At 70.8% G+C, this 114,870-nt stretch carries 96 protein-coding genes and 4 pseudogenes (1 of these 100 only partly in view); 52 read left to right on the top strand and 48 right to left on the bottom strand.

Annotation, left to right across the window (positions count from 1 at the left end):
- On the top strand, positions 1-199 hold the final stretch of the coding sequence (locus tag ACIBAF_RS31145) for a YqjF family protein (protein WP_399467500.1). It extends 590 nt beyond the left edge of the window; only the last 199 of its 789 coding nucleotides appear in the window; its start codon lies off the left edge, out of view; the stop codon is at positions 197-199.
- A 286-nt stretch (positions 200-485) separates the two neighbouring features.
- Here the strand turns inward: ACIBAF_RS31145 and ACIBAF_RS31140 are convergent, their stop codons facing one another.
- Positions 486-3,467, bottom strand: coding sequence for a glycosyl hydrolase 115 family protein (locus tag ACIBAF_RS31140; protein WP_399467498.1), 2,982 nt, complete (start codon positions 3,465-3,467; stop codon positions 486-488).
- 109 nt (positions 3,468-3,576) lie between these two features.
- Positions 3,577-4,104: an SMI1/KNR4 family protein gene (locus tag ACIBAF_RS31135; RefSeq protein ID WP_399467496.1), complete on the bottom strand. Its 528-nt coding sequence runs from the start codon at positions 4,102-4,104 to the stop codon at positions 3,577-3,579.
- 149 nt (positions 4,105-4,253) lie between these two features.
- Here ACIBAF_RS31135 and ACIBAF_RS31130 point away from each other — a divergent pair, with 149 nt between their 5' ends.
- From ACIBAF_RS31130 to ACIBAF_RS31115, 4 genes and pseudogenes are all read left to right on the top strand, one after another.
- Positions 4,254-5,132, top strand: coding sequence for a hypothetical protein (locus tag ACIBAF_RS31130; RefSeq protein ID WP_399467495.1), 879 nt, complete (start codon positions 4,254-4,256; stop codon positions 5,130-5,132).
- A 41-nt stretch (positions 5,133-5,173) separates the two neighbouring features.
- Positions 5,174-5,644, top strand: coding sequence for an RpiB/LacA/LacB family sugar-phosphate isomerase (locus tag ACIBAF_RS31125; RefSeq protein WP_399467493.1), 471 nt, complete (start codon positions 5,174-5,176; stop codon positions 5,642-5,644).
- A 233-nt stretch (positions 5,645-5,877) separates the two neighbouring features.
- Positions 5,878-6,039 (top strand): annotated as a pseudogene (locus ACIBAF_RS31120) (hypothetical protein); the annotation flags it as partial.
- 360 nt (positions 6,040-6,399) lie between these two features.
- The gene (locus tag ACIBAF_RS31115) at positions 6,400-7,377 is read left to right on the top strand and encodes a RimK family alpha-L-glutamate ligase (RefSeq protein ID WP_399467491.1); all 978 of its coding nucleotides are present in this window, start codon (positions 6,400-6,402) and stop codon (positions 7,375-7,377) included.
- Here the strand turns inward: ACIBAF_RS31115 and ACIBAF_RS31110 are convergent.
- Complete coding sequence (locus ACIBAF_RS31110) at positions 7,361-9,460, bottom strand: PAS domain S-box protein (protein WP_399467490.1); 2,100 nt, start codon at positions 9,458-9,460, stop codon at positions 7,361-7,363. The two genes, ACIBAF_RS31115 and ACIBAF_RS31110, sit on opposite strands and share 17 nt — an antisense overlap.
- Before the next feature lie 234 nt (positions 9,461-9,694).
- Here ACIBAF_RS31110 and ACIBAF_RS31105 point away from each other — a divergent pair, with 234 nt between their 5' ends.
- Complete coding sequence (locus ACIBAF_RS31105) at positions 9,695-12,076, top strand: ATP-binding cassette domain-containing protein (RefSeq protein ID WP_399467489.1); 2,382 nt, start codon at positions 9,695-9,697, stop codon at positions 12,074-12,076.
- Positions 12,077-12,180: 104 nt separating this feature from the next.
- Here the strand turns inward: ACIBAF_RS31105 and ACIBAF_RS31100 are convergent, their stop codons facing one another.
- Complete coding sequence (locus tag ACIBAF_RS31100) at positions 12,181-12,549, bottom strand: DUF6479 family protein (RefSeq protein WP_399467487.1); 369 nt, start codon at positions 12,547-12,549, stop codon at positions 12,181-12,183.
- A 149-nt stretch (positions 12,550-12,698) separates the two neighbouring features.
- Here ACIBAF_RS31100 and ACIBAF_RS31095 point away from each other — a divergent pair, with 149 nt between their 5' ends.
- Positions 12,699-13,073: a ferredoxin gene (locus tag ACIBAF_RS31095; RefSeq protein WP_399467486.1), complete on the top strand. Its 375-nt coding sequence runs from the start codon at positions 12,699-12,701 to the stop codon at positions 13,071-13,073.
- A 55-nt stretch (positions 13,074-13,128) separates the two neighbouring features.
- Here ACIBAF_RS31095 and ACIBAF_RS31090 read toward each other — a convergent pair whose 3' ends face one another.
- Positions 13,129-15,090, bottom strand: a complete 1,962-nt coding sequence (locus ACIBAF_RS31090) for a PE-PGRS family protein (RefSeq protein WP_399467485.1) — start codon at positions 15,088-15,090, stop codon at positions 13,129-13,131.
- A gap of 125 nt (positions 15,091-15,215) precedes the next feature.
- Between ACIBAF_RS31090 and ACIBAF_RS31085 the strand changes: the two genes are divergently transcribed.
- Positions 15,216-16,394: an acyl-CoA dehydrogenase family protein gene (locus ACIBAF_RS31085; protein ID WP_399467484.1), complete on the top strand. Its 1,179-nt coding sequence runs from the start codon at positions 15,216-15,218 to the stop codon at positions 16,392-16,394.
- Positions 16,395-16,853: 459 nt separating this feature from the next.
- On the opposite strand, the gene ACIBAF_RS31080 is transcribed toward ACIBAF_RS31085, so the two are convergent.
- Entirely contained in the window at positions 16,854-17,477 is a 624-nt protein-coding gene (locus tag ACIBAF_RS31080; protein WP_399467483.1) for a TetR/AcrR family transcriptional regulator, read from the bottom strand.
- Between the two features lie 139 nt (positions 17,478-17,616).
- Between ACIBAF_RS31080 and ACIBAF_RS31075 the strand changes: the two genes are divergently transcribed.
- The 10 genes from ACIBAF_RS31075 (at position 17,617) to ACIBAF_RS31030 (ending at position 26,731) form a co-directional block, all read left to right on the top strand.
- Positions 17,617-18,432: an oxidoreductase gene (locus ACIBAF_RS31075; RefSeq protein WP_399467482.1), complete on the top strand. Its 816-nt coding sequence runs from the start codon at positions 17,617-17,619 to the stop codon at positions 18,430-18,432.
- 113 nt (positions 18,433-18,545) lie between these two features.
- Positions 18,546-20,186, top strand: a complete 1,641-nt coding sequence (locus ACIBAF_RS31070; protein ID WP_399467481.1) for an FAD-dependent oxidoreductase — start codon at positions 18,546-18,548, stop codon at positions 20,184-20,186.
- Positions 20,183-21,667 carry an ATP-binding protein gene (locus ACIBAF_RS31065; protein WP_399467479.1) on the top strand — a complete coding sequence of 495 codons (1,485 nt, stop codon included), beginning with the start codon at positions 20,183-20,185 and terminating at the stop codon, positions 21,665-21,667. Before ACIBAF_RS31070 ends, ACIBAF_RS31065 begins: the two co-directional genes overlap by 4 nt.
- Entirely contained in the window at positions 21,664-22,014 is a 351-nt protein-coding gene (locus ACIBAF_RS31060) for a UBP-type zinc finger domain-containing protein (RefSeq protein WP_399467478.1), read from the top strand. Before ACIBAF_RS31065 ends, ACIBAF_RS31060 begins: the two co-directional genes overlap by 4 nt.
- Positions 22,015-22,121: 107 nt before the next feature.
- Positions 22,122-22,703: an alpha/beta fold hydrolase gene (locus ACIBAF_RS31055; protein ID WP_399467477.1), complete on the top strand. Its 582-nt coding sequence runs from the start codon at positions 22,122-22,124 to the stop codon at positions 22,701-22,703.
- Positions 22,704-22,732: 29 nt separating this feature from the next.
- Entirely contained in the window at positions 22,733-22,990 is a 258-nt protein-coding gene (locus ACIBAF_RS31050; RefSeq protein ID WP_399467476.1) for a hypothetical protein, read from the top strand.
- Between the two features lie 127 nt (positions 22,991-23,117).
- Entirely contained in the window at positions 23,118-23,282 is a 165-nt protein-coding gene (locus ACIBAF_RS31045; RefSeq protein WP_399467475.1) for a hypothetical protein, read from the top strand.
- A gap of 480 nt (positions 23,283-23,762) precedes the next feature.
- Positions 23,763-24,782 (top strand): NAD(P)/FAD-dependent oxidoreductase, encoded by a 1,020-nt coding sequence (locus tag ACIBAF_RS31040; protein WP_399467524.1) that lies wholly within the window; start codon positions 23,763-23,765, stop codon positions 24,780-24,782.
- 110 nt (positions 24,783-24,892) lie between these two features.
- The gene (locus ACIBAF_RS31035) at positions 24,893-26,392 is read left to right on the top strand and encodes an MFS transporter (protein ID WP_399467474.1); all 1,500 of its coding nucleotides are present in this window, start codon (positions 24,893-24,895) and stop codon (positions 26,390-26,392) included.
- A 36-nt stretch (positions 26,393-26,428) separates the two neighbouring features.
- Positions 26,429-26,731, top strand: coding sequence for a hypothetical protein (locus tag ACIBAF_RS31030; protein ID WP_399467473.1), 303 nt, complete (start codon positions 26,429-26,431; stop codon positions 26,729-26,731).
- Positions 26,732-27,146: 415 nt separating this feature from the next.
- Here ACIBAF_RS31030 and ACIBAF_RS31025 read toward each other — a convergent pair whose 3' ends face one another.
- The 11 genes from ACIBAF_RS31025 to ACIBAF_RS30975 all read right to left on the bottom strand — a co-directional run bounded on the left by ACIBAF_RS31025 (position 27,147) and on the right by ACIBAF_RS30975 (position 36,497).
- A complete protein-coding gene (locus ACIBAF_RS31025) occupies positions 27,147-28,286 on the bottom strand; it encodes an XdhC family protein (protein WP_399467471.1) in 1,140 nt (379 codons plus the stop codon).
- Positions 28,287-28,628: 342 nt separating this feature from the next.
- Entirely contained in the window at positions 28,629-28,757 is a 129-nt protein-coding gene (locus ACIBAF_RS31020; RefSeq protein WP_399467470.1) for a hypothetical protein, read from the bottom strand.
- On the bottom strand, positions 28,754-31,096 hold the full coding sequence (locus ACIBAF_RS31015; RefSeq protein ID WP_399467469.1) for a xanthine dehydrogenase family protein molybdopterin-binding subunit: 2,343 nt from the start codon (positions 31,094-31,096) through the stop codon (positions 28,754-28,756). The genes ACIBAF_RS31020 and ACIBAF_RS31015 overlap by 4 nt, the downstream gene beginning before the upstream one ends.
- Complete coding sequence (locus ACIBAF_RS31010) at positions 31,093-31,566, bottom strand: (2Fe-2S)-binding protein (RefSeq protein ID WP_399467467.1); 474 nt, start codon at positions 31,564-31,566, stop codon at positions 31,093-31,095. The genes ACIBAF_RS31015 and ACIBAF_RS31010 overlap by 4 nt, the downstream gene beginning before the upstream one ends.
- Positions 31,563-32,435 carry an FAD binding domain-containing protein gene (locus ACIBAF_RS31005; RefSeq protein WP_399467466.1) on the bottom strand — a complete coding sequence of 291 codons (873 nt, stop codon included), beginning with the start codon at positions 32,433-32,435 and terminating at the stop codon, positions 31,563-31,565. The genes ACIBAF_RS31010 and ACIBAF_RS31005 overlap by 4 nt, the downstream gene beginning before the upstream one ends.
- 6 nt (positions 32,436-32,441) lie before the next feature.
- A complete protein-coding gene (locus ACIBAF_RS31000) occupies positions 32,442-32,930 on the bottom strand; it encodes a type II 3-dehydroquinate dehydratase (RefSeq protein ID WP_399467464.1) in 489 nt (162 codons plus the stop codon).
- Positions 32,931-32,944: 14 nt separating this feature from the next.
- The gene (locus ACIBAF_RS30995) at positions 32,945-33,448 is read right to left on the bottom strand and encodes a type II 3-dehydroquinate dehydratase (RefSeq protein ID WP_399467462.1); all 504 of its coding nucleotides are present in this window, start codon (positions 33,446-33,448) and stop codon (positions 32,945-32,947) included.
- A gap of 27 nt (positions 33,449-33,475) precedes the next feature.
- A complete protein-coding gene (locus ACIBAF_RS30990) occupies positions 33,476-34,627 on the bottom strand; it encodes a hypothetical protein (RefSeq protein ID WP_399467461.1) in 1,152 nt (383 codons plus the stop codon).
- Positions 34,624-35,196, bottom strand: a complete 573-nt coding sequence (locus ACIBAF_RS30985; RefSeq protein ID WP_399467460.1) for an amino acid synthesis family protein — start codon at positions 35,194-35,196, stop codon at positions 34,624-34,626. Before ACIBAF_RS30985 ends, ACIBAF_RS30990 begins: the two co-directional genes overlap by 4 nt.
- The gene (locus ACIBAF_RS30980; protein ID WP_399467458.1) at positions 35,193-35,441 is read right to left on the bottom strand and encodes a 4-oxalocrotonate tautomerase family protein; all 249 of its coding nucleotides are present in this window, start codon (positions 35,439-35,441) and stop codon (positions 35,193-35,195) included. Before ACIBAF_RS30980 ends, ACIBAF_RS30985 begins: the two co-directional genes overlap by 4 nt.
- Before the next feature lie 264 nt (positions 35,442-35,705).
- Positions 35,706-36,497, bottom strand: coding sequence for an SDR family NAD(P)-dependent oxidoreductase (locus ACIBAF_RS30975; protein WP_399467457.1), 792 nt, complete (start codon positions 36,495-36,497; stop codon positions 35,706-35,708).
- Between the two features lie 497 nt (positions 36,498-36,994).
- On the opposite strand from ACIBAF_RS30975, the gene ACIBAF_RS30970 reads away from it, so the two are divergent.
- The 7 genes and pseudogenes from ACIBAF_RS30970 to ACIBAF_RS30940 all read left to right on the top strand — a co-directional run.
- Positions 36,995-37,918 carry a LysR family transcriptional regulator gene (locus tag ACIBAF_RS30970; protein ID WP_399467455.1) on the top strand — a complete coding sequence of 308 codons (924 nt, stop codon included), beginning with the start codon at positions 36,995-36,997 and terminating at the stop codon, positions 37,916-37,918.
- A gap of 364 nt (positions 37,919-38,282) precedes the next feature.
- A complete protein-coding gene (locus tag ACIBAF_RS30965; protein ID WP_399467454.1) occupies positions 38,283-38,900 on the top strand; it encodes a hypothetical protein in 618 nt (205 codons plus the stop codon).
- A gap of 117 nt (positions 38,901-39,017) precedes the next feature.
- A complete protein-coding gene (locus ACIBAF_RS30960; RefSeq protein ID WP_399467452.1) occupies positions 39,018-40,670 on the top strand; it encodes an APC family permease in 1,653 nt (550 codons plus the stop codon).
- 475 nt (positions 40,671-41,145) lie between these two features.
- Positions 41,146-43,119 carry an FAD-dependent oxidoreductase gene (locus ACIBAF_RS30955; protein ID WP_399467450.1) on the top strand — a complete coding sequence of 658 codons (1,974 nt, stop codon included), beginning with the start codon at positions 41,146-41,148 and terminating at the stop codon, positions 43,117-43,119.
- Positions 43,120-43,142: 23 nt separating this feature from the next.
- A complete protein-coding gene (locus ACIBAF_RS30950) occupies positions 43,143-43,958 on the top strand; it encodes an electron transfer flavoprotein subunit beta/FixA family protein (protein WP_399467449.1) in 816 nt (271 codons plus the stop codon).
- Between the two features lie 48 nt (positions 43,959-44,006).
- A complete protein-coding gene (locus ACIBAF_RS30945; RefSeq protein WP_399467448.1) occupies positions 44,007-44,993 on the top strand; it encodes an electron transfer flavoprotein subunit alpha/FixB family protein in 987 nt (328 codons plus the stop codon).
- Positions 44,994-45,186: 193 nt separating this feature from the next.
- A pseudogene (locus tag ACIBAF_RS30940) lies at positions 45,187-45,408 on the top strand (aldehyde dehydrogenase family protein); the annotation flags it as partial.
- Positions 45,409-45,840: 432 nt separating this feature from the next.
- Here the strand turns inward: ACIBAF_RS30940 and ACIBAF_RS30935 are convergent.
- The 4 genes from ACIBAF_RS30935 to ACIBAF_RS30920 form a co-directional block, all read right to left on the bottom strand.
- The gene (locus tag ACIBAF_RS30935; protein WP_399467446.1) at positions 45,841-48,261 is read right to left on the bottom strand and encodes a glycosyl hydrolase family 95 catalytic domain-containing protein; all 2,421 of its coding nucleotides are present in this window, start codon (positions 48,259-48,261) and stop codon (positions 45,841-45,843) included.
- Between the two features lie 479 nt (positions 48,262-48,740).
- Positions 48,741-50,363, bottom strand: coding sequence for an MFS transporter (locus tag ACIBAF_RS30930; protein WP_399467445.1), 1,623 nt, complete (start codon positions 50,361-50,363; stop codon positions 48,741-48,743).
- Positions 50,364-50,734: 371 nt separating this feature from the next.
- Positions 50,735-52,756, bottom strand: coding sequence for a non-reducing end alpha-L-arabinofuranosidase family hydrolase (locus ACIBAF_RS30925; RefSeq protein WP_399467444.1), 2,022 nt, complete (start codon positions 52,754-52,756; stop codon positions 50,735-50,737).
- 52 nt (positions 52,757-52,808) lie between these two features.
- Positions 52,809-54,410 (bottom strand): glycoside hydrolase 43 family protein, encoded by a 1,602-nt coding sequence (locus ACIBAF_RS30920; protein ID WP_399467441.1) that lies wholly within the window; start codon positions 54,408-54,410, stop codon positions 52,809-52,811.
- 405 nt (positions 54,411-54,815) lie between these two features.
- Here ACIBAF_RS30920 and ACIBAF_RS30915 point away from each other — a divergent pair, with 405 nt between their 5' ends.
- Together ACIBAF_RS30915 and ACIBAF_RS30910 are read left to right on the top strand one after the other, a co-directional pair.
- Positions 54,816-56,462, top strand: coding sequence for a glycoside hydrolase family 27 protein (locus ACIBAF_RS30915; protein ID WP_399467439.1), 1,647 nt, complete (start codon positions 54,816-54,818; stop codon positions 56,460-56,462).
- A gap of 475 nt (positions 56,463-56,937) precedes the next feature.
- Positions 56,938-57,132, top strand: a pseudogene (locus tag ACIBAF_RS30910) (cellulose-binding protein); the annotation flags it as partial.
- 122 nt (positions 57,133-57,254) lie between these two features.
- Here the strand turns inward: ACIBAF_RS30910 and ACIBAF_RS30905 are convergent.
- The 3 genes from ACIBAF_RS30905 to ACIBAF_RS30895 form a co-directional block, all read right to left on the bottom strand.
- Positions 57,255-57,593 carry a hypothetical protein gene (locus ACIBAF_RS30905; RefSeq protein WP_399467437.1) on the bottom strand — a complete coding sequence of 113 codons (339 nt, stop codon included), beginning with the start codon at positions 57,591-57,593 and terminating at the stop codon, positions 57,255-57,257.
- Positions 57,590-58,474 carry a leishmanolysin-related zinc metalloendopeptidase gene (locus ACIBAF_RS30900; protein WP_399467436.1) on the bottom strand — a complete coding sequence of 295 codons (885 nt, stop codon included), beginning with the start codon at positions 58,472-58,474 and terminating at the stop codon, positions 57,590-57,592. Before ACIBAF_RS30900 ends, ACIBAF_RS30905 begins: the two co-directional genes overlap by 4 nt.
- Positions 58,475-58,635: 161 nt before the next feature.
- Positions 58,636-59,601, bottom strand: coding sequence for a glycoside hydrolase family 6 protein (locus ACIBAF_RS30895; RefSeq protein ID WP_399467435.1), 966 nt, complete (start codon positions 59,599-59,601; stop codon positions 58,636-58,638).
- Positions 59,602-59,930: 329 nt separating this feature from the next.
- Here ACIBAF_RS30895 and ACIBAF_RS30890 point away from each other — a divergent pair, with 329 nt between their 5' ends.
- Positions 59,931-60,944, top strand: coding sequence for a LacI family DNA-binding transcriptional regulator (locus tag ACIBAF_RS30890; protein ID WP_399467434.1), 1,014 nt, complete (start codon positions 59,931-59,933; stop codon positions 60,942-60,944).
- Between the two features lie 90 nt (positions 60,945-61,034).
- Here ACIBAF_RS30890 and ACIBAF_RS30885 read toward each other — a convergent pair whose 3' ends face one another.
- Genes ACIBAF_RS30885 through ACIBAF_RS30870 form a run of 4 tightly spaced genes read right to left on the bottom strand, consistent with a single transcriptional unit; the run spans position 61,035 to position 64,709 of the window.
- On the bottom strand, positions 61,035-62,495 hold the full coding sequence (locus ACIBAF_RS30885; RefSeq protein ID WP_399467433.1) for a glycosyltransferase family 87 protein: 1,461 nt from the start codon (positions 62,493-62,495) through the stop codon (positions 61,035-61,037).
- Positions 62,492-63,349, bottom strand: a complete 858-nt coding sequence (locus tag ACIBAF_RS30880) for a class I SAM-dependent methyltransferase (RefSeq protein WP_399467432.1) — start codon at positions 63,347-63,349, stop codon at positions 62,492-62,494. The genes ACIBAF_RS30885 and ACIBAF_RS30880 overlap by 4 nt, the downstream gene beginning before the upstream one ends.
- Positions 63,346-63,993: a DUF2064 domain-containing protein gene (locus tag ACIBAF_RS30875; protein ID WP_399467431.1), complete on the bottom strand. Its 648-nt coding sequence runs from the start codon at positions 63,991-63,993 to the stop codon at positions 63,346-63,348. Before ACIBAF_RS30875 ends, ACIBAF_RS30880 begins: the two co-directional genes overlap by 4 nt.
- Complete coding sequence (locus ACIBAF_RS30870) at positions 63,990-64,709, bottom strand: glycosyltransferase family 2 protein (protein ID WP_399467523.1); 720 nt, start codon at positions 64,707-64,709, stop codon at positions 63,990-63,992. The genes ACIBAF_RS30875 and ACIBAF_RS30870 overlap by 4 nt, the downstream gene beginning before the upstream one ends.
- A gap of 117 nt (positions 64,710-64,826) precedes the next feature.
- Between ACIBAF_RS30870 and ACIBAF_RS30865 the strand changes: the two genes are divergently transcribed.
- Together ACIBAF_RS30865 and ACIBAF_RS30860 are read left to right on the top strand one after the other, a co-directional pair.
- On the top strand, positions 64,827-65,561 hold the full coding sequence (locus tag ACIBAF_RS30865; RefSeq protein ID WP_399467430.1) for a response regulator transcription factor: 735 nt from the start codon (positions 64,827-64,829) through the stop codon (positions 65,559-65,561).
- A complete protein-coding gene (locus ACIBAF_RS30860; RefSeq protein ID WP_399467428.1) occupies positions 65,551-66,663 on the top strand; it encodes a sensor histidine kinase in 1,113 nt (370 codons plus the stop codon). Before ACIBAF_RS30865 ends, ACIBAF_RS30860 begins: the two co-directional genes overlap by 11 nt.
- A gap of 11 nt (positions 66,664-66,674) precedes the next feature.
- Here ACIBAF_RS30860 and ACIBAF_RS30855 read toward each other — a convergent pair whose 3' ends face one another.
- The 4 genes from ACIBAF_RS30855 to ACIBAF_RS30840 form a co-directional block, all read right to left on the bottom strand.
- Positions 66,675-67,727 carry an NAD-dependent epimerase/dehydratase family protein gene (locus ACIBAF_RS30855; protein WP_399467426.1) on the bottom strand — a complete coding sequence of 351 codons (1,053 nt, stop codon included), beginning with the start codon at positions 67,725-67,727 and terminating at the stop codon, positions 66,675-66,677.
- 52 nt (positions 67,728-67,779) lie between these two features.
- Complete coding sequence (locus ACIBAF_RS30850; protein ID WP_399467425.1) at positions 67,780-68,376, bottom strand: hypothetical protein; 597 nt, start codon at positions 68,374-68,376, stop codon at positions 67,780-67,782.
- 96 nt (positions 68,377-68,472) lie between these two features.
- On the bottom strand, positions 68,473-68,883 hold the full coding sequence (locus ACIBAF_RS30845; protein WP_399467424.1) for a hypothetical protein: 411 nt from the start codon (positions 68,881-68,883) through the stop codon (positions 68,473-68,475).
- Complete coding sequence (locus tag ACIBAF_RS30840; RefSeq protein ID WP_399467423.1) at positions 68,880-70,016, bottom strand: molybdopterin-dependent oxidoreductase; 1,137 nt, start codon at positions 70,014-70,016, stop codon at positions 68,880-68,882. The genes ACIBAF_RS30845 and ACIBAF_RS30840 overlap by 4 nt, the downstream gene beginning before the upstream one ends.
- Before the next feature lie 171 nt (positions 70,017-70,187).
- Between ACIBAF_RS30840 and ACIBAF_RS30835 the strand changes: the two genes are divergently transcribed.
- Positions 70,188-71,045 carry an oxygenase MpaB family protein gene (locus ACIBAF_RS30835; RefSeq protein WP_399467421.1) on the top strand — a complete coding sequence of 286 codons (858 nt, stop codon included), beginning with the start codon at positions 70,188-70,190 and terminating at the stop codon, positions 71,043-71,045.
- Positions 71,046-71,105: 60 nt separating this feature from the next.
- Complete coding sequence (locus tag ACIBAF_RS30830; protein ID WP_399467420.1) at positions 71,106-73,337, top strand: tetratricopeptide repeat protein; 2,232 nt, start codon at positions 71,106-71,108, stop codon at positions 73,335-73,337.
- Positions 73,338-73,343: 6 nt separating this feature from the next.
- Here ACIBAF_RS30830 and ACIBAF_RS30825 read toward each other — a convergent pair whose 3' ends face one another.
- Complete coding sequence (locus ACIBAF_RS30825; RefSeq protein ID WP_399467419.1) at positions 73,344-74,213, bottom strand: NUDIX domain-containing protein; 870 nt, start codon at positions 74,211-74,213, stop codon at positions 73,344-73,346.
- Positions 74,214-74,273: 60 nt separating this feature from the next.
- Here ACIBAF_RS30825 and ACIBAF_RS30820 point away from each other — a divergent pair, with 60 nt between their 5' ends.
- The 4 genes from ACIBAF_RS30820 (at position 74,274) to ACIBAF_RS30805 (ending at position 79,409) form a co-directional block, all read left to right on the top strand.
- Entirely contained in the window at positions 74,274-74,975 is a 702-nt protein-coding gene (locus ACIBAF_RS30820) for a methyltransferase domain-containing protein (protein WP_399467418.1), read from the top strand.
- 56 nt (positions 74,976-75,031) lie between these two features.
- Positions 75,032-76,627: a phytoene desaturase family protein gene (locus tag ACIBAF_RS30815; protein ID WP_399467416.1), complete on the top strand. Its 1,596-nt coding sequence runs from the start codon at positions 75,032-75,034 to the stop codon at positions 76,625-76,627.
- A 122-nt stretch (positions 76,628-76,749) separates the two neighbouring features.
- Positions 76,750-77,859 carry an NAD(P)H-dependent flavin oxidoreductase gene (locus tag ACIBAF_RS30810; RefSeq protein WP_399467415.1) on the top strand — a complete coding sequence of 370 codons (1,110 nt, stop codon included), beginning with the start codon at positions 76,750-76,752 and terminating at the stop codon, positions 77,857-77,859.
- On the top strand, positions 77,856-79,409 hold the full coding sequence (locus ACIBAF_RS30805) for an acyl-CoA synthetase (protein WP_399467414.1): 1,554 nt from the start codon (positions 77,856-77,858) through the stop codon (positions 79,407-79,409). The genes ACIBAF_RS30810 and ACIBAF_RS30805 overlap by 4 nt, the downstream gene beginning before the upstream one ends.
- 6 nt (positions 79,410-79,415) lie before the next feature.
- Here the strand turns inward: ACIBAF_RS30805 and ACIBAF_RS30800 are convergent, their stop codons facing one another.
- From ACIBAF_RS30800 to ACIBAF_RS30785, 4 genes are all read right to left on the bottom strand, one after another.
- Positions 79,416-82,325 carry an ATP-binding protein gene (locus tag ACIBAF_RS30800; protein ID WP_399467413.1) on the bottom strand — a complete coding sequence of 970 codons (2,910 nt, stop codon included), beginning with the start codon at positions 82,323-82,325 and terminating at the stop codon, positions 79,416-79,418.
- 125 nt (positions 82,326-82,450) lie between these two features.
- Complete coding sequence (locus ACIBAF_RS30795; protein WP_399467411.1) at positions 82,451-83,500, bottom strand: (-)-alpha-amorphene synthase; 1,050 nt, start codon at positions 83,498-83,500, stop codon at positions 82,451-82,453.
- Positions 83,484-84,959 carry a cytochrome P450 gene (locus tag ACIBAF_RS30790; RefSeq protein ID WP_399467409.1) on the bottom strand — a complete coding sequence of 492 codons (1,476 nt, stop codon included), beginning with the start codon at positions 84,957-84,959 and terminating at the stop codon, positions 83,484-83,486. The genes ACIBAF_RS30795 and ACIBAF_RS30790 overlap by 17 nt, the downstream gene beginning before the upstream one ends.
- 181 nt (positions 84,960-85,140) lie before the next feature.
- On the bottom strand, positions 85,141-85,632 hold the full coding sequence (locus tag ACIBAF_RS30785; RefSeq protein WP_399467407.1) for a MarR family transcriptional regulator: 492 nt from the start codon (positions 85,630-85,632) through the stop codon (positions 85,141-85,143).
- 101 nt (positions 85,633-85,733) lie between these two features.
- Here ACIBAF_RS30785 and ACIBAF_RS30780 point away from each other — a divergent pair, with 101 nt between their 5' ends.
- Genes ACIBAF_RS30780 through ACIBAF_RS30770 form a run of 3 tightly spaced genes read left to right on the top strand, consistent with a single transcriptional unit; the run spans position 85,734 to position 88,608 of the window.
- Positions 85,734-86,117 carry a hypothetical protein gene (locus ACIBAF_RS30780; protein WP_399467406.1) on the top strand — a complete coding sequence of 128 codons (384 nt, stop codon included), beginning with the start codon at positions 85,734-85,736 and terminating at the stop codon, positions 86,115-86,117.
- 60 nt (positions 86,118-86,177) lie between these two features.
- Complete coding sequence (locus ACIBAF_RS30775; RefSeq protein ID WP_399467404.1) at positions 86,178-87,716, top strand: acyl-CoA synthetase; 1,539 nt, start codon at positions 86,178-86,180, stop codon at positions 87,714-87,716.
- A gap of 10 nt (positions 87,717-87,726) precedes the next feature.
- On the top strand, positions 87,727-88,608 hold the full coding sequence (locus ACIBAF_RS30770) for an alpha/beta fold hydrolase (protein WP_399467403.1): 882 nt from the start codon (positions 87,727-87,729) through the stop codon (positions 88,606-88,608).
- On the opposite strand, the gene ACIBAF_RS30765 is transcribed toward ACIBAF_RS30770, so the two are convergent.
- A complete protein-coding gene (locus ACIBAF_RS30765; RefSeq protein ID WP_399467402.1) occupies positions 88,566-90,170 on the bottom strand; it encodes an acyl-CoA synthetase in 1,605 nt (534 codons plus the stop codon). The two genes, ACIBAF_RS30770 and ACIBAF_RS30765, sit on opposite strands and share 43 nt — an antisense overlap.
- A gap of 177 nt (positions 90,171-90,347) precedes the next feature.
- On the opposite strand from ACIBAF_RS30765, the gene ACIBAF_RS30760 reads away from it, so the two are divergent.
- The 6 genes from ACIBAF_RS30760 (at position 90,348) to ACIBAF_RS30735 (ending at position 95,515) form a co-directional block, all read left to right on the top strand.
- Positions 90,348-91,148: a crotonase/enoyl-CoA hydratase family protein gene (locus ACIBAF_RS30760; protein ID WP_399467400.1), complete on the top strand. Its 801-nt coding sequence runs from the start codon at positions 90,348-90,350 to the stop codon at positions 91,146-91,148.
- 155 nt (positions 91,149-91,303) lie between these two features.
- Entirely contained in the window at positions 91,304-92,245 is a 942-nt protein-coding gene (locus ACIBAF_RS30755) for a Zn-ribbon domain-containing OB-fold protein (RefSeq protein WP_399467398.1), read from the top strand.
- Positions 92,242-93,291 (top strand): thiolase domain-containing protein, encoded by a 1,050-nt coding sequence (locus ACIBAF_RS30750; protein ID WP_399467396.1) that lies wholly within the window; start codon positions 92,242-92,244, stop codon positions 93,289-93,291. Before ACIBAF_RS30755 ends, ACIBAF_RS30750 begins: the two co-directional genes overlap by 4 nt.
- Positions 93,288-94,454, top strand: coding sequence for a thiolase domain-containing protein (locus ACIBAF_RS30745; protein WP_399467394.1), 1,167 nt, complete (start codon positions 93,288-93,290; stop codon positions 94,452-94,454). The genes ACIBAF_RS30750 and ACIBAF_RS30745 overlap by 4 nt, the downstream gene beginning before the upstream one ends.
- Before the next feature lie 84 nt (positions 94,455-94,538).
- Positions 94,539-94,781 (top strand): DUF397 domain-containing protein, encoded by a 243-nt coding sequence (locus tag ACIBAF_RS30740; RefSeq protein WP_079657699.1) that lies wholly within the window; start codon positions 94,539-94,541, stop codon positions 94,779-94,781.
- Between the two features lie 236 nt (positions 94,782-95,017).
- Complete coding sequence (locus ACIBAF_RS30735) at positions 95,018-95,515, top strand: hypothetical protein (protein ID WP_399467392.1); 498 nt, start codon at positions 95,018-95,020, stop codon at positions 95,513-95,515.
- A 7-nt stretch (positions 95,516-95,522) separates the two neighbouring features.
- Here the strand turns inward: ACIBAF_RS30735 and ACIBAF_RS30730 are convergent, their stop codons facing one another.
- On the bottom strand, positions 95,523-97,481 hold the full coding sequence (locus tag ACIBAF_RS30730; RefSeq protein ID WP_399467391.1) for an N-acetylmuramoyl-L-alanine amidase: 1,959 nt from the start codon (positions 97,479-97,481) through the stop codon (positions 95,523-95,525).
- A gap of 217 nt (positions 97,482-97,698) precedes the next feature.
- Positions 97,699-98,832 carry an aminoglycoside phosphotransferase family protein gene (locus tag ACIBAF_RS30725; protein ID WP_399467388.1) on the bottom strand — a complete coding sequence of 378 codons (1,134 nt, stop codon included), beginning with the start codon at positions 98,830-98,832 and terminating at the stop codon, positions 97,699-97,701.
- 233 nt (positions 98,833-99,065) lie between these two features.
- Between ACIBAF_RS30725 and ACIBAF_RS30720 the strand changes: the two genes are divergently transcribed.
- Complete coding sequence (locus ACIBAF_RS30720; RefSeq protein WP_399467387.1) at positions 99,066-100,568, top strand: hypothetical protein; 1,503 nt, start codon at positions 99,066-99,068, stop codon at positions 100,566-100,568.
- Positions 100,569-100,637: 69 nt separating this feature from the next.
- Here ACIBAF_RS30720 and ACIBAF_RS30715 read toward each other — a convergent pair whose 3' ends face one another.
- Positions 100,638-102,035, bottom strand: coding sequence for a PP2C family protein-serine/threonine phosphatase (locus ACIBAF_RS30715; RefSeq protein WP_399467385.1), 1,398 nt, complete (start codon positions 102,033-102,035; stop codon positions 100,638-100,640).
- Between the two features lie 350 nt (positions 102,036-102,385).
- On the opposite strand from ACIBAF_RS30715, the gene ACIBAF_RS30710 reads away from it, so the two are divergent.
- A complete protein-coding gene (locus tag ACIBAF_RS30710) occupies positions 102,386-102,799 on the top strand; it encodes an SsgA family sporulation/cell division regulator (protein ID WP_399467383.1) in 414 nt (137 codons plus the stop codon).
- 12 nt (positions 102,800-102,811) lie between these two features.
- Here the strand turns inward: ACIBAF_RS30710 and ACIBAF_RS30705 are convergent, their stop codons facing one another.
- A complete protein-coding gene (locus ACIBAF_RS30705; protein WP_399467381.1) occupies positions 102,812-103,837 on the bottom strand; it encodes a Gfo/Idh/MocA family protein in 1,026 nt (341 codons plus the stop codon).
- Positions 103,838-103,896: 59 nt separating this feature from the next.
- Entirely contained in the window at positions 103,897-104,991 is a 1,095-nt protein-coding gene (locus ACIBAF_RS30700; protein WP_399467379.1) for a chemotaxis protein, read from the bottom strand.
- A gap of 129 nt (positions 104,992-105,120) precedes the next feature.
- On the opposite strand from ACIBAF_RS30700, the gene ACIBAF_RS30695 reads away from it, so the two are divergent.
- The gene (locus tag ACIBAF_RS30695) at positions 105,121-105,903 is read left to right on the top strand and encodes an alpha/beta fold hydrolase (protein WP_399467378.1); all 783 of its coding nucleotides are present in this window, start codon (positions 105,121-105,123) and stop codon (positions 105,901-105,903) included.
- Between the two features lie 24 nt (positions 105,904-105,927).
- Here ACIBAF_RS30695 and ACIBAF_RS30690 read toward each other — a convergent pair whose 3' ends face one another.
- Both ACIBAF_RS30690 and ACIBAF_RS30685 read right to left on the bottom strand, forming a co-directional pair.
- Positions 105,928-107,388: a glutamate synthase-related protein gene (locus tag ACIBAF_RS30690; protein WP_399467376.1), complete on the bottom strand. Its 1,461-nt coding sequence runs from the start codon at positions 107,386-107,388 to the stop codon at positions 105,928-105,930.
- Positions 107,389-109,017 carry an alpha/beta hydrolase gene (locus ACIBAF_RS30685; RefSeq protein WP_399467522.1) on the bottom strand — a complete coding sequence of 543 codons (1,629 nt, stop codon included), beginning with the start codon at positions 109,015-109,017 and terminating at the stop codon, positions 107,389-107,391.
- Between the two features lie 337 nt (positions 109,018-109,354).
- Between ACIBAF_RS30685 and ACIBAF_RS30680 the strand changes: the two genes are divergently transcribed.
- Both ACIBAF_RS30680 and ACIBAF_RS30675 read left to right on the top strand, forming a co-directional pair.
- A complete protein-coding gene (locus ACIBAF_RS30680) occupies positions 109,355-110,089 on the top strand; it encodes a chaplin family protein (RefSeq protein ID WP_399467374.1) in 735 nt (244 codons plus the stop codon).
- A gap of 117 nt (positions 110,090-110,206) precedes the next feature.
- Positions 110,207-110,983: a GNAT family N-acetyltransferase gene (locus tag ACIBAF_RS30675; protein WP_399467372.1), complete on the top strand. Its 777-nt coding sequence runs from the start codon at positions 110,207-110,209 to the stop codon at positions 110,981-110,983.
- 94 nt (positions 110,984-111,077) lie between these two features.
- On the opposite strand, the gene ACIBAF_RS30670 is transcribed toward ACIBAF_RS30675, so the two are convergent.
- Positions 111,078-111,341, bottom strand: coding sequence for a GlsB/YeaQ/YmgE family stress response membrane protein (locus tag ACIBAF_RS30670; RefSeq protein ID WP_079657686.1), 264 nt, complete (start codon positions 111,339-111,341; stop codon positions 111,078-111,080).
- Positions 111,342-111,614: 273 nt separating this feature from the next.
- On the opposite strand from ACIBAF_RS30670, the gene ACIBAF_RS30665 reads away from it, so the two are divergent.
- Both ACIBAF_RS30665 and ACIBAF_RS30660 read left to right on the top strand, forming a co-directional pair.
- Complete coding sequence (locus ACIBAF_RS30665; protein ID WP_399467370.1) at positions 111,615-113,054, top strand: hydrolase; 1,440 nt, start codon at positions 111,615-111,617, stop codon at positions 113,052-113,054.
- Between the two features lie 160 nt (positions 113,055-113,214).
- Positions 113,215-113,982 carry an ArsR/SmtB family transcription factor gene (locus ACIBAF_RS30660; RefSeq protein ID WP_399467368.1) on the top strand — a complete coding sequence of 256 codons (768 nt, stop codon included), beginning with the start codon at positions 113,215-113,217 and terminating at the stop codon, positions 113,980-113,982.
- A gap of 81 nt (positions 113,983-114,063) precedes the next feature.
- On the opposite strand, the gene ACIBAF_RS30655 is transcribed toward ACIBAF_RS30660, so the two are convergent.
- Both ACIBAF_RS30655 and ACIBAF_RS30650 read right to left on the bottom strand, forming a co-directional pair.
- Entirely contained in the window at positions 114,064-114,504 is a 441-nt protein-coding gene (locus ACIBAF_RS30655) for an SPW repeat protein (RefSeq protein WP_399467367.1), read from the bottom strand.
- A gap of 112 nt (positions 114,505-114,616) precedes the next feature.
- A pseudogene (locus ACIBAF_RS30650) lies at positions 114,617-114,870 on the bottom strand (hypothetical protein); the annotation flags it as partial.

Below are 114,870 nucleotides of genomic sequence, written 5' to 3'. Positions count from 1 at the left end.
CATGTACCTGCCCAACGCCCATCCGCGCTGGCCGCTGCACCGGGCGGAACTCGTGGAGTGCCAGCAGGACCTGGTGGCCGCGGCCGGTCTGCCCGAGCCGGTGGGGGAGCCGGTGAGCGTCCTCTTCTCGCCGGGCGTCCCGGCCCGTTTCGACCGCCCCGCCCGTCCGACCCGCCCGGCCGGCATTCCGACCCCCTGACCGCTGCGCTCACGGCCGGACGGATCAGCCGAACGTCACCGACTCGCCGCCGTTGCCGCCGAGCGCGCCTCGACGTGCCGAACGGCGTCGACGAACGGCGCGCCGGTCATCGTGCCGGACCGGAGCACAGCGGGCCGGGCTCCAGCGCGCTGCCGGAACCCGGCGAGGGTGTCGGCCGGCCAGGCGACCGCGACGGCCGGATGACCCCGTGCCTCCTCGGCGGCCGGCCCGGCTCCTGCGGGGCGGCACCCACCACGAACACCGGCGGCCGTTCCCATGAGGTCGGCTACTGGTCGGGGGCGGCCAGGGCCGGGCCCGGGTTCGGGTCGGGGTTGAACAGCGGATGGTAGCTCTCGGGCGGCGCGAGATAGGCGGCGGCCGGCAGCCCGCCGGTGTCGATCACGATCTGGTCCACGGCGATCGCCGGGTCGACCATGAACACCCGCAGGACATGCTCGCCGGGTTCGCCGACGGTCACGGTCGTGGTGAGCTTCTCGACGCCCTCCTCCACGTTGCGCGCCCAGGCGTCACCGCGGTTGCCGGTGGCGACGGCCTGCCCCGACAGGACGACGGGCGGCTGGTCGTCGAGGGCGAGCGCCAGCCGTCGCGCGCCGCGCTCGTCGAGCGAGGGCAGCCGGAAGACGGTGACGGGGAAGGAGCCGGTGCTGCTGAAGCGCACCCGATACCTCAACTCCGGTGCCCGGGCAGCGAGATCGGAGGTGATCGGCGCCGCCGTCGACGGCGCCGCCTCCACAGCGGCGGCGCGCCGGCCGAGCCCGCGCACCGTCCGCCAGCGGGCCCCGCCGCGGGCCACCCGGCGTTCGGTGTGCACGGCGTCGATCGAGACGTACCCGCCCGCCTCGACGAACCCGCGCGCCCGCACGCGTGCCCGCTCCCCGTCGTTGACCACCTTCAGGGGCACCTCGAAACGCTGCCCGCCACTCGTCACGGTCACCGTGGCGTCGTGCGCGCCCTCGGGGGTCCGCGCCCAGTCCACCTCGACCCACACCCGGATCTGTTCGGTCAGCGAGCCGCCCGACGCACTCAGCCGAACCCAGGGCCGGTCGGCCTCCGCGGCCCAGGCGACCGCGAGGAACCCGGTGTTGAACACGTCGACGAAACGCCGGTCCCGGGTGGCGGAGGAGAAGGACAACGGCCGCTGCGCGCCGGTCTCGTTCCCCTCGGCGGCGACCCCCAGCCCCGAGGTCTCCTGCCGGGCGACCCTCGTGACCGCCGGCCGGCCCGGCGCCTTCGGGATCTGCGAGGGGTACGGATTGATGTAGCCGTCCCATTTCCCGCCCGCCACCTCGGTGTTGTACCGCTTGGTGAGCGCCGCCTCCTGGGCGTGCGCGGCTTCGGCGAGGTCCGCGAAACGGTTGCTCCCGGCGCCGCGGCCCTGCCGTACCGCGAGGGCGTTTCGGTCCGCCCAGTAGTACTTGAGGTTCATCAAGTACGCGCCGTGCACCGGGTATTGGAGGAGTTCGTAGAAGGCGTCCCGGCAAGCCGCCGGGAGTTCGGCCCCCAGCGCCACGGTCCGCTCCAGCAGCCGGTCGTAGGCGGCCATGCGGCGTCCCGCCTCGTCCCCGTGGTGGACCACGGAGAAGATGTTCCGGTCGATGAACTCCGGGCGTCGTTCGGCCGCGAGACGGTAGTACTCGGTGCGCAGCGCAGCGATCTCCCGGGCGTGTCGGAGGCCGAACTGGCGGCCGTACCACTCTGCGAGAAAGCCCTCGACGTCGTCGGCGTCCCACCGGTCCACGTCCCAGGCCATGTCCATGGAGAAGGACAGACCCGTCTCGATCGACTTGAGGTCTCCGACGTTGAAGATCCACATCCGGTCGACCCGGTGCTCGTACACCCGGCGCAACTCCTGCCAGACCTTGGCGAGTTGCGTGGTGTCCAGCCACAGATAGCTGCGCGGACGGCCCCAGTAGGAGAGGTGGTAGTAGATCCCGTTGCCGCCCGAGCGGGCCCGCTCCGCCTCGGTGGGCAGCTGGCGCATGTTGCCGTGGTTGTCGTCCGGCCAGATCAGCGTGACGTCGTCAGGGACCTGGACGCCCGCGTTGTACAGGTCCAGGACCTCCTTGTACGGAATGAAGATCTGCGGCTCGGCCGCCGCCCCGACCTCCTCGGCCAGGATCCGGCGCTGGTCGGCGATGATGTCGTTCATCACCACGACCTTCTCCGGGATCGTGGTCGCGTTCTTCGTCTCCAGCGCGGAGTCGTGCAGCCCGCGCATGCCGATCGTCCAACTGCTCTCGTACGCCGCGTTCTCCCGGGCCCGGGCTCTCCAGTAGTCGGAGATGACGCCCGGGTTCACCGTGTAGTCGTACACCGGAAGACTCCCGTCGGCGCCCCGGTGCTCCTGCGCCCACGGGTCCCACTCGTGGACGCCGTTGCGCAGCAGGGCCTCCGGGTGGCTGGAGCCGACGACGATGCCGTAGCGGTCGGCGAGTTCGGGGTTCTCCCGGTACTTGTTGAAGAAGTCGGAGTACGGATGCATGGCCGGCCACAGGTAGTTGGCCTTGAGCCGGAGCAGCAGCTCGAAGAAGCGCTGGTAGGTCTGCGGGCCGATGTTCTTGTCCGGCTCCTGGGTGCGGTGCGACCAAGTGGTCAGGTTCTGCTCGTCGTTGAGGAAGACGCCCCGGTAACGGACGGACGGCTCACACCGTACGAAGGGGCCCGCGGGCACCGTGACGGCGTCGCGCCGTTCCACGGGCACGTCGGCCCACCAGTACCAGGGCGACACGCCGATGCGTTCCGAGGTGTCGTAGATCCCGTACACCGTGCCGCGCCGGTCGCTGCCCGCGATCACCAGCGCGCGGTCCACCCCGGGGGCCGGACGCTCCACCACCTGGGTCACGGACGCCTCCCAACGCCCCTTGACCCGCCCGACGTCCAGCCGCCCCTGCGCGACGAGCCGGTCGATGACCGGGCTCGCGCCGAGCGTGCCCACCAGGACCAGCGCCGTGGACCGTTCCGGCGGGGTGCGCCGCAACGCCGGCCGCACCCCGCCGACCCGCTCCACGTCGGCCTGGAGGTCCCCGGCCGCGCGGACCACGGCCGGATCGTCGGCCGCGTCCACGAACACGTCGACCGCGGCGCCGTCACGCACCAGGTCGAAGTCCCGACGGGCGCCGGACACGGCGTGGGCGTCGGCCGGAAGCACCGCGGGCAGCAGCGGGGCCAGCCCGGCGGCCGTCAGGCCCCGCAGAAACGCCTTCCGGGTCCATGAGGGCGAGGGATCCTGTGGTGCGGAGTGCGGCATCGACGCTCCCGACTAGGTGCTGGCATGACCATGCTAGAAAGCGCTTTCTCGCGCACCTTAGGTCAGCGTCGACCGTGGCGTCCATAACCGTGCACCGCCTGCTCCGGCCCTACCGGCACAGCGCGTCGATGTCCTCCGCGAACGACGGGAACTCGCTCTGCGCCTCGGCGATGACGGCCCGGGCGGGCCGGCGCGGGGTGGTGGCGTGACGCGCGGCCAGCTCGGCGAGTCCCGGCTGGGGGCGTGCGTCGCGGTCCGGGTTCTCCACCGCCTCCATCGGGCCGAAGCCGTCGGCCAGCAGCCACAGGAAGTCGGACAGGTTGGCCGCCACCACCCCGACCTCGCCCTCGGAGCCCATGAACACCACCGGCTGCTCGGCCAGGGGTCTGTCCGGTCGCACACACCACAGGGCGGCGAGCCCACCGGTGCCGTCCTGCCCGAAGACGCGGAAGGCGTCCCCTTCGAGGTCGTGGTTGCCGGTCCAGTGGCGGATCCAGTCGGTGGTCTCCTCGGCTGAGTCGAAGGCGTCGTACGGCTCGAAGTCGAAGCCCTCGCCGTCCTCGTAGGGGAACTCCGCCGCGGCCACCTCGGCGAGAGCGGGCGGGAAACGGCGGTCATCGGTGATCGTCTCGGTCATGAGCGCAGGCTAATCGGGCCCACTGACATCGCCGGGCGGGGTTGTTATGACCGCCGTCATGACGGAAGCTGCCTCTCGGAACGTCACACCACCACTGACGTCACACCACCACTACTGGCACCGCCACCAACAGGCCGGAGGACTTCGGAGTGAGTGACATCGACGCACGGGCGATGTGGGAGCGGTTCGAGCCGGTCCACCAGCTGATCTACTTCGCCCCCGAAGTGCGCGCAGCCGCCGACGGCCTCGGGATGCGCGGCTACTGGATGGGGTACTTCGCCCTGCGCGCGGCCCCCCTCGGACCCGTTCCCGCCTCCGTCGTCACCAGCTGCTGCTACGTCTTCCACCCCGACCGGGTGGCGCGTGCGCTGCCGGACGCCTGGGCTTTCGCGGCGCCCGCAGACGTGCTGGCAGCCCGCGAACAGGCTGTGGACGCCGCGATGACCAGCCTCTACGGCCCGGATGTCCTCGGCTCCGCCGAGCTGGCCGAAGCCGCGGACCTCGCCTGGGAGGCGGCGCGGGCCGCGGACACGGCCGGCCGCGTGCTCGGCGCCGCCAACCAGGCGCTCCCGCGTCCCGCGCAGGCCCACGTCAGGCTCTGGCAGGCGGTGACCACCCTGCGCGAACACCGCGGCGACGGCCATGTCGCCGTGCTCGTCGGCCGCCGTGTCGGCCCCGTCGCGGCCATGGTGCTGAAGTGCGCGGCGGGGGAGTCGGACGCGGAGTTCCAACGGCAGACCCGCAAGTGGGACATCGAGTCCTGGCGGTCGGCCCGGACGGAGCTGACCGAGCGCGGATGGCTCGACGAGGACGGGCGCCTCACCGGGACGGGAGCGGCCGCCCACGAGGAGGTGGAGGCGGAAACAGACGCCGCCGCGACCGCGCCGTGGACGGCCCTGGGCGCCGACGCCACCGCCCGCCTCGCCCACCTGCTCGAACCGCTCGCCCGGACCGTCCTGGACTCCGGGATCCTCCCGGGCGGCAACCCGGTCGGGCTCACGGGCGGGGCGTGGGGGACCCCGGGGTGACCGCGTAGCCGTCGTCCTGAGGGCCAAGTAGGCTGCCCGACATGCGGATCTCCGTTTCCTCGGACATGGACGAACCAGTGGCGCGCGCCCTCGTCGCGGAGCTGCGCGGCCGTGGGCACGACGTGGTGCCGCACGGCGCGCTGCGCCCCGGCGACGATCCACGATGGGCGGTGTGCTCGGAGGCGGCCGCGCGGGACGTGGCCGACGGGACCTCGGAGCAGGCCGTGGTGTGCTGCTGGACCGGCACCGGCGCGTCGATCGCCGCGAACAAGGTGTCCGGCGTCCGGGCCGCCCTGTGCGCCGACGCCTACACCGCCGACGGCGCCCGCCGCTGGAACGACGCGAACGTCCTGGCCCTCAGCCTGCGTCTGACCTCCGAGCCGCTGCTGAAGGAGATCCTGGACGCCTGGTTCGCCGCCGAGGCGAGCGGGGACGCCGAGGACCGGCAGAACGTGGCCCACATCGACGGGCTCGACGGGCCTGACGCTGGGAACTCGGGGTCGCGGGCGTAGCGCGCGCCCCCTTACGGACGGCTCCGTTCCGCCGTACGGGTCGCTCGGTCCAGTCGGGTACCCGGCGGAGGCGGAAGGCGGGGAGGCAGGGCACAGCAGCACGGACGGCACGCACCTCCGGGCGCCCCCGATCCGGAAGGGAACCCGGGATGTCCGTCGACCCGCAAGCGACGTCCGACCGGCTCGCCGACGACGACCTCAGGACGCTGCACGCCCACTGGCGCGCCGCGAACTACCTGGCCGTCATGGACGTCATCGACCGCGTCCCCGGTCTCGAAGTGCGCGCCGCGGCCGTGCGCCAGGGGATGGAGGGCGCGCGACTGCGCCACCATGACTGGATTCGGATCCACGGCACCGACCTCCCGGAGGTTGCGGAGTGGGCCTGCGACGGCTGAGACGGCAGCTCACCCGCGGCCGGACAGGGCGCACGGAACGGGGCGGACGGCGCAGAAGACGGGGCAGGAGACGGGGCGTCGTGCGCCCTGGCACGGTCTGCCGCCCGGTGCCTACAGTGGTCGGCCAGCCCTGCACGCGGATCCGGCGAGGCTGGGCCCCGTCCCACCCCCTGTGGTCACCAGTCGTCCTCGTCCCCGCCCGGCGCCCGGCCGGACCCGGGACGGCCCCGCACCCCGTGCGGCTCCCAGGGCGACGCGTGCGACGACCACCCGCGCGACAGGCACCATCCATGACACCGCTCGGGCCGCGCGAGGGCCGCCCGCGGTACGAGCGCGCGTCGAGAGCCACTGGAGGCCGCTGTGTCCCGACCGTGCATCGCCCTGATCGCCGACCCCACCTCGCCCGAAGGCTGCCGTGAGTACCTCGCCGAGGCCGTGGAACTGCTCACCGGCGCACCGCCCGTCCGGATCGACTCCCGGCACTTCGCGACCGGCGGCACCGGCCGCGGCGTCCGCGACGGAGGCCGGTTACGGCTGCAAGTCCCCGAAGAGCGGTTGGACTTCGTGCCCGACGTCGTACTGCTCTACGAGATCCCGCCGCATCACCGGCAGGCCCTCGCCGGCTTCCAGGAGCTTCTGGAGAGCCACGACGTGGTGACGCTCGCGGCCGGCCCCGACGCCTGGCGGACCGCGACCGAGAAGAACCTCACCGTCGAACGCTTCCACCGGGACGGCGTCGCCCAGATGGAGACCGCGGTGCTGTCCCGGCCCTCCCTGCGGGAGGCGGCCGGCACGTTCGACCGGCTCGGCCGCGACACCTGGGCCCGGCCCGTCGTCGGCACCGGCGGCAACGACACCTTCCACGTCACCACCCCCGCCCAGCTGGAGCACGCCGCCGCCTACTACGCCGAACGCGGCACCGACTGGCTCCTGTCCCGCGACGCGGGCAACGTCACCGCCGACGGCCTGCGCCACCAGTTCCGCGTCTTCGTCCTCGGCGACCGCGTCGTACACGCCCGTGAGCACCTCCAGCCCGCGACCGACACCCCCTGCAACACCTGCCAGGGCGCCACCGCCGTCCACATCGCCCCGGCCGACCTAGAGCCCCGGCTCGCCGAACTCGCCGTCGCGGCCACCGCGTCGGTCGGACTGCCCTTCGCCGGCGTCGACCTGGCGGTGGAGAACGGCGGGGTCGTCTTCGAGGTGAACGTCCAGCCCGCGTTCGTCGACGGCGAGCTCGAACTGCACGCCGTGGCCGTGCCCTACGTCCAGGCACACCTCGACGCCTTCGCCCTGGCCTGCGGCCGCCCGCCCCGGGGGCTCACAGCTTCAGCGTGAACCACGTCGTCTTGCCCTCGTCCGTCGGCCGTACTCCCCAACTGGCGGCGAGGGCACGCACCAGCACCAGACCGCGGCCCGACTCCTCGCCCTCGACCGCCAGGCGCGGCTGGGGGAGCTGCGGGCTGCGGTCGCTCACCTCGACCGTGAGATCGGTGGCCGTGCGGTGCAGATGCAGGCCGACCGGACCCTGCGCGTGCTGGACGGCGTTCGTCAGCGTCTCCGACAGCAGCACCAGCGCGTCCTCGGCGCTGTCCGCGCAGTTCCACGAGGTCAGCGCCTTGCGCAGAAAGGCGCGCCCCTCCGGCACGGATGCCGGGACGGCCGGGAGATGGGTGGTGACGGCGGCCAGCGGCGCGGCCGGCAACTGCGCGAGCAGCAGGGTGACGTCGTCGTTGTGGCCGTCGGCGTCCGGCAGCAGGCCCGCGAGAACCTGGTCCGCCGCGGCCTCCAGAGATGGCGTGCCGACGAACAACTCCTCCATCAGCACGGTCAGTTCATCGATGCGCATCTCGATGTCGCTGCCCGGCGTCTCGATCAGGCCGTCCGTGTAGAGCACCAGCGTGGCCCCCGGCGGTATCTCCGAACTGGACTGCTCGTACACGACGTCTCCCACGCCGAGCGGGGTGTTGACCGGACAGGGCAGGGCGCTCACCCCGTGGCCGGCCCCGGCGACCAGCACCGGCAGATGGCCCGCCGAACAGACCGTCACCGTGCCCGCGTCCGGGGCGATCACCAGGTAGCAGCAGGTGACGAGCTGGTCGGGCACGTCGAGGTCGGCGACACAGGTGTCCAGCGCCCGCATCAACTGCCGCGGCTGCATCCCGGTCTTCGCCAGCGCATGCGCGGCCGACCTCAACTGACCCATCACCGCGGCGGCTTCGAGTCCGCGGCCCATCACATCGCCGATCAGCACGCCCACCCGGTCGGCGCCCAGCGGAATCAGGTCGAACCAGTCGCCGCCCACCCCGGCGCCCTGGGTGGCGGGCCGGTAGCGGCTGGCGGTGGCCAGACCGGGCAGGGCCGGCGGGGTGCCCATCAGACTGCGCTGCAGCGTCAGGGCGATGTGCCGCTGCTGCTCGTACAGGGCCGTGAGCTCGGCCTCCGCGCGCTTGCGGTCGCTGATGTCCCGCACGATCGCGCACGCCCCGACCACGGTGCCGTGCGTGTCCCGGGTCGGCCACAGCGTGACGTCCACGTCCAGCAGCGCCCCGGTCTTCGTCAGCCGCAGCGTCTCGTAGTGCTCGACCTTCTCGGCGTGCCGCAGCCGCTTGAGCAGCTCGCGGACCTCGCCCCGCAGCTCCGGCGGGGCCAGCATCGAGACATGCCGGCCGATCGCCTCCTCGGCGGTGTAGCCGTACAGCCGCTGCGCGGCCGTGTTCCAGTACGTGATGTACCCGTCGAGGGTCTTGGCGAGGATCGCGTCCTGGGACGACTCCACGAGCGCGGCGAGCTCGTTGATGCGCGCCTCGGCCGCCTTGCGGTCGCTGACGTCGCGCACCGCCGCGGACACCAGCAGCCCGTCCGTGGTCTCCAGAGGGCTCAGGCTGATCTCGACGGGGAACTCCGTGCCGTCCTTGCGCAGGCCGTGCAGTTCGAGTCCGGCGCCCATCGGACGCACCTGACGGTTGGCCGTGTACCCGCGCCGGTGCGCGGTGTGCTGGCCGTGGAACCGGTGCGGGATCAGCAACTCGACCGGACGGCCGAGCAGTTCCTCGCGGCCGTGCCCGAACAGGGCCTCGGTCTGGGCGTTGACGAGCTTGATGACGCCCGTGTCGTCGACGATGACCATGGCGTCCGGCGCCGCCTCCAACAGCCCCCGGAACCGCTCCTCGGCCCCGCTCACGACGCCCTCCGGTGCGGGCGCCCCACAGACGCACCGTTTCTGCTCGGGCTTGCCCTGCACGCTCTGTCGAACGCCCTGCGGCACGCCTTGCCCTCCGCCCTGCCCGACGTCCGGCTGCACGATCTGCCCTACGCCCGGCTTCACGTGCTGTTTGACGTCCTGCTTCACGTTCTGCTGCACAGCGCCCGCCCCCGACCCCGCGCGCCGCGCCGGTTCCGCCCGCATCACGTCGGCCATCTTCCACCTCATCCCGCACGACGAATCAGGCCATCTCAGCGCCTTCGGGCCGCCCCCGCCTCGCGTTGTCGTTTACTGTCCGCCACCTGTCCGAACCTGAGCGGCACGCAACCGATCAGAATTCGAGAAGCGCCCGCGCCCGGGCCGTAGATAGCGTGGGCGTCAGATCGAGCAGGCGACGCCGACGGAGACCGCACAGCCGGTCCCGCGTGACAGATGGGGAGACGATTGAGCATGGCCAAGAGCACGGACACGCCGCCGCCTGCGCAGCACGTCGCCGACAGCCACGGTCTGATCCGGGTGCACGGCGCGCGCGAGAACAACCTCAAGGACGTCAGCATCGAGATCCCGAAGCGCCGCCTGACGGTGTTCACCGGGGTCTCCGGCTCGGGCAAGAGCTCGCTGGTCTTCGACACGATCGCCGCCGAGTCGCAGCGGCTGATCAACGAGACCTACAGCGCCTTCGTGCAGGGCTTCATGCCGACGCTGGCACGGCCCGAGGTCGATGTGCTCGACGGGCTGACCACGGCGATCATCGTCGACCAGTCGCGGATCGGCGCCGACCCACGCTCCACCGTCGGCACCGCCACCGACGCCAACGCGATGCTGCGCATCCTCTTCAGCCGGCTCGCACAGCCCCACATCGGCCCGCCCAGCGCCTACTCCTTCAACACCGCCTCGGTCCGGGCCAGCGGCGCGATCACCGTCGAGCGCGGCGCCAAGAAGGCGGTGAAGGCGACCTACTCCCGCACCGGCGGCATGTGCACCCGCTGCGAGGGCCGCGGCACGGTCTCCGACATCGACCTCACCCAGCTCTACGACGACAGCAAGTCCCTCAACGAGGGCGCGCTGACGATCCCCGGCTACAGCATGGACGGCTGGTACGGCCGCATCTTCACCGGCTGCGGCTTCTTCGACCCGGACAAGCCGATCAGCAGGTTCACCAAGAGGGAGCTGCACGACCTCCTGCACAAGGAACCGACCAAGATCAAGGTCGAGGGCGTCAACCTGACGTACGAGGGCCTGATCCCGAAGATCCAGAAGTCGATGCTGTCCAAGGACATCGACGCGCTGCAGCCGCACATCCGCGCGTTCGTGGAGCGGGCGATGACGTTCACCGTCTGCCCCGAGTGCGACGGCACCCGGCTCAGCGAGGGCGCCCGGTCGTCGAAGATCAAGGACGTCAGCATCGCCGACGCCTGCGCGATGCAGATCACCGACCTGGCCGAGTGGGTCCGCGGCCTCACGGATCCCTCGGTGGCCCCGCTGCTCACCGCGCTCCAGCACACACTGGACTCGTTCGCGGAGATCGGCCTCGGCTACCTCTCGCTGGACCGGCCGTCGGGCACGCTCTCCGGCGGCGAGGCGCAGCGCGTCAAGATGATCCGCCACCTCGGCTCCTCCCTCACCGACGTCACCTACGTCTTCGACGAGCCCACCATCGGCCTGCACCCCCATGACATCCAGCGGATGAACGACCTGCTGCTGCGGCTGCGGGACAAGGGCAACACGGTCCTCGTCGTGGAGCACAAGCCGCAGACGATCGCCATCGCCGACCACGTCGTCGACCTCGGCCCCGGCGCCGGTACGGCGGGCGGCAGCGTCTGCTTCGAGGGCACCGTGGAGGGCCTGCGGTCCGCCGGCACCGTCACCGGCCGCCACCTCGACGACCGGGCCTCCGTCAAGGAGACGGTGCGCAAGTCCACCGGCACGCTGGAGATCCGCGGCGCGACCGCGCACAACCTGCAGGACGTCGACGTGGACATCCCGCTCGGCGTGCTCTGTGTGGTCACCGGCGTGGCGGGATCCGGCAAGAGCTCGCTCGTGCACGGGTCGATCCCGGCCGGCGAGAACGTGGTGTCCGTCGACCAGGGCGCGATCCGCGGCTCCCGACGCAGCAACCCGGCGACGTACACCGGACTGCTCGACCCGATCCGCAAGGCGTTCGCGAAGGTCAACGGAGTGAAGCCGGCGCTGTTCAGCGCCAACTCCGAGGGCGCCTGCCCCACCTGCAACGGCGCCGGCGTCATCTACACCGACCTGGCGATGATGGCGGGCGTCGCGACCACTTGCGAGGAGTGCGAGGGCAAACGGTTCCAGGCGTCGGTCCTCGAGTACCGCCTCGGCGGCCGCGACATCAGCGAGGTGCTCGCGATGTCGGTGACCGAGGCCGAGGAGTTCTTCGGCGCGGGCGAGGCGAGCACGCCGGCCGCGCACCGCATCCTGGACCGGCTCGCCGACGTCGGGCTCGGCTACCTCAGCCTCGGCCAGCCGCTCACCACACTGTCCGGCGGCGAGCGGCAGCGGCTCAAGCTGGCGACCCACATGGCGGACAGGGGCGGCGTCTACGTCCTCGACGAGCCGACCACCGGCCTCCACCTCGCCGACGTCGAGCAGCTGCTCGGCCTGCTCGACCGGCTCGTCGACTCCGGGAAGTCGGTCATCGTCGTCGAGCACCACCCGGCGGTGATGGCGCACGCCGACTGGATCATCGACCTCGGCCCGGGCGCCGGCCACGACGGCGGCCGGATCGTCTTCGAGGGCGCCCCCGCCGACCTCGTCGCCGCCCGCGCCACCCTCACCGGCGAACACCTCGCGGCCTACGTCGGCGCATAACGGCCCCGCCGAGGCCCGGATCATGCCCCGAAAGGCCCTGCAGGCCTGTCAGGCCTGCAGGGCCGGGGGAGTGGAAGTGGCAGGGCGAGGGAGCCGACGCCGGTTCAGTGGGCGCCCAGACCGCCTCCGCCGAACGAGCCACTGCTGCCGCGACTCCAACGCGGTCGTTTCTTGTCGGTGCTCGGTCGGGTCTGCATGTTGGTCAGCTCGTACGGCGTGAGGGGACGGCCGCCCTCCGGCATGCGAGGCACCTCGTCGGGCTCCCGGTTCTCGCGGACCTCGTGCACCGCCCCACCCGGAGGCAGGTGCGGCTGTTCCTCGGGGCGCGGCCGGGCCGGCTCGCGCGACTTGATACGCGCGCCCAGCCAGAAGCTGCCGGCCAGCACGGCCACGACGGCCAGGCCGACCACGAACAGCCCAAGGCTGAGCAAGCCGCTCGCGGCGGCCAGCTGCAGGCTTGCGGTGGTAGTCATATCAGGCGAATACCCCTGCAACGGGTCATGAACCCGCCACTTGCAGCCCGTGACTCTCCGTCCGCGGAACCTCGCACACGGCGCTCGGCGAAAGCCGCCGGAACGGTTCGGTCGGGTTTGGCGCCGCCGCTACCGGCTACCCGCCACACGTGACTTCGACGACATCCCAACAGGAACTCTTCCGGTTCCTGGAGGACCGTTTCGCCTGCGCCCAGGCGTGCACCGAGTGTGCGCGAGCCTGTGCGCTGCGCGCGAGCCTCGTGGATCCGGACGGGACCGAACACCAAGAACTCGTGCGACGCAAGGGCATCATGTGCGCGGAGGTGTGCGACGCGACCTGCCGTGTGCTGTCCGAGGACAGCAGCATGGACGAGGCCGGCATCCGCGCCCAGCTGGAGTGGTGCCGGACCGTCTGCCTGGAGTGCGCCCACGTCTTCGACAGGCACCCGGGAACCGAGGAGAGCGCGGCCGCCTGCCGCGCCTGCGCCGAGACCTGCACGGACTTCATCGCGACGCTGGTCTGAGCCACCGCTCTGCCCCGGCTCGCGGTACGAGGCCTGCTCGTCATACGCCGGCGCGTCATACGACGCCCACTTCCCGTATCTCGTGCAGCATCCGGCGGATGACCGGCACGGGCAGTCCCGGATGCCGGGCCGCCTGCTCCGCGGTCTCGGTGTCCCGCAGCAGTCCCGCCAGGACCCGCGCGGGCAGCGCCGGGTGGCGGCCGGCCGCGTCCCGGACGGCGCCGTACGGGTCGCTCAGCAGCCGTACCGCCGAGGCGGCCGACAGACGGGCGTCGCCCGCGGCCCGTGCCCTGACCTCCTCGCTGCCGTCCCGGCCGGCCCGTTCCACCAGCTCGGCCGTCGCGTCCGGGTCGTCCAGGGCGAGCCGGCGCATCCGGGGGCTCGGGTCGTCGGCGTACCGGAGGAGGTCGGTGCGGGGGAAGTTGGGGTGGCCGTGCGGACGGTTCGGGTGGGTCAGGCTGCCGGTCCACCAGCGCCACACCGACAGGAGCAGCTGCGCGGGAGCGTTGTCGCAGGACTCGGCGAGGAAGAGGTGGACGACCCGGTCCTCGTCCCGGGCCAGGCGCTCGACGACGTCCGGCGGGAGCCGCCGGGCGCGGGCGACGCTCCGGCGGATCAGAGGGTGCGGCGACGCGGCCAGGCGGCGCATGGCGTGGGGGTCGTCGTGGAGCGCCACCACCCAGGCCAGGTCGTGACGCATGCGTCCCTGGTCGACGGGAAAGTCGATGCGGGCGCGTTCCTCCTCGGTGAGGCCGGGGTGCACCGACGCCAGGAAGCGCACGTCGTCGTCGGGGTCGTCGGCGAGGCGCAGGACCAGGCCGGTGTCCAGGTGCGGGTTGCGGGCGAGGGAGCGGTGTCGGCCCGGGTCGTCGTCGCGGGCGAGCCGCTCGGCGAGGTCGGGTTCCAGTCGACAGTCCTGCACTGCCCGGTCCGGGAGGCCCAGCGCCTCGAACACGGACCAGGACATCGGACGGTCCTCGTGTCGCTTCAGCAGCGCCGCCGTGCGCACACGGCCCTCGGGGTCCGCCAGCAGGCCCTCGCGCGCCCGGTCCGCCAGATACGGCCAGGCGGGCCCGCAGGCCGCGGCCCGCACGGACGCGCAGGAATCCGCGGTCAGGGCCGTCAACGCGGGGACCGGCAGACCGCGAAGCCCCACGACCTCCTCGCGGACGAGAGGGGAGGGGTCGGCCGCGAGCCGCTCGCAGGCGCCGGCGGGCAGCTCCATGCGCCGCCGCCAGGCGATCCAGACGAGACCCGCCCGACGCCCGGGTGATTCCTCGGCGAGGATCAGGCGGCCCAACTGCTCCGGCGTGAGGTTCGGCTGGTACTCGGCCAGTGTCTCGCGCGTCCGCCAGTCGGTGCGGGCCATGGCCGCCTCCACCACCGCAGTCGACTCGGCCCGGTACAGCGGATATCTCGATGCGTCCAGCAGCCCCACCAGTACGTCGTCGGGGGCGGTCGGGTTGGCGCTGAGTCCGTTGGCCCAGTGCGCGCGCAGGTGCGCCGACGTCTCCTCGAACAGCGACTCCCAGGCCTGAGCCCGCTCGCTCGGGGTCTCCTGGGCGGCCGCCAGCGCCTCGGCCTCGATCCGCTCGGCGATCCGGTCCACCACCGTGATCCGGACCTCGCCCGCACTGCCGGTCACCCCGAGCACGGCGTCTCCGCCGACCGCCATGGCGACGAACTTCGGCTGTCCGTCCGGCAGTTCGTCCAGCACGCCCGCCAACGCCCAGCCGGGCGCGAGTCGGACGCGCGCCCAGTTCCGCTGCCCGGCGCCCGCCATGACGATGAGGAACACTCCGTCGTCGTCGAACAGGCCGAGCCCGACGGCGATCCGATGCCACTCCGCGTCGACCTCGACGGCCCGGTCCCCCCGGAGGGTGACCACGGGCGCGGTCCCGCCCGTGGTGATCCGGCGCCAGGCCGCGCGGGGCGGCAACGGGCCCTCGGCCCACCAGGGTTCCGCGATCTCGAGCCCCGCCCGCTCCAGCAGCGCCTTGAGTCCTTCAGCCGTCATGGGACGACATCCTGGGGGGAGGAGATCCTTCCCGCACCTCTTCCCGCCCCGCCATTCCTAATTTCTGAAACACGTTCTACGGTGTGCGCCGTCAGGAAACCGGCCTTGGGGAGCCAGGAGGCGCCGTGCACCTCGACCACACGCCCGAGCAGCTGCGGCTGCGCACCGAACTGCGCGCCTACTTCGCCGAGTTGGTGCCCGACAACGCCTACGCCAGGCACACCGACCCCGTCGCCGCCAAACGCTTCTACCGCAAGACCGTCCGCCGCCTCGGCGACGACGGCTGGCTCGGCGTCGGCTGGCCCGAGGAGTACGGCGGCCGCGGCCTCACCCCGATCGAGCAGTTCATCTTCTTCGACGAAGCCGCCCAGGCCGGTGTACCGCTGCCCCTGATGGCGTTGAACACGGTCGGACCGACGATCATGCGCTACGGCACCGACGACCAGAAGGCGTACTTCCTGCCGAAGATCCTCGCCGGCGAGATCGACTTCGCGATCGGCTACAGCGAGCCGGAAGCGGGCACCGACCTGGCCGCCCTCAAGACCCGCGCGGTCCGGGAGGGCGACGCATACGTCGTCAACGGGCAGAAGATCTGGACGACCAACGGCGACACCGCGGACTGGGTGTGGCTCGCCGTGCGCACCGACCCCGAGGCCCCGCCCCACAAGGGCATCACCATGCTCCTCGTGCCGACCGCCGACCCCGGCTACTCCTGCACGGTCATCCGCACCCTCGCCTCCCACGACACCACCGCCAGCTACTACGAGAACGTCCGCGTCCCCGTCAGCCGGCGCGTCGGCGCCGAGAACCAGGGCTGGCGGCTGATCACCAACCAGCTCAACCACGAGCGGGTGACCCTCGCCGCGCACGGCACCATGGCCATCCGCGCCCTGCACGACGTACAGCGCTGGGCGACGGAGACCAAACTCGCCGACGGCCGCCGGGTCGTCGACCTGCCCTGGGTGCGCCGACGGCTCGCCCAGACCCATGTGAAGCTCGACGCGCTCAAGCTCCTCAACTGGCAGATGGTGGGCGCCCTGCAGAACGGCGCCCTCACCCCGCAGGACGCCTCCGCCGTCAAGGTCTACGGCTCCGAGGCCCGCCGGGACGCCTACGCCTGGCTGATGGAGATCGTCGCAGCCCCTGCCGCACTCCAGGAGGGCTCCGCCGGCGCCGTGCTCCACGGCGAACTCGAACGCGGCTACCGCTCCGCCGTGATCTTCACGTTCGGCGGCGGCAACAACGAGATCCAGCGGGAGATCATCTCGTGGATCGGGCTGGGGATGCCGCGGGTACGGCGGTAGCCGTCTGTTGTGACGAGGCTTTTAGTCGGCACTTTCCTCAGGGCCAGAACACCTGGGCCGTGCGGGGCTGAGGCGTGGCCGACGTCGTGAACGTGGCCAACGCCGACTACTGGCGAACGTGGCTATGCGAACCTGCGGAATGGTTGAGCGTTCGGTGAGGCTGCCGAGCGGACCCGACCGCGGTCAAGGCCAGTCGGGGTGTTAGCTGCCACGTGCCTCCAGGCGGCGGCCGAAGTTCCACCGTCCGCTGGCGGCGAGGCGTTCGGCGACTGACCGTGCAGTTCAAGCCCGGCGACACCGCGCACGCGGTGGAGCAACTCGACTGGATGCGGGCGCAGTTCTTCGCCAACCGCCCAGACGACCGCCCGGCGGCGCGTAAGCCTGCGGGCCGTGCCTCCGCGGCGTCGAAGCCGGCCGACCGCATCAGATGCCTGCGCAACGAGGCCGGCCGTGCCCTTCTCAGCCGTGGCGCGGGCGAGGCAGCAAGGCGAACGCGCTCTCCGCAATCGAGGTCAGGCGGGCGGGACTGTGGCCGTACGCGCCTACGACATCGGCCCCGCGGATGACGGTCAGCAGAAGGAACGCGAGGTCGTCGGGATCCGCGTCGGGGTCGAGGTCGCCGTTGCGCTGCGCCGCTCGCACACAATCGGCCACCGCCGCCCGGACGACGGAGAAGCAGTCGCTGGCCAGGCGTTTCACCTCGGGGTCGGAGGCGCCGACCTCCAGGGCCATCTTGGCGGCGAAGCAGGCCGCCCCCGCCCGGTCGGAGGCGGGGGCTACGTCGGGGGCGAGTGGCACCCCGTGGACGGCGCGGAGCAAGTATGCGTGCAGTCGTTCCAGGGCGCCCTCGTCCGGTCCGTCGAGCATCTTCCGCGGACCCTGCGCCAGCCGGCCGAAGTACCCGGCCATCGCTTCCAGCAGCACGCCGTGCTTGCCGTCGAACGCTCCGTAGAGGCTGCCGCGGCCCAGGCCGGTGGCGGCGCTGATGTCGTCGACGCTCGTGCCGTTGTAGCCCGAGGTCCGGAACTGCCGCTCGGCGGCATGCAGGACGTGGTCGCGGTCGAAGCTGCGTGGTCTGGCCATACAAAGACGGTAAAGCCGACCTACACTTCTTGACAAGCCAGTACAGAACTGCATAGGTTCCGGACTGTTCAGTAAATAACCTTCCTGAACTCACCGGACAGTGCCCGACGAAGTCATGGCCACAACCGAAGGAACCACCATGCAGACAGCTCCCCGAGTGGCCCTCGTGACGGGCGCCTCCTCCGGGATCGGGCGGGCGGCGGCGCTCGCCCTGGTGGGCGCCGGCTTCGCGGTGGTCGGCACGAGCCGCAACGCGGCGAAGGCCGAGCCGCTCGCCGGGGTGACGTTCCTCGATCTCGACGTGGCCAGCGACGAGTCGGTCCGCTCCCTGGTCGGGGAGGTGATCGATCGGTTCGGCCGGATCGACGTCCTGGTCAACAACGCGGGCGTGGGCGCGGTCGGTGCCGGCGAGGAGAGTTCGACCGGCCAGGCCAAGGAGGTCTTCGACATCAACGTCTTCGGCGTGATGCGGATGACCAACGCAGTGTTGCCCCTCATGCGCGCCCAGGGCAGTGGCCGCGTGATCAACGTCTCCTCGGTACTGGGTCTGATCCCCGCCCCCTTCATGGCCGTCTACGCCGCCACCAAGCATGCGGTCGAGGGCTACTCCGAGTCCGTCGACCACGAGCTTCGCGAGCACGGCGTCCGGGTGCTGCTGGTCGAGCCGGCCTACACAAAGACGAGTTTCGAGGCGAGCAGCATGGCCCCCGACTCGCCCCTGCCCATCTACGCCGCACAGCGGGAAGTCTCCCGAGACGTCCTGGCCACGGCCGTGCGCAACGCCGACGGCCCGGACGTGGTCGCGAAGGTGATCGTCGCGGCCGCCACCGATTCCAAGCCCAAGCTCCGCTACACCGCCGGCTCGATGGCCAAACGCGTCAGCGTCCTGCGCCGGATCGTGCCCTCGCGCGCCTTCGACGGACAGATCCGCAAGCTCAACCGACTGGCCGGCTGACCCCGCAGTACGGGGCGGCGCCCGAGGAGACGCACATGTCCGAACCAGAGACACCGAAGCCGGCATCAGCATCTCTCGTCCGACCACTCTTGGACGCTGCGCGGACCGTCATCATGACCGTGGACGACGATCCCGGGGTGTCCCGGGCCGTCGCCCGTGACCTGCGGCGGCGCTACGGCGTCTCGTACCGGATCGTGCGCGCGGAGTCCGGCGAGTCCGCGCTGGAGGCGCTGCGGGAGCTGAAGCTGCGCGGTGATCTGGTCGCGGTGATCCTGGCCGACTACCGCATGCCGCAGATGAACGGCATCGAGTTCCTCGAACAGGCCCTGGACGTCTATCCGGGCGCCCGGCGCGTGCTGCTGACCGCGTACGCGGACTCGAACGCGGCGATCGACGCGATCAACGTCGTCGACCTCGACCACTACCTCCTCAAGCCGTGGGACCCGCCGGAGGAGAAGCTCTACCCGGTGCTCGACGACCTGCTGGAGGCGTGGCGGTGCAGTGACTTCCGGCCGGTGCCGAGCACCAAGGTCGTCGGTCACCGGTGGTCGGCGCGCTCCTCGGACGTGCGGGAGTTCCTCGCGCGCAACCAGGTGCCGTACCGCTGGTACTCCACCGAGGAGCCCGAGGGGCAGCGGCTGCTCGCGGTCGCGGGCCAGGACGGGCAGCGGCTGCCGGTGGTGATCACGGCGGACGGTACGGCGCTCGTCGAGCCGGAGGTGACCGAACTGGCCGCGCACGTGGGGCTGGCGACGACACCCACGGCCGACTTCTACGACCTGGTCGTCATCGGCGGCGGCCCGGCCGGGCTGGGCGCGGCCGTGTACGGGGCCTCGGAGGGCCTGCGTACGGTGCTCGTGGAGCGGTCGGCGACCGGCGGGCAGGCCGGGCAGAGCTCCCGGATCGAGAACTATCTGGGCTTCCCGGACGGGGTGTCCGGCGGCCAGCTCACCGACCGGGCGCGACGCCAGGCCACGAAGTTCGGCGCCGAGATCCTCTCCGCGCGGGAGGTGACCGGTCTGGAGAGCAGCGGGGCGGCGCGGCTCGTACGGTTCGCGGACGGGTCGCAGATCGCGGCGCACAGCGTGATCCTGGCGACTGGTGTGTCCTACCGGCAGCTTCAGGCGCCGGGCGCCGACGAGCTGTCGGGCCGCGGGGTGTTCTACGGGTCCGCGCTCACCGAGGCCGCCGCCTGCCAGGGCCACGACGTGTACATCGTGGGCGGCGCCAACTCGGCCGGTCAGGCGGCGATGTACCTGTCCCGGGGCGCCAAGTCGGTGACCCTGCTGGTGCGCGGAGCGGACCTCACCGCGTCGATGTCGCACTATCTGATCCAGCAGATCGCCCAGTCGCCGAACATCTCGGTGCGGGCCCACACGGTCGTCGAGGCCGCGCACGGCGACGGCCACCTGGAACAGCTGACGTTGCGCGACACGACGAGCGGTCAGACCGAACTGGTCGACGCGCAGTGGCTGTTCGTGTTCATCGGCGCGGCCCCGCTGACCGACTGGCTGGAGGGCACCGTGTTGCGGGACGAGCGCGGGTTCATCCTCGCCGGGCCCGATCTGACCGCCGACGGGCGGCCACCGGCGGACTGGGAGCTGGACCGGCCGCCGTACCACCTGGAGACCAACCTCCCCGGCGTGTTCGTCGCCGGGGACGCGCGCGCGGAGTCCGCGAAGCGGGTCGCGTCCGCCGTCGGAGAGGGAGCCATGGCCGTGATGCTCGTACACCGGTATCTGGAGCAGTCGTGAGCGGGCGGGTGATGCCGTGCAGAGCGGCCGAGATCAGTTCGCTGTTCCTGTTCGAGAAGCTGAGCTCCGAGCAGCTCGGCAGGCTGTGCAGCGAGGGACGGATCGAACTGTTCGACCCCGGGCCGGTGTTCGCCGAAGGTGACCCGGCGACCTGCTTCTACGTGATGATCGAGGGCACGGTCGTCATGTCGCGCCGGGTGGGCAGCGACGACATCGAGGTGAGCCGCACGTCCCAGCCAGGGGTGTACGCGGGGGCCGTGATGGCGTACGTCGGGGACGGGAAACCGCAGCGGTACATGAACTCGCTGCGGGTGTCGGAGCCGACGCGGTTCTTCGTGCTGTCCGCCGAATCGTTCGCGAACTTCATGCACGAGTGGTTTCCGATGGCGATCCATCTCCTGGAGGGGCTCGTCCTCGGTTCGCAGACCTTTCAGCGGGCCGTCGGGCAGCGCGAACGGCTGCTGGCGCTGGGCTCGTTGTCCGCGGGTCTCACCCATGAGCTCAACAACCCGGCCGCGGCGGCCGTACGGGCCACCTCGTCGCTCAGGGACCGGGTCGCGCACATGCGCAACAAGCTCGGCGTCATCGCCTCGGGCCCCTACCACGGCGACGTCCTGAAGGCCCTGGTCGACCTCCAGGAGCGTACGGCCGAGCGGGTCTCCAAAGCGCCGCCACTGAGCCCGCTCGAAGCGTCCGACCGGGAGGACGAACTCGCCGACTGGCTGGACGACCACGGTGTCCCAAACGGCTGGCAGATCGCGCCGACCTTCGTGCAGGGCGGTCTCGACGTCGAGTGGCTGGAGCAGATCGCGGCGGCCGTCGACGAGCAGGAGATCCTGCAGAGTGCCATCGAGTGGCTCACCTACGCGGTCGAGACCGAGCTGTTGATGTCCGAGATCGAGGACTCCACCACCCGTATCTCGCACCTCGTCGACGCCGCCAAGCAGTACTCGCAGCTGGACCGCGCGCCCTACCAGGTCGCCGATGTGCACGAACTCCTCGACAGCACGCTGCTGATGCTGTCGGGCAAGATCGGTCCACAGGTCAAGGTCGTGAAGGAGTACGACCGTTCGGTGCCGAGGATTCCGGCCTACCCGGCCGAGCTGAACCAGGTGTGGACCAACCTGATCGACAACGCGGTCTCCGCCATCAAGTGCGAGGACGGCGAAGGGACGTTGACCGTACGCACCGCTCTGGTGCACGACCGGCTGCTGGTGGAGTTCCGCGACACGGGTCCGGGAGTGCCGGCCGAGATCCGCGGCCGGATCTTCGACCCGTTCTTCACCACCAAGCCGGTGGGCGAGGGCACGGGGCTGGGGCTCGACATCTCCTGGCGGATCGTCGTCAACAAGCACCACGGTGACCTGAAAGTCGAGTCCGTACCCGGCGACACCCGCTTCCAGGTGCTGCTCCCCCTCACCGCCACCGACCCCGACGCCGAGCCCGATACCGTCGCCGACCCGGCCCAGGAGCCCTCATGACCAAGGACACCGGCATCGACCCCAGCGTCCCGCCCAGCGGGGCCGGCTGCGTCGAGTGCGACGCCGACGGCGGCTGGTGGTTCCATCTGCGGCGCTGCGCCCAGTGCGGTCACATCGGCTGCTGCGACGACTCACCCGCCAAGCACGCCACCGGCCACTTCCGGGACACCGGCCATCCGGTGATCCGCAGTTACGAGCCGGGTGAGGCCTGGTTCTGGAACTTCGAGACGTCCGAGCTGTACGACTCCGGTCCGGCCCTGGCTCCCCCGGCCGCCCACCCTGCCGACCAGCCCACGCCGGGACCGGCGGGGCGCGTGCCGGCGAACTGGGCGGACACGCTGCGCTGAGCCTGGCCGACCAGGGCTGTCAGTGGTGGATGTCAGGATTCATCTGTGCCGCAGAACCTGTTCGGCACTCCACTCATCGGCCGCGACGACGAGCTGCCCCGTCTCGCATGATCGAGTTCTTCGCCGCCCGCATCCGGCAGGGGCAGCGGGACGGTGACGTCGGCCAGGACGTCGACTCCAGAGCGCAGGCTCTGCTCGCCGGCCCCGCCCTCGTGCTGATGCACACCGTGCGCGGTCAGCTCGACTACTTCCAGCGGGTGATCCCGCTGCTGTGGGACCACTACACGGTCTACGCGCTGGATCTGCCCGGGATGGGATGGTCCGACATCGTCCCCGGCGCACAGTACGAGGAGCCGCAACTGCGGGCCGCGGTCGTCGAATTCGTCCGCGGACTGGACCTTCACGACGTCACCCTGTCGGGCGAATCGCTCGGGGGCGCCCTGTCCCTGTCGGCATCGATCGACCTGAAGGGCCGGGTCAGCCGGGTCGTGGCGTTCAACAGCTACGACTACCCCCAGGGCGGGGAGCGGGGAAACTGGATCTCCCGCCATCATCTCCAGCGTGCGGATGCCCGTGCTGGGCCCCGTCTTCGCCCCCCCTTGAGCCGCGGCCCGTCTTCCGGGCAATTCTGCAGGGCGGCTACGTCGACAAGACCCGGCTGCCCGAGGACTTCATCACCGAGCTACTGAGGAGCGGCCGCCGCAAGGGCTACGACAAGGTGTCCCGAGAGATCTTCCGCAGCATCAAGGGATTCGACCGGGCCCGCGAGCGCTACCCGCGCGTGTCGGTACCCGTCACCCTCGTCTACAGCGAAAACGACTGGTCCCGGCCCGCCGAACGAGACCGCGTGGCCAACGCGCTGGCCGACGTCCACCGCATCAGGATCTCCTCGTTCTCCTCGGTGACCCCGGGCGCGTCGCCGCCGTCAATCTCGGCCTGGGCGACCCAGCGCCACAACGACTTCTGCCTACCCTGACCTGCTTGGACACCGTCAGCACCGCCGCGGTATTTGGTCGGGTACTCGGCACGGTGCTACAGCACCAGCCGGACGGCTCGGGCCCTCAGCTCGGGATCCACCTTCTTCGGCATGACTCGATCAGAGCGTGGCACTGCGGTCTTCTGCTGTTCGCCTCGACGAGGACTTCGCCGGCGTCTACGGGCCCGAATCCATCGAGCGGTTCGGGCTGCTGCACGGCGGCACGCTCACGGAATGGGCGTCGTGGCGGTGGGTGATGTACGTGAACGCCGCCTTCGCGGCCCCGCCCTGATCGGTGCCTTGCTGCTGGCCAAGCCCGTGATCACCTAGAAGCCCCAAACTCGATATTCCGGGCATCGTCATGGTGAGCGAGGGCCGACCTGCCGTACTTGACAACTCAGTACAGAACCGCCTAGGTTTCTGACTGTTCAGTACACAACGGTTCTGAGCTCACCGGACAGGCTGCCTGCACGGCTGGTGCGATTGAGGGCAACCCATGCCTTTGGACTCCTCCGCGCCGCCCGGCGTTGCGACGCCTTCAAGGGCCGGCAAGGCACGGTCTGATCCTCGCGATCCTGGCGACGGCGACTTTCATCGCCGTACTGGATCCGTACATCACGAACGCCCCAAGCAAACCGGGGCCGGACTCTCCACAACAGCCCAAGACGGTCGCCGACCACTTCCTGGGCTTCCTGAACAGCTGACCCCCCTGCAACCACCCGGAACTCGAAGGGTTGACCGAACCATGACTGACAAGGAAGGGCACGAGGCCATGGCTGTGACGACTCCTCCGTACGCGAGCGACGCACTGGCCGAGGGGACCGTCGACGCGGTGGTGATCGGCGGGGGCGCTGCGGGGCTGAACGGTGCACTGATCCTCGCCCGCTCCCGCCGCTCGGTCGTCGTGATCGACAGCGGCTCCCCGCGCAACGCGCCCGCGGAGGCCGTGCACGGCCTCATCGCCCTGGACGGCACCCCGCCGCCCGAGATCCTTCGACGGGGCCGGGAGCAGGTGCGCCAGTACGGCGGACGCGTCGTGCTCGGCAAGGTGGTCTCGGCCGAGTCCGCCGCCCCGTCGGCGGACGGTGACCTGCGGTTCACCGTCACCCTGGCCGACGGCCGCAGCATCACCGCCCGCCGCATCCTGGTGGCCACCGGTCTCACGGATGTGCTGCCACAGGTGCCCGGGCTCGCCGAGCACTGGGGGCACAGTGTGGTGCACTGCCCGTACTGCCACGGCTGGGAGGTGCGCGATGAGCCCATCGGCATCCTCGCCACCGGCCCGGCCTCCATCGGCCACGCGTATCTGTTCCGTCAGCTGACCGAGGACCTGACCTACTTCACCCACGGCACCGACCTGGACGAGGACAGCCGCGCCCGCTTCGCCGCCCGCGGCATCCGCGTCATCGACACCCCGGTCACCGAGGTCGTCAACGACGAGGACGGTGCCCTCGCCGGAGTGCGCCTGGCCGACGGGCAGGTCGTGGCCCGCCGCGTCCTCGCGGTCGGCCCGCAGATGCAGGCCCGCACCCAGGGCCTGGAAGGTCTGGGCCTGCCGGTGCAGGACCTGCCGAACATGGGCCGCGGTTTTGCCTCCGGCACGGCCGGCGCCACCGAGGTGCCGGGTGTGTGGGTGGCCGGCAACGTCACCGATCCGGTCGCCCAGGTCGGGGCCTCCGCAGCGGCCGGCGCACTGGCCGGCGCCGACATCAACAAGATGCTGGCCATCGCGGACACAGACGCGGCCCTCCAAAGGATCGCCGAGGCAAGCCCCAAAGCGGCCACACGATGATCTCGAAGCCCTGAGCTCTCAGCCCGTCACCCTCGCCTCACCTTCATCGGTGAGGAAACCAATCAGTTTCCAGACGGCTTTCAGTCATGCCCACCAAGCAAGGGAAGAAAATGAGCACCAGCATCGACCGCGGGGCGCCCGCCCCCGGAAAGAGAGACTCGAGCCTTCGCGGCTCACATGCCGTGCGCTGGTGGGTGCTGGTCGTCATAGGCATGGCACAGCTCATGGTCATGCTCGATGCGACCGTCGTGAACATCGCGCTGCCCGAGGCGCAGCAGGACCTCGGCTTCAGCGACGGCAGCCGGCAGTGGGTCATCACGGGGTACGCCCTGGCGTTCGGCAGCCTGCTGCTGCTCGGCGGCCGACTCGGTGACCTGTTGGGCCGACGCACCCTCTTCGTGATCGGCTTGGCAGGTTTCGGGGCCGCGTCCGTCGTCGGCGGCTCGGCGGGCAGCTTCGAGATCTTCGTCGCGGCACGTGTGGCCCAGGGCCTCTTCGCCGCGGTGCTCGCGCCCGCGGCACTCTCACTGCTCAGCGTGACCTTCACCGAACCGTCTGAAAGGGCGAAGGCCTTCGGCATCTTCAGTGCGTTGGGCGGTGCGGGCGGCGCGATCGGGCTGCTGCTCGGCGGCATGCTCACCGAATGGGCGTCGTGGCGCTGGGTGATGTACGTGAACGTCGTCTTCGCGGTCCCCGCCCTGATCGGTGCGGTGCTGCTGCTGGCCAAGCCCGTGATCACCAAGAGGCCCAAACTCGACATCCCGGGCATCGTCGTGGTGAGCGCCGCGCTGTTCGCCGTCGTCTACGGGTTCGCGCACGTCGAGTCCACCAGCTGGACCGACCCGGTCGCCCTCGGCTCCATGATCACCGGCGCGGTGCTGCTCGTGGTGTTCGTATGGCTGGAGACCAGGGTCGCGCATCCGCTGCTGCCGCTGCGAGTCGTGCTGGACCGGACCCGCGGTGGTTCGTTCATGGCGGTATTCGTCCTGGGCATGGGGATGTTCTCGATCTTCCTGTTCCTGACCTATTACTTCGCGGCCAGCCTCGGCTACTCGCCGATCAAGACCGGTCTGGCGTTCCTGCCGATGGTCGCGGCCGTCGTCGCTTCGTCGACCACGATGTCGTCGCTGGTGCTGCCCAGGGTCGGCCCGAAGATCGTCGTCAGCGCCGGCTTCCTGGTCGCCGCAGCCGGTATGGCCCTGCTGACCCGGCTCGAGCTGGACAGCACCTACGTCGCCCACATCATGCCCGGTCTGATCCTGCTGGGTCTCGGCATCGGCGCGGTGATGTCCACCGCGTTCCAGGGGGCGACCTCGGGCATTCACCACGAGGACGCGGGTGTCGCCTCGGCGCTGATCAACACCGGTCAGCAAATCGGCGGCTCCATCAGTACGGCACTGCTGACCACCGTTGCCTCGTCTGCCGCGACCGACTACCTGACTTCGCACAAGCCCAGCGCGCTGACCGCGGCGCAGGCCGGGGTCGAGGGCTACACGGCCACCCTGGCGTGGGGCTCCGGGTTCTTCGTGGTCGGTGCGGTGATCGCCGCGTTCCTGATTCCGAATCGGGCCCTGGAGCCGTCCGAGGGCGAGCCCGTGATGGCCCACTGAGCCTGGATCCACCCAAGAGATGCCCTGCTACCTGCGATGACTGTTGTTCTCAGGACACGAATCAGCGCAGGAAAGCAGGGCATCTCCAGGGTGGTGGACACGCCGTCACTGCGCGCCCGGCACTTCGAGAAGCAGCTGGGCCGGCAGGAGATGTTGGTCCCGGAGCTCGCACGGCGACTGGGGGCCGACCCCGACCGGCCGGAGGAACCCAGGCCGACCGCCCTGGTCGCGGCCGCCCTCGCCTGCGCGGATGCAGCTACGACGGGCTGGGTGGCCTGCGAGGGAACTGTCCCCATGGCCGTGCTGCTTGACCGCGCAATGAGCGCCTTCGCCGAGTAGCCCCCCGCGTGCCCTGCTCCGCCGTTCGCGCCGTGCCGGGCGCCCCACGCCGCCCGGCGCACTGCCGGCGTCAGTCGGAGGGCCGAGGTCTGTTCGGCTCGCTGTCGGTGCGGCGGCTTTTGCTCAGGCTGGCGGCGTACTCCGTTCGTGAGCTGCCGGCGGCGTCGGCCCATTGGGTGGCGGCTTTTATGCCGACGCCGAGGACTTGGCTGACGGCGGGGGCGTCTGTGGACACGCTGCTCGCCGGGCCGCGGGCCCTGTTCGGCCCGGGCGACATCGCGATCCTGCTGTGCCTGTCTGCAGCCCATGCAGCAGATCCTGGCATTCCGGGCGTTAGAGGTGGTCCAGCGCCGGTAACGGCTACGCATCCTCGTCTCCTGGGCCGTCGACCAGCATGAGCCGCCCTCCTCACCCGTCAGCTGACGGGTGAGGGCTGTCTCCTCGGCATGGTGTGGTGGATCGGGCCCGCGCCCTGGGACAGGGGGAGGCCCGAGCCCCCGCTGATGTGGGCGATGATCTCCGCGGTGATGGACACCGCCGTCTCCTCGGGTGTGCGCGCACCGAGGTCCAGGCCGATCGGGGAGCGCAGCCGGGCCAACTGTTCTTCGCTCACGCCTTCTTCCCGCAGCAGGCGAAGGCGTTCGTCGTGGGTACGTCTGGATCCCATGGCGCCGATGTAGCCGACGGGCAGATTCAGCGCCAGAAGTAGCAGGGGAACATCGAACTTTGCGTCGTGAGTGAGGACGCACACGGCGGTGCGAGCGTCCACCTGGGTGCGTTCCAGGTAACGGTGGGGCCAGTCGGCCACGACCTCGTCCGCGTATGGAAAGCGTGCCGCGGTGGCGAAGACGGGCCGGGCGTCGCACACCGTGACCCGGTAGCCCACGAAGGCCCCGGCCCGGCTGAGAGCGGCGGCGAAGTCCACGGCGCCGAAGACCAGCATGCGCGGGCGGGACGCGTGGACGTGCAAGAGGACGGACATCGGCGCCGGGCAGTCCTGTCCGGTCCCGCCGAGCGCGATGCGGGCGGTGCGCCCCGCCCGTAGCAGGGCAAGCGCCTCATCCACCACCACATCGTCCACCGGGCCGTTGTCCAGCGTCCCGGAGATGACCTGGCCGTCCCCGAGAACGCCGAGTGTCGCCCCGAGGAGGCCGACTGGCCCGTCCACGACCTGGGCCAAGGCGACGGGCAGGCCCTGCACAACCTCGTCGAGGGCCGCGGCGATGTGCGGCTGCGCCGTAGGATCGACAGCCTGGACGAGGACATCGAGTTCGCCGCCGCACGTCAGGCCCACCGCGAAGGCGTCGTCGTCGGAATACCCGAACCAGGCACGGTGAGGGGCGCCCCCCTCGCGAAGCACTGCCCGGCACATGTCGTAGACCACGCCCTCGACGCAGCCGCCGGAGATGCTGCCGACCGCGTTGCCGTCCGTGTCCACCGCTACGGCTGTGCCGATGGGCAAGGGTGCGCTGCCGCGGACGTCGACGACGGTGGCCAGGGCGAAGGGGCGTGCGTCGCGGCACCAGCGGAGCAGTGTCTGCGCGATGTTCAGCATGGGGCCTGTCTCCGTGGAGGTGAGGGGCGGGCTGCTGCCGCGCCGGGGGAGTGGCGCGTGGCGGCGGCCGGGGGAGGGCCGGCAGCCGCAAGGGGAGACGGGCTGCCGGAGGGGCGGGTGTGCACTGCTGCCGGTGAGCTGATCGACTCAAGTGCAACAGAGCAATGCCTCTGCTGTGATGGGCAGTTCGCGCAGCCGACGGCCGGTGGTGCAGGTCGGCGAGGTCGGCGTTGACGATCCGGCCGTCGCGGTGACGGCGGGCCGGCTGACCGTGAAAGAGCACCCGGTTTCCTGGACGACCCGCAGGCCCCGGCCGGGCGGGTTGTTCGATTCCCAGGTGTCTCACCAGGGGGGCGTGACGGGCGGCGATGGCGGCTTCGGCGGCGACGAGGGCTCGTCCTTGCTCCATGCCTTGGTGACGCCGTCGAAGGCGTCGTTGAGGAAGCGCACCAGGCTCTGGAACCACTTCACCCCCCAACCTCCGGCCCCGGGCGCGCTGTCGACGGGGGTGGCCCTGGCGCCGGATGAGAGTCCCGCTCGGCCATCGTGAGAACGACTCGGTCTGCGTCCAGGGGCAGGTGGTACGGCTGTACTCCCAGGAGGTCACGGAGAGCCGAGCCGATGGCCGCCGCCGGGAGGATCACCGGCGGCTCGCCCAGGCCCTTGGCTCCGAACGGTCCGGTGCGCGAGTGGTTGGTCTCGATGAAGACGGTCTCGATGTTCGGCGGTACGTCGGCGATGGTCGGAAGCCGATAGTCGTGGAAGTTGCCGTTGACGATGACTCCCAGGTCGTTTGTCCTGAGGTTCTCTGTCAGGGCGTAGCCGATGCCCTGCACAACACCTCCCTCGACCTGTCCGCGTGCGCCGACGGGGTTGACGACCCTGCCGACGTCATGGACGGCGATGAAGTTGAGGACGTCGACGCGTCCGGTCTCTTCGTCCAGAGCGATCTCCACGCCGTGGCAGTGGAAGGTGGGCTCCCCCAGTCTGAGGAAGCGGGCGCCCTGCAGGTCGGAGCCTTCGACGGGGGCAAGCTCTGCTCGGTATCGACCGGTCGCGACCACCGGGCCGGAATGCAGGTGGGCGGACGCGGACACTTCGGCGATGGTCATGCCGGTCTCCGGTGCGCCCCTGACCTCGACGCGCCCTTCGCGGAGCACCAGGTCGGCCGGGTCGACCCCGAGCAGTCGTGACGCCTCGTTCCTGATCTGCTCCGCGACGGCGCGAGCGGCCAGGACCGTGGCGTTGCCGGTGGCGAACATGGTGCGGCTGCCACGGGAACCTGAGTCGTAGGGGGCTTCCCGGGTGCCGCCGGACTTCAGGATGACGCGGTCGGGCCGCAGTCCGAGCTCTTCGGCGACCATGCTCGGCAAGGCGGTGGAGATGGCGCCGGTCCCGATCTCGGTTCCGCCCGAGGAGAGCGTCGCGGTGCCGTCTTCGTGCAGTTCGACGGTCGCGGCCGACGGCGTGCCGAGGGTGGACCACCATGCGCAGGCGAGCCCGTAGCCGCGTCGTCTGTGGTCGCCCGGGGCGACGTCGGCCTGCCGCCATCGCCGGAGGCGGTTCTCGACGACCCGCATGCACTCGTCGGTCGTCCCGCGGAGGGTGATGAGCTCGCCGGTGGGGCCGCGGTCGCCCTCGCCGATGAAGTTGGTCCGTCGGACCTCTGCGGGGTCCAGCCCGAGCTGTTCGGCGATGTCCTCGATCTGGGCCTCGGCGGCGTAGACCATCTGCGGGCCCGACGGGCCGCGGAACGAGCCGGTGGGGCAGGTGTTGGTGTAGACCGCACGCCCTCGGATGTCCAGGGCGTCGATGCGGTAGGGGCCGGTCGCGTAGAACGCGGCCATCGAGGTCAGGACGGGGGTGTCCATCGCGTACGCGCCGGCGTCGAGCACGACGTCGCACCTACGGGCCAGGATGCGGCCCGACTCGTCGACCGCGCTGGACATGCGCACGATCGAGTTCTCGCGTGGGTTGCCGGTCGCCATGTCTTCCGCACGGGAGCAGACGATCTGGACGGGACGACCGGTGGCCAGGGTCATCGCGGCTGCCTGGGGTGCGAACAGCAGGTGCAGCTTGCCGCCGAAACCGCCGCCGACGGCGGGCACCCGCACCTCGATCGTGCCGGTGGGGAGGTCGAACAGCTCAGCGAGCTGGGCACGTACGCCGAACGGCTGCTGGGTGCTCATGATCAGCGAGAACCCACCGGGTGCGGGCGCGGCGGTCACGGCCCGTGGTTCCAGGTAGGCCTGGTGTGCCCGGTGCGACTCGATCTCGGTGTGCACCACGGCGTGTGCCGTGTCGAAGACGGCGTTGACGTCACCTCGCGAGATGCGGACGTCCTCGATGACGTTCGTGTCCCTGTCGTGCACCAGCACCTCGGCGCTCGTCAGTGCCTCTCGGAGGTCGACGACGGGTGTGGTCGCCTCGATGTCGACCTCGACCATGCCTGCCGCTCGGCGGGCGACGGCCAGGGAGGCGGCCGCGACCATCGCGACGGGTTCGCCGACGAACCTGACCCGGTCACGGGCGAAGATCGGCTGGTCCTTGACGTAGTTCCCGTAGCGTCGGTCGGTCACGTCCTCGGCCGTCAGCACCTTGACGACGCCGTCGAGCGCCACTGCCCTGTCGACGTTGATGCCGCGGAGCCGGCCGGCCGCGACGGGCGACTGCACGAGGACGCCGTAGAGCATCCCCGGGAGGCGGATGTCCTCGGTGTAGGCGGTGTGGCCGGTGAGGCGCTCGACCGCGTCGCGGCGGATGAGCTGGGTGCCGACGTACTCGTGCTGGCCGGACTCTTCTGCGCTCATCGCGGTGCCCCGCTCGCTCGCCGGACGGCGTCCAGGATCGGCAAGTAGCCGGTGCAGCGGCACAGATTGCCGGCGAGCGCTTCCTTGATGTCGTCGTCGGTGGCCGTTCCTGGTTCGGTTCTGGCGAGCAGCGCGCAGACCGACATGATGATTCCGGGGCTGCAGAAGCCGCACTGGACGGCGTCGGCCTTCACGAACTCCTCGGCGACGACCGCGCCGATCCCGCTCGCGGTGACGCCTTCGACCGTCTCCACCGAGTGCCCCTCGCACTCCAGCACGTACACGAGGCAGCTGTTGACCGCTTCGCCGTCGACAGTGACGGTGCACGCACCGCAGTCGCCGGTGCCGCATCCGAGCTTCGCGCCAGTGAGGCCGCACTCGTACCGGAGGGCGTCCAGGAGCAGCATGTCGGGCGAGGCGGCGACGTCGTAGTCTGAGCCGTTGACCCGCAGGGTCATGCGTGTAGTCATCGTTGGTGTCCTCCTCGCGCACGCTCGAGCGCGATGCCGATCGCGCGCTTGGCGAGCACTGGTAGCACGGTGCGCCGGTGGGCACGTGAGCCTCGGCCGTCGTCGATGGGGGTGGCGGTGTTGAGCACCAGCTGGGCGGCGGCCTCGATGGACGGCGCGTCCAGCTCGGTCCCGACGAGCGCGTCGGCTGCGTCGGGGGCCAGCACAGGGGTGGCCGCGGCGGCGCCGAGCGCCACGCGGGCGGCGACGCAGCGTCCGTTCTCGATTTCCAGATGGGCCGCGACGCCGACGACGGCCAGGTCCATCGCGAGACGATAGGTGAAGCGCAGATACGCGGAGGCGCCGCGGGAGGCGGGAACGATGATCCGTGTGAGCAGCTCGGCGGGTTTGCGGACCGTCCGGCCCGGCCCGGTGAAGAAGTCGTGTCCTGGCACCAGCCGTGTCCCGGTGGTGGAGGCGAGCTCCAGCTGAGCGTCTGCGGCCAGAACCCCGGGGAGGGTGTCGCCTGCCGGTGAGGCCCGGCAGACGTTGCCTCCGATCGTTCCGCGTGCGCGGGTCTGCCAGCCGCCGACGAGCGCCGCTCCGTCGGTGATCGCGTTGGGCGGTATCACGGTCGTCCCGGCTAGCTCCCGCAAGGAGGTGGCGGCGCCGATGGTGAGCGTGCCGTCCGCGTCGAGACTGATTCCCCGCAGGTCGGGGACGGCCTTGATGTCAACGATGTCGTGTGCGCGGTCGACCGTCCCGTCGGCACGCATCACGACGAGGTCGGTGCCGCCGGCGAGTATGGACGCCGGGCGGCGGTCCAGCAGGGTCAGGAGTTCGGAAAGGTTGTCGGGGCGCCTGTAGCTGCCGACGTCGGGCTCGGACATCTGTGGTCAGTTCCCGGCGGGCGTGCGGACCGAAGCGGCCAGCGCGACAACCGCTCCTACGTAGCCGTGGTGGCGCAGACCCATGACGGTTGCGTCGCAGGACTGGGTGAACGTGGAGAGGTGCCCGGTCGCGAAGATGTTGGCGAAGTGCACCTCGACGAACGGTCTGCCGGTCTCCTCCAGGGCGATGCGAGTGGGGTCGCCGAATGCCCAGAGACCGCCGGGGTTGATGATGTAGCCGTCCATGTCCGGGTTGGTCTCGAGAAAGTCGACGAGGTCGCCTTCGTGGTTGGAGTGGAAGGCGGTCACGTCGGCGCCGACGGCGTCGCCGACTTCGGTGACCAGGTCCTCGAGTGCCTGGAGGGAGGCGATGCTCCCGTAGATGTTCCGGTCGCGCCGACCGAGATTGGTCATGTTCAAGCCGTTGAGCAGCGCGAAACGGAGGCGCCTGCCGTCCGCGGTGGCTGCGGTGCCTGCGGTGTCTGCGTTGGTCATGTGAAGCCTCCGGGTCAGCCGTAGAGAGAGCGTGGGTTGCCGTGCGAGCGGTTGATCTCGCTCGTTCCCCCCGGGTTGAGGAAGTCGAGGTCGTCGAGCGCGAGGGAGAGGGCCACCAGGGCTCCCAGGACCGCGTACCGGTCGGGCCCGGCGAAGATGCCGGTGACACTGGGAGCGAAGATCGACTCGCCGCGGAGCTCCTCCTGGTTCAGGTGCAGCTCGATGGCGGGCTTCTTGGCGTCCTTGAGGACGTGCCGCAGGGACTCGCCGACGCGCGCCAGGCCGCCGGGGTTCACGAGGAACCCGTTGACCTGGCCGGTGTTCGCGTGGACGTACTCCAGCAGCTTGCCCTCGTGGTTGGACTGGAAGTGCCGAACCGCGATCCCGAGGCTGTCGCCCCACGTCCGCAGCTCACGCTCGAACTCGTCTGCAGGCTGGAACTGCCTGGTGGTGTTGGGGCCGCTCAGGACGGCGATCTCCCACCGCTGGTCGGTCGTACGAAGTGTCTTCAGGTCCACGGCGTGTCCTTTACGCATCGGAAAGAGTCAGGACCGTTGGGTCGCGAGCCGGGCTGGGGCCGGGGTGTTGCGGGAACGCAGCGCTCGGACCTCGCCGTCGATGACGACGCCGCCGATGCCGGGGATGTCCCCACGTTCGATGGCGGAGAGCGCGTCGCCGGCGACGCCTCCGCTGGGAGGCTGCATGAGCACGAAGTCGGCGGGGCGGCCGATCTCGATGATGCCCTCGTGTCGGCGAAGCACCCGGCCGCCGTTCCCGGTGGCGAGCGCGAGGGCGTCCGTCGCGCTGAGGCCACCGAGGGAGGAGAACTCGGCGACCGTCTTGATCATGCCGAGCGGCATCACACCGGTGCCGGTGGGAGAGTCGGTGGCGATCAGGATGCGGTCGAGTTCGTCGCGCTCCTTGGCGATCTCGAGCATCAGCAGGCTGGAGCGCAGGTTGCCGGCTTGAACCAGCTGGAGCGCTCCGGGAGCTTCGAAGACGGCCTTGAGGTGCTCGTCGGGAAGGGAGGTCGTGCCACCGTTCGCGTGGCCGACGATGTCGCAGCCGAGCGCGATGACGTCGTCGAGTGAGACGGCCGCGGACCCGGGCACGGACGCGCCGCCTGTGTGGTTCATGACGATGAACCCGGCGGCCTGGGCTGCGCGTACGAGCGGGGCTGCCTGCGACTGGGACTCGAAGGCACCGAATCCCACCTTCGCCAAGCCGACGCGCTCGGCGGCGAGCTCCGCGAAGTCCTCTTCCCTCAGGGAGGGGCTGATGATGACCGAACCGCCCAGGACCTTGACACCGCCCGGACGGATGTTCTCCCAGGATCGCTGCGCCGCGATCGCGAGGCCCTTGAGGCCGGCGCGGTCGCTGGGACGCCCAGGGACGTGAATTTCGGAGGCCGACATCATCAGGGTCGTGCCGCCGTGCATGTAGCTCTCGATCCAGCCGACGGTCTGCTGCCGGGGAGTCCAGTCGCCGAAGGTGACGTGCACGTGCGTGTCGATGAGGCCCGGGGCGAGGATCGCGCCGTTGGCGTCGAGGGTGACGTGGGCGTCGCCGGCTTCACCCTCGACGCCGAGCGCCGCGATCTTGCCGTCGACGCAGCGGACCGATTCGATCGCCATGAGCGGGTCACCGAGTCGGCCGCTGACGGCGCCGGCGAGATTGATGATGTTGAGGGTGCTCAAGACTTCTCCTGGTTCTTGACGTCCTCGACTGTCATGCCGCCGACTCGGTCGTTGAGCCGCCCGCGGGAGGAGACAGCGACAATGACGGCCACCTCGTCCGCGAGCGGTGCGTCGGGGACGAACAGGGTGAAGGCGTCGTAATGCGAGCGGACCCAGATCTCGTCCTTGTAGGCAAGGGGCACGTCGACCTGTACCCCGGGGCCGCAGCGCTTGCTGACCGAGGAGATCCACGCCTCGCCGCCCACCGCGTCGCGGACGCCCCTGCCGAACTCGCCGATCTTGTGTGCGACGCCGTGCTCGATCTCACCGTTGACGCCCACGAGGGACGCCTTGCCGTAGCCCTCGACCTCGAGTCCGAGTGTCTCGGCAGCGGTGGCGGCCAAGAGGCGCCCGAGCTCGTGGTTGTCATCGGTGATGCGCGCGAGGTCGTGGGAGTAGGGCCGGCCGGCGTAGGGATTGCTCAGTACGGCGATCGCGGCCGCTTTGACGAGAGGCCGGTCGGCGACCTGGCCGCCCTCGGACCGGGTCTCTTCCCGGACCGTCAGGATCTTGCGGATCTGCATGGTCATCGCTCTTCCTTCAACAGTCCTGCCGACTTGAACCACTGGGCGGGGTCGATGTCTCGAAAGATCACGTGCACCGTGTCCGGGCGCGCGTCGCCGATCTCCACGAAGGCCTCGCAGATCGCGCGCGCGAGCTCCTCCTTCTGCTCGTGCGAGCGCCCCTCGTACCACGTCACATCCACCAGCGGCACAGCGCTCTCCCGTCCGAACGAGCACCCGACGCGGCGCGCTTGTCCACCGAACGGATCCACGGTGACCCGCCGAGCTCACGTCCCGCTTCTGTCCGACTTCCTCCCCGGACCGTGAGCATCTTCCGTATCCGCAGACTCATGACTCTCCCTTCAAGAACTCGCGTGATTTCAGCCGGCCGGACAGCGCACAGTCCGGAAAAAGCACCTGCACAGAATCCGGATCGGCGTCCCAGCGGTGACAAGCGGCTCAGAGGCCAAGAGCTCTGTCTGCGCTTCTTGTTTCTCCGTCCGCCCGGAGAGGAGTGTCGTCTCCGCGAGAGCGACTCAGCTCTCGTCCCACGGGACACCGCCGGCATAGGTGTTGTAAGAAATCCCGGCGAGACTGCCGCTGTCGACCGGCAACAGCACTCCGGTAATGGCCCGTGCACGCTGTGAGGCAAGGAACGCGATCGCCTCCGCGACGTCCTCCGGCTCCGGAAGATAGTCCAGGGCATGCACCATCATGATCTTGCTCATGTCTCGCTCGCCGGCATTGATTGCCGCGCGCAGCGGGGGAGTCATGACATGCGTCGGTCCCACGCTGTTGACCCGGATGTGAAATCGCCCGAGCTCGGCGGCCAGGAGTTGGGTGAGGCGCTCGATGGCAACCTTGCCCGGGTTGTACGCCGGCAGTGGCATGGGCAGCCGGCTGTGGATCGAACCGAGCGTAATGATCGATCCCCTCCGCAGCGCCACCATGAACCGCGCGAACGACTGGCAGGCATGGACCGTGCCGAAATAGTTGACTCGCCACATTCTCTCGTGCGCCGACATGTCCATCTCGAGAATGGCCTCGCTGTTGGGAGTCAGCCCAGCAGACGTCACCAGAACCTCTGCCGCGCCCATCTCGGCGGCCACCGCCGCCGCTGTTTCCTCAACCGCGGAACGATCGGACACATCGCAGCCGTAGAAACGCGCCTTGTGTCCTGACGCGACCAGATCCTTGACAACTCGTTCGCCGGCGGCGCGGTCGACATCCACCACCGCGATGTCATAACCGTCGGCGGCCAGGCGTCGCGCCGCGGCCTCGCCGAGTCCGCTTGAGCCGCCCGTGACAGCGGCCACCCGGGAATTCATGGAGCCTCTCCTTTCGCATGGCTTCTATTCGACGAGTACTGATTGCGGGCGGACAGCCGGCGCTCAGCGGGAGATCGTGGGGTTCCAGGCCGCGACCACAGCGGTGTCCTGACCGAGTGGGATACGGCCGAGCCCGAGCACCCTCGTCTCCGGCAGCTCGAATCGCCCGCGGTACGAGATCATCGCGAGACCCGCCCATGGCCCCGAACACTGCGGGACGCCGATCGAGTCACGGTCTCGGGGGCTGGTTCCCGAACCGGTGGCAGCCGAGCCGGCGCCCGGGTAACAGCGTGGTGCTCGCGCCGCTGTCATGAGATCCCATCGACGCTCCTGACCTCACTGTCGGCCGTGCACTCCGTGCAATGCCGAGGCAGTCGGCGAGCCGGTGCGACGCGTGAGCGCCGCGGTGCAACACAGGATGCCGCGACAGTTGGTTCATGAATAGCGCGGAAACTTGGCTAATATCTTTCAGATTTTCTTCATGGTAGCCTCGGGGTGTGAGGTTCGATCTCCACCGCATGCGGTTGCTTCGAGAGCTGGCGCAACGCGGCACCGTCACCTCGGTGGCCGCCGCGCTGGCCTACAGCCCGTCAGCCGTCTCCCAACAGCTCGCCGTGCTCGAGGAGGAGATCGGAACGAGGCTTTTCGAGCCGGACGGCCGGCGCATCAGACTCACTGATCAAGCGCACATCCTCGTCGCTTACACAGCCGCCGTGCTGGAGCAGCTGGAACGTGCTGAAACAGACATCCTCGCGTCGCTGGACAACGTCGTGGGCACGATCAGACTCGCCACGGTCCAGACCGCCGCGCTCGCACTCGTGCCCGCGACGCTGACCTCGCTGGCGGAGGGCCACCCCGGACTGAAGGTTCAGTTCACCCAAGCCGAACCTGAAGTCGCGCTCCCCGCTCTGCTGGCCCGCGAGTTCGATCTGGTCTGCGGCGAAAACTACCTCGACTATCCGACCAGCCGCTCGAGCGAGATGGACTTCGACGTGGTTGCCGAAGATCCCATCCGGGTGGCGTTCTTGCAGCCGCCCGAGGGACGCGAACCGAGCGAGGTAGTTCTTACTGACCTTGCCGGCTGCCCCTGGGTTCTGGAGCCAGAAGGCAGTCCAGGGCGCGACTGGGCCATGGCCACCTGCCGCCAAGCCGGCTTCGAACCAAGAGTGGTGCACGAAACCTCTGACGTACTGGTGCAAGCGCAACTCGTCGCCAGCGGCCACGCGGCGGCGTTCCTGCCGGACCTCACCTGGTTCGACCGTGAACCGAGATTCCACCTGCGCCAGATGGCGGCCTCCCACGTGCGGCAGATTGTCACGACCTGCCGGGTCGGCTCACACCGCAACCCCGCACTCGTCGCGGTGCGTGGCGCGCTCCGAGAGGCCTACCGGCACAGCAGGCCGAGCATCACCGATCGTTAGGGCCTGCAGGGCAAGGTCATCAACTCGCGGTCGGGATGAGGTGTCCAGCCGCGCTGAGAAGTCGGCGGGTATCGCGCGCGCGGCAACGGACGGAGAGCCATGTGATCCCGCACGGCACCACGCTGACCACTACGTCTACGCGCCCGCCCGGCGTCGGCGTGATCACGAAACGGTGGCGGCAAGGCGGGGACCGACTCCGCGGATGTGCTGTCTGCGGCACGCGAGGTGAACTGGCTGGAGCCGGCGGGTGAGAGTGTGCGACGGCGCTGAAAGCGATGGCCCGCGCTGAGCCGGACTGGCTCGGCGCGCATGCGCTGCCAACTGATGCGCCAACCGCGCGTCCCGGATCGAGGACTCGCGGGAGGTGGACTTCCTGCGGCAGATGTCGGTCCAGTCCTTCCACCAGGCGTTCTGGGAGGGCTTGAAGGTCCATCTCACCGAGAAGTGCGAGCCGGAGCAGGTGCGCCTGGTCGCCGATGCCCGTCATCCGGGTCCGCTCGTCGCCGGCCGGCCGTCGCCCTCACCCCTCAGCTGCGGGAAGGCGTCACTCCCCGAAGGCCCAGTGCCGGGAGATCACCCTCAGGCCCGTCGCAGCGACCATCCCCCAGGACGTGCACGCCTGCGGCTGCGCAGGACCCGCTACCGCGGCCTCGCCAAGACCAGCCTCCAACACCAGCTCACCGGCGTGCGCCGCGATCAACCTCATCCGCATCAACGCCTGGCTCACCGACACACCCCGCGCCCGTACCAGCCCACCGGCAGTACTCCGCCCCACCGCACAGACATGAACACCGGGAACGACGCCCACATGGTCACGTCGAACGCTGGTCAACAGGCGCTGGGTATTGAGCCCCGGCAGAACGATAAGTATTTCTTCACGGTTCCATCCATCTTTCCCTGCTTTACCTGGATAGCGGGACGTGAGTCACTTGGCTTCACGCTGATCGAGAGCCCGGGGCCTCGATGTCTGCACAGCACGTGAAGTGCTGAATCGAGCCGTCCGGTGCACACGGTGCGCGACCGCTGCTCATCAAAGTCGCGTACTGGGGTCGCGAGCCACCCCAGCCCTACCTCATCACGAGCGATTAGGAGAGAAAGCGTGAGTGTGAGTACCGAAGTAGCCGAGTACGGCCTCAAGCGCCAACTGTCCCGGCTGAACATCCTGCAGATCGCGATCAACTCGATCATCGGAACGGGGTGGATGTTCAGTGCGATGATCGCTGCCTCCATTGCCGGCCCCTCGGCGCTGCTCGCTTGGTTTGTCGCGATCGCGATTCTCGTACTGATCGCGTTCAACCACGCTGAGGTGGGCGCGATGTTCTCCGTGGCCGGAGGCTCGGCCCGGTTCGTCCACTACTCCCATGGGACCCTAGCCGGATTCGGCATCGGCTGGATGGCCTGGATCTATGGTGCGGCGACCGCCCCCATCGAGGTTGAGGGAGTCCTCAACTACGCCGAGGGCTATACGAACTTGAACCTGTTCCACGTCGACGGAACCCTGACCCCGCTCGGCTATGTCGTCGCCACCGCGCTGTTGGCGATCTTCGTCGTGATCAACCTGTTCGCGGTCAAGGCCCTGGGCCGGGTTCACAACGCGATCACTTGGTGGAAGGTCGGCACCATCGCGCTGGTCATCGTGGCCATCCTCTTCGCCCGCTTCCAGCCGTCGAACTTCTACAGTCAGGGCTTCGCGCCTTACGGCTTCCATGGCGTGCTGGCCGCTGTCGCCATCGGCGGCATCGTCTTCGCTTACACCGGCTTCGAGCAGGCCGTTCAGCTCGGCGCCGAGACCAAGAACCCCGGCCGAAACATCCCGTTCGCGCTCCTCGGTTCCCTTGTGGTCTGCTCGATCCTCTACATCGGACTTCAGATCGCGTACATCGGCGCGCTCTCGCCCGGGAAACTGGCGCAAGGCTGGGAAAGAACCAGCGTCGACGTCACCACGGGTCCGTTCGCGGCATTGGCCACGTCTCTTGGCCTGGGCCTGATCGCCGCGATCATCTACGTCGACTCCGTCATTTCCCCGTCCGGCAACGGAATCGCCTACATCACCTCGACCGCGCGCGTCACCTACGGCATGGGGCAGAACCGATACATTCCCGACCTGGTGACTCGCGTCGACAAGCGTGGTGTCCCTGTCATCGGCGTGATCGTCAGTTTCGTCGTCGGCCTGTTGTGCCTGCTGCCGTTTCCGAGCTGGCAGTCCCTCCTCGGATTCCTCACTTCCGCCACGGCCATGCTGTGGGCAGGTGTCCCCGTCGCGCTCGGGTCGTTCCGGCGCTCGTTCCCCGACGCGGCCCGTCCATTCCGGCTCAGACCGGCAGGTCTCTGGGCGCCGCTGGGCTTCGCTGCCGCCAACCTGCTCATCTACTGGACCGGTTGGGCAACAAACTGGAAGGTCTTCGTCGCCATCGGAATCGGCTACGCGGTGTTCTTCATCAACCGCGCCTTCCAACAAGCCGAGGACCGCCCCACCCTCGACTTCCGCTCTTCTTGGTGGGTGTGGGTCTGGATCCTGGGGACAGCGACCATCAGCTACATGGGCACCTTCGGCCAGGCCTCCCACCCCAGCGGCCTCGGCTACCTGCCGTTCCCCTACTGGGATACCGCAGTCATGGTCGCTTTCAGTCTCTCCGTCTACTACCTGGCGATCGCGACGCGGCTGCCAACCGAGAAGGCGCAGCAGTACGCCCCGAGCCCCGACGAACTCAACCTCAAGTCCGGTGAGTCGAGAGCGATCACCCTTGGTTAGCCGTCCGGCAACAATCGAGAGGGTCGTTCATACCCCGCGCGACTGCAGACGGATTTCGGAATGAGTCTGGACAGAGTGCGTCATGGCTCTCCACGCGACACGGACCCGGCCAGTCGCGAGACATGAACGTCGACCGGAGTGTCCACGCACCGGCGAGCGCAGGGGTGACTCGGCTCAACGACCGGCCGACGCCACGACCCGGGCACACGAATTCCGGCCACAGGACACCCAAGGGCTGTCCCGTCATCCCTGGCGGGCGCGCGACGACAGCTACGGCTCCCCCACGCTCGGCTTCGCTCGCGCGGGAGGGACCCCCACGGCCGCGTCGTCGGAACGTCCGCATACATCCGGTGTGCGGACGTCCCTCCGCCTTGCGATGCACCGCATCTGACGCCGCACGCCGATCCACCAGGGACGACGGGACAGCCCTTAGGCACACCCACCTCACTCGAGCACAAGACCCCAGGACTCTGACATGACGGACTTCCCCCACCTCTTCAACCCTATTCAGGTAGGTCCATACACCCTGAAAAACCGAATCATGAACACCGGGCACGCCGCACACTTCCAACTGGGGGACGGCACCCCGACTGATGCGTACGCCTACTACGTTCGCGAACGAGCCAAGGGCGGCGCCGGTGTCATCGTCACCGGGCATACGGTTCCCGTCTATGACGGCGACGCGTCACTCTCGCTGGCCACCTACAGTGACGCGACCATGGGCGCGTTCACCAAGATGGTGCAGGGGTGCCACGAGTTCGACGTCCCCCTCGTCGCGCAGCTCGGTCACCGTGGACGTCGCCTCATGGATCACGCGGGATTCCTTCGCCGCGACATCGTCGCCCCATCGCCCGTCCCGACCCCCGACTATTCGGTGCCCCTGTTCATGCCCCACGAGCTGTCGACCGGCGAAGTGGAAGGGATCGTCGAGTCGTTCGGCGCCGCCGCGGATCGCATGCGGCGCTGCGAATTCGACGGGATCGAGCTCGCAATCGGCATGGACTACCTGTTCGCGAACTTCCTGCATCCGCACGGCAACCGCCGCGACGACAAGTACGGGGGCAATGACCTGCGGGAACGGATGAGGTTCCTGAAGGAAGTGCTCGCGGTGACGCGCGAAGGCATTGGCAAGGACCGGCTCCTCGGCGTCCGGCTCTACGACGACGGTGTGGACTACAGCATGAGTCTCGCCGAGCACGTCGAGCTGGCGAAGATCCTCGAAGCAGAGCAGCTCGTCGATTACATCAACATTTGGCAGGCCATCACCTCCGTCCCTCGAATCGGTCGAGCACACTGGCCCAGCCACTACTTCGAGACCGGGGCCTTCGTCCACCTGTCCGAGGCCATGAAGGACGCCGGCATCGCACTGCCGATCATCGGAGCGGGTCGTCAGGACTCACCAGCCTTCGCAGAGCAGAGCATCGCCGACGGAAAGCTCGACATCGTAGGAATGGCGAAGACCCTCATCGCCGACCCACATTTCCCGAACAAGGCGCGTGAGGGTCGCATCGACGACATCCGCACCTGCATCGCCTGCACCCAGTCCTGCGTCGGCCATGTCGACAAGGGTCTCGGCGTCGGGTGCATCTACAACCCTGTCACCGGCCGGGAGCAGGCGTGGGGAGAGCTGGAGCCGGTTGACGAACCGAAGCGGGTCGTCATCGTCGGCGCCGGACCGGCCGGCATGGAGGCGGCCCGCACTGCTGCGATGCGGGGACACGATGTGGTCCTGTTCGAACGCAGCCATCGCATGGGCGGCCAGGTCAATCTCGTCATGACGACACCGAAACGGGGCAACTTCGAGGAGGTCATCCTCTGGTTTGAACGGCAGCTGCCCAAGGTCGGGGTAGATGTCCGACTCGGCGTGGAGGCTGACGCGAAGACCGTCCTGGCCGAGTCTCCCGACGTCATCCTCGTCGCCACCGGGTCCACGCCCTTCGTTCCGGAGGTGATCGGCGCGGACTCCCCGCACGTGCACACTGCTCGAGAGGTCCTCGCCGACCACACGGTGGCCGGCACGAACGTGCTCGTGTTCGACGTCGGTGGCCGGGCAGAAGGGGCCACCACAGCCGACTACCTCGCCGCCAAGCGACACAACGTCAGGTTCGTGACCGGGATGGAGACCGTGGCCCCCGAAATGCCATCGCCGGCGCGCCACCATCTCCTCGAAGCGCTCACGAACAGCCCACGAGTGGAGCTGCAGACCCACACCTCGATCCACGAGATCGAAGAAGGCTCGATCACCACGTTCAATGTCGTCACCTGGGAGCCCGACAGCATCGAAGGCATCGACACCGTTGTCGTAGCCGCAGGCGGCATTGCTGACGACTCGCTCTACCGACAGCTGGTGAAGCAGCACCCGGACGTCCAAGCGATCGGTGACTGCTACCAGCCACGAGACATCGAGATTGCCATCGTCCACGGGCACCAGGTCGGTCGAGAGATCTGACACAACATCAGGAAGCAGGACCCATGAAAATCGCTGTCTGTGTGAAGTACGTGCCCGACGCCACAGGGAACCGGCACTTCCAGCACGACAAGACCGTCGACCGCGTGGGCGTGGACGGACTCCTGTCCGAGCTCGACGAGTACGCCGTGGAGCAGGCGCTCCAGATCAAGGAGAAGGCCGGGAGACCCGACGACGTCGAGGTGACCGTGTTGTGCGTGGGCCCCGAGCAGGCGGTCGATGCGGTGCGCAAGGCGCTGCAGATGGGTGCCGACAACGGTGTGCACGTCCAGGACGACGCGATCGCAGGTTCCGATGCGATCGCCACGTCGCTGGTCCTGGCAAAGGCGGTGCAATGGGGCGGCGGTGCTGATGGGGGAGGCATGCCGTACGACCTGGTGATGTGTGGCATGGCGTCCACCGACGGTTCGATGAGCGTGGTGCCGGCGATGCTGGCCGAGCGCCTGTCGCTGCCTCAGCTCACCTTGGCCTCGAAGGTCGAGAGGCAGGGTGGCGAGGTGCGGATCCAGCGCGACGGCGACGTCGCGACCGAAGTGGTGGTTGGGGCAATGCCGTTGGTGGTGTCGGTGACCGACCAGTCCGGTGAGGCGCGGTACCCGTCGTTCAAGGGGATCATGGCGGCGAAGAAGAAGCCGCTGGAGATCCTGGCGCTGTCCGACATCGGGGTCGACGCCGGCGATGTGGGCCTGTCCGCGGCGTGGACCGTGGTCGAGGAGACGACCGCGCGTCCGCCGCGTGAGGCCGGCGAGATCGTCAAGGACGAGGAGGGCTCGGGCGCCATGGCGCTGGCTGACTTCCTCGCCGCCCAGAAGTTCATCTAGGCAAGTCCGTCCGAGTCATCCGACCCATAGATTGCGGAGAGCGATTCAATGTCCGAGATCCTGGTGATCGTCGACCACGTCGACGTTCCTGAGGGTGTGGCGATCAAGAAGCCAACGTACGAGATGCTCACGCTCGCGGCGCGCATGGGCGAACCGTCGGCGGTGTTCATCGGTCCGAAGGCCGAGGGGGCGGACGTCGCCGATGCCGTCAAGAGGTACGGCGCGCAGAGGGTGTATGTCGTCGACGACGAGGGTCTGAAGGGATACCTGGTCGCACCGAAGGTCGAGGCGCTGCAGCAGCTCGTGGAGAAGACCTCGCAGTCCGGTGGCGTGGGGGCGGTACTGATCGCCTCATCCGCCGAGGGCAAGGAGGTCGCCGGCCGGCTCGCGATCACCACCGGCTCCGGGCTGATCACCGACGCCATCGACATCGAGGCCGGAGACGACGGCCCGGTGACCACCCAGTCGGTGTTCGCCGGCAGCTACACGGTCAAGGCCAGGGTCACCCGGGGCATCCCGATCATCACCGTCAAGCCCAACTCCGCGGTGCCGGTGGAGGCCGACGGCGCCGGCCAGGTCGAGGAGGTGGCCGTCACCGTGTCCGAGGCCGCCCAGGGTGCCCGGATCGTGGCCTCCGAGCCTCGGGCCGCCACCGGCCGCCCCGAACTGACCGAGGCCGCGATCGTGGTCTCCGGCGGTCGCGGCACCGGCGGCATCTTCGATCCGGTCGAGGATCTCGCCGATGCCCTCGGCGCGGCCGTGGGCGCCTCGCGGGCTGCGGTCGACTCGGGCTGGAAGCCGCACAGCCACCAGATCGGCCAGACCGGCAAGACCGTCTCGCCCCATCTCTACATCGCCGCCGGGATCTCCGGCGCCATCCAGCACCGCGCCGGCATGCAGACCTCGAAGACCATCGTCGCGGTGAACACGGACGAGGAGGCTCCGATCTTCGAGCTCGTCGACTTCGGTGTCGTGGGCGACCTCCACACGGTCCTCCCCGCCGTGACCGAGGGCGTCAAGCAACGCAAGGGTTGAGCCATGCACAAGATGCGGACAGGGTTGCGCATGTTCCGTGCGGCGCTGCTCGACTGACGACTGTCCGACACGGTGTCGCGAGCGCCTCGTCGCTGCAAGAGTCTGAGAAGAGGACGTGACGTGGTCGTCCGGTAGGCCTGTTCGTCGGCGCCCTCAAGCAGGGTGAACACCACGCGGTCGAGCCGTCCGGGATGTGCCGCGATCCAGTCCGCGACGGTGCGCAGCGCGACCGGTGGGCGGCGCGCTGCCCACCGGCGACCCGCGCGATCCACGCACCGTGGTCGGCCCGGTGATCAACAAATGGGCGTTGTCCCTCCTGGAACGCCGTGTCGAGGAGGCCGTCTCGATGGGCGCCCGCCTGCTGACCGGGGGAGTGGCCGAGACGCCGTGCTACCCGCCCACCCTCCTGACCGACGTCCCTGTCACGTCGCCGGCCGGCAGCTTGCCTCAGCGTCGAGGCCCGCACCTCCCGCCGCCTCGTGCGACGCGAACCCGCAGGCGCGCCCCGTCCCGGATCTTCGGCGGGCTCACTCCGTACCTCTCCCAGGCCCTGATCGACAGCACCGGATGGCGACTCGTTCCCGGTGTGCACCGGCAAGGTTGGACACCACGGAAAGGGCTGCCGGCATACGGCCGGTCCGGGCTGCGCCTTCCCAGAATCAACTCTGGTCGCGTCTTCTCCCGCAAGGGACTGACCGGTACCACTGCCCCGGCCCTCAGCGGCGCGCTGTCGGTCGGCGGCGCCTGCTCGGGGACACTTGAGCAGGCGCCGCGTCGGCGGAGACCATCTACACCCAGCCCGTGGCGTCCGACAGGATCACCGACGACACGCGCGGTGCCCCCCTTCTCAGCGGGCCAGGCCGATGACCCTGCCGTTGAGGCTCTTCGGCGCGGTGGCGGGGCTGCCGCTCACCGCCGCGAAGGGCAGGGAGGTGGTGGGCGCCGAGGGCCGCTGGATCAGGTACGACGTTCCGGCCCGGGCCGGAATCGTGAGCGTGGCGCCGTTCTGGCCGGACAGCACTGTCCCGCCGGAACCGTCGAGGACCATGACGTTCTGGCCCGGCCACGGATTGCGCACGGTGATGTTGCCGTTCGCGCCGGCCTCGACGGCGACGGTGACCAGCGTCCCGCCTCGAATCTGGACGTGTGCCTTGCCCTTGTGCTGGATGTACACCGACCCGTCGACGTCCCAGGAGCTCGGCCACCCGGGCGCGATCCGCAGGGTCCCGTCGTAGTGCTGTACGAGGCCCTCGCCGATCGCGGCGGCGTTGACGCCGAGTTGTTCCAGGTAGGGCGTCTCCGGTTGGGCATTCCAGCTCGCCATGCCGTTGGGGAACACCTGGTACTTGGCGACGTTGGCCGTCATCGCGGTCCTCATCTGATCACCCAGCCCCAGCCGGGCCGCATGCAGTGCGTCGAAGCTCCAGTCGTTCTCGGTGACGTAGCTGCGATGGGTGAAGGTGCGCCGGCCGAGCTCGGACTGGTTCCCGCTGTCGCCGATCAGGCTGTACGGCCACACGGCCTCGAGTCCCAGGTTCTCGGTGTTGTTCTTCGTGGCCGTCGGCTGGGCGGACAGGGCGAGCATGGTGGTGCCGGAGGCGTCGGACGAGGGGTCGAGCACCTGGGTCTGGGTCGCGGTGTCGGTCCTGGGCAGCGGTCGGATCTTGGGGATCGCGCTCCGCAGCGCCCCGACGAGGTCGGAGTCGACGCCGAGCGTCTGCGCCGCCGACACCACGACCGGGAACAGGGACTGCATCGCCGCCACGTCCGTGGTCGGGTCGTTGACCGCCCACTGGGTCTCGTGCCCGTTGGAGGTGGTGTGCAGCAGGCCGTCCGACCCGGTCTTCGCGTGGGACAGGAGGAACTGCGCCGCACCCTTCATCAGGGGGTAGTTCTGTGTGAGGAACGACTTGTCATCGGTCATGAGGTACGTCTGCCAGATCCACAGGCTGATCTCGGCGCCGGTGGTGACCGTCTGCGAGTTGTACGACGGGGTGATGAGGGAGTCGCAGGAGGCGTTGCCCTCGGCCCAGCCGGGAGCGTAGTACCCGTTGCCGTTGAACCTCATCGTTTCCGGCACGCACAGGCCCTGCCGGCCGGGAAAGTGGTCCCTGGTCCAGGCGGCGATGTTGTCCAGGTTGCTGCGGTAGAGGTTGAAGATCGGGGAGTTGAGGGAGAAGGCGCCGGCCGAGAGGTTGGCCTGCATGTACATCCGCAGGTTCCAGAACCAGTAGCCCGCCGGGTACCAGGGCTGGCTGTCCTGGCTCGGGTTGAAGAGGTTCGCTTCACCGGCCTGACTGCCGGGCAGGGAGCCGCGGTTGGATGCCGCGATGTCGTACAGGTACAGCGTCCGCATGTTCTCGAAGTACTCGCCGGAACCGTCGGCGGACGTGATCTTGATCAGGCCCACCGTGTTCCAGTAGTTGTGCCACCAGGCCAGATGGCCGGCGGCGAGGTCTGCGGAAGGGCGGGTCAGGTCGCCGCCGAGTAGATTCTTCGTGGTGCTGATCGCGTCGCCGCCGGTCCATCCCGGGGACACCACGACGACGCGGAAGGAGCCGTCGGCGTTGGGCCGGAAAGTCACCTGCCCGGTACGGGAGTCGGGCGTCGACGCGCTGACGTTCCGTCCACCGGCGCCGATCCCGGCCAGCGTTCCGAAGCGTTGTCCGGAAGCGCCGGTCGTACCGCTGTCGGTCCAGGTCTCCGACAGTGTGGCCACCGAACCGGATGCCTGAGCGCTCGGGGAGCGGCTGCTCCACAGCTTCACCTGCGCCGTTTGTGTGCTCCCCGGGTCGGCGCCGCTGACGTCGACAACGAGCTGCGAGGCGTCCGCCCGTACGTAGGCCCGCAACGTCATTCCGCCGCCGGACTGGTGCAGCGTCCCGTCGTACAGGTCGAGCCGGCTCTTGAAGTCGGAGGCGCCGGTGAGTCTGCTCAGACCGGGGATCGTGACCCAGCCCGGTGACTTGCGGTCAGGGAAGGTGTCGCCGCGGTTCAGCTGGGCGGTGAAGCCGTTCGCAGCCCAGGCGGCTGCGCCCAGTGTGCCGTTGCCGAGAGGGACGAACTCGCTCGCGGCGGTGTTGGCCCGGTCGAGCACGAGGTTCGACCGGCGGACCAGGTTGGGGGTGTCCACCACGAACCTGCCGTTCTGCCATGCGGTGGTGTTCGCGGAGGCGACGGCCGTGGGGTTGGCGACCACCGGGCCTCCCACCACGACGAGCGAGGCAACGGCCCCGACTGCCAGTAATCGCTTCCAGAATTGGCGCATTCACGTCTCCCGGTTTGTGAGCGGGTGGAGTTGTGCCTCGGCCGACAACGGCTTGAACGATTCATTACAAGTTGGCTCGCCGACCGAGAGGGCGGAGGGTGCGTTGATGTGGGTGAGCCGAATCCCGGTCACCGTGCCGGGCGTTACGGACGATAGGCGAGATGCGAGGGGCGTCAATACCCCTCGCATCATTCGAAGTTCACATCGAAATGTTTCGCCCGCTGTTCGGACCCGCCTCAGTCCGCAGCGCCGACGGCAGGCAGTATGACGACCGACGAGAAGGGCAACTTCCCGATCCGCACCGTCGAGCCCGCCCTGGCGGAGTGACTCCGCGGGTTCGGTTGCCATTCGCCTTCCCGGTGAACCGCCTCAAGCAGACGCTTGGCGAGATGCGCCCCATGCGCCCGCTGAGCTGCGGAAGCTGGGTATGTGATGCTGCCCTGCGGCGGGCCTGGACCCTGGGTTCTGCCGGCACACTCTCAGGCGGAGCTGTGAGCCTCTTCGTAGTCCGGCTCCGGGAGCGGATCCTTCTTCTTTCCGACGGCAGGCAAGGTAATCAGCAGCACAGCTGCTCCGAGGAGTGCGATGACCGCGATCCAGCCCGCGCCGACGTGCATGGCATGGATGAACGCATGATCAGCAGCCTGAGCAAGAGTGGGCCGGTGGACAGCGGTGGCGACGTGGCGGGCCTGTTCGGCGGAGACTCGCGCCTGACCCTGCACCGGACCGGGTACACCCTCCAGCGAAGGTTCGATCGCACGTCGGTACATGATCGACATGATCGTGCCGCCTACTGCGATTCCGATCACGCTGCCGGTTTGTCGCACGGTGTTGGCGACGGCCGATCCCGCACCGGCCTGTTCCAACGGCAGGTTGCTGATCAATGCGGCCGTAACGGGGCCGATCACCATGCCGACCGAGAGACCCTGCAGGAACAACAGGATCTCGATCCAGATGAGTGGGGTTTGGAGTCCGAGGAATCCGTACCCGCCCATGGTCAGCGCAGCCATGGTCAGCGCCGGCACGGTGACAGGGCGTAGCGACAGGCGGCGAACCAGGCGCGAGGCAAGGGGTGCCCCTGCGAGCGCGCCGAAGGCGGTCGGGATATTGGCCAAGCCCGCCTTCGTCGGCGAAAATCCGAGCGCGCCTTGCAGGTAGAAAGCGCTGTAGAAGGTGATCGCGGCCACAGCGAAGAGCAGCAATCCGAGTGCCGCATTGCCGCCGCCGAATGTGCGTTGTGCGAGCAGTCGCGGATCAAAGCTGGGCGCCTTGACACGCAGTTCGACGAGTACGAAAACGGCCAGCAGAACCAGACCGACAACGATCGGCGCCCAGACGTCGGTACGACTCCACACAGCTGCCTGCCCCGCCCGGATCAGCCCGTAGGCCAACGCCACGAGCCCACTGATCGACAGCAACATTCCAGCGGGGTCCAGTGGCCGCGGAGTGGGGCTGCGGAAATTCGGAACCAGTACGGCGAGCCCGACCAACGCCAATGCCGCGACCGGGACATTGATCAGAAATACCGAGCCCCACCAGAAATGATCGAGCAGAAGCCCGGCCAGCACTGGGCCGGCAGCCATTCCAACGCCGGCCGACGTCGAGAAAATGCCGATCGCGGCAGCCCGCGCAGGGCCGGTAAAGGTCCACATAAGGATGGCCATCATGGCGGGGGTGATCAGCGCGCTGCCCACCCCCATCGCGGCTCGAGCTGCAATCAGCTGGCCCGCATCACTTGCGTACGCCGCCCACAGCGAGGACCCGGCGAAGATCGCCAACCCACTGGCAAACACGGTCCGGTGACCGAACCGATCGCCCAATGCGCCTGCAGTGAACATCAACGTGGCGAAGGCCAGAGTGTACGAACCGGTCGCCCATTGCAGCTGACCGGGATTGGCCCCCAGTCCACGGACCGGGTCTGCAAGGGTCTCCAGCGTAGTACTCAGGACGGTATTGTCCAGCCAAATCAGCAGCGAACACAGCATAAGAACGGCGAGAATCAACTGCTGCCTGAACTTCGACAACGTTGGCGGCGCGGCCATGAACACCTTCGGATATCGATCGGAGGCAACCTGAACGACTGGACCATAAGCAAACTCCACGACGCCGTCAAGCTTAGAGATTCTTGCAAAAACTGTTGCTGCGGAACGCACTGTATGCCCTCTGCCGGATTTGCGGACTGAACAATTTTATGCCCTCTGGTGGATTTGCAAGCTGCGGGATTTCATGACTTCCGGCGGGTTGCGACTGAGCGGATTTCATGCCCTCCGGTGAGCTGTCGCACCGCGTCCTGTGACCCCAGCTCGGCGCCCACGCCAAACCGCGGCTCCTGGCCGCCCAGGACTGCCGGAACACGGGCACCTGGATTCCGTGAGGCGCGCCTTCGATGGCCGGCAGCCTGGTCACACGCCGCCGGGGATCCGCCGGCGCGAGAGTGGACAGGGGCCCCGCACGAGCGGCGGGGCCCAGGTCGTCAGCAGGTCGAGTTGGTCTGGGTGAGCAGTCCGAGCCGCCACGGCAGGCTGTTGTAGTCGCCGCTCGCGTTGGGGTTCAGGCCCTGGTACAGGTACTGCAGACGGCAGTTGGGGATGGTCAGCGTCTGGTCGTACCCCGCGCGGATCATCTCACCGTGACTGATGTCCTTGGTCCACGCCCCGGACGGGAACGACACCTTGTTGGCCCGTGCGAACGGGTTGCTCTCGGACGCGGCGAGCGGCGTCCACGAGCCGGCGAGGCTGCCCGACGTCCAGGAGCGGAAGTACCGCCTGCCGTCCGATCCGATCGCCTCGACGATCAGGAGGTACTGGTTGGCGCCCTGCACCTTGTAGACGTTGCTCGCCTCGAACAAGTTGTACTTGCTGTCCTGCGCGGCGATGACGGTGTTGGTGAACCCGTTCGGGAACTGGCCCACGGTCGTCTGCGAGCGGTACAGGTGCCCGTTGTCGTCGGAGGAGAACAGGTAGCAGTTGGCGCTGTCGCAGATCACCCACATGTCGACCCAGTAGCCGTTGCCGATGTTCTGCCTGATGATGTCGGGCATCGACGGGTAGAAGTTGCGCGGTGCGCTCCACCCGTTCGGGTTGCTGATGTCGGGATTGGTGGAGTACGAGGCGTTGCCGGTCTGGTAGACGAGGTACCACAGGCGCTGCTGCGTGTTGTAGAAGACCTGCGGCGCGGCCCGGTACCCGGCGCCGATGGCCGTGCGGTCCAGATAGTGGTGCGTGGCCGAACCCGCCTGCGACCAGTCGGAGAAGCTCAGGTACACGAGGTTGTACCCGGCGGCGCTCGCGGTGCTCGCGAACACGTGGTACTTGCCGTTGTAGTAGACGACCGTCGGGTCCTTGATGCCCGCGATGTTGTGGGTCGAGTCCGGCTTCGGCGCGATCAGGGCGCCGCTGGAGCTCCACGAGAAACTGGAGGGCAGCGCGGCGGCGGACCGGGGCGCGACCGCGGTGCGTGCGGCGGGCGTGCCGCCCATCGCGGTCAGCGCCGAGCGGTAGGCGGCCTTCTTGTTGCCGTTGCGGTCGAACAGCAGCGGGTTCTCACCGGAGCGCCAGGAGTCGCTGTCGCGGATGCCCCAGACGGTGATGCCGTTGCAGCGCGCGACGTTCAGGCAGGCCCGCACGGTGTTGGCGTACGCGGTGGCCGGCGACTGCGCGATGTCCAGCTCGGTGATCTGCACGTCCACGCCGAGGGCGGCGAAGTTCGACAGCGTCGTCTGGAAGCTGCCGGGAGGGCCGCCGGCGCCGAAGTGGGACTGGAAGCCGACGCAGTCGATGGGCACGCCGCGCGTCTTGAAGTCGCGGACCATGCGGTAGACGCCCTGGGTCTTCGCGGAGTTCCAGTCCTCGATGCTGTAGTCGTTGTAGCAGAGCTTGGCCGCAGGGTCGGCCGAGCGGGCGGTGCGGAAGGCCTGCTCGATGAAGCCGTCGCCCAGCAGGTTCTGGAACACCGAGGAGCGGTGCTGGCCGCTGCCGCCGTCGGCGAAGGCCTCGTTGACCACGTCCCAGGAGTGGATGCGGCCCTTGTAGTGGTTGGCCACGGTGGTGATGTGGTTGTTCATCACGCTGCGCAGCGTGTTCGCGTCCCTGATGGAGTTGACCCAGCCGGGCAGTTGCGAGTGCCAGACCAGGGTGTGGCCGCGCATGCGCTGACCGTGGGCCGTGGCGCGGTTGACGATCTGGTCGGCCGGGCCGAAGTTGAACGAGCCGCGGGACGGCTCGGTCGTGTCCCACTTCATCTCGTTCTCGGGCGTGACCGAGTTGAACTCTCGGTCCAGGATCCCGGTGTAGGTGCCGTCGCCGAGCCTTCCGGCGGCCACGGCGGTTCCGAAGTACCGTCCGGACTGGGCCGCTTGCGCGCCCAGCGTGGAGGCCCGGACGGCGTCGGACGCGTCGGGCGCGGCGGTCGCGGCCACGGGTGTGACCAGTGTGGCCACGGCCAGCAGGGATAACACCGAGGCCCGGCGACGGCCGAGCCGTTTCAACGGGTTCATGTTTCTCCTTGTGCGGTCGGGTGCGGGTGGATGGTGCGAGGGATGGATCGGTTCAGGGCACGGACAGCTCGAACCGCGTGACGCGGACCGCGCCGCCGAGTGCCTGGGTGGCGTGGTTGAAGAGGGCGAATCGGTAGCCCATGAAGAACCGCCAGTCGTTGCCCATGGAGAAGGCGGGTCCGAGGCGGGTGAAGGCAGTGCCGTCGGTGCTGTAGGAGAAGGCGCCGGGGCGTGCCGCGCCGGGGCGGATGTCCGCGGTCGCGCGCAGCCAGATGCGGCTGCCGGGGACGGTCGCGCTCGCGGCCTCGGTGCCGGTGCCGGTGGTGTTCCAGTCGCTGTCCATGGTCAGCCCGTTGACCATCACCACCCGCGTCGCGCCGCCGTCCCGTTTGACACCGATCCAGGCGGAGGAGTCACGCAGCAGCGCGAGTCCGGCCCGGTCGCCGTCCCGCATCGCGGAGTGGTCGAGCTGGACCGTGGCGGTGGAGGTGGGGCCCTGGACGCGGTGTGTGAGGGTGTTGCGGGCCCAGTACAGGTCGTCGGTGACGGTCGCGGTCCGCAGAGTCAGTCCGTTGTCGACCGACCACTTGGTGTCGTCCGGGTTGTGGTTCCACTCCCACCTCGGCTTGAGAGTCGTGCCGTCGAAGGTGTCGACGCCGATCAGGGGGGTGACCTGGCGCGGTGGAGCGGGGACGGGATACGAGGCGCCCCATGCGCCGTTCACCAGGTGTACGACGGGCCAGCCGTCCGAGGTCCAGGTGACCGGTGCCAGGGCAGGCATCCGGCCGCCGGGGTACGCGTCGACGAAGGCCAGGTAGTACCAGGCGCCGTTCTGCGTCTGCACCAGCCCGCCCTGGTGCGGGACGCCACCGCCGGGTATCGGCCCGCGCAGGTCGAGGAGCACCTGCCGCATCGTGTACGGACCGAAGGGGCCGCCCGACGACTTCAGGATGTACTGCCCGTTGGCCGGGCGGGTCAGGAAGATGTAGTACTGCCCGTTGATCTTGTAGAAGCGGGAGCCCTCGAGGGTGCCGACACTTGACGGTGTCGTGAACACCTGCTGCGTGCGGACCTGGGTGCGGCCGTCGGGCGAGAGCTGGGCCACATTGATGGTGGTGTTCCCGTACGCCACGTAGAGGGTGTCGTCGGTGTCGACGAGCAGCCCCGCGTCGTAGTACGGCGTGCTGATCGTCGTCAGCCTGCTCCACGGCCCCTCGACGGCGGTGGCGGTGTAGACGTACGTCCGGGCGAAGTCGATCTGGCCCAGCCAGTAGAACGTCCTGTTGCTCGGACGGTAGGCCAGCGACGATGCCCAGATCCCCCTGACGTAGCCACGCGCGCCGTTCAGGTCGTACTTGGCGCCGAAGTCGAGGACGGGCACCGAGTGACCGGCGATCTCCCAGTTCACCAGGTCGTACGAACGCAGGACGGGCGCGCCCGGTGAGTAGTGCATCGTCGAGGCCGAGGCGTAGTAGGCGCCGCCGACACGGATGACGTCGATGTCCGCGAAGTCCTGCCAGATCACCGGGTTGGCGTACGCCGGGCCGGCTGCGCGGGCCGACGCCAGGGGGAGGAGGGCGCCGGTGACCAGACCGGTGGCGGCGGCCAGCGCCCTACGGCGACCCAAATGTTGTTGAGAGCATGACAGATCCATGTGTCGTTCTCTCTGCGAGGAGCGCTTGGGTGGGGGGTCGGTCTCGGCATGTTCGAAACCGCGAACATGCATCGACTCATCGAGCATTCCGGATGATAGGAGCCCGACAGCTCCCGTCAATAGGCCTCGCATGATTCGCGCATGACAGCGAAATCTTTCGGAGACTGTGGGTGCCCGGAAGCGGTCAGCTGTCGGTCGGCGGGGCGGATGGCTCGACGATCGTGTTGACACGCTAGGGACTCTCTCTAGTATCCGTGAAATCGGCGATCCGAAATCGAGTGGAAATTTCGAACGATCAGCAAGGTGTCATAGGCATGACATCATCGTCCCAGTGCAGCTTTCATCCGCTGTCTGGCATCGCCGGTGATCACCCACGACGCCCTCACCCCGGAAAGGAACCTCACGGTGCCCGGACGACCAGGCAGACGACTGCTCGACCTCTTCGCGGCCGCCGCGCTGACGCTCACCGCGTCCTTCACGGCCTCCGCCCACTCCACCGCCACGGCCGCGCCCGGCAGCCCGGCCCTCACCCCGCCGCTCGGCTGGAACAGCTGGAACAGCTTCGGATGCGGGATCACCGAGGCGCAGGTACGCCAGGCCGCCGACGCGATGGTGTCCTCGGGCATGAAGGACGGGGGCTACCGGTACGTGGTGGTCGACGACTGCTGGTTCGACCCGCAGCGTGACGCGGCGGGTAACCTGCGGGCGAATTCGGCCAAGTTCCCGAGCGGGATGAAGGCGCTCGGGGACTACATCCACGGCAAGGGCCTGAAGTTCGGCATCTACCAGGTGCCGGGCGACCGCACCTGCGCCCAGACCGGCGGCGCCTATCCGGGGTCGACGGGCAGCAGGGGGCACGAGACCCAGGACGCCGCCACGTTCGCCTCGTGGGGCGTCGACTACCTCAAGTACGACTGGTGCTCGTCCAGCGGCACACGTGACGAGCAGGTCGCGCGGTTCACGCTCATGCGAGACGCCCTGCGCGCCACCGGGCGGCCGATCGTCTACAGCATCAACCCCAACAGCTTCCACGCCATCACCGGCGCTGCCTACGACTGGGGCGAGGTCGCCGACCTGTGGCGGACGACCGAGGACCTGCTCGACATCTGGCAGAACGGCAACGCCAACAGCTATCCGATGGGCGTCGGCAACGTCCTGGACGTCACCGCCCCGCTGGCGGCGCAGTCGGGCCCGGGCCACTGGAACGACCCCGACATGCTGGTCGTCGGTCGTCCCGGCCTGTCACTGACCGAGTCCCGCTCCCACTTCGCCCTGTGGGCGCTGCTGGGCGCTCCGCTCATGGCCGGCAACGACATCCGCACCATGTCCGCCGACGTGAGCGCGATCCTGCGCAACCCGCGGCTGCTGGCGGTGAACCAGGATCCGCTGGGTGCGGGCGGGCGCAGGGTGCGCGACGACGGCGACACCGAGGTGTTCGCCAAGCCCCTGTCCGACGGCTCCGTCGCGGTGGGCCTGTTCAACCGGGGAGCGGGCACCGCGACGGTCGCCGCCACGGCCGCGCAGGTCGGCCTCACCGGAGGGCCGTTCACCCTCACCGACCTGTGGACCGGCGGCACATCGAGCACATCGGGCCAGATCTCGGCGAGCGTCCCCGCGCACGGCGTCGCCGTGTTCCGGGTGAGCGGCGGCAGCCCGCTGACCGCCACCACCGCACGCCTGCGCGGCACCGCGTCCGGCCGCTGCCTGGACGTGGACAACGCCTCCACGGCGGCCGGGACGACGACGCTGATCTGGGACTGCCACACCGCCGCCAACCAGCTGTGGACCACGTGGACCGGCGGCGAGATCCGCGTCTACGGCGACAAGTGCCTGGACGCCTCCAACCAGGGCACCGCCAACGGCACCCGGGTCATCATCTGGTCCTGCAACGGCCAGGACAACCAGAAGTGGACCGTGCAAGCCGACGGGGCGATCCGCAACGTCCACGCCGGACTGTGCCTCGACGCCGACCAGGCAGGAACCGCCAACGGGACCCAGGTCGTCCTGTGGACCTGCAACGGCCAGAACAACCAGAAGTGGCCCCGCGCGTAAGGGACCTCGCCAACGGCACGAGGCGGCTCACCCGGGCAGCCGCCCCGGGATCCCGCTCACCACCGCGGAGTTGTTGCACGACGACACGGACAAGATCCCTCGTATGGCCCGCCCTGGTCGCGGTGCCGGTCGTCCTGAGCATGGGCGGCACGGCACTGGGCCGCGGCCGGCACGAGACCCCGCTCACGGCCTCCCACACGGCAGCCGCATCCGTCCGTCCAGCGGCCGCTAGCCCCGGATGCTGCTAGGGCCTGTCCGGCGGATCGAGTCGGAGGAAAGCAGCGGCGCTTCATCAGCGCACGTGAGCGGGGCTTGGTGCGTCTGAATGCAAGGCGGAGGAGGGCGTCGACGCGATGGGGGTCCCTCCCACTCTAGCGAAGCCGAGAGTGGGGGAGTCGGCAACCGACGACAACGCCGCAGGCAGGCGTGCCAAGCCCCGCATCTCCGGCATGATCCGCCGGACAGGCCCTAGACACCCACCCTCACGAGCGGTACGCACACGATCCAGAGCAGCGGCAAGAACCGGAGCTTCATCCTGCGGATCCCGGACGGCTACGACCGGAGCCGCCCCTACCGGCTGGTCCTCGGGCTCCACTGGCTGGGCGGCACCTCCACCGACGTCGCCACGGGCCGCACCGTGGAAACGGGCGCCTGGGCCTACTACGGCCTCCTGGAGGCGCCGGGGGCGACACCTGATCGGCACGAGGCTCCGCGGCCGGACCGGTTCTCGACCGGCCCGGCCCCGGAACCCGTCCGACACACCCGCGGACAGGTCACCGCGGCGGGACCACGTCAGGCGTCGGTCAGCTTGCGCAGGCTCGTCCGCCGCACGTCGACGCACAGCCCCTGGGCGTCGGCGACACGGCAGTGGTCGTCACCGGCCGCAAGCACCACCACCCGTGTCCCCGCCGGTAGTTGGCCGTCGGGGGCACGACCACGCTCGGGACGGTCGAAGTGGAAGGGCTCATCGACCACCAACTCGTGGGTGAAGCGGGTGGGGGCGGGCCGGACCATGTTGCTTTCAGGGACCAACGCCTCGTCGCCGAGGACGACCATCTCCGGACGAAGGACCACTCCCGGCTCGGGCCGCGTGTTCCGCTCGTCTCCGGGACGATGGTCCCTGTCCGTCACGGCACCGGCGTCTCGGCGCCCGAGACCTGCAGACTCTCGGGTGGCAGAGCGACCGGAATGACCGGCAGCATCATGCCGACGTCGATCGGTGCGGCGTGAGCCACGAGCGCACCCTCGGCGGCCAGTGCGTGCAGGTCCGGCAACTGGTACGGCTCAGCCGCCTCAAGGTCCACCTCGTAGCCCAGGTCGCCGAGGCTCGCCACCGTCATGCGGCTCATGGGGTTGCCCGGGCCCGCAATGAACGGGGACATCAACTCGTTGCCGAAGACGGTCTCCCGCCAGTGCGAATCCGCCGTTCCGGGACCGCCGAGGTTCTGGACCGGTACCGGTTGCAGTGTGCCCTCGCCGCGCAGCGCACGGTACTCGTCCATGGCGGCGCGCCCGAGGAAGGTCGGATTCGAGGTGCCGGCGTCCGCGAGCAGGCCTTTGTCGTTCCAGACGCTGCCCATGCCCGCCACATGGCCCATCTCGTGGGTGATGACGTCGTTCAGCGTGCCGTCCTGCTCCATCTGCTCCAGGTCGGCCGTGTCGAAGGACATGATGCCCTTGGCGGGGAGAAAGGCTGCGCTGCCGGCCGAGGGGGGCCGGACGTGGGTGGGGCCCGCCTGTCCCAGGATCCCGCCTGGGCCGTCGATCGGGCGCCCCTGCGCAAGGATCAGGAGATCGTCGATGACCTCGCCGTCGATCACCACGGAAGGCAGGTCGCCCACGATCACGCGCACCCAGCGGTCGGCGGCTGCGGTGAATGCCTTCTCCTGGCTACTGCTCAGCCCGCCGAGGAAGCGGACCACGATCTTGAACGGCGATGTCGTGGCGGCGAGCGCTTCGGCTCGACGGCTGTCGGCCACTGCCACATGGCTGTGATTGTTGTTCGTGGCCACAACTAACCCTCCGATTCAGGGGAATGTGGGTCATTTTTACCCTAAACGGGTGAAAGTCACGGCGCTCGTCGAAACCGCGTCCTGCGGTGCCAGGTGGCGAGATTCGAGAGCCCCGCTGTGCGGCAGCAGGTGCTGGTTGCCGTCGGCGACCTTGTTGCGGATCAGTAGCCGTAGATCATCTTGTAGGCGACCTCGGGGAGGAACTGCCCTGCCGAGGAGCCGTTTCCGACGCCGCAGTTGCCGTCGGACTCGCCTGGCGCCTTGATCCACAAGAGCATCTCGGCGCCACCGCCCAGCCGGCTGGGGGTGCCGATGCGGCGGCCTGAGGGGTTGCACCACTGGCCGTTGGAGCCGTTGCCGTTGCGGCTGGTGTCCACGACGAACGGCTTGGTGTAGCCGTAGCGGGCGCTGAGTTCGCTGTTGACGGCGTTGCCGTAGGCGGTGTTCTCGGCCGTGGTGAAGTAGTTGGAGATGTTGAGAGAGAAACCGTGGGCCTGTCGGAGGCCGGCGTTGTGGAGGCGCTGGGCCATGGTCGCGGCGCCGGCCCAGCCGGGGTTGCCGGCGTCCAGGTAGACCCAGGTGTTGGGGGACTGGCGGTTGAACTGGGTGAGGGCCCCGGTGAGCATGCTCTGCCGTTCGGTGATCTGAGCCTGCGTCATGCAGCCGTAGTCCCCGAGGGAGTCCGGTTCGAGGAGCACGACGGCCGGGCGGTTGGCGATGCCGCCGGCGAACTGTGCGATCCAGTTGGCGTAGGCGGACGGCGAAGCGGCCCCGCCGGCGGAGTGGCCGCCGCAGTAGTCGCGGTTGTAGATGTTGTAGGCGACCAGGAGGGGCAGTTTGTCCGAGCGGTCCGCCGCCCCCGCGTACGCGCCGGTGGCGGTGCCGATGGCGCCGCTCCACGATCCGAACCAGCGGGCCGTCGGGGTCTTGGCGATGGAGGCGTTGATCGCCGGTGCGCGGCCGTCGCCGGGGTTGGCGGCGACCCACCGGTTCGCGCTGGAGTCGGGGTCCACGTAGAACCCGGTGGTCATGGTGGTGGGGTCGGCCGCGTGGGCGGAAGGTGCGGCGGCGAGCGCCAGCGGCAGGGCCAAGAGCGCTGTCGCGAGGGCGCGGAGTCTGCGGCGCATGAGGTACCTCGTTTTCCTGGCAGGGATGCGTCGCACGCCCTCGTCCCGAGCGTGCGACGTGCTGAGGAAGTGCGGCCGACGAGTGTTGGGAGCGCTCCCACTGGAAGCGCTCCCAAGGGCACCGAAGGCCTTTGGGGTGTGGTCGGTATCGTGTGGCGGGCTGGGAGAGGTGTCAAGAGTTGACGTGAGATCACGTCACTCGTGCTGCACGCGGCGGGAAACGGGCTCGATATGTTCTACAGTCGGGACGGATCTGGAAGCGCTTCCAGTCCGCAGCGGCCGGGGTGGGACGCTTCGCGTCCGGCCTGACACGGAAGGGCTCATGGCTCATGGCAGACGATGCGCCGCGTAGGCACTCGACACTGGACGAGGTGGCCGAACTCGCCGGCGTCTCCCGCTCCGTGGCCTCTCGCGCCCTCAACAACGCCCCGCACGTCAGCCGTGCCAAACGAGAGGCGGTCGACCGGGCCGTGCGGCAACTCGGCTATGTGCCCAACCCGACGGCCCGCGCTCTGGCCACCCGCCAGACGGGAGCGGCCGCCCTGGTCATTTCGGGAGAGGATCCCTCGATCTTCGCGGATCCGTTCTTCGCGCAGGTGATCGTGGGGGCGTCGGCCGCTCTGGAGGAGGCCGACCTGCATCTGATGCTGTGCCTGGCCGCTTCCGACCGGGGCCGCAAGCGGGTGCAGGAGCTCTTCCGGTCCCGGGGCGCCGACGGCGTCATGCTGATGGCGCTGCGCGAGGACGATCCGCTGGCCGGCATGGCCGAGGAGACGCAGCTGCCGGTCGTGTTCGGAGGGCGCCCCGTCGGTCCGGCTCCCCGGTGGTACGTGGACGTCGACAACGTCGGCGGAGCGCGCGAGGCGACCGAGTACCTGATCTCGCGCGGCAGGACTCGCACAGCCACGATCTGCGGGCGCCTGGACACCGAGGCCGGGCGCGCCCGGTACCGCGGCTATCGGGACGCCATGCTGGCAGCCGGCCTTGAACCGTTCCCGCCGCAGGAGGGGGACTTCACTGAGCCCAGCGGAGCCGCCGCCATGGCCGCGCTGCTGGCCGACCACCCCGACCTGGACGGGGTGTTCGCCGCCAACGACAACATGGGGGCGGGGGCGCTGCGCACGCTGCGTGCGGCCGGCCGGACGGTTCCCGCCGACGTCGCTGTGATCGGCTTTGACGACCTGACCGTCGCCCAGGTCGCAGATCCGCCGCTGACCACCGTTCATCAGCCCATAGCGGCGCTTGGGCGGGAGATGGCGCGCATGCTCGTCTCGCTCATCGACGGACAGGACCCCACTCCGCTGATCCTGCCCACGCGCCTGGTCACCCGCTCGAGCGCTTGAGGGGCATGCCCCACGGAGCGCCGGCGAAGCTCGTCGGCGCCCGAGCGCGATGCCCACCCACCCGAGGGCATGCCCCACGGAGCGCCGGCCTCAGCTCAGGACGTCGTGCCGGTCACCCCTGGCGCCCCGCAGACAGGCGCCGAGTGCGACGGTCACGGCCGCGGCGCCGTAGGCCCAGGCCTGGAGCGGGAAGCCGGGCAGTATCCGGGCGGCGAGGTAGAGCACGGTGCCGGCCATGGTGACGGTCAGCCACTCCCATCGGCCGTCGAGGGCGACCAGGGCGACCAGGAGCAGGGAGTACCAGGGGTAGCTGGGCGAGACGAGGAGCAGTGCCGTGCCGGTGAGCAGCAGGGCGCCGGACCAGGGCCGGGTGGGATCACCGCGCCACCACACGTACAGGGCGGTCAGCGCGAGCAGGATCGTCACGGCCACGCCCGCGGCGGTGTCCGGCAGCAGCAGGCGCAGCAGGGCGAAGCGGCGTACGTGTCCGGATTCGTAGCCTTCCTCCTGGAGGTAGCCGGGCAGGTAGCCGAGTACCCCGACGCCTGACGCGGCGACATAAGGCAGGTAGGCGACCGCGATCGCGCCGAGGACGGCCGTGACCAGGCCCGCGATCCGCTTCGGGCCGCGCTGCCCGGCGAGGGCGCCGGGCAGCGCCAGGACGGGCAGCAGTTTCACGGCGACGGCGGCGCCGAGGAGCGCGCCCCGGCGGGCGCCGGCGCTGGCCGTGCCGAGCGCGAGGACGGTGAGCAGAACGCCGAGGGTGTCGATGTGCGCGTCGTTGACCGCTTCGAAGGGGACGGCGGGGCACCAGGCCCACAGGGCTGCCCGGGCGGGGGCCCGCTGCGGGTCGCCGCGTCGGCGCAGTACGGCGAGCAGGGCGACGGTGGTGCCGAACGCCAGCACCGCGCCCCCGACCTGGAGCGGCTTGTGGCGGCTGTCCGCCGGGGAGAGGACGTGGACGGCGAGGTACCAGCCCTCGGCGACGGGCGGGTAGATGGTGGGAACGCCCGGGCGGTTGATGCGGACGCACAGGTCGTCCCTGGTGTGGGTCAAGCCCCAGCCCTCACAGGGCCGTTCGGTGGGAAACAGCCAGGAGTCGCGCAGGTGCTTCAGCTCGGGCGCGGCCGGTGGGTGGGCGTACGGGGAGATGCCCGCGGCCTGCACACGGCCGTCCCAGGCGTAGCGGAACATGTCGTTGCTGGTGCGGGGCGGGGAGGTGAGTGCGGCCACGGCGACGGCGGCCGAGCCCGCCAGGACGAGGACGGCCGCAGCGCGCGCCGGCGCCTTGCGCACGGTCCACGCCGCGGCGGCGAACAGCGTCCAGGCGACGGCGTAACCGGCCAGCACCCGGCCGGGGTCGGTCTCGTTGTCGCCGGTGCGAAGGGTGTCGACCACGACAGCGGTGAGCGCGGCGAGAAGGGCGGTGGTGACGGCGACGGCGAGGGTCGCGCGTCGGCTCTTCGACCCGACGGGACGGCCGGGATCCGGGACGGAGGCCGGTTGAGGTTTCTCCTGGTCCCGACCGCGGGGGAGAGTGGTGTCGCTCATGCGGGGGCGGGCCCTCCGGCTGCAGTGGGTTCCGGGGCGTCGTACGGCGGTTTCGGGCGGTGCAGTTCGACGAAGGGGCGGCCGTCGGCCGTCCACCGTCCGGTGAGGATCCAGCCGGCGGCGTCCGAGGCGCGCAGCAGCGCGCTGACGCCGACGCGGGCCCAGGGAAAGGGCGGGCCGTGCCGGCCGTGGCCGTCCTCCACGCGGACGGTGAGGCGTTCGTCGACGTCGTCGAGTGCGGCCTCGGCGAGCAGGCGTCCGCCGGGTGCGGCGAGCCGGTGCAGCCGGGTGAGCAGGGCGACGGGGTCACCGCCGATGCCGATGTTGCCGTCCATGAGGAGCAGCGTGGTCCACCGCCCCTCCCTGGGCAGGCGGTCGAAGACGGACCGCCGCACAGCGGCGCCGCCTCGGCGCCGGGTACGGGACACGGCGGCCGGGCTGAGGTCCACGCCCAGCGCCGGCGTGCCCCGGGCGGCCAGCGCGGCCACCAGCCGTCCGGGGCCGCAGCCGACGTCCATGACCGGGCCGGTGCAGCGGCGCAGCACGGCCAGGTCGACGGCGTCGGCGGCGGCACACCAGCGCTCCACGTCCAGCGGCAGGAGCTCGCCCGGCCCGGGGCGCTCGGGATCCGGCAGGCGGCGCAGGAACAGCGGGCCATGGCCGGCGCGCAGCGCGCAGGCGTAGGGATCGTCCGCCCACGGCGTTCCGGGCTCCACGGCGACCGGATCATCGGCGGGCCGCGTCGAAGCCGGTCGCCAGGAGGGCGGAAGCACCGGGTGCGGCGACCGCGTGGGCGCCGTCGCCGCCGCCCGTTCGGCGAGGGCGGGCTGCGGACCGCTCGCGGCGCGGCTCATCGGGCGGTCTCCGCGAGCGAGTTGAGAACGGCACGGAAACCGGAGCCGGGCGGGCAGCACGCGGCGACCTCGGCGGCGTCGGCGGCGGTGTCCACGTCCCGGAGCACCGGAAGATCACGGATGACGAGCCGCGCCTCGGTGAGCCGGGCGCGCTGGACGGCGCCGGTGCGGCCGGTGGACATCGGCACGCCCCGCACCAGAGCCCCCGCCCGTCCCGGATCGGCGAAACCGAGACCCCAGAACCCGCCGTCGGCGGCCGGCCCGAACCAGGCGTCGCAGCCGCCGCGCCCGGCCTCGGCGAGAAGGTCCGCGGTCAGCTGTGGAGTGTCCATGCCCACCAGGAAGGCCGGACCGCCGTCGCACCTCTCGAAGGCGGCCGCGATCCGTTCGGCGAGGCCGCCCGGCACCTGGGGGACGAGGTCGAAGCCGGGCGGCAGCCACGGGCCGGGGGAGCCGTCCAGGACGAGGACGCGGCGCCGGGCGGGAGCCCGCAGCACGGTGCGGAGGGTGTCGGTGAGCGCCGCTTCGGCCAGCGCCGCCGCCTCGCGGGGCGTGTACGGCGGGGTGAGCCGCGTCTTGACCCGCCCGGGCACCGGCTCCTTGGCGATGACCAGCAGCGTGGCCGGCCCCGTGGTCGCCGTCATCGCGCGACCCCCTCGACCGCCGTGGCCGCGGCCGGACGGGCGGTGGGCTGTTCGGCGAGGACGGCGCGCATGTCGCGGACGGCGTGCCAGGTGCCGCGCCAGGTGCCGGTGACCTTCGAGCGGCCGGTGCGCGGCTGATAGGGGACGTCGGTCTCGGTCACCCGCCAGCCGGCGTCGGCGGCGCGGACCACCATCTGCAGCGGATAGCCGGAGCGCCGATCGGTCAGGCCGAGGGCGAGCAGGGCCTCGCGGCGGGCGGCGCGCATCGGACCGAGGTCGTGCAGGCGCAGGCCGGTGCGGCGGCGGACCAGCCGGGCCAGTTCCAGGTTGGCGAGCCGGGCGTGCGGGGGCCAGGCGCGGAAGGCCGTGGCGCGTCGGCGGCCCAGGACCAGGTCGGCGGCGCCGTCGAGGACGGGGCCGGCCAGCCCGGGCAGCAACCCGGGGTCGAGGGAGGCGTCGCAGTCGCAGAAGCAGACGATGTCGGCGGTGGCGGCGGACAGACCGGCGTGACAGGCGGCGCCGAAGCCGCGCCGGGGCTCGTGGACGACTCTCGCGCCGAGTGCGCGGGCGATGTCCGGGGAGCCGTCGGTGGAGCCGTTGTCGACGACGATCGCACGCCAGCCCGGGGGGATGCGGTCCAGTACCCAGGGGAGGGCGTCGGCCTCGTCGAGACAAGGCAGCACGACGTCCACGAGAGGGGAGGGGGAAGTCTCGATCACGCCGCTCACCCTACGAACTTGAAACGGACATAACGGAATTCCAGACCTTACGGATCGCTGACGTCGGCCCGCGTCGCAGGTCAGTGGCTGACAGCCGGTGCGAGACTCGGTCGTGTGAAACGCGTACTCGTGGTGGACGACGACCCCACCGTCTCCGAGGTCGTCGCCGGATATCTGGACCGGGCCGGCTTCGCGGTCGACGTGGCCGCCGACGGCCCCAGCGCCGTCCGGCTCGCCGGCGCACAACCGCCCGACCTGGTCGTCCTGGACCTGATGCTGCCCGGCATGGACGGCCTGGAGGTCTGCCGGCGCATCCGAAGGGACGGCCCGCTGCCGGTGATCATGCTCACCGCGCGGGGTGACGAAGAGGACCGCGTCCTCGGCCTGGAGGTCGGCGCGGACGACTACGTCACCAAGCCCTTCAGCCCCCGCGAACTCGTGCTGCGGGTGGAGTCGGTGCTGCGCCGCGCCGGCGCGGCGAGCGTGGACCGGACCCCTTCCGTGGAGCCCTGGCTGCGGGCCGGACCGCTCGCGATGGATCCCGTAGCCCGGCGCGCCACCCGCGACGGCGGCGAACTCGCCCTGACGCTACGCGAGTTCGACCTCCTGGAGTTCTTCCTGCGTAACCCCGGGCGGGCGGTGAGCCGGGAGGACCTGATGCGGCGCGTGTGGGGCTGGGAGTTCGGCGATCTGTCGACCGTGACCGTCCATGTGCGGCGGCTGCGCGAGAAGGTCGAGGACGATCCGGCCCGCCCCCGCCTGATCAGCACGGTGTGGGGGGTCGGTTACCGCTTCGACCCGCTGGGACCGGACACCGCCGCCGCGGAGGGGCCGAGCCATGACCGGTGACCTGCTGCTCATCGCGCTGTACGCGGCCGTCGGCGCGGTCGGCGCCGGACTGGCAGGCATGGCCGTTCTGCGCCTGCTGCGCAACCGGTCGGTCGCGCTGTCGCTGGCCGTGGTCGCCGCCGTCACGGTCGCGGCGATGCTCGCCGGAACCATGCTGGTGGCACAGGCGATGTTCCTCTCCGACCACGACCTGTGGGTCGTGACCATGGTGTGCGCCATGGCGGCGGCGGTCTCGCTGGTGGTGGCGCTCGTCCTGGGCCGTGGCGTCGTCCGGGGCAGCCGGGCCCTCGCCGAGGCCACCCGCGCCCTCGGGGACGACGGCAGTTTCACTCCGCCCATCGTCGCGCCCACCGCCGAACTCGCCCAGCTCAGCCGTGAACTCGCGGCCACCAGCGCCAAGTTGGCCGCCTCCCGGGAACGGGAGAGGGCCCTGGAGGAGTCCCGCCGCGAACTGGTCGCCTGGATCTCCCACGATCTACGCACCCCGCTGGCCGGGCTGCAGGCGATGGCCGAGGCGCTGGAGGACGGCATGGCGCCCGACCCTGGCGTCTACCACGCACGCATACGGTCCGAGGTGGGACGGCTCAGCGGCATGGTCGGCGACCTGTTCGAACTCTCCCGCATCCAGGCCGGCGTCCTCGCGCTGACGCCCACCCGGATGTCGGTCTACGACCTCGTCGGCGACGCCATCGCGGGCGTCGACGCACTGGCCAGGGAGCACGGAGTCCAGCTGGTCGGGCACGGTGTGGAGCCCGTGCCGGTCGAGGTCGACGGCCGGGAGATGTCCCGCGTCCTGGCCAACCTGCTCGTCAACGCCATCCGCCGGACACCGGCCGACGGCACCGTCGCGGTCTCCGCCCGCCGGGAGGCCGACAGCGTCGTGCTGGCCGTGACCGACGGCTGCGGCGGCATCGCCCCGGAGGACCTGCCACGCGTCTTCGAGACCGGCTGGCGCGGCACCGACGCCCGTACCCCGCCGGCCGGGGCCGGTCTGGGCCTGGCCATCGTGCGCGGCATCGTCGAGGCCCACCGCGGGCACGCGGCCGTACGCAACGTGCCCGGCGGCTGCCGCTTCGAGGTCCGGCTGCCGGTGGTCGCCTGAACGGGCGGACGTCACCCGGTGCGCAGCGGCGCGGTCGCGAACTCCGCCATGCCCTGCGCGAAGGTCACCTCGGGCTTCCAGCCCAGTTCCTCGCGCAGCCGACGCGAGGAGGCGGTGATGTGCCGGACGTCGCCGAGCCGGTACTCGCCCGTGACGACCGGCATCGGACCGCCGTGCTCCGCGGCCAGGGCGGCGGCCATCTCCCCGACGGTGTGGGGCTCGCCGCTGCCGACGTTGTACGCGCGTGCGGTCCCGTCCGGCAGGTCGTCCAGCCCGTCCAGTGCCGCGCGGTTGGCCAGGGCGACGTCCCCTACATGGACGAAGTCCCGCTGCTGGCCGCCGTCCTCGAAGACGCGCGGCGCCTCGCCGCGGGCGAGCGCCGAGCGGAACAGCGAGGCGACGCCCGCGTACGGGGTGTCGCGCGGCATGCCGGGCCCGTACACGTTGTGGTAGCGCAGTGCCGCCACCCGGCCGCCCGTCGCCCGCGCCCATGCGGCGGCGAGGTGCTCCTGGGCGAGTTTGGTGGCCGCGTACACGTTGCGCGGATCGGCGGGTGCGTCCTCGGCCACCAGACCGGCGGCCAGGGGCTCCCCGCACTCCGGGCACGACGGCTCGAAGCGCCCCGCCTCCAGGTCGGCCACTTCGCGCGGACCCGGCCGTACGACTCCGTGCCGCGAGCACGCGTAACGGCCCTCGCCGTAGACGACCATCGAACTCGCCAGCACGAGTCGGCGCACCCCGGCCTGCGCCATGCCGGCCAGCAGCACGGCGGTGCCGAGGTCGTTGCAGCCGACGTAGTCGGGGGCGTCGGCGAAGTCCTTGCCGAGGCCGACCATCGCGGCCTGGTGGCAGACCGCGTCGACGCCGTGGAGAGCGTCGGCCACCGCCGCCCCGTCGCGGACGTCCGCATGACGCCAGTCGACGGCTTCGGGGATCGAGGGGGCCGCGCGGTGCGCGGCGGGCAGCAGGGCGTCGAGGACGCGGACGGCGTGCCCGGCGGCGGTGAGGGCGGTGACGACGTGCGAGCCGATGAAGCCCGCACCTCCGGTGACCAGGATCAACATGCCCCGACCGTACGGCCGTACACGCGCCCGTGGGCCGCGCCACGGCGGGACGTCAGGGGTTCGTAAGCCTTTCCGTCCCGGGCCGTGACGTGGCCACGGTGAGCAGAGCGAAGGCCACGGCGAAGCCGAGCATGGTGAACACCCCCCGGGGCCAGAAGATGTGGCTGTCCAGGAACGACCAGCACGCGCCCAGGAGGACCACGGCCCCCGGCAGCACCCGCACGCCGTGCCGCCGCCCGAGCACCGCGCACGTCGCGAGCGAGGCCACGGCGAGCCCGTACACCCCGACGCGGCCCAGGTCGTCGCCGGTCGCGAAGAGCCGCCCGACCACTCCGTGCGTGCCGTGGGCGGCCACCGTGCCGGCGGATATCCCGGCCACGGCGTCGAGTCCCAGGTAGTAGGCGGCGTAGCAGAGGCACCCGGCCCAGGCGAGCACGGTCAGCGCGCCGTCGGCGTCGCGGCGCGGTCTGCCCCACAGCGGCACCAGCAGACCGAGGACGAGGAGAGGAAAGACCGGCAGCAGGGCGATGTGCAGGCCGGCCCAGTGCCCGGCTGTCATGGCCGTCAGCCGGCGCGGGTGGAGGAGACCGGCCGCCGCGAGCAGCAGGGGAGACGCGGTCACCAGAGCCGTCGTACGAAGGGTTCGCATCCGGCGACCCTACGAAGGCCCCCGGTGCCCACGGGCCCGGGCCGCAGGGGCGTAAGACATCCGTAAGCCGCCCGGAGCGTGGGCGGGCGCCGTAGGTCAAGAGGGTGGCCTGCGCCGGCCGCGGCCGTACGCCCGCACGGCGAGAGCCAGCGCCGTCACCGTCGCCACGGCCGCGAGCAGCAGCAGCCAGTTGCGCGAGTAGTCCAGCGGCAGCACCGAGGGGTTGGCACGGGGCCCCGGACGCAGCAGCACCGGCAGGGCGACCGCCGTCAGGGCGCCCGCGACCAGCAGCCCCCCACGGACCGGACCCCGCACGCCGCCGCGGACCACCGCCAGCCCGACGAGCAGGACCAGCGGGGCGATCAACGCGTCGTGCAGGACCACGGCGCCGCCCAGCCAGATCAGCACGTCCGTCAGGTCTCGCACGCCCAGCAGCAGGGACACGCCCACCCCCATGAGCGCGAGACCGCCCGCGCCGATCAGCACCCGCAGCGCCTTCGCCCTCATGCCGGCACCTCCAGTCGGCCGACCCACTTGGTCTGCAGCACGCCGGGACGGTTCGGGGCGATCAGGCGCGCCGGGTAGCCGTGGTCGGGACTCAGCTCCTCGCCGTTGAGGCGCAGGGCGAGCAGGGTGAGGGGGTCACGGGCGTGCTCGTGACCCATTTCCGAGACCCGGTAACCGCCCCGCAGCTGCAGCGACACCACCCGCACCCGTGCGTCCCGCGGGGCGCCGGCCCGCTCCAGCAGATCCGCCACGCGCACACCGGTCCAGCGAGCCGACCTGCTCCAGCCCTCCACACAGGCGATGGGCAGCTCGACCTCCCGCTGGGGCAGGGCGCGCAGTTCGTCCAGGGTGAGCGTGTACGGCCGGGGCCCCGACACCACCAGGCGGTAGTTCTCGGCGGTGACACGGGCGACCCCGGCCGCCGCGGCGGTGCGGTTGACCGGGAGCGACTGGGGGCCGTGGTCGGGATGGCGAGGCGCGAGCAGGTCGAGGTCCTTCAGCGGGGTGAAGGACTGGCCCACCGTGGTCAGGGTGACCGCTCCGACCGCCGCGCCCACCGCGGCCAGCAGCGACCGGCGGTCGGGCGCGTCCTCGGCGGGCAGGGCCAGCGTCCCCGGCGACCGCCGACTCCAGTGCGCGCGGATCTCGGGAGCCTTGACCGCGACGTGCAGCACCAGCGCGCCGACGACCAGCCAGGCGACCGCGTAGTGCACCGGCACGAACGAGAACGGCCAGGGATACCACTGAGCGGTGTTCAGCAGCCCGGTGACCAGCTCGAAGACGGCGCCGGCCACCAGCACCGCGACCGACAGACGTTCCAGCGCGTGCCGCACCGAGCGCAGCACCGGCCACTCGAACAGGCGGGGGTACACCGTCCACAGCTTCGCCGCCAGCAGCGGAACGGCGGCGATGCCGGACGCGACATGGAGGCCCTGGGTGAACCGGTAACCCCACGAGGGGCGGCTCGGCAGGTCGTCGGCCAGCCAGCCCGGCGGATGCTGCATGACGTGACTGACCAGGCCGGTGACGAAGCACACCGCGAACGCGAGACCCAGCCAGCGCCCGAGAGAGGTCGCCGTGCGGGCGTCATGGAGTCTGCCCCGGAACACCGGCGGGAGGATGCGCTGTTTCATGGCCCCATCCCACCCGCCGAAAGGCCGCGCGCGGAACGCCCGGACCCCTTACGGAACAAGGACGTCTCGCCCGGCCCGTCACCGCATGGCCCGGCAAGCGGGTGGAGACCTCACACAGGTCGTCGGGCCAGGGGGTGCCCTCAGGCGGGCAGGACGGGTCACACTGGGGGCATGACGGGCGTCGGGAGAGGTGACCCGGGGCTGTTCGGCCCCCACTCGGTGACCTGGCAGCTGCACGGCGACCCCATGATGTGGGTCGCCGGGATCCGCGCGCTCTACCTCCAGGCCCTGCACCCGCGTGCCGTGCGCGGAGTCATGCAGAACTCCGACTTCCGGCGCGACGCCTGGGGCCGGCTGATGCGCACCGCCGGCTTCGTCGGCACCACGACCTACGGCACCGCCGAGGCCGCCGAGCAGGCCGGCGCCCGCGTCCGCAGGATCCACCGCATGCTGTCTGCGACCGACCCGGACACCGGGGAACGGTACGCCGTCGACGAACCCGGGCTTCTGCTGTGGGTGCACTGCGCCGAGATCGACTCCTACCTGCACGTCCTGCGCCGCTCCGGCTACCCCCTCACCGACGCCGCCGCCGACCGCTACCTCGCCGAACACCGCGTCAGCGCCCGCCTGGTGGGCCTCGACCCCGACGCCGTGCCCGCCGACCGGGCCGAGATGGACGCGTACTTCGAGAAGATGCGCCCCGAACTCGCCGCCGGACCGGAGGCGCGCGAGGTGGACGACTTCCTGCTCCGACCGCCGACGCACCCCCTGCTCGTCCCGGCGCGCGCCCTGCTGTGGCGGCGCGTGGCGCACCTGGCGTACGCCTCGCTGCCGCCGTACGCCCACGAGCTGTACGGCAGACCGGCCCCGCAACCCGCCACCGTCACCCGGGAGTTGCGCGCCACGGGCACCCTGCTGCGCTGCGTCCCCGCACGTCTGCGGTGGCAACTCCCGCCCAAGCACATCCTGCGGGCCATGGCCAGGCTCGGCCCCGAAGCCCGCCCGGCACCGTGCAAAGTCCAGCCATAGGCCGCCATACTGGACGAGCCAGGGGAGGGCCGGAAAGCAACGGGGGCGGGGCGGCGCACTATGGCGGAGAGCAGGCTGATCCAGGGCCGGTACCGGCTGCTCGAACTGATCGGGCGCGGGGGCATGGGCGAGGTGTGGCGGGCCCGCGACGAGTCCCTCGGCCGGCACGTGGCCGTGAAGTGCCTCAAACCGATCGGCCCGCACCACGACCCGGCCTTCGGGCGCGTCCTGCGCGAGCGGTTCAGGCGCGAGGGCCGCGTCGCCGCCGGCCTCCAGCATCGCGGGGTGACGGTCGTCCACGACTTCGGCGACTGCGACGGCGTCCTCTTCCTCGTCATGGAGCTCCTGGACGGCAGCGACCTGTGCCGGCTGCTGGACGACAACGAGCGCCGGCCGCTGCCCGTCCCCGCCGTCGTGGAGATCGCCGACCAGGTCGCCGCCGCCCTCGCCTACACGCACCGCCAGGGCATCGTGCACCGCGACCTGAAACCCGCGAACATCGTGCGGCTCACCGACGGCACCGTGAAGATCTGCGACTTCGGCATCGCCCGCCTCGGCCACGACATCGGCTTCACCTCCCGCCTCACCGGCACCGGCATCGCCATGGGCACACCGCACTACATGTCACCGGAGCAGATCGGCGGCGAGGAGGTCGACCAGCGCAGCGACCTCTACTCGCTGGGCTGCGTGCTGTACGAGATCGCCACCGGGGCCCCGCCCTTCGACCTGGACGACCCCTGGGCGATCCTCGTCGGCCACCGGGACACCCCGCCCCGGCCCCCGCGCGAGCACCGCCCCGAGCTGCCCGACCACCTCGACCGGATCATCCTCGACCTGCTGGCGAAACGGCCCGAACAACGCCCCCAGGACGCCCACGACATCGTCCGGCGCATCGCCGCGGCCCGCACCACACCGGCGTACGTGCCGACCCTGGTCACCCCGCAGCCCGAACTGCGGTCGCCCGAGCCCCCGAGTCCCGAGCCTCGGCTGCCGTCCTGGACCCAGGGCATGACCACCGGCCACAAGGCCACCGGCGCCGGACTGCGGGTCGCACCCCCGGACGCCGGGGCGGCCCTGACCGGCGAGTGGATCCCCCGCCCGGTCCTCGGCGCGGTCCCCGCTCCGCCCGCGCCGGACACCCCGTCCCCGCAGGCGCTCACCGTGCTCGCCGGACGGCACAACGCCGGCCTCAGCCTGGGCCGCCTCGGCCGCTGGGCCGAAGCCGGGGAGGCACACCGGGCCGTCGCCGCCGAACGCGCGCACCTGCTCGGCCCCGACCACCCCGAGACCCTCGCCAGCCGCTACGAGGTCGCCTTCACCCTCAGCCGCACCGGACGTGCCGACGACGCACTGCGCGAGTACCAGCACGTGGCCGCCGCCCGCATCCGGGTGCTGGGCGCCGACCACGCCGACACGCTCGCCACCCGCCAGGAAATGGCCTTCGTGCTCGGCCAGTTGGGCCGTCACTTCGACGCCCACCAGGTGTACACGTCCGTCCTGGCCGCCCGGGTGCGCACGGGGGGCGCCGACCATCCCGACACCCTGCGCTGCCGCCACAACCTCGCCTTCAACCTCAGCAGGCTGGGCCGTCTGGAGGAGTCGTACCGGATGGCGGGCGAGGTGGCCGCCGCCCGCGCCCGCGTGCTGGGCCCCAACCACCCCGACACCCTCGTCACCCGCTACGAAGTGGCCTACGCGCTGGGCCAGTTGGGCCGCTGGCCGGAAGCGCTGCAGACCTACCGAGAGGTCGCCGCGGCCCGCGCGCAGGCGCTCGGCCCCGACCACCCCGACACCCTCGCCGCCCGTTACGAGACCGGCATCAGCCTGGGCCGCCTCGGCCGCAGCGCGGAGGCCCTCCAGCTCTATCGCGACCTCGTCGACGACCGCACCCGCGTGCACGGCCCGGCGCACCCCGAGACGCTGCGGGCCCGCCACGGTCTCGGCGTCAACCTCGGCCGTCTGGGCCGTTGGGAGGAGGCCCTCGCCGAGTCCCGGGACGTGTGCGCGATCCGCGAGCGCGTCCTGGGCGCCGACCACCCCGACACGCTGGTCAGCCGCCGCGAGGTCGCCGTCGGCCTGGGCTGGCTGGGCCGCTGGGCCGACGCCCTGGCCGAATACCGGCGGGTGGCCGCGGCCCGTGAGCGCGTCCTCGGCCCCGACCATCCCGACACCCTCGCCGGCCGCAGCGACGAGGCCCACTGCCTGGAACAGCTCGGCCGCGGCCAGGAGGCGGTCGAGCTCTACCGAAGGGTCGCGGTCCTGCGCCGCCACCGAGCGGCCGGCGGCGCGTAGATCCTCCTAAGGGCTGTCCCAGCCCAGTTCCGTGTAGAGCCGTCCCTCGCGGAGCCCCGTGATCGCCGCCCGCGCGTACGGCACCATCGGCTCCGGCAGCGCGTCCGCGGGCCACCAGGCCCAGCCGAGGCACTTGTCCGGCTCGAGGAGTCGTGGCTCGCCCTGCCAGCGCCGGGCGCGGAAGACGAGCTGGAGGCGTGGCCGAGTGCCGGGAGAGTCGACGACGTGCACGACATGCACCAGTTCGACGTCCTCCGCCGCGATCTCCAGGCCGGCCTCCTCCCGGGCCTCCCGGATCAGACAGGCGACGGCGGACTCCTGCTCGCAGTGGCCCGCCAGGAAGTGATGCCTGAGGGGCGCGAACGGCGAGTCGGGGTGGCGCAGGCCGAGAAGGACCTTGCCGTCGCGTTCCAGATGCAGGTGGACGCCGACGGCGTTCAGCACGGTCTGCCGTGCGGGCGGCTGCGGCGGGGGAGCGACGGGGTCGGCCCGGTGCCGGGCGAGGACGTCCGCGGCCCACGGCGCCATCGTCAGGTGCGCGGTGGTCGCCGCGTCGAAGAAGGCGAACATGATGCCCTCGGTGACGGGCAGCCGCGCGGGATCGCCGTCCCAACCGCCCAGGAAGACCTGGATGGTGTCGTCGACGACCGTGTACCGGGTGAGCCCGTCGAGGACGAGCCCCGTCTCCTCCAGCAGCTCGCGCGCGATGGCCTCCTCGGGCGTCTCGTCGCCCTCGCCGGCGCCGCCGGGCAGCGACCAGGTCCCCGGATCGTGGATCGGCTTGTGCGCGTCGCGCAGGTGGAGGAGGTACTGACCCCGTCGGTTGAGCAACAGCGCGGCCGTCTGACGGAGTTCGGGACCGGGCTCGACGATCATGGGCTCCCCCTCGAGTCCATCATGGGTGCGTTTCACCGTACTTGAGGTCATCATGATCGTATGGAAGCCGAGACCGCGTACCACGGCGACATGGGCGAGGAGTTCGCCGCCCATGTCGCGAAGAGCGTCTACAACAGCTACACCGACCGTCCGGCCATGCTGCGGCTCGCCGGTGACGTCCGGGGGCTGCGCGTGCTGGACCTCGGCTGCGGGGCGGGCCACTACGCCGCCGAGCTGCTGGGGCGGGGCGCGGCCACGGTCGTCGGCGTGGACGGCAGCGCGAGCCTGCTGCGCGCGGCGCGGGAACGGCTCGGCGACGGCGACCGCGCGACCCTGCACCGGCACGACCTGGAGGAGCCGCTCGCCTTCCTGCCCGACGGGGCCTTCGACCTCGCGGTGCTGGCGCTCGTCTACCACCACGTCGAGGCCCGGGAGCAGCTGCTCGCCGAGCTCCGCCGCGTCCTGCGGCCGGGCGGCACGCTGCTCGTGTCCACCACCCACCCCACCGGCGACTGGCAGTACTTCGGAGGCTCCTACTTCACGGAGGACCGCGTCGCCCTGCCCTTCGGCGCCGAGTACGCCCTCAGCTACCGGCGGATGACCCTGGAGACGTTCCTCGGGGAGCTGCTCGGCGCGGGGTACGCGCTGGAGGAGCTGGTCGAGCCGCGGGCCACGGAGGAGGGGCGGGCGGTCGACTCCCGCAGGTACGACAAGACCCACCGGACGCCGACCTTCCTCGCGGTCCGCCTCCGCCGACCGTGACCGGCTCCGCCCGACCACCTCTGGCCGACCTTGATCGGCTCGTGTTACGAAGAAGCATGCCTGCACACGAGGGACACGAAGGACACGAAGGACTCGAGGGACACCGCTCCTACGACGCCGTCATCGTCGGAGGCGGACACAACGGCCTGGTCGCCGCCGCCTACCTGGCCCGGGCCGGCCGGTCCGTGCTGCTCCTGGAGCGGCTGGACCACACCGGGGGCGCCGCCGTCTCCACCCGCCCCTTCACCGGCGTGGACGCCCGTCTCTCGCGCTACTCGTACCTGGTCAGCCTTCTTCCGCAGAAGATCGTGCGGGACCTGGGGCTGCGTTTTCGCGTCCAGAGCCGCACGATCTCCTCGTACACCCCCGTGGAGCGCGGCGGGCGGCCGACCGGACTGCTGGTCGGCGGCGGCGAGGCACGCACCCGTGAGGCGTTCGCGCGGCTGACGGGCGGCGAGCGCGAGTACGCGGCCTGGGAGCGTTTCTACGGCATGACCGGGCGCGTCGCCCAGCGGGTGTTCCCCACGCTCACCGAACCGCTGCCCACCCGGGACGAACTGCGCCGGCGCGTCGACGACGAGGAGGCCTGGCGGATCCTCTTCGAGGAGCCCCTCGGCGTCGCCGTCGAGGAGCGCTTCGCGGACGACCTGGTCCGGGGCGTCGTCCTCACCGACGCCCTCATCGGCACCTTCGCCGACGCCCACGACCCCTCGCTCAAGCAGAACCGCTGCTTCCTCTACCACGTGATCGGCGGCGGCACGGGCGCCTGGGACGTCCCCGTCGGCGGCATGGGCGCCCTGACCGACGCCCTCGCCGACGCCGCTCGGGACGCGGGCGCCGTCCTCGCCACCGGCCACGAGGCCGTCCGGATCGCCACGGACGGCCGTACGGCGGAGGTCGTCTACCGCACGGCCGACGGCGAGGGCGTCGCCGCCGCCCGGCACGTCCTGGTCAACGCCTCACCGCAAGCGCTCGCGGCCCTCACCGCGGACGCACCGCCGGCCCCCGCCGAGGGCGCCCAGCTCAAGGTGAACATGCTGCTCAAGCGGCTGCCCAGGCTGCGCGACAGCGCCGTCGACCCGCGTGAGGCGTTCGCCGGCACCTTCCACATCGCCGAGGGATACGAGCAGCTCGCCACCGCCCACGCCCAGGCCGCCGCCGGTGACCTGCCCGCCGCCCCGCCCTCCGAGATCTACTGCCACTCGCTGACCGACCCGAGCATCCTCGGGCCGGACCTCGTGGCGCAGGGGTACCAGACGCTGACCCTCTTCGGCCTGCACACACCCGCCCGGCTCTTCGAACGCGACAACGACGCCGCCCGCGAGGAACTCCTCAAGGCCACCCTCGCCCAGCTCGACGCCCACCTCGCCGAACCCCTCGCCGACTGCCTCGCCACCGACGCCGACGGCCGCCCCTGCATCGAGGCGCGGACCCCGCTGGACCTGGAGCGCGACCTCGGACTGCCCGGCGGCAACATCTTCCACCGCGACCTCGCCTGGCCGTACGCCCGGGAGGGCGCCGGCCGCTGGGGCGTGGCGACCCGGCACGCGAACGTCCTGCTGTGCGGGGCCGGCGCGGTGCGCGGGGGAGGGGTGAGCGGGGTGCCGGGCCACAACGCGGCGATGGCCGTCCTGGAGGCCCCGGCGGACTAGGACAGGGCCGGCGACCTCAGGAGCGGCTGCCCAGCGCTCATGGAGGGTTCCCGAATCCAAGAATCTGACGGTGTATCAGAAAAACTCTTCCGTCGTCCGGAGGACTGCGGCATCCTGCGCCCATGCAGACGGAGCTGAGCAAGCAACTGGGAGTCGAGCACGCCGTCTTCGGCTTCACGCCGTTCCCCGCCGTCGCCGCGGCCATCAGCCGCGCGGGCGGCTTCGGCGTGCTCGGCGCGGTCCGCTACACCGCCCCCGACGACCTCAAACGCGACCTCGACTGGATCGAGGCGCACGTCGACGGACTGCCGTACGGGCTCGACGTCGTGATGCCCGCGAAGAAGGTCGAAGGCGTCACCGAGGCCGATGTCGAAGCGATGATCCCCGACAGCCACCGGCAGTTCGTGCGGGACACCCTCGCCAAGTACGGGGTGCCCGAACTGGCCGAGGGCGAGGCGTCGGGGTGGCGGATCACCGGGTGGATGGAGCAGGTCGCCCGCAGCCAGCTCGACGTCGCCTTCGACTATCCGATCCGGCTGCTGGCCAACGCCCTCGGCTCCCCGCCCCCCGACGTGGTCGCCCGCGCCCATGAGCAGGGCGTCCTCGTCGCCGCGCTCGCCGGGAGCGCCCGGCACGCGCTCAAGCACAAGGAGGCGGGCATCGACGTCGTCGTGGCGCAGGGGTACGAGGCCGGCGGGCACACGGGTGAGATCGCCTCGATGGTGCTCACCCCGGAGGCCGTCGACGCGGTCGCCCCGCTGCCCGTCCTCGCCGCCGGCGGCATCGGCAGCGGACGGCAGATCGCCGCCGCCCTCGCCCTCGGGGCCCAGGGCGTGTGGCTGGGGTCGCTGTGGCTGACGACCGCCGAGGCCGATCTGCACTCGCCCGCCCTCACCCGCAAGCTCCTCGCGGCCGGCTCCGGCGACACGGTCCGCTCCCGCGCCCTCACCGGCAAACCCGCACGCCAGCTGCGTACCGAATGGACCGACGCCTGGGACGACCCGCACGGACCCGGCACCCTGCCCATGCCCCTCCAGGGCCTCCTCGTCGCCGAAGCGGTCTCCCGGATCCAGAAGTACGAGGTCGACCCGCTGCTCGGCACGCCCGTCGGCCAGATCGTCGGCCGGATGAACGACGTCCGCAGCGTCCAGGCCGTCTTCGACGACCTCACCCGCGGCTTCGAGCAGGCCGTGGACCATGTCAACCGCATCGCCGGAAGGAGCGGCCAGTGACCGGCACACCCCCCGCGGGCTTCTGGGCCCAGGCCACCGCCGACCCCGACCGCATCGTCCTGATCGCGCCCGACGGTCAGGAGTGGACCGCGGGACGTCTGCACGCCGCCGCCAACCGGCTCGTGCACGGCCTGCGCGCGGCGGGGATGCAGCGCGGCGACGCCTTCGCCGTCGTCCTGCCCAACTCGGCCGAGTTCCTCACCGCCTACCTGGCCGCCACCCAGGCCGGCTTCTACCTCGTCCCCGTCAACCACCACCTCGTCGGCCCCGAGATCGCCTGGATCGTCTCCGACTCCGGCGCCAAGGTGCTGCTCGCACACGAGCGTTACGGGGACCAGGCGTCCCGCGCCGCCGACGAGGCCGGCCTGCCCGCCGGCCACCGGTACGCCGTAGGGAAGTTCGAGGGCTTCCGGCCGTACGCCGAACTCCTCGACGGGCAGCCGGAGTCGGCGCCCGCCGACCGCACCCTCGGCTGGGTCATGAACTACACCTCGGGCACGACCGGACGCCCGCGCGGCATCCGGCGCCCGCTCCCTGGCAAGCTGCCCGAGGAGGCGTACCTCGGAGGCTTCCTCGGCATCTTCGGCGTCAGACCGTTCGACGACAACGTCCACCTCGTCTGCTCGCCGCTCTACCACACGGCGGTGCTCCAGTTCGCGGGCGCGTCCCTGCACATCGGCCATCGTCTGGTCCTGATGGACAAGTGGACGCCCGAGGAGATGCTCCGCCTCATCGACGCCCGGCGCTGCACCCACACCCACATGGTCCCGACCCAGTTCCACCGCCTGCTGGCCCTCCCGCAGGACGTGCGCACGCGGTACGACGTCTCATCCATGCGGCACGCCATCCACGGCGCCGCGCCCTGCCCGGACCATGTGAAACGGGCGATGATCGACTGGTGGGGCGCCTGCGTGGAGGAGTACTACGCGGCCAGCGAGGGCGGCGGCGCCTTCGCGACGGCCGAGGACTGGCTGAAGAAGCCCGGCACGGTCGGAAAGCCCTGGCCCATCAGCGAGTTGGCGATCTTCGACGACGACGGCAACCGCCTCCCGCCGGGCGAACTCGGCACCGTGTACATGAAGATGACGACCGGCGGCTTCGCCTACCACAAGGACGAGGACAAGACGCGCAAGAACCGCATCGGCGACTTCTTCACCGTCGGCGACCTCGGCGTGCTCGACGAGGACGGCTACCTGTTCCTCCGGGACCGCAAGATCGACCTGATCATCTCGGGCGGCGTCAACATCTACCCCGCCGAGATCGAGTCCGCGCTGCTCGCCCACCCCGCCGTCGCCGACGCGGCCGCGTTCGGCATCCCGCACGACGACTGGGGCGAGGAGGTCAAGGCGGTCGTCGAACCGGCCCCCGGGCACGAGCCCGGCCCCGACCTCGCCACCACGCTCCTCGACCACTGTGCCGACCGCCTCGCCGGCTACAAGCGCCCCAAGTCCGTCGACTTCATCGCCGAGATGCCCCGCGATCCCAACGGCAAGCTGTACAAGCGGCGGCTGCGGGAGCCGTACTGGGAGGGGCGGGAGCGGCCCGTGTGAGGCCGGTCAGGGGCGGACTCGGGGAAAGGCGTCCAGCGCTCCGGGGAGATCGGTGGCGTCGGTGCCGATCTTCCGGTAGACGGAGGAGAGCAACTGCCGTACGCCCTGTTCGGTGAGGCGCAGTTCCTTCGCCACCACGGAAACCGGGTGCCCCTGGACCGTCAGTTCGGCGGTCCGGCGTTCCTGAGCGGTGAGCGTGTCGGTCTGCCCGTAGCGCAGGGGGAGCGGTCGCAGTCCGGCTGCGGAGAGCTCCTCCCTGGCGCGGGCGGCCAGCGTCTCGGCGCCGCAGTGCACGGCGCTCTCCAGGCCCTGGTAGAGCCGGTTCGCGGCCTCCTGCAACCGGCCGTTGCGGGACAGGGCGGCGCCGTGACCGACCAGCGCACGGGCCAGCTCGTATGAGGCGGGCGACTGTTCCAGGTGTTCCACGGCCTGAGCGTGCAGGTCCTGCGCCGCCGGTCCGGCGGTCACCTCCGCCTCCACGTGGAGCGCCTGCCCGATCACGGAGGCCGCACCGAAGTCCCGGGCCCGCTTCACGGCGTCCCGGGCGAGCGAGAGCGCCCGATCGGGGTCGGTGGAGGCGACGGCGTGCGCCAGGTTCAGCTGCCAGCGACACCAGGCGGGATTGCGCCAGGCCCGCCCCTCCAGCCACTCCCCGACGGCGGACAAGAGGTGCTCCGCCTCGGTGTTCCGCCCCTCCGCCATGAGCAGCTCGGCGTACACCGTGCGGGGATCGGGGTAGATGACGGCGTTCGGGACCACCTCGCCGTAGTGGTACTCGTCCGCGATTTCCCGCGCGTCGGCGGTGCGGCCACGGGCCAGCAGAGTCTGGATGAGGATGCCGATGGCGAACCACTGGGCGGGCACCGCCCCCTCGACCTTGTCGGCGGTGCGCAGTCCCTCCCGAGCCAGCTCCTCCGCGTCGGTCAGGCAGCCGCGACGGTAGCGGATATAGCCGTAGAGGGTCTGCCCGACGGCGAGGTGGGAGCCGCGCCAGCCTTTCGTCTCGCACTCGGCCATGCCCGTGGTGAACAGTTCCTCGGCCCGTCGTGGCTGGTCGCAGTACATGAACACGAGGGCGACCGAGACGGGCACCTCGAAACCCCGGTTCTCGTCGGTCCAGCTCAGTCCGCCCCGCAGGGCTTCCTCGGCGGTCGCCAGGACGGTCTGCCGGGGCTCGCCGCGCAGCATCCCGTCCCAGGCCCGCAGCCCCAGGATGTACCGTTCCTCCAGGCCCCGGCCAGGCAGCCGCTCGGCCAGCCGCGCCAACCGGCGTGAGCGGGTGGGCGCGTCGGGCTCGTCCGTGCGGAACGAGCTCCAGACGAAGTGATCGGCCTGCATGCGCAGTCGAACGCGCGGGTGGGTGGTCTGCCGTGCCTCGTCGTCGGCGACGGCCGCGGCCTCGGCCAACTGGTCGGTGTGGGCCAGCGCCTGTGTCAGCCGGTAGACGATGGAGGCGCGCAGGCCGGGATCGACCTCGCGTTCCGCCCGCGCCTCCCGGAGATGGGCGACCGTGGCCGTCGGTTCGATCAGAAACGTCGAGCCCGCCAGCTCGTGCAGGAGCGCGGCACGGTCCTCCGGGAGCGGGGGCTCCTGCAGCGCTCGGGCCAGCATGCGCCGGGCGGCCTCCGGGGAGCCGGCCCGCAGGCACTCACGGGCGGCCTCGCGGAGGCATTCGACCACCTCGGGCCTGCCCTCGCACGGAACCTCCAGCAGGTGCCGTGCGGCCTCGGCGGGACCGAAACCCGCCGCACGGACGGTCAGCGCGGCGGCGTTGTGCAGGCCGACCCGGAAGGCGGGCTGGATGGACCGGTAGATCGTCGTCGCGATCAGTGGGTGAACGAAGTCGAGGCCCCCGCCGGGTCCGTGGCCCTCGGCCACGATCCGGGCGGCACGCAGGCTCCCGATCGCCTCGGTGGCGGCCTCGCTGCCGATCACCGCGATGCTGGCGGCGAGCTCCGGTGAGAACGGCGCACCCAGCACGGCTGCGGCGTGCGCGAAGCGGACGGTGGTCGTGCCGAGCTTCTGCAGACGTGCGATCAGTCCCGGGCCCTTGACCGCCGAGGCGACGTCCCGCATCGCGGGCAGGTCGTCCTGGGTGCCCTTCAGATTGCGTTCGCCGAGTCCGATGGCGAGTTCGACGGCCTCGAAGGGGCTCCCGCCGGTCACCGTCCAGCACTCGTCGCAGAAGTCGTCCTCGGCGCCGTCCCCCACTTCGCTCCTGACGATGCGGGCCACGCCGGCGGCGGTCAGCGGCTTCAGGGCGCACGGGCGGTTCCCGTGGTGTGCGACGAGAGCGCGGAAGGCGGTCGCCTCGGGCGGCAGTTCGTGCGGCCGGTAGGCGACGATGATCAGGAGCGGCAGGTCCGCGGCCCGTGGCGCGAAGGACGCGAGCCAGTTGAGGGACTCGACATCGGCCCAGTGCAGGTCGTCCAGGAGCAGGACCACGGGAGCCTTCGACACGGTGAGCCGGGTCATGACCCAGTCGAGACCGTCACGCACTCCGGTCGGGTCCGGTGTGTGGGCGGTGTCCGTCGCCTCCAGACCGAGCGCGGCGGCGACGATGTCGTACCAGCTCCCCAGGAATGCACGGCGTTGTGTCTCGTCCATCGCAGCCAGCGTGGGCTGGGCGAGCTGGCGCACCACGCGGAACGCCAGCTCCTGTTCCGTCTCGCCGCCCCGCCCGGAGAGCACCGTGAATCCGTGCGCCGCGGCTCGTGTGCGCGCTTCGGCCATGAGCGCGGTCTTCCCCAGCCCGGCTGCACCGGTGAAGGCGAGCAGTCCGCCGGGCTGCGCCCGCGGCACCCCTTCGACGGCGCGGCCGAGGCCCGACAACGCGGAGTCGAGCGCCTGGAGTTCCCGGTGGCGCTCGACCAACGGGCGGGGTTCGGTGATCGGCTGCCACGACCCATACGCCATGTGCCCTACCGCTTCCTGTCGTTGTTCCTCGGAGGACAGCACTGAGCGTACGCGCCTGGTGCACAACCGGTGACGGCGTTAGGGTGCGAGGATGACCGAGAAGGGTGAATCCTTCGCCGGGTCGGTTAGGTAGCCCTTCCTGCTGGGTAGGCGGTTTCGGATGGCACACACGGATGTCCGGGCGCGACCGAGGTGTCCGCGTAGCGCGGCACCGAGCGGGACCAGTGGTAACACCCACGGATCCAGCCGATCATGCCGTTCACGTAGCAGACCCCGGCGGGGCTCAACTCCGGGTGGATCTCCTCGCAGAGCCTCTCGAACTCCCTGATCGTGCCGTTGATCTGCCGGATGGCCAGCATGACGGCCGCCGGCAGGGAGCACTGGTGCGTGCGCTGATGGGCGAGGGCCAGATTGATCATCTCGCCTGCCTGCTGCTCCTTCACGGCCGAGAAGAGGTCGGCCGTCCACACCGCCGCGTCGACCGACAGGCGCCGCAGACGCCGCAGCACGGGGTGATCGATTTCCTCGGGGGCCAGTTCACCGCCGTGCGCGGCCTCGTACAGGGGGTAGAAGGGCTCGACCCCCGCGGTCAGCGAACGGATCGAGTTGCACAGTCCCATGCCCACCGGGAACGGATGCGCCTGCGCCACCGCCTCGTACAGCAGGCCGTGCACGTACTCGCGGCTCTTCCAGGCCCACCGCTCGGCCTGGGCGGGGGTGCACCGCGCGCGTACCCGCCGGTGGAGATCGGCCAGGGCCGCCCCCAGCGGGGTGCGGGGTGGTTCGCCGTCCCGCAGGATTGCGATGCTCTCGCACAGCATGGGCAGCAGCAGCGCCGGGGACTGCCGCCCGATTTCCTCCGCCCGGTCGTCGAAGACGAATTGATAGGCGATCTGGTCGGCCACGATCTGGAGGATGCCGGAGTCCACGGTCGGGCTGTTGTAGGACGCGAGTTGGGCGGGCCGGGTGTAGCCGATCATCGCCGCCACTTCCGGTTCGTCGGTCAGGCCCCACTTGCGCAGCCATGCGTCGACTCCGGCGACCGCCTCGGATTCATGGCGATTCCGCAGGAACGGGTACGGCATGTAGAGGTGGTCGTCGATCAGCTCTTTCAGGCTGGCGGCCCGCATTTCCTCTTGGGGGGCGAGCGTGGCTTCCTCATGCGTGGTCGACACCGCTGTCACCGGCCCTTCGGGAATCCTGTACGGGGTGTGCAGCGGTTTCCCGGCGGGTGCAGGAACCCGGGTGGGGCGACGTGCCGATCGGCACGCGTGCGCGCGGTTCGCAGATCATCACCAGAGACCTCGGCCCCAGCGTCGCCCCGGGACGCGGGGGTGCGACGGGGCCGGGCAGATGGGTCAGGCGCCAGCGGGCGGCGACGGTGACGAGGGCCACTGTGGTCTCCGTCATGGCGAAGGCGTCGGCGATGCATTTGCGGCTGCCCGTGGCGAACGGGAGCATCGCATGGTGCGTCGCGGTGGCGGCCCGCCCCGGCGACCAGCGCTCAGGGAGGAACCGATCGGGATCGGGGAACCACGCGGGATCGTGGTGCAGCAGGTAGGGGCTGTACACGAGGGTGGCTCCCTGAGGGAGGCGCAGGCCGGCGAGTTCGGTCTCCTTGGTGGTGATGCGCGTGAAGAGCCAGCCGGGCGGCGAGTGGCGCAGCGTCTCGGTGATGACGCATCGGGCGTGCACGAGGCGCGGCAGGTCGTCGGGCCCCGGCCGCTGCCGTTCGGCGAGCACGGCGTCGATGTCGGCGTGCAGACCCCGCTCCGCCTGCGGATGCTGTGCCAGGAGGCTGAACGCGGAGGCCAGACACAGGGCGGTGCTCTCGGAGCCGGCCAGCAGGAGCGAGACGAGGTGATCGTGGACTTCCTGCTCGGTGATCGCCGTGTCTGAGCCGGTGGCGCGGGTGGCCGCCAGCAGGGTCCCCAGCAGGTCGTCGCGGGGGGCGCCCCGGCGGCGCTCGGCGATGGCGGCGTCGATGATCGCGTGCACGCGCCCGACCGCCCGACGGTAGCGACGGTTCGCGGGCGAGGGAACGCGGAACAGGGCGTCGACCGGCACGACGGTGCGGACGAACAGCCCGCGGACGATGTCCGCGAGACAGCGCCGCACCTCGGCGGCCGTCGCGGCGTCGAGCGAGTCGGAGAACAGGACACGGCTGATGATCCGTGTCGACAGGGCCATCATGGCCGCGCTGACGTCGACCTCCTGCCCGGCCTGCCAGTCGCGGCACACCGCCTCGGCCTCCTCGGCCATCAGCTCCGTCTGATCGGGGAGGCGGGACGGGATGAAGGCGGGTTGCAGCAGCCTGCGCTGACACCGGTGTTCCTGGTGGCGGCTCGTGACGACGCCGTTGCCCATCAGCAGGCGGAGCCGGTCGAAGAGCGGGCCCCCCTTGTCGAAGGTGCGCGAGTCCCCGAGCAGCCGGTGGACCAACTCCGGGTGGCACACCATCCAGGCGCGCTGGGGGCCCAGTCGAATCTCGACCAGATCTCCATGCGCGGGCAAAGAATTCAGAAATGCCAACGGGCGACGGTACAAGGCGATACCGTGGCCGAGGAATGGGAATATGCCTGGCGCAGTACCCACCCTCCATGCGCATTCCCGTTCAGGCACAGCGTTGCTCATTGAATACCCCCTGCCTCATACAGCACTCGAAAATCAATGGACGTTGCACTGACTTGGCGCCTGAGTCATGTTCTGCCCACTCCGCACGGGTGTCGTTTACCGTGAATCCTTTCTGCAGGGGGGCGCACGGGAGCGCGCAGGAGCATGAGAAGCATTTCGCCGAGGGGACATTCCCGGCGGTTCACTCCCGTTCCGCGTCGACCTCCGCCTCGTAGGCGAGCAACGTGTCCACGAACAGCCTTCGCTGATGGGGCGTCAGCGGGGCCAGGGCCCGGCGCCAGGCCGCCGCGCCCGGGGCGAGCCAGGCGGAGATCGCGGGTTCATGGGCGTCCGCGATGGCGACGATCCGGCGGCGGCGGTCTCGCTCGTCCTCGCGGCGCTCCAGAACGCCCTTCCGGTTGAGGTCGCCGATCAGCAGGCTCACCGTGGTCGGGGCGACCTCCAGGCGTGCGGCCAGTTCGTTGACCGTCATCGGTCCGTCGAGGAGCAGGTACGCCAGCAGGGAGAGATGACGCGGGGCCAGCGAGAAGGCCCGCAGCGCCTCGGGCACGGGGATCCGCTTCGCCCTGCCCACGAGTCGCGGCATGAGCAGCAGCAGCTCGCGAACGCTCGCCTCGACACCGGTGTCGTCGGCGTCGGCGCCGGTGGCGTCGTCACCTGTGGCGCTGGACATGGACATCCGGCACTCCTCGCGTTACCTTTGATGTCAAAGCTACTTTGTTCCGCTAGTTGAACCGACCGTCATGGTACGCACCGCGCGAAACGGAGATCCGCATGCCGCACTACACCGTCCACATCAGCGAGGACGCCCTCGACGGGACCGTCGAGGCGAAACTGATCGGCGCCCTGGCCGACGCCGTCGGCTCCGTCTACGGGGATCGGCTGCGCGGCCTCGTCGGCGTCGACCTCATCGGCATCCCGCGTCACCGGCGTGGCATCGGCGGCCTGCCCACCGACAAGGTCGCCCCGCAGCTCACCCTCAGCATGCGCGAGGCCGCCTACCACCTGCCCCAGGTGCCGGACGCCCCGGCCCGCCTGATCGGCGCCACGGCCGACGCGGTGGCAGCCGTCCTCGGCGAGAGCATCCGTGAGCAGACGATCGTCAGCGTCGTCGGGGTGCCCGACGGCCGGACGGGAGTGGCGGGCGCGGTGGCGTGACCCCTCGGGGGCGGGCCCGCGACTTGACCTGCCCGGGCCGCCCCCCGAGGATCATGAGGCATGAGGCCCGGACATGGCAGTACGGTCGACGGGGTGCTGCGGCGCAGCGCCCGCCGCACCCCGGCACGCGTGGCGGTCGAGTACCACGACCGCACCTGGACCTACGAGGAACTCGACGAGGCCGTCTCGCGGGCGGCGGGCGTCCTGCTCGGCGAGGGGCTCGCCCCCGGCGACCGGGTCGCCGCCTACGGCCACAACTCCGACGCCTATCTCATCGCGTTCCTGGCCTGCGCCCGCGCCGGCCTGGTCCACGTCCCCGTCAACCAGAACCTCACCGGCGACGACCTGACGTACATCGTCGGCCAGTCGGGCAGCGCACTGGTCCTCACCGACCCGGACCTGGCCGGGCGACTCCCCGACGGAGTACGGCGGTTGGCGCTGCGCGACGCCGACGACTCGCTCCTCTCCCGACTGCCCGTGACCCCCGCGTACGACGGCCCCGAGCCGCGCGCCGAGGACCTGGTGCAACTCCTCTACACCTCGGGCACGACGGCCCTGCCCAAGGGCGCGATGATGACCCACCGCGCCCTGGTGCACGAGTACCTCAGTGCCATCGCCGCCCTCGACCTGAGCGCCGGCGACCGTCCGGCGCACTCCCTCCCGCTCTACCACTCGGCGCAGATGCACGTCTTCCTGCTGCCGTACCTCGCGGTCGGGGCCACCAACATCGTGCTGGACGCACCCGACGGCGACCGCCTCTTCGATCTCATCGAGGCGGACCGCGTCGACAGCCTCTTCGCCCCGCCGACGGTGTGGATCGCGCTGGCGAACCGCCCCGACTTCGCCGACCGTGACCTGAGCGGGCTGCGCAAGGCGTACTACGGCGCGTCGATCATGCCGGTGCCCGTCCTGGAGCGGCTGCGCGAGCGCCTGCCCAAGCTGGGTTTCTACAACTGCTTCGGCCAGAGCGAGATCGGCCCGCTCGCCACCGTCCTCGCCCCCGACGAGCACAAGGGCCGCATGGACTCCTGCGGGCGCACGGTCCTGTTCGTGGACGCCCGGGTCGTCGACGACGACGGCGCGGACGTCCCCGACGGCACACCCGGTGAGATCGTCTACCGGTCCCCGCAGTTGTGCGAGGGCTACTGGGACAAGCCCGAGGAGACCGCCGAGGCCTTCCGCGACGGCTGGTTCCACTCCGGCGACCTCGCCGTCCGCGACGCCCACGGCTACTTCACGATCGTCGACCGGGTGAAGGACGTCATCAACTCCGGTGGCGTACTGATCCCCTCACGCCAGGTCGAGGACGCGCTGTACACCCACGACGCCGTCGCCGAGGCCGCAGTGATCGGCCTGCCCGACGAGAAGTGGATCGAGGCGGTCACGGCCGTGGTCGTCCCCCGTGGCGAGGTCACCGAGGACCAGCTCATCGCCCACGCCCGCGAGAAGCTCCCGCACTTCAAGGCCCCCAAACGCGTGCTCTTCGTGGACGAACTGCCACGCAACGCCAGCGGCAAGATCCTCAAGCGAGAGCTGCGGGACCGGTTCGGACCTCTCGCCGAGGAGAACTCCGTTGCGGACGGGCGCGGACCGCGGTGAGGATCAGGGCATGCCGACCTTCACCGCCTCCGACGGGACCGAACTCGCCTACCACGTGCGGGGCGAGGGCGAGCCGCTCGTCGTCCTGCCCGGCGGTCCCATGCGGGCCTCCGCCTACCTCGGCGACCTCGGCGGTCTCACCGCTCACCGCCGGCTGATCCTCCTCGACCTGCGCGGCACCGGTGACTCCGCGGTCCCGGCGGACCCGGCGACCTACCGTTGCGACCGGCAGGTCGACGACGTCGAGGCGCTGCGCGTCCAGCTGGGGCTGGAACGGATCGACGTCCTTGCCCACTCGGCGGGCGGCAGCCTGGCCATGCTGTATGCGGCACGGTACCCGGACCGCGTCTCCCGGCTGGCGCTGATCACCGCCACCCCGTGGGCCCTGGGCCGGCCGGCCACGGCCGAGGAGCGGCTGGAGGCGGCCCGGCTGCGCGCGCACGAGCCGTGGTTCGCGACGGCCTTCCCGGCGTTCGAGGCGTGGCTCACGGGTGAGGGCGATCCCGACTGGGCGCTCGTCGGCGCCTTCTTCTTCGGCCGGTGGGACGACACCGCCCGGGCCCTCGACGCCGCCGCCGACGAGCAGACCAACATCGAGGCGGAGGGGCTCTTCCTCGACCCGGCCGCCTTCGATCCAGCGGCCCTGCGCACCGCCCTCGCGGACGTGACCGTCCCGGTCCTCGTGCTGGCCGGCGAGGTGGACGGCGGGCCCCGGCCCGAGGTCGCCCGGCTCGTCGCCGACGCCTTCCCCGACGCGGAGCTCGCCGTGCAGCCCGGGGCCGCCCACCACCCGTGGCTGGACGACCCGGAGTGGTTCGTCCGCCGTACCGTCGCCTTCCTGGAGGCGGGTCAGCCGCTCTCCGCGGTGGCCACCTCCCGCGCCCAGCGGTAGTCGGCCTTGCCGCTGGGCGAGCGGCGGATGGACTCGGTGAGCACCAGCTGGCGCGGGACCTTGTAACCGGCGAGCCGGGTACGGCAGTGACTCTGGATGTCCTCCAGAGACGGCAGCGGGGCGCCCGCCCGCACCTGCACCACGGCCGCCACATGGTTGCCCCACGTCGGGTCCGGCACCCCGGCCACCAGGGCGTCGTACACGTCCGGATGGGACTTCAGGGCCTGCTCGACCTCCTCGGGGTACACCTTCTCGCCCCCGGTGTTGATGCACTGCGAGCCCCGCCCGAGGACGACGACCACGCCGTCCTCGTCGACGGTCGCCATGTCGCCGAGCAGCACCCAGCGCTCGCCGTCCTTCTCGAAGAAGGTCTCGGCCGTTTTCACCGGGTCGTTGTAGTAGCCGAGGGGCACATGGCCGTGCTGGGCGACCCGGCCGACCTCGCCCGGCGCGACCGGCTCGTACGTGGCCGGATCGACGACCTGCGTACGGGAGTTGACCCGGACGCGGAAGCCGCGCTCCGGTCCGGAGTCCTCCGTCGCCGTGCCGTTGAAGCCGGACTCCGAGGAGCCGAAGTTGTTCAGCAGCATCGCGTTCGGCATCAGCGCCCGGAACTGGCGGCGGACCGTGTCCGACATGATCGCCCCGGACGAGGACACGCTGAACACCGACGAGCAGTCCGTGCCCCGCAGGGGACCCTCGAGTGCGTCGATCAACGGCCGCAGCATCGCGTCGCCCACCAGGGAGATGCTGGTGACCTTCTCCTTCTCGATCGTCCTGAGCACCTCCTCGGGCACGAACTTGCGGTGGATCACCACGCGTTGGCCGAAGTTGAAGCCGATGAAGGAGGTGAGCGTGGACGTGCCGTGCATCAGCGGGGGCGTGGGGAAGAAGGTGATCCCCGTACCGCCGGCCGCGACCCGCTCGGCGATCTCCTCCGGCTTCTTCACCGGTTCCCCGGTCGGCGAGCCGCCCCCCAACCCCGAGAAGAACAGGTCCTCCTGACGCCACATCACCCCCTTGGGCAGGCCGGTCGTGCCCCCGGTGTAGATGATGAACTGGTCGTCGCCCGAGCGGGCCGGGAAGTCGCGCTCGGCGGAACCGCTCGCCTCGGCCTCCGCGAAGGAGGTGATGCCGTCGCCCGCCGGCCCCACCCGGACGAGGTGCTGCAACGCCGGCGTCTGCGGCAGCGCCGCCGCCACCCGGTCCGTGAACTCCGCGTCGAAGACGAGCGCGACCAGGTCCGCGTCCCGGTAGAGATAGACCAACTCCTCTTCCACATAGCGGTAGTTGACGTTGACCGGCACGATCCGGGCCTTCAGACAGCCCAGCACCGTCTGCAGGTACTCGACGCCGTTGTACAGGTGCAGGCCGAGATGCTCGCCGGGGCGCAGCCCGCTGTCCAGGAGGTGGTGGCCGATGCGATTGGCGGCGGCGTCCAGCTCCGCGTAGGTCAGCCGGCGTTCCGCACCCGTGCCCGGATGGTCGACGTACACGAGCGCCTCGCGGTCGGCCGCCACGTCGACGACCGACTCGAACAGGTCGGCAAGGTTGTACTCCACCGCTCCTCCTGACCTCACGGGGCCTGGTTCTCCCTACGGTTCGCCGGTCATCAGAGCAAAGGGCGCAGCAAGTGGGAAGGGTTCCCGCGAAGAAATCTGACTGACTGTCAGAAAACCCTTGAACTGCCATCACGCCTCCTGCAACCTGTTCTCGTTCTTTCCGAGGGGAGATCTGCGATGGGCGGTACCGAACACCTCGCCGTGCGGCGCGAAGGCGCCACACTCGTGATCACGCTCAACAGGCCCAAAGCCAGGAACGCGCTCTCGATCGCCATGCTCGTCGGCCTGTACGACGGCTGGCTGGAGGCCGACGAGGACGACTCGGTCCGCTCGATCGTGTTCACCGGCGCGGGCGGCGCGTTCTGTTCCGGCATGGATCTCAAGGCCCTCGCCGGTCAGGGAATGGAGGGGGAGCAGTACCGCGACCGGCTCAAGGCCGACCCCGACCTGCACTGGAAGGCGATGCTGCGCCACCATCGCCCCCGCAAACCGGTGATCGCCGCCGTCGAGGGCTATTGCGTCGCGGGCGGCACCGAGATGCTCCAGGGCACCGACATCCGGGTCGCGGGCGAGTCCGCCACCTTCGGCCTCTTCGAGGTGCGGCGCGGTCTGTTCCCGATCGGCGGCTCCACGGTCCGCCTGCAACGCCAGATCCCGCGCACCCACGCCCTGGAGATGCTGCTGACCGGCCGGCCCTACACCGCCCGGGAGGCCGCTGACATCGGCCTGGTCGGGCATGTCGTCCCCGACGGCACCGCGCTGGAGAAGGCGCTGGAGATCGCCGAACGGATCAATTCATGCGGCCCGTTGGCGGTCGAGGCCGTCAAGGCGTCGGTGTACGAGAGCGCCGACCTCACCGAGACGGACGGACTCGCCGCCGAACTCGCCCGTGGCTGGCCGGTGTTCGACACGGACGACGCGAAGGAAGGCGCCCGCGCCTTCGCGGAGAAGCGGGCGCCGGTCTACAAACGCGCGTGACGCTCCGCTGGGTGAGCGGTCGGCAGCGCCGTTCGCCGTGCTGCGGGTCCGTCGTGGCTGGTCGCGCCCACACGGCCCAGCCGCCTGCGTCACCCGCCCCGCGCCCCTCTCGGGGCGCTCCAGCCGACCCCGGCTTCCCAAGGAGGCAGCCCTCGATGCCCGAGGTTCTCAAAGCTCCGCTCGTCGTCGAGTTTCCGTTCACCCGGTCCGTCGGGCCCGTCCAGAGCGCCTTTCTCACCGGCCTGCGCGAGCGCGTCGTCCTCGGTGTGCGGACCGCCGACGGCCGCGTCCTCGTCCCGCCCGTCGAGTACGACCCCGTCACCGCCGAGGAGATCCACGACCTCGTGGAGGCCGCCCCCACCGGCACGGTCACCACCTGGGCCTGGAACCATGCCCCCCGCCGGGGCCAGCCGCTCACCACCCCCTTCGCCTGGGTGCTCGTCCGCCTCGACGGCGCCGACACCGCCCTCCTGCACGCCCTCGACGCCCCCGGCCCCGACGCCGTCCACACCGGGATGCGCGTCCGGATCCGCTGGGCTGAGGAGCGCACCGGCGCCATCACCGACATCGCCTGCTTCGAGCCGTACGACGGCGCAGCGGCCGAACTCACCGGCAGAACCGGCGCGTTCGAGGAAGCGGTGAGCGGCATCGTCGCCCCCGCCCGGCTCGACTACACCTACTCGCCCGGCCGGGCCCAGACCGCCTACATCAACGCCCTCGCCGACCGCAGGAACGTCGGCGAACGCTGCCCGTCCTGCCGGAAGGTGTACGTGCCGCCCCGGGGCGCCTGCCCCACCTGCGGGGTCGCCACGGCGGAACAGGTGGAGGTGGGTCCCGGCGGCACCGTCACCACCTTCTGCATCGTCAACATCAAAGCGAAGAACCTCGACATCGAAGTCCCCTACGTCTACGCCCACATCGCCCTCGACGGCGCCGACCTCGCGCTGCACGGCCGGATCGGCGGCATCCCCTACGACCAGGTGCGGATGGGACTCAGGGTCGAACCCGTGTGGACGCAAGGCGGCCGTTACCCGGACCACTACCGGCCGACCGGCGAACCCGACGCGGACTACGACCAGTACAAGGAGTTGCTGTGAGCAGGGACATCGCCGTCGTGGCCTTCGCGCAGACCGACGTCCAGCGCACCACCGACGAGCTCTCCGAGGTCGAGATGCTCATGCCGGTCCTGCACAGCGTCCTCGACCGGACCGGCCTGAAGACCGCCGACATCGACTTCACCTGCTCAGGCTCCAGCGACTACCTCGCCGGCCGCGCCTTCTCCTTCACCCTCGCCCTCGACGGCGTCGGCGCCTGGCCGCCCATCTCCGAGTCGCACGTCGAGATGGACGGCGCGTGGGCGCTGTACGAAGCCTGGACGAAACTGCTCACCGGCGACGCGGACACCGCGCTCGTCTACTCCTACGGCAAGTCCTCGCCCGGCTCCCTGCGCGACGTGCTCACCCGCCAGCTGGACCCGTACTACGTCGCCCCTCTGTGGCCCGACTCCGTCGCCCTCGCCGCGCTCCAGGCCCAGGCCCTGATCGACGCGGGCGACACCGACGAGAGCGCCCTCGCCGCGATCGGAGCCCGCAGCCGACGCGTCGCGACCCTCAACTCCCGGGCGCAGCTGAGAGGTTCGGTCCCCCAGGGGGACTACGTCGTACGGCCGCTGCGCACCGGCGACTGCCCGCCCGTCGGCGACGGGGCCGCCGCCGTGATCCTCGCGGCGGGCGATCGGGCCCGCGAGCTGTGCTCCCGACCCGCCTGGATCCGGGGCATCGACCACCGCATCGAGGCCCACGCGCTCGGCGTGCGGGACCTGACCGACTCGCCCTCCACCCGCCTCGCCGCGGAGAAGGCCGGCGTTTTCGAACGGCCTGTCGACACCGCCGAGTTGCACGCGCCGTTCAGCGCACAGGAGGTCGTCCTGCGCAAAGCCCTGCGGCTGGACGACAGCGTGCGGGTGAACCTGTCCGGCGGCGCCCTCGCCGCCAACCCGATGATGGCCGCCGGCCTCATCCGCATCGGCGAGGCCGCCGCCCGCATCCACCGCGGCGAGTCCGACCGCGCCCTCGCCCACGCCACCTCCGGCCCGTGTCTCCAGCAGAACCTGGTCGCCGTACTCGAAGGGGAACTGCGATGAGCAAGGAGCCCGTGGCCGTCGTCGGGATCGGCCAGACCAAGCATGTCGCGGCCCGGCGGGACGTCTCGATCGCCGGACTGGTCCGGGAGGCCGCCGGGCGCGCCCTGCAGGACGCCCAGTTGACGTGGGCCGACATCGACGCCGTCGTCATCGGCAAGGCCCCCGACTTCTTCGAGGGCGTCATGATGCCCGAGCTGTACCTCGCCGACGCGCTCGGCGCGGTCGGCAAGCCGATGCTGCGGGTGCACACGGCCGGCTCCGTCGGCGGGTCCACCGCGCTCGTCGCCGCGAACCTCGTGGCGTCCCGTGTCCACGGCACCGTGCTGACCCTCGCCTTCGAGAAACAGTCCGAGTCCAACGCCATGTGGGGACTGTCCCTGCCGATCCCCTTCCAGCAGCCCCTGCTCGCCGGGGCGGGCGGCTTCTTCGCGCCGCACGTGCGCGCCTATATGCGGCGCAGCGGCGCTCCCGACACCGTCGGCTCGCTCGTGGCGTACAAGGACCGGCGCAACGCGCTCAAGAACCCCTACGCCCACCTGCACGAGCACGACATCACCCTGGAGAAGGTCCAGGCCTCGCCCATGCTCTGGGACCCGATCCGCTACTCGGAGACCTGCCCCTCCTCCGACGGGGCCTGCGCGATGATCCTCACCGACCGGGCCGGAGCCGCCCGCGCCCCCCGGCCGCCCGCCTGGATGCTCGGCGGCGCGATGCGCAGCGAGCCGACCCTCTTCGCCGGCAAGGACGCCGTGTCGCCGCGGGCCGGCCAGGACTGCGCCGCCGACGTCTACCGGCAGGCCGGCGTCAGCGACCCGCGCCGCGACATCGACGCCGTCGAGATGTACGTGCCGTTCTCCTGGTACGAGCCCATGTGGCTGGAGAACCTCGGCTTCGCCGACGAGGGCGAGGGCTGGAAGCTCACCGAGGCCGGGGTGACGGAGCTCGACGGCGACCTGCCCGTCAACATGTCCGGGGGCGTCCTGTCCACCAACCCCATCGGCGCCTCCGGCATGATCCGCTTCGCCGAGGCGGCGCTCCAGGTGCGCGGACAGGCAGGAGAACACCAGGTGGAGCGGGCCCGCAGGGTCCTCGGACACGCCTATGGCGGCGGCTCGCAGTTCTTCTCCATGTGGCTCGTGGGCGCGACGCCCCCGCAGTCCTGAAAGGTCCCCCTCACGTGCTCTGTCCGCGTCCGTAACCGATCGCTAGGCTGACCCGCGGACGACGAAACCGGGAGGAGCACGGACGTGGCCGAGAGCACCATCCAGCAGCAGCCGCTCACGGGCTGGGACAAGCCGGAGCTGGACCTCAGCAACGCCGAGTGGCAGTCCAGCAGCCAGGGTCGGGGGGATGTCCAGATCGCCTTCGTCGAGGGCTTCATCGCGATGCGCAACAGCGGCCGCCCCCAGAGCCCTTCCCTGATCTTCACGCCCGCCGAGTGGGGCGCGTTCGTGTCGGGGGCGCGGGAGGGGGAGTTCGACCTGACCTGACGCCGGCAGCCTCGCAACCGGACCGTCGGCCGTTCCCGAGCCGGCCGCAGGCGAGGTTCCGAGCACAGCCGGCCTGCCTGGACGCCGAGCGCCCGGCCGTGAACGTGTTCCCGGCCGGGCGCTCGGCGGTCGGCCCGCGGAGCGCGACCGTCCGGCCGCCCACGACCTGCACCCGAACGGCGAACCGCAGCCCTCCCACGCACCACCGAAGGGCGGTGGCCACGTACCATGGCCGCATGTCGTTCCTCCGCCGCCGCAGCGCCACCCCCGCCGGGCCCGACTTCGACGTACTGGCCATGGACCCGGGTGACTGGCCCGGCAATCTGGGCGCCGGGCTGCTGCCCGCCCCCGACGGCAGCTGCCAGGGCGTCTTCCTGCGCTACGACCTCTTCGGCGGCCGCGGCCCCGCGATGATCATCGGCAATCTGCCCGAGGGCTCCCCGGCCCGCGAGGTGGCGGAGGACGAAGTCCCCTTCGAGGTCGCCCAGCTGCTGCTCGCGCTGGAGAACGACGAGGAGGTGACCGTCGTCGGCACCGAGGACATGCCGGTGATGCAGGGCGACAACCTGCTGATCGTGCGCCGTCTGAAGCTCTCCGAGGGGCGGATCGCCTGCGTGCAGTTCGACCGCAGCGACAACGTCCTGGTGACCATCGCCGCCTGGGACCGCCCCATCACCGACGACCTGTACGCCCTGCTGAAACCGCTCCCGGCGGAGCTTTTCCAGCAGGGCTGAGGCGCGGCTAGGACGTCGACGGCATCAGCTTCACGTCCGCGGCCCGCACGAACGCCACCCGGTGGCCGTACTGGATCTCGTAGTACTGATCGTCACCGACGACCACCTGGTGCGAGCCGGTGGAGAAGGTGACCGCGTAGTAGTACTCACCCGGCACCTTGTCCCCGGCCACGTACTTCTGGCCCTTCGGCAGTGTGTACGGCAGCGGTGAGACCGCCTGGGCCGGGACGCCCGCCGGGTAGGCCGACGCCTCCGGGTAGGCGCGGCCGTAGAGCGGCAGGCTGTCGCGGCCGTCCTTGGGGGTGACCACCAGGCCCGCCGCGGGCACGGCCGTCGGCTGATCCGCCGGGTTCCTGAACCAGGCCTTCTGCCCCAGGTACCAGATCGCCGTCCAGTCACCCCATCGGTCGGCGACCGCGTACTGCTGGCCGGTGGACACCCGCGAGGAGACGTCGTTCACGCCCGTGGTCGGCGCCGAGCCCTGGCCGACGTCCTTGATCAGGGCGGACTTCTCGTCGTGGTCGGAGTACAGCCGCAGCTCGCTGGAACCGTGCGTCGCGCACGTCTGACCCTGGGCGGTGCAGTCCGTGTACACCGGCTGGTTGGCGGTGTAGTCCGGCCGGATCGTCACCAGACCGCCGCTGCCCGCCCGGGCCGTCGGCGCGAAGGGCCGGCCGAGCAGCTCGAAGTAGTGCCGCCAGTCCCAGTACGGGCCCGGGTCGGTGTGCATCCCGGAGACGGCCGCAGAGGTCGGGCCGGGCACGTTGTCGTGGCCCAGGATGTGCTGCCGGTCCAGCGGGATGGCGTACTTCGCGGCCAGGTACTTCACCAGCCGCGCCGACGACCGGTACATCGCCTCCGTGTACCAGGAGTCCGGGAGGGCGAGGAAACCCTCGTGCTCCAGGCCGATCGACTTGGCGTTGACGTACCAGTTGCCCGCGTGCCAGGCCACGTCCTTCGCCTTCACATGCTGGGCGACATGGCCGTCGGTGGAGCGCAGCGAGTAGTTCCAGGACACGTAGGTGGGGTCCTGGACCAGGTTCAGCACCCCTTCCCAGCCGCCCTCGGTGTCATGGACGACGATGTACTTGATGCCCGGCGAGGCGGGCCGGTCGCCGACGTCGTGGTTGCCGTAGTCGTTGTCGCCGAACTGCTCGTAGGGCGCCGGGATCCACTCGCAGGACACCGTCGTCGGGCACTCTGTGCCCGCCGCGGACACCGTGCGCAGGCCGGTCTCCCGCAGCTGGGCCGTCCGCGGAGCCAGGTCCGGTTGCGCCGCCAGGGCGACCGGCCGGCCCGCGTCCGTCATGCGCTCAGCGCCGGTGCGCAGCACGTCGTAGACGTCGTCGGCGTAGGCGGCGGCCGTCGCGGTGTCGTCCGCACCCGAGAAGCGCGCCACTGCGCCGTACCAGTCGGCCGGGTCGCCGCTGAGGGGCTCGCCCAGGCCGCGCTGGGCGGCGGCCAGGAGCGCGGCGCCGCCCGCGATGTTGACCGCGGGGTCCGTGCGCAGGTCCTCGGCGCTCAGGCCGGTCAGCTCCGCCGCTCTCGGCAGGGTCTGCAGCCGGGGCGGGAGCTCGTCGTTCGACGGGAGCCGCACGGACGGGTGCAGGGCCGGGCGGGCGGAGTCGCCGCGGGCGTCCTCCGTGCCCTCGCTGTGGTGCGGGTCCCGGGCGAGCGCCGTACGGGCATCGGTGAGGTGCATCGGGCCGTAGCCGCCGGTCACGCTCGGCGCTCCGCCGTGCGTGTCCCAGCGGGACTGGAGGTAGGAGACGCCCAGCAGCACGCTCTGCGGCACGCGGTACTCGGCGGCAGCTGCGGCGAACGCCCGCTGGAGGCTGTTCGCCGAGGACTGGGCGGTGGCGGGCGCCGCACCGAGCAGCGGGAGCAGCAGAGCCGCCGACGCGATGGCGCCTGCGGCTCTACGGGTACGTCTGGGGGGTCCGGGGGGAGTGACGGGTTTTCGCAATGCGGCCTCCTGGGACGCGGGCGGGGTGTGCGGGGCACACGGGGGCACGGGGGCCGAACGAGGGCCCTGTGCCATCGGTTGTCCGACAACCCGTCAATCATGCTCACAAACGGGCGATTTCCCTCGTCAAGACACCGCTCCGGATCACACAGAAGTCCGACACGCACAGAAGTCCGCGGTGCGCCGCCGTTCAGGCGCACCGCGGACTTCTGCTCCCTCAGCGAGTGCCGACCGCCGCGCGTACGGCCCGGCGGGCCAGCTGGCAGTCGTCGTGCAGCCGCCGCAGCAGCAGGCGCTGTTCCTCGCCGGACGGCGCGGCGCCCGGGTGGGCCGCGGCCGGGGTCGTGTCGTGCATCGAACGCTGCACGGCCGTCTCGTAGGTACGGATCTCGCGGGTCAGGACCAGCATCAGGTTCACCAGGAAGGCGTCCCGCGAGGCCGGGCCCGCCGACTGGGCGATCTGGCTGATCTGACGGCGCGCCACCGGCGCGTCGCCCAGCGCCGACCACAGCGTCGCCAGGTCGTAGCCCGGCAGGTACCAGCCCGCGTGCTCCCAGTCCACCAGCACTGGACCGGCCGGTGAGAGAAGGATGTTCGACAGGAGGGCGTCGCCGTGGCAGAACTGACCCATGCCCTGCCGGCCCGCGGTGGCCGCGATGCCGTGCAGCAGCTTCTGCAGGTCGCCGAGGTCCCGGTCGGTCAGCAGACCCAGCTCGTGGTAGCGGGAGATGCGGGCCGCGTAGTCGAGCGGCGCGTCGAACGTCCCCGCCGGCGGCCGCCAGGCGTTCAGCCGGCAGATCGCGCCGAGTGCCGCCCTGACGTCCGCCCGCGGCGGGGTCTCGGTGGGGTGCCGCTGGAGTGCCGCCACGCGCCCCGGCATCCGCTCGATCACCAGTGTGCAGTTGTCCGGATCCGCCGCGATCAGTCTCGGCACCCGCACCGGGGGGCGCTGCCGGACGAACGTGCGGTATGCGGCTATTTCGTGCCGGATCCGCTCCGCCCACACGGGGGAGTGGTCCAGTAAACACTTGGCGACGGCCGTACTGCGTCCTGTCGTGCCGACCAGGAGCACCGAGCGTCCGCTGCGACGCAGCACCTGGACCGGGGCGAACTCCGGGCAGATCCGGTGCACCGACGCGATCGCCGTGCGCAGTTGGGCGCCCTGGGGGCCGGACAGGTCGAGTCTCCCGCTGAGCGGTTGCGTGCCGAGCCCCGCGGGGCGCCGGGTCAGACCCGCGCCGAGCCCGGGCGCCGCCGCCGACCGCGCGGGGTCGAGGTAGGGGCCGCCGCCGCCCGGGCGGGGGTGCAGCGACCGGGGCGGTGCGGACACGGAGGACGATGCTGCGTACATGGGCGAAACAGATCCCTTCGTGTGCCGGACGTCAAAGCGCTGCCCCGACCGGTCCTTTCGGGTGCACCCTGGGGAATGTCCCTCGGCGACCGGGTCGGGGTGGCGCTTTCCTACCTGACACCCATGGCCCACTGGCACACCATGTGGCGAACCCTGGCGAAAGCCTGGCGAATAGTCCCCCGGCAACTTTCCCGGGGCTACTGTCAACTCAGCCGAGAACCTGGGGGCTTGACGTGAGCGGACAACCCAACACCCGTCTCTCGGACCTGTTCGGCCTGGCCGGCTGGTCCAAGGGTGAACTCGCGAGGCTGGTCAACCGGCAGGCGGCGGCCATGGGCCACCCCCAGCTGTCGACCGACACCTCCCGGGTGCGGCGGTGGATCGACATGGGAGAGATCCCGCGCGATCCGGTGCCGCGGGTGCTGGCGGCTCTGTTCACCGAGCGTCTCGGCCGTGTCGTGACCATCGAGGACCTCGGTCTGGTCCGGCACGGGCGTACAGGGAAACGGCCCGGCGGCGGGAGTGTGGAACATCCCGACGGTGTGCCGTGGGCGCCCGAACGGACTGCTGCGGTCCTCACCGAATTCACGGGAATGGACCTCATGCTCAACCGACGCGGCTTGGTGAGCGCAGGTGTCGCGCTCACGGCGGGATCCGCACTCAGCAGCGCCATGTACGAATGGCTGCACACCGACCCGACCCTCTCCGCCGACGCTCCCGTCATCGACCACCCCCTCCTCCACCATGCCGACCCCGCTGGGTTCGACCGCTACGAGGCCGCTCCCATCGGCACGGAGGAGGTCGACGAACTGGAGTGCTCGGTCGAAGTGTTCCGAGCCTGGGACGCGGCCCGCGGGGGCGGCCTGCAACGCAAGGCCGTCGTGGGCCAGCTCAACGAGGTCGGCGGCATCCTCGCCTACCACCACCCCTCCCATCTCCAGCGGCGCCTGTGGGGCGTCGCGGCCAACCTCGCCGTCCTCGCGGGCTGGATGTCGCACGACGTCGGCCTGGAGCCCACGGCCCAGAAGTACTTCGTCATCGCCGCCCATGCCGCGCGTGAGGGCGGTGACCGGCCACGGGCCGGCGAGGCGCTCTCCCGGGCGGCCCGCCAGATGGTCCACCTCGGCCGGCCCGACGAGGCCCTCGACCTGATGAAGCTCGCCCAGTCCGGCGCCGGTGACAACGTCCTGCCGCGCACCCGGGCGATGTTCCACACCATCGAGGCCTGGGCGCAGGCGTCCATGGGCAAGGGCCAGGCCATGCGCCGCACCCTCGGCCAGGCGGAGGACCTCTTCGTGGCCGACAAGGGCGACGTCACGCCGCCGCCCTGGATGCAGACCTTCAAGGACGAGGACCTGTACGGCATGCAGGCCCTGGCCTACCGCACGCTGGCCGAGTTCGAGCCGCAGGCGGCCGTGCACGCCCAGTACTACGCGGAGAAGGCGCTGGCGCTGCGCGTCGACGGGCGGGAGCGGTCGAAGATCTTCGACCATCTGTCCATGGCCTCCGCCTGCTTCATCGCCGACGACCCCGAACAGGCGGACCGGTTCGCGCGGTTGGCCCTGGTGTCGATGGGGTCGAACTCCTCCCGGCGCACCTGGGACCGGCTGAGCCAGATGTACCGGCTCACCGCGCAGTACGCCAACTACCCGGGGATCAGTCAGCTGCGCGAGGAGATCAGGCTGGCGCTGCCGAAGCAGAAGGGGGGCAGGGGCGGCAACAGGGCCCAGGCGTGAGCGGGTCGGCGTAGGACGCGGACCCGTCTGCGTCGGACCGGTCTGTCGACCGGATGTCGCGGGCTGTCGTCACCGGGTGACGCGGGCGACGAGTACACAGGCGTCGTCCACGCGCGCGGTCCCACCGCACTCCGCCACGACCAGCCGTACGCAGTCCTGTGCGGTGCGCGCTCCGTCCAGGCGGGGGGCGAGGTCGAGGAGACGGGTGGCGGGGGCCAGTCCTTCGGTGTGGAGCACGATCAGGTCGCCTTCTTCGAGGGTCGCCTCGGCCTGCCCGTAGGCGGCGCGTGAGGCGGCTCCGAGGATTACGCCCTCCGGTGAGGTGAGCCGGCGCCCCGTCCCGTCGCGGAACAGCAGCGGGGCGGGGTGTCCGGCCTGCGCCCACATCAGAGTGCGGGTGTCCGGCCGGTAGCGGCAGCAGACGGCGCTGCCCAGGGCCGGCTGGTCGGTGGCGTCCAGTAACTGGTTGAGCCAGGACATCAGTTGGGCCGGCTCGGTGCCCGCCATGGCCATGCCGCGCAGGGCGCCCAGCAGCATCGCCGTGTTCGAGGCGACGGTCGGGCCGTGTCCGGTGAGATCGCCGACGCTGAGCAGCGTCTGACCGTCGGAGAGTTCGAGCGCGTCGTACCAGTCGCCGCCGATGAGCGAGGTCGTCGCGGCGGGCGCGTAGTGGGCGGCGATGTCGAGGGAGCGGGGGCTCCGGCTCGGGAGGCGCAGGGAGTCGCGCCACGGCGGCAGCACGGCCTCCTGCAGTTCGACCGCGAGCCGATGCTCGGTCTGCGCGCGGTGCCGCTGCTGCTGGAGCGACTCACGGCTCTCGCGCACCGCCCGCTGGCTGCGGCGCAGTTCGCTGACGTCCCTCAGGACGGCCCACATCGAGGCGGTGGCGCCCTCGCCGTCGAGCACGGGCTCGCCCATCATGTGCACGGTCCGGACCTCGCCGCCCGGGCGCACGACGCGGAACTCCCCGTCGATGGGCCTGGCGTCGACCAGACAGTCCGTGACCATCGCGGTGAGTTTGGGCCGGTCCTCCTCGAGGACGAGCGAGGGCAGTTCGTCGAGGGTGAGCGGGGGAGCGGTGAGGTCGCGGCCGAGGATCCGGTAGAGCTCCTCGGACCAGACGGCCTCGTCCGTCAGCAGGTTCCACTCGGCGCTGCCGACCCGGCTGAGGAGCGCCGCGCGCCGGGAGAGCCCCGGTGCGGCGGACCCGGGCTCGGCGGCCGGCGCCGGCGGCGGGCCGTCCCGCAGCTGGGCCAAGTGCGCGTCCAGGTCGTTGAGTTGGTGCAGCGCCAGGTCGTAGAGCGCGCGCTGCCAGCGTCCCTGCGGGTCCGCCGCGTCGTCCTGCGCGTCCTGCCGTACGGCGTCCATGTCGCCCTTGAGCCGTCGTGTCTGCGTGATCAGCGCGTCGACCGAGCCGCGCCCTGGCGGCTGGGCGGCTGAGCGGTCCGCGGAGACATGGGACGGCATGAAGCACTCCGATGCGGAAACGGTACGACGAAAGCTGGCACAGGGGCCGTTACGACTGTTGCACAGCGCGCGACGGCGTGTAAGGGATTTGGCAACACACGATTCGGTGGTGCTTCTGACATATGCCAGAGTCTTCGCGACGGGGTGGGGAGATGCGGTTGACACGTGCTGTGGAGAGGTCAAGTCGTAGGTGGCGTACGTGACTTGAGGGACCGGTGAGGGGGCCGGGATGACTGTCGGTCGCGTGTTCGGCGGCCTGATGTTCCAGGGTGCGACCCCTGTGATGCAGGTCACAGTAATTGGAGACCGCTTTCCCGTAATGCAAAGGGCCTCTACGAGGTCGTACATGCATGGACATCACTCTTGAACAACCCGTCCGCGCCCGCTTGATCACCGCGGAGGACCAGGAGCTGCCCGTGCCCGCCACGCTCCGCTACGACTCCGCCGACCCGTTCGCGGTGCACGTCGACTTCCCGCCGGAGGTCTCGCTTGCGGGCGAGGCGGTCACCTGGACCTTCGCCCGGGCTCTGCTGGAGCAGGGCGTGAGCGGTCCGGCGGGCACCGGGGACGTGCACATCTGGCCCTGCGGGCGGGCCCGTACGGTGATGGAGTTCCACTCCCCGCTCGGACTGGCCCTGCTCCAGTTCGACACGGGCGCCCTGCGCCGTTTCCTGCTGCGCAGCTACGCCGTGGTCGCGGCAGGCCGGGAGGACGTCGACGCCGCGGTCGACCAGGGGCTGCAGGCCCTCCTCGGCAACGTCTGAGCCCGCCTGGTGTCAGCGACCGCCCCCGGCGTACAGGCCGGGGCGCGGGGCGAGTTCGACGGGGACCCGCGCGCCGCTGTCCAGCGCCCGGACCCCGGCCTCGGCGACGACGGAGGCCGCGTAGCCGTCCCAGGCGGTCGGCCCCGTGACCCGGCCCCGCCGGGTGGCGTCGACCCATGCCTGCACCTCGCGGTCGTAGGCGTCCGCGAACCGCACGAGGTAGTCCTGGGGCACGTCGGCGCCGGTGGCGCCCCGCGTGGTGACGAGCATCCCGTGGTCGTCGCCGACGCGCGCGCTGCCCGCCTCGCACACCGCCTCGCAGCGCACCTGGTACCCGAAGCCGCAGTTGACGAAGACCTCCACGTCGACCAGCGCGCCCCCCGCCGTCTCGAAGACCACGAACTGGGGATCGAGCAGGCCCTGCGGAGCACCGGACGAAGGACGCGGGCGCAGCGCGGTGACCGAGGTCAGCTCCTGTCCGAGCAGCCAGCGGGCCGCGTCGATCTCGTGCGACACCGAGCTGTCGATCAGCATCGCGCTGGTGAAGTCCGGCGGCGAGGAGACGTTGCGGTGGACGCAGTGCAGCATCAGCGGCCGGCCGAGTCGCCCCTCGTCCAGCAGGGCCTTGAGCCTGCGGTACTCGGCGTCGTAGCGCCGCATGAACCCGATCTGCGCCAGCCGCCGCCCCAGCCGGGCCTCCGCCTCCAGTACCCGCAGCGCCCCGGCGGAGTCCGGCGCCATCGGCTTCTCGCACAGCACCGGCAGCCCTCGGGCGAAGGCCGCGAGCAACGCCTCCTCGTGCGCGGGACCGGGCGAGGCGATCAGAACGGCCTCCACCCCGGGAGCGTCGAGCGCGGCGGCCGCCTCCGTGTGGACCGTCGCCCCCTCGACCCGGGCCACGGCCCCTCGCGCCCGCGCGGCGTCGGGGTCGGCCACCGCGGCGACCCTGGCTCCGCTCACCACGCGATCCAGGCGCCGTATGTGGTCGGCGCCCATGTGCCCGGCACCCAGTACGGCCACGCCCAGCAGATCACCCACGAGCGCTCTCCCTCCCGGTCGACGATCACGCCGTAGCGTACGCGGGGGAGGGGTGCGGTTCAGTAGCGCAGTACGGCCGCGATCCCGGCTGCGTCGCCCAGGGCGCCGTCCGGTACGAAGCGCACGTCGGCGCCCGTCTCCAGGCACTGCTCGACGATCTCGTCCACGATGTCCTCGCGGGCGTCCAGGTCGCCGCTCGCGGCCGGGACCAGATGGGCGCCGTCGTCGCGCACCGTCACCTGGTAGTTCTCCTCGACGGCCAGCAGCCGGACCCGGCCCTCCCGGGCGTTCTGCCAGAGCTCGTCGACGCCGGCCGCGAACATGCGGTGGCCGCGGGCGGAGTCGAGCACCCGGGCCAGTGCCGCCGTGTCCCGGCGCGCCTCCGCGTCGTGCCGCGGGCGCACCGCCTGCCAGACGGCTTCGGGTGTGCCGTGGGACAGGCCGCCGTGCGGGACGTGCACCGCGTCCCGGGTGACTCCGCCCATCTCGTCGATGCAGGACAGCGCCGCCTGCTCGCCGGTGACGTACAACGGCCGGGGCTCCTCGCGCAGCAGCTTGGCGACGGCGGTGTCGGCGTCGCGCAGGAAGTGGCGGGTGTCCTCGTCGCGGAAGGTGCTGGGCAGGTCGCCGATCCGCTCCTGGCGTTCCGCGTCGAAGTTCTCCCGGTTCCGGGTGAGCGGGAAGCCGCCGGTGTGCTCCTCGGTGACCCGGTCGGCCCCGCCGTTCCACAGCGTGACGCGGTCGGCGGAGACCGACAGCACCCAGAACGGCCGTTCGGCGGCCTGCGCGGAGACGAGGTTGCGGGTCAGGAAGGTGTCGGAGAGCACGACGCGCTCGGGCACGGCGCGGGCCAGGGACCACACCTGGTGCTCGCCCGGCGCGGCGTAGATGACCAGGCCGTCCTCGGTGTGCGCCAGGTCGACCTCGGCGAGGGCGCGGTCGAGCTGGTCGGCGACGTCGGCGCGCCGCTCCCGGGTGACCGCCGGGTCGGTCTCCAGCTGCTTCTTCGCCTCGGCCACGACATTGCGCAACCGGACCCGGTCCTGGGTGTTCTCGGGTTCCCGGCGGTGGGTCGGCGTCAGCACGGACACCGCGGGGTAGGGCCGCGGGCGGCGCAGTTCGGAGAGGGTCGCGGGGCTGAGTGCGTTCTCCATAACAGCACGATAGGTCCGAATCGTCCGTCGGGCACTTCCCGGTTTCCTCCGGGGACCACGGGTGACGGCGGGCCCGGCGGCCCGTTACCGTACGCGTCAGTAACCGGGATCGCACCGCAGGAGGCATCCATGCCGCAGCTCGAAGTCGACGGCGCAGCACTGACGTACGACGACGAGGGCCCGCGCGACGGCGACGGCGTGCCCCTGGTGTTCGTGCACGGCTGGACGGCGAACCGGCGCCGCTGGGACCACCAGGTGGCGCACTTTGCCGAGAAGCGCCGGGTGGTCCGCTTCGACCTGCGCGGCCACGGCGAGAGCAGCGGGGCGGGCGTGAAGACGGTCGCGGAACTGGCGAAGGACCTCCTCGCCCTCCTCGACCACCTGGAGATCGAGCGGTTCGTGCTCGTCGGCCACTCGATGGGCGGGATGATCTCGCAGACCGTCGCGCTCTCCCACCCCCAGCGCGTGGAGCGCATGGTGCTGGTGAACTCCATCGGCCGCATGACGTACAGCCGGGGCCGCGGCCTGCTGATGGGGGTCTCCACCCTCGTCCCCTTCAAGCTGTTCGTCGCCGCCAACATCCAGCGCGCCTTCGCCCCCGGCTACCCCCGCGACGCGATCCGCGCATACGTCAAGGCCTCCGCGGACACCCCGCGCGAGGTCGTCATGACGCTGTACGGCGCCATGCGGGCCTTCGACGTCCTGGACCGGGTCGGGGAGATCCAGGCCCCCACGCTGATGATCCACGGCTACCACGACATCCAGCTCCCGGTGCAGCAGATGCTGCGGATGGCCAAGGCCTATCCGGACGCCGTCGTCCGCATCCTCGACGCCGGTCATGAACTCCCCGTCGAGAAGCCCGCCGAACTGACCGCCGCGATAGACGCCTTCGTCAGCGTCAAGCCCGTATAGACGCCGGCGCTACCGGAAGCGGCGCTACCGGAAGCTGTCCGGGTCGGCCTCCTTCCAGTCCGCGGCCCACGACTGCGGGGGCCCGGCCAGCAGTTCTCCCGGCGCGAGCCACTCGTACAACTGCGCGTAGGAGCGTGTCGTGCCGGGGCCCGTTCGCCGGACCAGGTGGGCGGGGGTGAGGCCGCCCGGTTCGCGTACCCCCATCGCCGCCATGACCGAGACGGCCTCGCGCACCGTCTGCCGCTGATAGCGCCTGACTTGCTCGGCCTGGACGGCCACGTTCAGGGCGCGTGCCCGCAGCGGGTCCTGCGTGGCGACGCCGGCCGGGCAGCCGCCGGTGTGGCAGCGCCCGGCCCGGACACAGCCGACGGCGACCATCATCGCGCGGGCCGCGTTGGTGTAGTCGGCGCCCTGGACCAGGCGTCTGACGATGTCCGAGCCGGTGGCCACCCGGCCGCTCGCCCCGATCCGGACCCGGTCCCGCAGCCCGACGCCGACCAGCGCGTTGTGCACGGTGATCAACCCCTCGGTGAGCGGCATGCCGAGGCGTCCTGCGGACCCCGTCGGCGCGGCCCCCGTGCCGCCCTCCGACCCGTCCACCACCACGAAGTCGGGGGCCACCCCCTCCGCTGCCATCGCCCTGCACACCGCGAGGAACTCCCGCCGCGACCCCACGCACAGCTTGAAGCCGACCGGCTTGCCGCCCGCCGACTCCCGCAACCGGGCCAGGAACAGCACCAGTTCCCGGGGCGTCGAGAACACCCGGTGACAGGGCGGCGACACCACCGGCTCGCCCACCGGCGCCTTCCGCTCCCGAGCGATCTCGGCGCTCACCTTCACCCCCGGCAGCACCCCGCCGCCGCCCGGCGCCGCCCCCTGGGACAGCTTCAGCGACACGCACTTCACCTCGGGCAGCGCCGCCTTGTCCGCGAACTCCCGTACGTCGAAACCCCCGTCGGCGCCGCGGCAGCCGAAGTACCCCGTCCCGATCTCCCAGACGAGGTCGCCGCCGCCGCGCAGGTGGTACTCCGACAGCCCGCCCTCCCCGGTGTCCTGGGCGAAACGGCCCAGTGCCGCACCCCGGTTGAGGGCGAGGACCGCGTGCGACGACAGCGCCCCGAAACTCATCGCGGACACGTTGAGCAGCGCCATGTCGTACGGCTGGGCGCAGTCCGGCCCGCCCACCCGCACCACCGGCGCCTCCTCGGCCGCCTCGACCGGATACAGCGACGGCACCAGGAACTCCTGCCCGTCCGGCTCGGCGCCGCCCGGCGCCGCCTGCTCTCCCGGAGAGCGCAGATGCCCGACCAGCGGGTGGTTGCGCAGCACGGTGCGGCGCCGTTGCAGCAGGTCCCGGCCGCCGAGACAGGTCAGCGCCAGCGCAGGCCCGGCCGCGAGCCACCAGCGGGCGGACACGGCGGCGGCGGCGAGCGTCGTCCCCGCAGCGGCGAGGGCGACGAGCAGCAGCGGCAGGAACCGGCGCACTCAGTCGTCGTCCTCGTCGGGCCCGCAGGAGCTGCCGTCGGGCGGCAGGGAGCCGTACAGCAGGAAGTCGTCGACCTTGCGGTGCACGCACTTGGACGAGCTGTAACCGGTGTGGCCCTCGCCCTTGTTGTCGAGCACCACGGCCGAGGACCCGAGCCGCTGCGCGGTCTCCACGGTCCAGCGGTACGGCGTCGCAGGGTCGCCGCGCGTGCCGACCAGCAGCATCTTCGGGGTGCTGAGGTCCTTCACCTTCTCGCGGATGAAGTCCGTGCCCTTGGGCCGGCCGTAGCACATCAGGACCTCGGTGAGGCGGTACTGCCCGAACACCGGTGACGCCTTGTCGTAGGCGGCCCGCAGCCGCCCGAGGTCCTCGGTGAACTGCTCGGCGCTGGCCCGGTCCGGGTCGTCCGCGCAGTTGATCGCCATCAGCGCCGCGGGCAGGTTGTCGAGGGGGACGTCCTCCTCGTCGACGAGCGCCCCGGGAGAGGGCGCGACGCTGCCGCCCGGAGCCCGGAGCGGGACGGGGAGCGGGAGCGGGAAGGCGAAGCCGCCGGTCACGAACCCCATGACCCCGCTGGCGTCCCCGCTCTCGACGAGCTGGGCCAATGCCCGCTCCAGCAGCGGCCACAGCTGCCTGCTGTACAGCCCCTGCCCGAGAGCGCCGACCAGGTCCTGGCCGGAGAAGTCGTCTCCGAAGTCCGTCGGCACCGGATCCTCGTCGAGCGAGCGCACGAGCCGGACGACCTCCTCGCGGGCCAGCCGCGCATCCTGCCCGAATGGGCAGGCGATGTCCTTCACGCACCAGCCGACGAAGTCGTCCAGGGCCACCTGCTGCCCCCGGGCGCCCGCGATCCCCTGTTCCGTCAGCGGTTCGGTGAGCGTGTCGACGCCGTCGAGGACGACCCGGCCCACCCGGTCGGGGAACCGGGCGGCGTAGACCGCGCCGAGCCGGGTGCCGTACGAGAAGCCGAGGTAGTTGAGCTTCTTGTCGCCGAGCGCCCGGCGCAGCACGTCCAGGTCCTGCGCCGCGTCGACCGTGCCGATGTGCGGCAGGACCGGACCGGAGTGCTTCGCGCAGTCGGCGGCGGTCTGTTTCAACCGGGCGAGGAGTGCCCGGGGATCGGCGGGCGCAGAGTCGTCGTCCAGGGAGGCCAGCGCGCTGTCCTCGCCGTCCCCGCAGCTCACCGGGGAGGAGCGGCCGACGCCCCGGGGGTCGAAGGTGACCACGTCATAGCCGTTGGTCAGTTCCATGAACTCCTTGCCGCTGTAGGCGAGTTCGGGAACGCCCGCGCCGCCGGGGCCGCCGAAGTTGAGCACCACCGAGCCGCGCTTCTTGCCCGTGGCCCGGTAGCGGGCGAGCGCGAGGTCGAGCGTGCCGGCCTTGGGCCGGGCGTAGTCGAGGGGGACGGTCAGCTTGGCGCACTGCAGGTCGTCGGGCATGCCGTCGTCCTTGCACGCCGACCAGGTGACCTTCTGGCCGTAGAACCGGGACAGGTCGGGACGGTCGTCGCCGTCGTCGCTCCGGTTCGCGGTGGCCGTCGGCAGGCCCGCGCCCAGCAGGGTCAGTGCGGCGGTCGCGGCGAGCGCGTAGCGTCGCAGCCCGGGCCGCCTCGGCAGCTTGGCCAGCATGAATGCCTCCAGGGACGCCCGCAGCGGTCCGGGAACGGCGCCCTCGATCACGATAAGCGGCCCGAGGACGACGCGCCTGCGGGCGGCCGGCCCACCGCCGGGCAGCCCCGCCGCCCCTGCGACGGGCCGGTACGGCGGCCGCATGCGGCGGGTTTGCCACCAGTTCGACGAAATCGGCACCCGATGGGGTGAAAGGGTGTTTCGGCATAACCCGGATGGTTCGGCGCCGTTCTACCGGGTGCGGGCGAGTGCCCGCGATTCATGTCTGGAAGGCAGGGACCCCATGAGACGGGTTACCCGAACCGGTGTGATGGCCGTCGCCGCAGTCTCCGGCGCGATGGCTGTGACACTGCCCGCACACGCCGACTCCACGGCGAACGGCTCCGTGGCCGACTCGCCCGGGCTGATCTCCGGCAACGGTGTGCAGTTGCCGGTGAACCTCCCGGTGAACCTGTGCGGGAACACGGTGAACGTGGTGGGCGTGCTGAACCCCGCCGCGGGCAACGCCTGCGTCAACAAGGGCGAGGCCGCCGCTCCCGGGGCGTCGGGCGCGTCCTCGCACGGCGGCGCCACTGCGCACGGCGGCGCCACTGCGCACGGCGGCGCCACTGCGCACGGCGGCGCCACTGCGCACGGCGGCGCCACTGCGCACGGCGGCGCGAAGGACTCCCCGGGCGTCGTCTCCGGCAACGGGGTCCAGGCGCCGGTTCACCTCCCGGTGAACGCCAGCGGCAACAGCGCGAACGTCGTCGGCATCGCGAACCCGGTGTTCGGCAACGAGTCCGTCAACGCCTCCAGCGAGGAACCCGCGCAGCCCGTCGAGCCCGACGAGCCCGCGCCGCAGCCGCCGATCCGGCACAATCCGCCCTCCGGGCCCCAGCACCCGGGCCCGAGGCACGTGCCCGTCCCGCAGGCCCCCGGCCTCGCGCCCCAGGCCGCGGCGCCCGAAGCCGTGTCCTCGCTGGCCCGCACCGGAGCCGACGCCACCCTGCCCGCCCTCGCCGGCAGCACGGCGATGCTGCTCGCCGGAGCGCTCCTCTACCGGAGGTTCCGCCCGCACACGGAACGCTGAGCACCACCCGCGCACAGCTGGTCCGCAGGCCCCCGCCGCACAGGGGGCCTGCGGACCCGTCGTCACCGCGGCCCTAATTCCGTTGTGAGGGGCGCGTCGGGATGCTGGAGTGGGCGTATGGATCATGCCGCGGTACTTGCCCTGTACGACCGGGAGATGCGTGAAGGCGCGCGCCCCGAGACCTTCGACGCCCGCGTCGAACGGGCCGGGGACGTGGTCCGGCACATCGGCGGTGAGGGCGGCTGGAGCGGGGTCCTCTGGTCGGACCTGGACTCCGCCGGCGCCGACGCGGCGATCGCGGAACAGATCGCCCACTTCACCTGGCTCGGCCACGAGTTCGAGTGGAAGCTGTACGCGCACGACGGCCCGGCCGACCTCGGGCAGCGGCTCACGGCGGTCGGTTTCACGGCCGATCCCACGGAGACCCTGATGATCGGCGAGACGAGCGAGCAGCTCGTCGACGTCGAACCGCCCGAGGGCGTCCGCATCGTCCCCGTCATCGACCGGGCGGGCGTCGAGCTCATGGTCGAGGCGAACGAGCGGGCCTTCGGCCGCGACGGCTCCTGGCTGCGAGACCTCCTGCGCGCCCGCCTCGCCGCCGACCCGGACGCGATCGTCGCCCTCCTCGCCGTGGCCGGGGGCGTGCCGGTGAGCTCGGCGCGGATGGAACTCGTCCCCGGCACGAGCTTCGCGGGCCTCTGGGGCGGCGGCACCGTCGAGGCGTGGCGCGGCCGCGGCATCTACCGCGCGCTGATCGCCCACCGCGCCCGCATCGCCGCCGACCGCGGCTACCGCTACCTCCAGGTCGACGCCTCCGACCAGAGCCGCCCCATTCTCGAGCGCCTCGGCTTCGCGCCACTGAGCACGACGACGCCCTACGTGTACGCGCGGTAGGGCAGAGGGGGCGGCAGGGCAGCAGTCAGGGCGGCGGGGCCGACGCCGCAGGAGCCGTGGGACAGGTGTCGCCCCGTCGGCGTCGCCCCTTCCGTCAGCGCCGTGCCTTCGCCCGGTCCAGTGCCGCCACGCCGAACGCGGCGAGGCCGATCTGAATGAGCCACTCGATCCAGTCGACGCCCTTGGTGTCGTCCACGCCGAGCCCCGTGGCGAGCGCCGAACCGATCAGCGCGGCCACGATGCCGACGGCGATCGTCCACAGCACGCCGATGCGTTGGCGGCCCGGGACGACGAGCCGTCCCAGTACGCCGATGATGATGCCGATGAAGATGGCACTGATGATGCCGTCGATCTCCATCTCCGCCCCTCCGCTTCTGAGTGGGACCCCGATGCAGTGCTTGTTCCCGCTGCGCGGTGGGGCAGTCCGTTCCGCTTGGCGGCGCTTGGAGCGAAGGCCACGAGCGTTGACTTTTTGCTCGCGTCATTGCCTACGTTTGATGTTCATCGCGCAGCCATGCCATGTACCTTTCAATCGTTCCACGCGTGTAGAACCGTTCGCTGCGGGGTCTACGCGCGCAGATTTGGCGCCCGCACCCGCCTCGTGTCCCCCCATCCCACGGAGGTTCGCCGGATGCTCGGATCACAGAGATCCCGCCGCAACGTCACCGCCTTCCTGGCCGGCCTCGGGCTGCTCGTCACCGGAGCCGCCCTTCAGGTCAGCACCAGCGCCACGCCCGCCGCGGCGGCCACCCCCCACCGCATCCTGTTCGACGACGGCCACGCGGAGGAGGCCGGCAATGCCGACTGGATCATCTCCACCGGCAAGCCCGATCCGCTCTCCCAGGACTCCTCCCCGTCCTCCGAGACCGACTGGACCGGCGCGCTGTCGTCGTGGGGCGTCGCCCTGCAGAAGACCGGCGACTACAGCCTCAAGACCGCCACGAGCGCCCTTGCCTACGGCGGCTCGTCGGCCAACGACCTGTCGAACTTCGACACCCTGGTCCTGCCGGAGCCCAACACGCTGTTCACCGCCGCCGAGAAGACGGCGATCATGACCTTCGTGAAGAACGGCGGCGGTCTGTTCATGATCTCCGACCACACCGGCGCCGACCGCAACAACGACGGCGAGGACGCGGTCGAGATCCTCAACGACCTGATGACCGACAACAGCGTCGACTCCACCGACCCGTTCGGCTTCTCCATCGACTCCCTCTCCATCAGCTCCGGCTACCCGGCCGCGATCAGCGACAGCACCGACCCCGTCCTGCACGGCTCCTTCGGCGCCGTCACCAAGAGCCTGATCGCCTCCGGCACCACCGCCACCCTCAAGCCCGCCGACAACTCCTCGGTCAAGGGCCTGCTGTACCGCAGCGGTTACTCCGGGAACACCGGCGCCTTCTTCGCCACCAGCGCCTTCGGCAGCGGCCGCGTCGCCTTCTGGGGCGACAGCTCGCCCATCGACGACGGCACCGGCCAGTCCGGCAACACCCTCTACGACGGCTGGAACGACACCGGCGCCACCAACGCCGCCCTCGCCCTGAACGCCACCGAGTGGCTCTCCGGCGCGAGCGGCAGCGGAGGCGGGGGCGGCGGCGCCGACTGCACCGACGCCCAGCTGCTCGGCAACACCGGCTTCGAGTCCGGCGCCACCGCCTGGAGCGCCACCAGTGGCGTCATCACCAACTCCACCGGCGAGTCGGCCCGTACGGGTTCGTACTACGCCTGGCTGGGCGGCAACGGCACCGCCGGGACCGAGACCCTCTCCCAGTCGGCGGCCATCCCGTCCGGCTGCTCGGCGACTCTCAGTCTCTACCTGCACATCGACACCGCGGAGACCACTGCCAGCACCGCCTACGACACCCTGCAGGTGCAGGTCCTCAACAGCTCCGGCACGGTCCTGGGCACCCTGGCCACGTACTCGAACCTCAACGCGGCCTCCGGCTACGCCCAGCGCAGCTTCAGCCTGAGCGCCTACGCCGGGCAGACGGTGACGCTCAGGTTCACCGGCACGGAGGGCTCCAAGCTCCAGACGTCGTTCGTCATCGACGACACCGCGCTCAGCGTCACCTGACCTCGCCATCCGACCTCACGCCGGTCCGGGCGCCCCGCAGGACTCCTGCGGGGCGCCCGCTTGTCGTCGGCCGGGAGACCCCGGGGCGATTGACATGCAGGCAATTGCCTGCATAACGTGGAGTGTGCGATCAGGAGAGGACCCAGGGGTGGACCCGGGCATGGACAAGGTCTTCAAGGCGCTGGCCGACGACACGCGCAGGCGGCTTCTGGACCGGCTGCGCGAACACAGCGGCCAGACACTCGGCGAGCTGTGCGAGCACATCGACATGACACGCCAGTCCGTGACGCAGCACCTGGCCGTCCTGGAGGCCGCCCACCTGGTCGCCACGGTGCGGCGGGGCCGGGAGAAGCTGCACTACCTCAACCCGGTCCCGCTCCACGAGATCCAGGAGCGGTGGATCGACAGGTTCGAGCGCCCGCGGCTGCGTGTGCTCTCCGACGTCAAACGACGAGCCGAGGAAGCCATGACCGACAAGCCCACCTTCGTCTATGTCACCTATATCGCCAGCACCCCGGAGAAGGTCTGGGACGCGCTCACCGACGCCGACCTGACCGCGGCCTACTGGGGGCACAGCAACGTCTCGGACTGGCAGCCGGGCTCCCGCTGGGAACACCGGCGCACGGACGGCACGGGGATCGCGGACGTCGTCGGCACGGTGGTCGAGCGGGAGCGCCCGACGCGGTTGGTCACCACCTGGGCCTCGCCCGACGAGGAGGGGCGACCGGACCGGCACTCGCGGGTCACCTTCGACATCCGACCGCACGCGGACATCGTCCGCCTGACCGTCACCCACGAGGACCTCAACGACGAGGGTGAGCTCGCCGCCGTCTCGGGCGGCTGGCCGGCGGTGCTGTCCAACCTCAAGTCGCTCCTGGAGACGGGCCGGACGCTGCCGCAGGAGCCGTGGTCGGTGCCGGGCCACTGAACGGCGAACGCGGCCCGGCCGACCCGCTGGTGCGGGCCGGCCGGGCCGCCTTCCTGGTTGTGGGGTCCCGCGTCGTGGGGTCTACGGCTTCGGGGCGCTCCTCGCCGCCGTGAAGGCGCACATCGCCCCCAGGATCACTGCCAGAGCGCCGATGATGATGTTGCTCACTGCGACACCGGCGTCCGGGCTGTCGCCGACGACCCACGGTGCGATGATCATCCACACGCCCAGCGCGCACATGGCCCAGCTCAGGCCGTACATGCGGGCGGGAGCCGCGGTGAACCCGAGGGCCAGCAGCCCGATCGCGATGCCGACGATCAGGTTGTGGGGCACGAGTGCCGGCTGGCTGGCGGTGTAGTGGAGTATCCACGGGGATACGGCGCAGTACAGACCGAGCAGGAACACCGGTCCGTCCACGAGCGCCACATCACGGCCACCGAGCATCCTGTCGTAGCGGGCCCGCATCTCGGATACGTCGGGGTGGGTCGATATGTCACTTCTGCCGGGCGAGACGTTGGCCATGACTCGTCTCCTTTGACTTGGCTGGCCTGACCGCGTCTGGTGCGGTGTGCGGTAAGCGCCGCGCAAGTTCATTCTGCGCTTATTTGGTCCTTATGTGTAGTGGTCGGAGGCGTCAGCCCAGCTTCTTGAGCAGTTCGACGGCGAGCGGTGCGGAGGAGGCCGGGTTCTGGCCGGTGACGAGGTTGCAGTCCACGACCACCTTGGGCGCCCACGGCTCGCCGACCTCTACGTCGACGCCCGCCTCGGTCAGCCGGTCCTGGAGCAGCCACTTGGCTTGTTCTTTTTCTTCCGGCCTCGAACGGCGTCTCGAACTGGGTCGCTCACCTGGGGATTCGCCGGACGTGGGGGCGGCCTTCGTCTGATCCT

Origin of the sequence: Streptomyces sp. NPDC051677 (genome assembly GCF_044453465.1) — a bacterium.
In the GTDB taxonomy this organism is placed as follows: Bacteria; Actinomycetota; Actinomycetes; order Streptomycetales; family Streptomycetaceae; genus Streptomyces.
Note: the sequence above shows the minus strand (reverse complement) of the source record. Positions and strands in the feature narration are given on the sequence as shown.

Excerpts from the sequence above, each read along its gene's own strand:
- ACIBAF_RS31075 (WP_399467482.1), top strand. The coding sequence starts at position 17,617 with ATGCAGACAGCTCCCCGAGTGGCCCTCGTGACGGGCGCCTCCTCCGGG.
- ACIBAF_RS31105 (WP_399467489.1), top strand. The coding sequence starts at position 9,695 with ATGGCCAAGAGCACGGACACGCCGCCGCCTGCGCAGCACGTCGCCGAC.
- ACIBAF_RS30790 (WP_399467409.1), bottom strand. The coding sequence starts at position 84,959 with ATGAGCAACGCTGTGCCTGAACGGGAATGCGCATGGAGGGTGGGTACT.
- ACIBAF_RS31125 (WP_399467493.1), top strand. The coding sequence starts at position 5,174 with ATGCGGATCTCCGTTTCCTCGGACATGGACGAACCAGTGGCGCGCGCC.
- ACIBAF_RS30950 (WP_399467449.1), top strand. The coding sequence starts at position 43,143 with ATGAAAATCGCTGTCTGTGTGAAGTACGTGCCCGACGCCACAGGGAAC.
- ACIBAF_RS31015 (WP_399467469.1), bottom strand. The coding sequence starts at position 31,096 with ATGAGCGCAGAAGAGTCCGGCCAGCACGAGTACGTCGGCACCCAGCTC.
- ACIBAF_RS31055 (WP_399467477.1), top strand. The coding sequence starts at position 22,122 with ATGATCGAGTTCTTCGCCGCCCGCATCCGGCAGGGGCAGCGGGACGGT.
- ACIBAF_RS30695 (WP_399467378.1), top strand. The coding sequence starts at position 105,121 with ATGCCGCAGCTCGAAGTCGACGGCGCAGCACTGACGTACGACGACGAG.
- ACIBAF_RS30745 (WP_399467394.1), top strand. The coding sequence starts at position 93,288 with ATGAGCAAGGAGCCCGTGGCCGTCGTCGGGATCGGCCAGACCAAGCAT.
- ACIBAF_RS30810 (WP_399467415.1), top strand. The coding sequence starts at position 76,750 with ATGCAGACGGAGCTGAGCAAGCAACTGGGAGTCGAGCACGCCGTCTTC.
- ACIBAF_RS30655 (WP_399467367.1), bottom strand. The coding sequence starts at position 114,504 with ATGGCCAACGTCTCGCCCGGCAGAAGTGACATATCGACCCACCCCGAC.
- ACIBAF_RS31010 (WP_399467467.1), bottom strand. The coding sequence starts at position 31,566 with ATGACTACACGCATGACCCTGCGGGTCAACGGCTCAGACTACGACGTC.
- ACIBAF_RS30935 (WP_399467446.1), bottom strand. The coding sequence starts at position 48,261 with ATGCGCCAATTCTGGAAGCGATTACTGGCAGTCGGGGCCGTTGCCTCG.
- ACIBAF_RS30755 (WP_399467398.1), top strand. The coding sequence starts at position 91,304 with ATGCCCGAGGTTCTCAAAGCTCCGCTCGTCGTCGAGTTTCCGTTCACC.
- ACIBAF_RS31000 (WP_399467464.1), bottom strand. The coding sequence starts at position 32,930 with ATGACCAACGCAGACACCGCAGGCACCGCAGCCACCGCGGACGGCAGG.
- ACIBAF_RS30780 (WP_399467406.1), top strand. The coding sequence starts at position 85,734 with ATGCCGCACTACACCGTCCACATCAGCGAGGACGCCCTCGACGGGACC.
- ACIBAF_RS30725 (WP_399467388.1), bottom strand. The coding sequence starts at position 98,832 with ATGTACGCAGCATCGTCCTCCGTGTCCGCACCGCCCCGGTCGCTGCAC.
- ACIBAF_RS30860 (WP_399467428.1), top strand. The coding sequence starts at position 65,551 with ATGACCGGTGACCTGCTGCTCATCGCGCTGTACGCGGCCGTCGGCGCG.
- ACIBAF_RS31030 (WP_399467473.1), top strand. The coding sequence starts at position 26,429 with ATGACTGTTGTTCTCAGGACACGAATCAGCGCAGGAAAGCAGGGCATC.
- ACIBAF_RS31060 (WP_399467478.1), top strand. The coding sequence starts at position 21,664 with ATGACCAAGGACACCGGCATCGACCCCAGCGTCCCGCCCAGCGGGGCC.
- ACIBAF_RS31140 (WP_399467498.1), bottom strand. The coding sequence starts at position 3,467 with ATGCCGCACTCCGCACCACAGGATCCCTCGCCCTCATGGACCCGGAAG.
- ACIBAF_RS31005 (WP_399467466.1), bottom strand. The coding sequence starts at position 32,435 with ATGTCCGAGCCCGACGTCGGCAGCTACAGGCGCCCCGACAACCTTTCC.
- ACIBAF_RS30825 (WP_399467419.1), bottom strand. The coding sequence starts at position 74,213 with ATGATCGTCGAGCCCGGTCCCGAACTCCGTCAGACGGCCGCGCTGTTG.
- ACIBAF_RS30845 (WP_399467424.1), bottom strand. The coding sequence starts at position 68,883 with ATGAGGGCGAAGGCGCTGCGGGTGCTGATCGGCGCGGGCGGTCTCGCG.
- ACIBAF_RS30715 (WP_399467385.1), bottom strand. The coding sequence starts at position 102,035 with ATGCCGTCCCATGTCTCCGCGGACCGCTCAGCCGCCCAGCCGCCAGGG.
- ACIBAF_RS30830 (WP_399467420.1), top strand. The coding sequence starts at position 71,106 with ATGGCGGAGAGCAGGCTGATCCAGGGCCGGTACCGGCTGCTCGAACTG.
- ACIBAF_RS31100 (WP_399467487.1), bottom strand. The coding sequence starts at position 12,549 with ATGACTACCACCGCAAGCCTGCAGCTGGCCGCCGCGAGCGGCTTGCTC.
- ACIBAF_RS30760 (WP_399467400.1), top strand. The coding sequence starts at position 90,348 with ATGGGCGGTACCGAACACCTCGCCGTGCGGCGCGAAGGCGCCACACTC.
- ACIBAF_RS31080 (WP_399467483.1), bottom strand. The coding sequence starts at position 17,477 with ATGGCCAGACCACGCAGCTTCGACCGCGACCACGTCCTGCATGCCGCC.
- ACIBAF_RS30710 (WP_399467383.1), top strand. The coding sequence starts at position 102,386 with ATGGACATCACTCTTGAACAACCCGTCCGCGCCCGCTTGATCACCGCG.
- ACIBAF_RS30975 (WP_399467457.1), bottom strand. The coding sequence starts at position 36,497 with ATGAATTCCCGGGTGGCCGCTGTCACGGGCGGCTCAAGCGGACTCGGC.
- ACIBAF_RS31070 (WP_399467481.1), top strand. The coding sequence starts at position 18,546 with ATGACCGTGGACGACGATCCCGGGGTGTCCCGGGCCGTCGCCCGTGAC.
- ACIBAF_RS31035 (WP_399467474.1), top strand. The coding sequence starts at position 24,893 with ATGAGCACCAGCATCGACCGCGGGGCGCCCGCCCCCGGAAAGAGAGAC.
- ACIBAF_RS30895 (WP_399467435.1), bottom strand. The coding sequence starts at position 59,601 with ATGCGCCGCAGACTCCGCGCCCTCGCGACAGCGCTCTTGGCCCTGCCG.
- ACIBAF_RS30680 (WP_399467374.1), top strand. The coding sequence starts at position 109,355 with ATGGCTGTGACACTGCCCGCACACGCCGACTCCACGGCGAACGGCTCC.
- ACIBAF_RS30955 (WP_399467450.1), top strand. The coding sequence starts at position 41,146 with ATGACGGACTTCCCCCACCTCTTCAACCCTATTCAGGTAGGTCCATAC.
- ACIBAF_RS30685 (WP_399467522.1), bottom strand. The coding sequence starts at position 109,017 with ATGCTGGCCAAGCTGCCGAGGCGGCCCGGGCTGCGACGCTACGCGCTC.
- ACIBAF_RS30840 (WP_399467423.1), bottom strand. The coding sequence starts at position 70,016 with ATGAAACAGCGCATCCTCCCGCCGGTGTTCCGGGGCAGACTCCATGAC.
- ACIBAF_RS30660 (WP_399467368.1), top strand. The coding sequence starts at position 113,215 with ATGGACAAGGTCTTCAAGGCGCTGGCCGACGACACGCGCAGGCGGCTT.
- ACIBAF_RS30735 (WP_399467392.1), top strand. The coding sequence starts at position 95,018 with ATGTCGTTCCTCCGCCGCCGCAGCGCCACCCCCGCCGGGCCCGACTTC.
- ACIBAF_RS31135 (WP_399467496.1), bottom strand. The coding sequence starts at position 4,104 with ATGACCGAGACGATCACCGATGACCGCCGTTTCCCGCCCGCTCTCGCC.
- ACIBAF_RS30880 (WP_399467432.1), bottom strand. The coding sequence starts at position 63,349 with ATGAGCCGCGCCGCGAGCGGTCCGCAGCCCGCCCTCGCCGAACGGGCG.
- ACIBAF_RS30775 (WP_399467404.1), top strand. The coding sequence starts at position 86,178 with ATGAGGCCCGGACATGGCAGTACGGTCGACGGGGTGCTGCGGCGCAGC.
- ACIBAF_RS30985 (WP_399467460.1), bottom strand. The coding sequence starts at position 35,196 with ATGACCATGCAGATCCGCAAGATCCTGACGGTCCGGGAAGAGACCCGG.
- ACIBAF_RS31090 (WP_399467485.1), bottom strand. The coding sequence starts at position 15,090 with ATGACGGCTGAAGGACTCAAGGCGCTGCTGGAGCGGGCGGGGCTCGAG.
- ACIBAF_RS30675 (WP_399467372.1), top strand. The coding sequence starts at position 110,207 with ATGGATCATGCCGCGGTACTTGCCCTGTACGACCGGGAGATGCGTGAA.
- ACIBAF_RS30925 (WP_399467444.1), bottom strand. The coding sequence starts at position 52,756 with ATGAACCCGTTGAAACGGCTCGGCCGTCGCCGGGCCTCGGTGTTATCC.
- ACIBAF_RS30700 (WP_399467379.1), bottom strand. The coding sequence starts at position 104,991 with ATGGAGAACGCACTCAGCCCCGCGACCCTCTCCGAACTGCGCCGCCCG.
- ACIBAF_RS30920 (WP_399467441.1), bottom strand. The coding sequence starts at position 54,410 with ATGGATCTGTCATGCTCTCAACAACATTTGGGTCGCCGTAGGGCGCTG.
- ACIBAF_RS30885 (WP_399467433.1), bottom strand. The coding sequence starts at position 62,495 with ATGAGCGACACCACTCTCCCCCGCGGTCGGGACCAGGAGAAACCTCAA.
- ACIBAF_RS30835 (WP_399467421.1), top strand. The coding sequence starts at position 70,188 with ATGACGGGCGTCGGGAGAGGTGACCCGGGGCTGTTCGGCCCCCACTCG.
- ACIBAF_RS30820 (WP_399467418.1), top strand. The coding sequence starts at position 74,274 with ATGGAAGCCGAGACCGCGTACCACGGCGACATGGGCGAGGAGTTCGCC.
- ACIBAF_RS30670 (WP_079657686.1), bottom strand. The coding sequence starts at position 111,341 with ATGGAGATCGACGGCATCATCAGTGCCATCTTCATCGGCATCATCATC.
- ACIBAF_RS30890 (WP_399467434.1), top strand. The coding sequence starts at position 59,931 with ATGGCAGACGATGCGCCGCGTAGGCACTCGACACTGGACGAGGTGGCC.
- ACIBAF_RS31025 (WP_399467471.1), bottom strand. The coding sequence starts at position 28,286 with ATGCTGAACATCGCGCAGACACTGCTCCGCTGGTGCCGCGACGCACGC.
- ACIBAF_RS30855 (WP_399467426.1), bottom strand. The coding sequence starts at position 67,727 with ATGTTGATCCTGGTCACCGGAGGTGCGGGCTTCATCGGCTCGCACGTC.
- ACIBAF_RS30800 (WP_399467413.1), bottom strand. The coding sequence starts at position 82,325 with ATGGCGTATGGGTCGTGGCAGCCGATCACCGAACCCCGCCCGTTGGTC.
- ACIBAF_RS31110 (WP_399467490.1), bottom strand. The coding sequence starts at position 9,460 with ATGGCCGACGTGATGCGGGCGGAACCGGCGCGGCGCGCGGGGTCGGGG.
- ACIBAF_RS30850 (WP_399467425.1), bottom strand. The coding sequence starts at position 68,376 with ATGCGAACCCTTCGTACGACGGCTCTGGTGACCGCGTCTCCCCTGCTG.
- ACIBAF_RS30785 (WP_399467407.1), bottom strand. The coding sequence starts at position 85,632 with ATGTCCAGCGCCACAGGTGACGACGCCACCGGCGCCGACGCCGACGAC.
- ACIBAF_RS31040 (WP_399467524.1), top strand. The coding sequence starts at position 23,763 with ATGGCTGTGACGACTCCTCCGTACGCGAGCGACGCACTGGCCGAGGGG.
- ACIBAF_RS30665 (WP_399467370.1), top strand. The coding sequence starts at position 111,615 with ATGCTCGGATCACAGAGATCCCGCCGCAACGTCACCGCCTTCCTGGCC.
- ACIBAF_RS30815 (WP_399467416.1), top strand. The coding sequence starts at position 75,032 with ATGCCTGCACACGAGGGACACGAAGGACACGAAGGACTCGAGGGACAC.
- ACIBAF_RS30945 (WP_399467448.1), top strand. The coding sequence starts at position 44,007 with ATGTCCGAGATCCTGGTGATCGTCGACCACGTCGACGTTCCTGAGGGT.
- ACIBAF_RS30875 (WP_399467431.1), bottom strand. The coding sequence starts at position 63,993 with ATGACGGCGACCACGGGGCCGGCCACGCTGCTGGTCATCGCCAAGGAG.
- ACIBAF_RS30770 (WP_399467403.1), top strand. The coding sequence starts at position 87,727 with ATGCCGACCTTCACCGCCTCCGACGGGACCGAACTCGCCTACCACGTG.